Origin of the sequence: Levilactobacillus suantsaii (assembly GCF_014069315.1) — a bacterium.
In the GTDB taxonomy this organism is placed as follows: domain Bacteria; phylum Bacillota; class Bacilli; order Lactobacillales; family Lactobacillaceae; genus Levilactobacillus; species Levilactobacillus suantsaii.
In genome coordinates this window covers 631,281-746,623 of record NZ_CP059603.1, presented here as the reverse complement: position 1 = coordinate 746,623, position 115,343 = coordinate 631,281, and the positions used below count along the sequence as shown (strand labels likewise).

The window sequence follows — 115,343 nt, the reverse complement described above, 5'->3', positions numbered from 1 at the left end:
ACTTGGACGTCCAGTTCGGTCGACAGAGCGTTCACGACGGAAGCCCCGACCCCGTGGAGTCCACCAGAAACCTTGTACCCGCCACCGCCGAATTTCCCCCCGGCGTGCAGAATCGTAAAGACGGTCTCCAAAGCGGGTTTGCCAGTCTTCTTTTGGATATCGACTGGAATCCCCCGACCATTATCGGTCACGGTAATACTGTTATCTTTTTTTACCGTGACGTGAATGGCGTTGGCAAAGCCCGCCAAGGCCTCGTCAATCCCGTTATCCACAATTTCCCAGACCAGATGGTGCAGGCCTTGGGAACTCGTGGTTCCGATGTACATCCCGGGCCGCTTCCGGACGGCTTCCAGCCCTTCTAGGACTTGAATCTGGCTGGCGTCATATTCGCGGGCGCGTTCTTCTTTGGTTTCATTTTCGTTATTAGCCACTGTCTAATCCTCCTTACAGACTACTCGGTCGACGCTGAATCGTCGGCCGCAGTATCGGCCACCACGGTACCAGCCTCAACGTGAAAGATCGTCGGGTCGGTAATCAGCTTGCGGGTCACCCCGCTCAAACTGGTGGTGGTTATAAACGTTTGCACTTTGTCTTGAATGGCCGTGAGTAAATGGGTCTGGCGGGCATCGTCCAGTTCGGACAACACATCGTCGAGTAGTAAGACGGGGTACTCACCCGTCTCGGCCTTCATCAGTTCAATTTCCGCTAGCTTGACGCTTAACGCGGTCGTCCGCTGTTGCCCTTGCGAGCCGAAGGTCTGGACGTTCTTGTCGTTGACCTGGAAGCGTAAGTCGTCGCGGTGGGGCCCCACCAAGGTCGTCCCTTGATAAAGCTCCTTGTCTCGTTGCTTGTGGTACAACGCCGTCAACGCATCACAAATGGTCTTGGAATCCGTTAACGCCGTCTCGGCCACCTGCGTCGCGTAATGAAAGGTGAGCGTTTCGTGGTGTTGCGAAATCTCAGCGTGAATCGTTTGCGCCCATTGCTCCAAGCGTTGGAGTAAGACCAACCGCTGATGAATAATATCAGCGCCGTACGCGGCCAATTGGTCGGTCAACACGTCCAAAAACAACTGGTCGTGTTGGCGGTGGTGCTGTAAATCCTTTAGGTATTGGTTGCGCTGCTTCAGTAGCGTCCGGTAACGACTCAGGTTATACAGGTACCGCGGGTTCATCTGGCCAAATTCCATGTCCATGAACCGCCGCCGAACCGTCGGCGCCCCTTTGACGATGGCCAGGTCCTCCGGCGCAAATAAAATCACGTTGAGCTGACCCACGTATTGGGACAAGCGGGCCTGTTCTAAGTGATTGATTTTCGCGCGTTTACCTTGCCGGGAAAACGTTAGCTCTAACGGCGTCGTGCCGCTGCCTTTGACCACGCGTCCCGCTACCTGGGCCGTTTTGGCCTGCCAGTTGATCAGGTCGTGGTCGTTAGCGGTCCGGTGACTGCGCGTCAACGCTAACGCATAAATCGCCTCTAAGAGGTTGGTCTTTCCCTGAGCATTGGCTCCTAAAAGGACGTTAATTCCGCGACCGAAGTGCAGATCCGCCGACGCGTAATTTCGAAAGTTTTGGAGCTGCAACTCTTGCAAATACATTATTCACCCTGCTTTGAGCGTATAAAAAATAATCCGACATCAGGGACGGCCACCGTATCACCCGGGTAGAGCTTGCGACCACGCCGATTATCCGGCTCGTCGTTGACCATTACGGTCGTTTCTCGCAAATACCACTTGGCTTGACCGCCTGTACTGATTATGGATTCTTCCTTGAGCATCTGACCTAGTGTCATGTAGGGCGTCTCAATGAAAACCGCTTTTTTCACAACTTCACCCCTTCATTATCTTTACTTATATTATACCGCTTTTTAGCGAAAAGTACAGGCGAACCATCTGATTTCAGCGCTCTGAGTCCGTTGGTCGCATTTTTGATATTTTTGCTATAAAACGGGTAAATCTGCTCAGAGGCCATTTCAACGCCGTCTACCAGAATTGGCCCATTTTTCGTTCGATTTTCAAAATAATTTCATTTGTGAAACCGTTGCGCACGCAATTACGAAAAAATCCCGTATAGTAAAACGTTATACGATTTTCCACCAATCAGCGCGTCCAAAACTAGACCGCTTGCCGGCTTACAGCAAGCGGTTAGGACTAATAATCGATGCCCCAAACTGACGAACCTAACGGAACGTGGGGTGGCTTTCGTCTTTAGTCAGACTGCTGGCACCAGCAAAACTGCCGGCGTTAGCCCATCACTTACGCCCCCAAAGACTTATCCCCAAAACGCCGTAGTTATGCCCAGATTGGGGGATAACTCGGCCTAACTTCCAAGAAATTTTATCCACCTGTGATTAAGCTGCGGCCTAACTGAGTTATCCCCACACTTGTGGACAACAAAAAACGTGCACCCCAATTGGGGTGCACGTTTTCCACAGTGTTGGACCAGTCAGGCGCTTTAGAACGTCCGCACTGGGGTGATTAACTGGATAAAGTTGCTGGTGTCCTCTGTTGGGACCAACGTAAATGGTCGCAACGGGGACGTGAAGGCCACGCGGATGGCACTTTGGCCAAAGGAACGCAATGCATCCTTCATGTAATCCGGATTGAAGGAGATTTCCAAGTCGGCGCCGTCCATATCCTTAGGCGTCAAGTTTTCTTCAACGTTCCCGACATCCGGTGAGTTACTAAAGATGGTGACCGTCTTAGAAGTCGGCTTCAGGGTCAGCTTGACCACGTTGTTGCGGGACTCATGAGACAGTAACGATGCCCGTTCGACGGCGGCCAAGAGTTCGGGCGCTTCAATTTCCACCGTGGTGGACGCCGTCTTCGGAATCAACCGCGATGTATCAGGGTAGTTACCTTCGAGTAACCGGGAGTAAAACGAGGTGTCGCCCAATAAGAAGAGCACCTGATTTTCGGAGAACTGCATCTTCACGTCCTCGTCGCCGTCACCGATCATCCGGGACAGTTCGGTCAGACTCTTACCGGGAATGATCACGTCAAAGTTGGCGTCGGTCGGTTGTGGTAATTCGATCTGCCGTTGGCTCAACCGGTGACTATCGGTCGCCACGGCTAAGAATTGGTTATCGTTCAAGACGAAGTGCACCCCAGTCAGAATCGGGCGACTTTCCTGGGTGGAGACCGCAATAACGGTCTGACTGATCAATTCTTTGAAAACAGCGCCGGATAACACCACGGAGTCCTCAGCATCGACTTCGGGCAGGTGGGGATAATTGTTCGCGTCTTGACCGTTGATGTTGAAGGCGGCGGTTCCAGAAGTGATTTCGGTCTGGAAGCCATCCTTCACGGCAACCGTCATGGTCTTTTCAGGGATACGCTTAACGATTTCACTAAAGAAGTGCGCCGTCAAGACGATAGCCCCGGGATCATCTATGGTGAGGCCGTTATCGGGATCATCGGCCCGAATCAAGCTTTCAATCGAGATGTCGGCGTTCGACCCGGTTAGTAATAAGCCCGCGTCGCTCGCGACGATTTTCAGACCAGTAAGAATCGGAATCGTAGTTTTCGAAGAAATAGCCCGGGAGACGTTATTGAGTTCTTTGACAAACGCTGTCCGGTTAATCGTAAATTGCATACGGAATGACACTCCTTTTATCTGACTCCCTCGAGACGAGGGGTTAACTTAATTAAAAGAAAAAACAGTAGTCGTAGTAGGGCCTGTAGATAGTGTGGATAAACGTGCGGAACATGCGGTGAATTAACAAAGTGACCTGTGGAAAAGTTGTGGATAACCAGCAATGTTATCCACCTGCTATCCACAGGGCCACTTTGATTGGGTTGTTAACCACAGAATCTAGGGCTGCATAATTGGTCGTTAATGCCGCAATTCTTCCTTCAAATCGGCAATGTCTTTTTGCAGGTCGGGATCGGTTTTTAACGATGCGGTAATTTTATCATACGCGTGGATGACGGTGGTGTGATCTTTGCCGCCAAACTCGTTACCAATCCGCGGTAACGACGAATCGGTCAGTTCGCGCGAGAGGTACATGGCAATTTGGCGCGGAATCACGATTGTTTTTTTGCGTTTCTTTCCTTTAAGATCCTTCAACGAGACGTTAAAGTAGTCCGCCACCCGATTTTGAATCACGGGAATCGTGACTGTGGTTTCGGCGTGAGCTAAATTCAAGCCCTTTAATGCTTCAGCGGCCAAATCGGTCGTGATGGGTTGGCGCATCAAACGGTGGTACGCTTGGACGCGGGCAAGTGCGCCTTCGAGTTCACGGACGTTAGAATCGATTTGCCCGGCGATGTAACTGAGGGTGTCGTCAGGGATGTCGACTTGGTCGGCATCGGCTTTGTTGCGCAAGATGGCGATACGCGTTTCCAGGTCGGGTGGCGTGATATCCACCGAGAGCCCCCACGCAAAGCGCGAGACTAAACGGTCCTGGAGCTTTGGAATCTCGTTAGGCAAGCGGTCGGACGTTAAGACAATCTGCTTGCCTTCATCATACAACGTGTTGAACGTATGGAAGAATTCTTCCTGCGTTCCTTCCTTATTAGCAAAGAACTGAATATCATCGACGAGTAACAAATCAACGTTGCGGTACTCTTGACGGAACTGCTCCTGCGTCCGGGTCTGAATTGCGTTAATGAAGTCGTTGGTAAAAGCTTCACTGGTGACGTACTTGACCTTGGTCTCGGGATGATCTTCTAGCATCTTGTTCCCGATGGCGTGCATCAAGTGGGTCTTGCCCAATCCGACGCCCCCGTAAAAGAACAGCGGGTTGTACATGACCCCGGGTTCTTCGGAGACCACCAGAGCGGCGGCGTGCGCCATCTGGTTGCCCTTGCCGATTACGAACGTGTCGAACGTGTAGCGGGGGTTCAACGTCGTTTCCTTCATAAAAGTGGGCGTGGGTTCGCGATTGTCGGTCGCGTCCGGGTCAGCTTGGGCCTTTAAGGTGGCCTGTTGCTGGCGCTCACCTTCGAGAATCAACACGGGTTGAACGTCTTCGTGGGTGGCTTGATAAGCGTATTCGACGAGCTGCTGGTCCAAGTGTTGGTTGGTCCAGTAATCCCGATGCAGGGGTGACGGCAGTTCCAACGTCAGTTTATTGCCCACCAGAGAAACGGGCTTGGCGGAAGCAATCCAAGTCGCGTAGGACGTTTTCGAGTAGCTCTGTTTGAACGACTCTTGGATATCAGTCCATAAAGTTGACATATCTGGCACTAATGGGATCCCCCTCACTGAAAAAATTAATGACAGGCACCCCTAGTCGAGTAGGGGACCCTGAAAAACGTATCTTTAGTGTAGCATGCCGAAAAAAAGTTTTCCACAGGTAAATGGGACCTGTGACTAATTGTTTCACAGGCGGTTGACAACGGTTATCCACAGGATGCTGATTTCTGTGGATTTAGAAAGTTATTCCCAGTTATCCACAGACCCAAAATGTTGGGAAACATTATTACGTTGCGTGTTTCACAAGTTATCCACATTTTGAACAGGCCACAAAAATTGAGTATGCACACGTTGTGATTCGGTGGATAACTTGGTGGGTAAGTCCGGGATAACTTTTTGCCGTCCCCGAAACCATCCACAGCAATTGTGCATAAGGCGAGCTAAATTGGGGAGAAGTTTTTGGGCAAAATCGGAAGTTCTGGTTTCCATTCAGCAGGTTTTATGCTAATATAGTCAGGAAATGCATTTAGTCTGTTTGGTACCTACCAAGCAACCAATCAAAAATAAGTTATAAGGAGGTGTCACGATGAAGCGCACTTACCAACCAAAGAAGCGTCACCGTTCACGTGTACACGGTTTCCGCAAGCGGATGAGTACTAGCAACGGCCGTCACGTCTTAGCACGTCGCCGTCAAAAAGGACGTAAAGTATTGTCTGCATAGGCCGCTGAAGGTTCAGTGGTCTTTTTATTTTATCTGAGTCGGTACTGGGACTCCAATGCCCCTCGGACTGTTTGTGCCAGTCAGCCGGCTGGCAGTCAATTTCGATCATTAGATCGTTAAAGTTTTGGAGATGCACCATGCGAAAATCTTACCGCATTAAGAAAGAAGCGGAATTCCAGCAGGTCTTTGAGACCAGAAATTCGGTCGCTAATCGGCAGTTTGTGGTGTACTCAATGGCTAAGCCAGCGCAAAAGCACTTTCGGGTCGGCATTTCGGTCGGCAAGAAAATTGGAAACGCCGTTCATCGTAACTGGGTCAAACGGCGAATCCGGCAGAGCCTTCTCGAGTTGAAGCCCTTCTTGAAACAAGATGTGGACTTTCTCGTGATCGCCCGGCCCAGAGCAGACGGAATTTCGATGGCGGATGCCAAGAAGAGCATGATTCACGTGCTCAAGCTGGCGCAATTGCTAGATTCCAACTATAGTGAGGAATAACTGTGAAAAAGTACAGACGCACCCTACTAATGTTAGGTATCGTGAGTCTGGTGTTGCTTCTCTCGGCTTGTAGCAATAAGCCAATCACTAATCAAAGTACGGGGATTTGGGACGGGTTAATCGTCTTGAACTTCTCGCGGGCGATTATCTGGTTGTCTCATTTCTTCGGCCATAGCTACGGCATCGGGATTATCCTCTTTACCGTTATCATTCGGATTATCCTGTTACCGTTGATGATCTTCCAAACACGCAGTATGCGGAAGACCCAAGAGATTCAACCCCAGATCAAGGCCTTACAGAAAAAATATTCATCGAAGGATCGGGAAACGGTCCAAAAATTACAATCTGAACAGCAGAAGTTGTACGCCGAGGCGGGCATTAACCCGTTGATGGGGTGCTTACCAATGCTCGTTCAGTTACCCATTATTTGGGCGTTGTATCAAGCCATCTGGCGGACCTCAGTCTTGCGGTCCGGGGACTTCTTGTGGTTGCAACTGGGCCACAAGGACCCGTACTTTGTCTTGCCGGTGTTGGCGGCCTTAGCAACGTTGGTCAGTTCTTGGCTGACCACGAAATCGGCGCCAGAAACTAGCTCGATGAACACCATGATGATCGTCGGGATGCCGGTGGTCGTCTTCTTCACCGCCCTCAACATTGCCTCGTCCATCTCACTTTACTGGACGATTTCCTACGTGTTCCAAGTGGGGCAAACCCTCTTGATTCAAAACCCGTGGAAGATTAATGCCGAGCGGGAAAAGAAGGAAAAGGCGAAAGCCGAACATGATCGGTCGATTCGCCGGGCCATTCGGAAAGCCAAACAAAGTCGTCGTAAATAGTCAGGAACTTAAATGCATTTTAACCGCTGAGCTGTTTTGGGCTTGAGCGGTTTTTTTATGCGCGGGGCAGGATTGGTGCCCGTTAAGGTTTAACCTGGCGTTGAAGCCGGAGAATGGTATACTAGCAATTGACTGAAATGCAGAACGGAGGAAGACACGATGACGATTTTTACGGGGAAAACGGAAGCGGCCGCAATCGCGGCTGGTCTGGCGACCTTGACGGCCAAGCGCGACCAGGTAACGGTGAAGGTGGTCCGAACGGCGCGCAAGGGCTGGCTAGGCATCGGGCGGCGTGACGCCCAGGTGGACGTTCAACTGAAGGCCGCCCAACCCGCGCCGGCGGTTCAACCGGCCAAACAGCCGGTCCACTCCCAGACGCCCCCCGCCGCCACGGCTTCTCAACCCCAAAAAGCAGCGGTGCGCCCCGCAGCCACCCCGGCATCGGCCTCAACCAAGCCGGCATCGCAACCAGCTCACGATACGGCGACGCCTAAGGTGCAGCCAGCCCACGACGCAACAACGCCTACTAACCGGGAAGCCGCCATCAAGGCTCTGACGACTTACGTCACGACCATCGTTTCGTAGCTGGGTATCGAAGCGACCGTCACGGTAGAGCACCCCGCGCGGCGGCAGGTTCGAGTCGCCTTTGCGACCGACAAGGAAGGGTTGTTGATCGGTAAACACGGTCGCACCATCAATGCGTTGCAGAGTCTAGCGCAACTCTTTTTGAACCATCATGGCGCAGCTCACGTGATGGTCGAACTCGACGTCGCGGATTATCGCGAGCGCCGGGCAGCCACCTTGGCCCGTTTAGCCGATAACACCGCCCGTGAAGTGGTGGCGTCCGGCAAGCCAATTTATCTGGACCCGATGCCCTCGTTTGAACGCAAGCAGATTCACGCCGCTTTGGCCAGCAACCATTACGTGACGACTTACTCGGCGGGCAAGGAACCCCACCGCGCGGTAGTGATTGAACCGGCCTAAACGTTGGGTTTGACAAATTTGGCAAAGCACCTTATAGTGAAGACAATCATTCTTATCAAGTTTGCGATAAAGTAGTGAAAGTACTTTATCCGCGTCTGTTAGGTGGCGTGGAGTAGGTGCTTTTTTTTATGGCGTTAAATGACACGCCAGGGTAGTTGACTTGAAAAACAAAGGGAGGATCATGATGGCAACGACCACAGAATTCGATACGATTGCGGCAATTTCGACTCCGCCTGGTGAAGGCGGCATCGCCATTATTCGATTAAGCGGCGACGCGGTCTTTGACGTGATTGAGAAGTTGTTTAAGGGTAAAGACTTGCGCCAAGTAGCGAGTCACACCATCAACTACGGGCACATTATCGACCCGGAAAATGATGAAGAAGTCGATGAAGTCATGGTGTCCGTGATGCGGGCGCCCAAGACCTACACCAAAGAAGACATCATTGAAATCAACTGTCACGGTGGGATCGTGGCGACCAACCGCATCTTACAGCTGTGCTTGAGTTATGGTGCACGCTTAGCGGAACCTGGTGAGTACACCAAGCGGGCCTTTTTAAACGGTCGGATCGACCTTTCGCAGGCTGAAGCCGTGATGGACTTGATTCGCGCCAAGACTGACAAGTCGATGAAGGTGGCTTTGAACCAGTTGGACGGAGACCTGTCCCACTTGATTCGCCACCTGCGCCAAGACATCTTGGATGCCTTAGCCCAGGTCGAAGTCAACATTGATTACCCCGAATACGACGACGTAGAGACCATGACCACCAAGATGCTCTTGGAAAAGGCCACGGAAGTCCAAGCCCAGATCAAGACCTTATTGGCCACGGCCAAGCAAGGGAAAGTCTTGCGGGAAGGCCTGGCGACGGCCATCGTCGGCCGGCCTAACGTCGGCAAGAGTAGTCTGCTTAACCATCTGTTGCACGAAGATAAGGCCATCGTCACTGACGTGGCCGGAACCACCCGGGACGTTATCGAGGAATACGTGAACGTCAAGGGCGTCCCGTTGAAACTTATTGACACGGCCGGGATTCGCGACACCACCGATAAGGTCGAAAAGATTGGGGTGGAACGCTCGCGCAAGGCCATCAATACGGCGGATCTGGTCCTACTGGTCTTGGATGCCAGCGAACCGCTCTCGGCGGAAGACCAGGAGCTGTTGAAAGCCACGGCCGATACCCAACGCATCTTGATTTTGAACAAGACCGACTTACCTGCCAAGCTTGATTTGGCGGCGGTCAAAGCAGCGGCTGGCAAGAGTCCGTTGATTGAGACGTCGATCCTGAAGCGTACGGGGATGGACGAGCTGGAAAGTACCATCGCTCACCTGTTCTTCAACGAAGGCATCGAGTCATCACAAAACAACGTGATGGTCACTAACGCCCGGCACATCGGGTTGTTACACCAGGCTAGCCAGGCGTTAGACGACGTTAAGCACGGAATTGCCATGGGGATGCCAGTGGACCTGGTCCAAATCGACATGACCCACGCCTGGGACTTACTGGGTGAAATCACGGGTGACAGCTACCAAGACGAATTGTTGGACCAATTGTTCAGCCAGTTCTGCCTCGGCAAATAAAAGTATCCACCGGTGGATAACGAAATTTTTAAAAAGTTATCCCCAAGTGGACAACTGTAGTTAAAAATAGTTATTAACAGGAATGAACGTTTGGCGGCGGAGAAGTCCAAAACCAGGTATGGAGGGAAAGAGAAACCATGACGGAAGTAAAACAATACCCCGGTGAGGACTACGATGTCATCATCGTGGGTGCTGGCCATGCCGGCAGTGAAGCCGCACTAGCGGCCGCCCGGATGGGCAACAAGACGTTGTTAATGACGATCAACCTGGATATGGTCGCCTTTATGCCATGTAACCCCTCGGTCGGGGGCCCGGCCAAGGGAATCGTGGTCCGGGAAATCGACGCGTTAGGTGGCGAGATGGGGAAAAACATCGACAAGACCTATGTGCAGATGCGGATGTTGAACACTGGTAAGGGCCCGGCCGTCCGCGCTTTACGGGCGCAGGCCGATAAGCATGCCTACCACGCGGAAATGAAGCATACCTTGGAAAGAGAACCTAACTTGACCTTACGTCAGGGTATCGTCGATGATCTGATCGTGGAAGACGACGAGTGTAAAGGGGTCATCACCAACACCGGCGCGAGCTATCGGGCCAAGGCCGTGGTTATCGCAGCCGGGACCGCGGCGCGGGGGAAGATTATTATCGGTGAACTGATGTACTCGTCGGGCCCGAACAACTCGCAACCAGCGACTAAGCTAACGGCCAACCTGCCGAAGTACGGTTTTGATTTGGAACGCTTCAAGACCGGGACCCCGCCGCGGGTGGATGGCAACACCATCCACTACGATGAGACCGAGGAGCAACCCGGCGACGAACAGCCGAACCACTTCAGTTTCACCACGCCAGACAGTGCTTACTTAAAACTGAAGAACCAACTGTCTTGCTGGTTGACTTACACCAACACCAAGACTCACGAAATCATCCGCAAAAACCTCAATCGCGCGCCGATGTTTACCGGTGTGATTGAAGGGGTCGGCCCCCGGTACTGCCCATCAATCGAGGATAAGATCGTCCGGTTTGCCGACAAGCCGCGCCACCAGCTTTTCTTGGAGCCAGAAGGCCGGCACACCGATGAATGGTACGTTCAGGGGTTATCGACCTCGATGCCCGAAGAAGTGCAACAGAAGATCTTGCACTCTATTCAGGGGCTCGAGGACGCCCAAATGATGCGCCCGGGTTACGCCATCGAATATGATGTCGTGTCGCCATACCAGTTGCGACCAACGTTGGAGACTAAGGTCTTAAAGAACCTGTTTACGGCCGGTCAGACCAACGGGACGTCCGGTTACGAGGAAGCGGCGGGCCAAGGCTTGTTAGCCGGTATCAATGCCGGTTTACGGGCACAAGGCAAGCCAGGCTTCACCTTGAAGCGGTCGGACGCTTACATCGGTGTGATGGTCGACGACTTGGTGACCAAGGGCACCAACGAACCTTACCGGCTGTTGACCAGCCGGGCTGAGTACCGCTTGATTTTGCGGCACGACAACGCTGACTTGCGGTTGACGGCAAAGGGCCATGAGCTGGGGTTGATCAGTGACGACCGGTACCAAGCCTTCCTCGACAAGAAGGCCACGATTCAGGCCGAAATTGACCGCTTGAATAAGATTCGCATCAAGCCTAACGACGCGGTCAACGCCTTTATCACCAGCCATGGGGATAAGCCGTTGCAAGACGGTGTGACGGCAGCGGTCTTCTTACGGCGCCCATACGTGGACTATGAAGCCTTATCGCAGTTCATTCCGGCACCAGAACACCCGTTGGACCGACACATCGTTGAAGAAATCGAGATTTCCTTGAAGTACGCTGGCTACATCAAGAAGGCCGAAGCCAACGTGGCTAAGTTGAAGCGGATGGAAGCCAAGACAATCCCAGATAAGATTGACTACGACGCTATCGACGGTCTGGCGACCGAAGCGCACCAGAAGTTGAAGAAGATTCAACCGGAGACGCTGGCCCAGGCCAGTCGAATCAGTGGGGTCAACCCCGCCGACATCGCTATCTTGAGCGTTTATATCGAACAGGGGAAAATCGCTAAGGTCAACTAAAGAAACGTGAATTACTGAAAGGCCCAAGCAACACGTTGTTGCTTGGGCCTTTTTGGTTGGTTTAGTCTGGATAAGGGGTGGGGAGCGAAAAACGACAACCAACGTTATGTGGGGCGCCAAAAAAGGGTGGTGCCTGCTTGAATCTTATTATTAATAACAAAATTATGATAGCAGAGTGACAGATATACAAAAACTTTACAATAAAGAGACCGAAATCATAATTTAGCCTGCTAAACTAAGCCGTACAGTGAACGTTGAGGACACCCGATTACGCTGGTGTGTGGCCTAACGTTACATAGCTCAGGCGGTGACGGTTAACGGGGATAACCTCCCGCTCGCGGCGTGACAGTTGATGGTCATTTAAAACGTTAGGCAGGCCAGCGAAGCCACGGGGCTTGATTGGTCGCTGGTGACCCGTTCACTGTAGGTAGTCATAAATGAGGAGGAGTAGCACTAAAGATGGACCTAATCTGATTTGAACAACGTTAGGTTCAGGCTTATTCGGTTAAGTGTGACGGATAATCTTTGGTAGATGCTCTAGGTGGGCTGATGAGTTGTGGTGGACCGTGAGCGTCCCCTCAGCCACGGTCAGCCCACCGTTACTGACACCCCGCTGTGAGCAGGGTGTCAGGTCATCCCAAAAGAAAAGCGGCACCCGGTGAGGGGGTGTCGCTTTTTGTGTAGTGTTTAGTCGGTGGACGTTTTGGCCCGATACAAGTGACTGGCTACTTGACCGATAATGAGGCCTAAGATAGCCGGGACCACCCAGCCAAAACCATTGGCAGCTAAGGGCAGGTAGTCGTTGGCCGTGAGGATGGCTTGGCACCACCCAGTTGCTTGCCAACTGGCGGGTAAGGAACCGGCGGCAGACCCAATCGCGGGGAGCAGTGTGAATAGGATCGTCACGTTATAAAGAATCCGGGAACTCCCGAATAGTGGCGTGAGGACCGCTAAGATGATCAACGCGATCGCCAATGGATACAAGAACATCAAGACCGGTGTCGAATAGGCAATCAAGCGGGTCAAGCCGACGTTAGCGAACAGGCAGGGCAGGATAGCCGCAAAGGCGGTCACCGCGTTATAGGGAAGCTTGGGGAACAGGTCGTGCATGGTATCCCCAAACGCCGAAATCAAACCGATCGCCGTTTTGAGGCAAGCGATGATGACCAGTAAGGCCAATAAGCCGTTTCCCCACGATCCAAAGTAGTAGTGGGCAATCTGAGCGAGCGTCACGCCGCCGTTGGCCGCGGCGGCGAAATGTCCCAGACTCATGGTCCCCATCAATGCCAGCAAAGTGTAGATGACGCCCATCAAAAGCATGCTGATGGTCCCCGCCTTGATGGTGTCTTGGGCGATTTGCCGCGGGTCGGTGACCCCTAGCGAGCGAATGGTGTCGATGACCACGATGCCAAAGGCTAACGCCGCTAAGGCATCCATGGTGTTGTAACCTTCGGTGAAACCGCTGAGCACCGGACTAGTGGCGTAAGCCCCTCGCGTGGGGCCGCTTAACGGCCCCATGGGGTGCAGCAACGCCGCGCCGATGATGATGGCAAGTAAAATTAAAAAGAGGGGAGTCAGCCATTTGCCGATGTAAGTCATCAGTTTCCCGGGATGCCGGGCCAGCAACCAGGCGACCAAGAAGAAGGCCACCGAGAAAAGGGCCAAGCCCCAGGTCTGACTGCCAGAGTTGAGGAAGGGGACGGCCCCGATTTGAAACGAGGTGGTGGCTAACCGGGGGATGGCGAAGAAGGGACCCAACGTGAGGTACAACACGATGGTGAAGCCATAGGCGAACGGCCGGTTGACCTTGCTGGCCAAGGCAAAGACGCCTTCGCTTCGTGACAACCCCATCCCGGTGACCCCCAACAGTGGGAGCCCAATCCCGGTCAGCAACAAGCCCAGGATAGCCGCCCAAATGTGACTCCCAGCTTGTTGCCCCAGGTAAATGGGGAAAATCAGGTTGCCGGCACCGAAGAACAAGCCAAAGAGCATGGTGCCGATGAACCCAGTTTCCCGCCAGGTGAGACGAGTTTTCAAAATAATCGCAACTTTCTATGATTTGACATGTAAAACCCCTACTATCTTAGCAAAATAATTGAAAAACGCTAGCCCCAAATGGGACTAGCGTCGAATTTTTTTAACATTAAGCTAGTTATCGGCCACGGTGAAGCGAACTTGATGGTGCTTGGGCGTTTCGAGTTCGGCAATGATGGCTTCGGCCATGGTCCCGGCTGAGGTCTCTGATTTGCCTTGGTCATTTTTCAGTAACTCGTCGGTCCCGTACAGTGCGGATTGCGCGTCTCCGGCATGGAAGTCAGCGGCCGGGGAAACGCCGACCCAGTTGACGTTAGTCACGGTCCGCAGGAAGGTCAACTCGGCAAGCTGGTTCTGAGGCACGGCGACAAAGGCGGCCGCATTGGGGTCCTGCTCGATGTCGTGGACGAAAAGGTGGTGGTCCGCACCGGTCAAGAGACTCCCGGCGCCCAGGATGAAGACCAGCCGAGGACTAGTGGTCTCCCGCAATTGGGCGACTAAGTGGGCGGCGAGATCCACGTGCAAGTAGGCTTGTGCGGGCGCGGTCGCAAAGGCGTCAATCACCGCGTCACTGTGGCTGAGGTCGGCTTTCGTCAGGCCAAAGGCGTCCTGCGCGCGGGTGGTCAGATGTTCGTCTTGAGGCAGTTGCGCCAACTTTTCGGCGGACCGGGCGATAGCGGTGACCGAGTGGCCATGCTGCAATGCGGCGGTAACCAGGGCGGAACCGGCCATTCCGGTGGCTCCAATAATGGTAATGTTCATCAAAAACTCCTCCTTTTGACGTCACGATAAGTATAGTGACTTTCCCAACGAAAACCAAGGGATTAGCGGGGATGTTTCACGTGGAACATTAAGGCTGAAACGGAGAATCCAGGTTGACGTGATTGATTAGTGCCTGTTCCGATGCACGTTGGGCTTGCCGTTCCTGGTAACGTTGCAGGTAGCCGGCGCAGACGTAGCGTTGTTCTTTAGTCACGGGTCTGACCGTGGGTAAGCTGGCAGCTTGTGGGGTGGACAGGACATAGGTAAGAAAACAGGTGAAACCCAAGAAGCGTTTACCAGTCATCAGGTCTTCCCCGATGAGCTTGGCAAAGACTTCCAGTGACCGGTGACCGGTCCCACTGACGTAGGCTTCCATGGAGATAATATTGTCGAGTTGGAAGGGAACCAAAAAGTTGATGTGGTCCAAAGATGCCGTGACGACTTTGGCGTGGGTCAAGCGGACGGCAGCCACGGAGGCACTGTCATCCACTAAGGACAGGAGTTTTCCCCCGAAAACGGTTTGGTGTTCATTCAGGTCGGGTGGAAAAATACGATGGGTGGCGACGGCCAGGGTTTGGTTACAAGAAATGGGTTGGATAGACAAATTAATCACCTCGTAAAGTATCAGATACGCATTCATTCTACCAGAGTTGTCCGGGTGGGGACCTTAAGTTACAGGATTATTAATTTTTCACAATAACTCAACAACTTTAAGGACGGTTAGGAAATGGCTTTGCTATACTGAGGGCAGTTAGAATTGAGGGGTGATTAGGGTGAACTATCATGGTGAACCGTTAGATTTAATGCCAACGTTAAACTTGACTCAGATTCGGCCGTTACTGGAGTGTACTTTGAGCTTAACGCAGCCAATCGATATTGAGCGCTTACGGCAGGCCGTACAAGCCACCCAAAGTGTGGTGCCCCAGATTACGGGTCGGTATAACATCACTTGGAATCGATTCGAAGTCCCCAACCACGCGGCGCGGCAACCGGTTATTGAGGAGTATCCGGCCAGTCACGATCCAGAGCGCGCCCGCTTAGATGTGCTCGCGGGGCCGCAACTGAAGATCCAGGTGATTCATCACCAGGGCTACGACCGGGTGCGCCTCTCCATGAGTCGGTTGTTGACTGACGAAGAGGGGTTCAAACACTACTTATACCTGTTGTCGGCGGCTTATGCCGGGGATGACCTGACTCATTTCGTCAACGAACGGAGCGGCCGGCGTATCGTGAGTTATTTGCGGCATCCCCACCGGCCCCTCCCCGAACTCAAAGCGACGGCGAGTGCCGGCGAGACCTTTCCGGCAATGCACGGTGACGTGCATCACCACCATGGGGAAACCGTGATTTCGCGCTTAGAGACGCGACGGTTACAACGGAAGGCTCGCGCACAAGGCGTGACGCAAAACGCGGTACTCCTAGCTGCGTATGCGTTAGCGCTGTTCACCCTGACTGGGAACCACAACCTGGTGATTCCCTACCAAGTGGATCTGCGGTTACACGGCCCGGTTGCGGCCGTCAACGTGGTCCAGGTTGCTAATCTGACCAGTGAGATGCCGTTGCCGATTCGGGTCAACGATTACGATACCTTAGCAACGGTGGCACAGCGGGTCCAAGATACGCTCTCGGACTACCACGCCCACTTGGCTTATTTAACGCCATTGGTGGAAATCAACCGGATGAGCCGGGCATTGCCCCCGCAAATCGTCCGGCGTCTCGCCGGGAAGTACCAACCGACTGCCCGCATCTCCTTTGCGAACTTCGGCCGTATCGATCAGACTCGTTTGCAATTTGCGGGGAGTCGGGTCGCCCAGGTCTACTTCGCGGGAGCTTACCAAGCCATGCCGTACTTTCAGTTGACCGTTAGCGGGTACCAGGACGCCTGGACGTTAGCCTTTCGGATGCTGGGTTCGGAACCGGACTATCAATTAGGGATTAAAATTTTAAAAAACGTGGAGACTCAGCTGACACAGTGGGGCGCTTAGATTAAACTGGTCACGATTTGGTGGCCAGTTTTTTGTTGTCATCATTTTATGGCGCAACTGAGAACCCAAGCTGAACCGGCCTCACTGGGTGTTTTCATTTTGCTTCCAAAAGGCTACACTACTTAATGTAGGAGGGATTGGAAGTGAAAGAACCAGCAACGTTATCGCGAAAAAAGATTTTGTTAATGGCGGTCGTGACCGGGGTGATCGTGGCCAATCTGAATTTTATTCAACCCATCGAAAACTTGATTGCCACGGACTTCGGCCTGGCCAAGTCGGTGGTCGGGGCGCTCGCTATGGTGACCCAACTTGGGTACGCCTTCGGACTTTTGTTGATCGTCCCGTTGGGGGACATCTTTGACCGCTATCATTTGATTCAATTTATGATTGGGTTATCCATTGTTTCCTTATTATTGGCCTATTGGGCCCCCAACGCGGGCGTCTTTGCGGTGGTGACCACGTTAGTCGGCATTACCTCGGTGGCGCCACAAATCATCATTCCCTACGCCGGTTATTTAGCCCCGGCGCTGCAACGGGGCAAGGTCTTGGGCATCGTCTTGAGTGGACTCTTGACGGGAATCTTGTTGTCGCGGTCGTTTAGTGGCCTGCTGGGTAGTTGGTTACCCTGGCAAGACATCTATCTGATTGCGGCGGTCATTGACCTGGTCTTTTTGGTCATCGTTCACTACGCGTTGCCCCACGATGAACGCGGGCACCAGGACTTGCAATACTGGCCGGTCATTCGGACGTTACCGAAGTTGTTCGCTCGACAACGGGCCTTACGGGGGTCGGCTATCAACGGCTTTTGCCTCTTTGGGATGTCCAACGTCCTGTGGTCGACGTTGGCTTTTTATCTGGCGGCCAAATACCACCTGGGTAGTAACGTAGCCGGCTTATTGGGGCTATTAGGTATCGCTGGGGTCTTAGCGGCGCCAATGATTGGGACTATGGTCGACCAGCGTTCCCCGAAACTGACGATTGGGTTGAGTATGATCTTTTCGGGCGTGGCCTTCGTCATCTTTTGGCTGTTAGGGACCTGGATGATTGGCCTCATCGTCGGCATCGTCTTGCTCGACTTGGGGACCCAGTTCAGCCAGGTGTCTAACCAGGCCATCGTGCAGTCCTTGAACCGCAAGGAAAGTAGCCGGAACAATTCCGTCTTCATGTTCAGCTACTTCCTAGGCGGTTCGATTGGGACCTTGAGTGCGACTTGGGCCTGGAGCCACGCCGGTTGGCTGGGGGTCTGCGGCGTCGCGCTGGTCTTCTTGATCATCGCGGTCCTGGGGCACCTGGTCATCGGCGAACCGGAACGGTTGAACACCGAAGAAGTGACCGATTAAGCTTAGTGTGACGGGCCTGGTGAAACTGCCAGGCCCGTTTTGTTGTCCGCTAATGGGGGAATGTGACACACTCAGCCATGTTTCACATGAAACATTGTGGCCCTTTGTGGTATGCTAACTCTATTATTGGATTTTTAGGGAGGCAACGGCAGATGACGATTAAATTAGTCGCGTTTGATATGGACGGGACGTTTTTGAACGACGAAAACACCTACAACCATCAACGCTTCGCGGAGTTATTACCTAAGTTACGGGCGAGAAAGATTCATGTCGTGGCCGCCAGTGGCTCACAGTACCAACGGTTACAAACTCAGTTTCAGGAATTCCAGGACCACATGGATTTCGTGTCCCAAAATGGGGCGGTCGTGCATAGCAACGGCCAACCGCTGAAGGTGACGGCCATGCCCGCCGATGCGGTGGCCGCTACGTTGGACGTCATTCAACAAAAGTTCACGGCCGATGAGATTGCGGAACACATCGTGGTCGGGTTCAAATCGGCCTACGTGGACCAGCGTATCTCCCAAGGGGCGTACGATTTGACCCACCGGTATTACGGCCATCTGCAACGGGTGGCGGACCTGCCAACGGTCACCCCGACGCGGTTGAACGACCAAATCACCAGCATCGGCATCACCTTCCAGCCCCACGTGGACTTTACGCACGTGATGACGACGTTGCGCCATTCTTTGCCCGCCGAACTAGCGAGTCAGACCTCGGGGTACAACACCGAACTGATTAGCGAAAGTTCAGTTAACAAAGCGGCGGGATTGCGGCAACTACAGGACAAGTACCAGATTGCCGACGATGAAATCATGACCTTCGGCGACAATGAAAACGACCTGAGTATGTTGCAATTGACCCCTTACGGTTACGCGGTTGAAAACGCCACACCGACCGTCAAGGCTCAAGTTGGCCACTTTACCCAAACCAATAATGACGAGGGTGTCTTAAACGTTCTCTCGACGTTAGTTTAGGGAATTAGACCAGTCAGACGGTCCCATTTTCATAGGTAAACTTTACGTGAAAGCCGGCGAAAGCGGGCTTTTTTTGTTGGCGGCAAAAACTCGCAGGTTAAACCGTTTCCTTTCGCGGCGCGGCACCTTATATTAAGGGAAAATTTAAGATGTGGGGGGAGTGAAAGCGATGCGACCACGATTGAGTACCACGTTTATTTTTGTCTTCGGGGCCTTAGGGGGCCTATTGTTCGGGTTTGATACCGGAATTATTTCGGGCGCGTCACCACTGATTGAAGCCAACTTTAAATTAGGGATTGCCGAAACGGGCTTCATTACGTCATCCGTATTGATTGGCTCGTCCGTAGGGGCCCTTGGCGTGGGGCCCTTAGCTGACCGCTACGGCCGGCGGAAACTCTTGATTTTAGCGGCCGTTTTGTTTCTCTTAGGGTCGTCACTGTCGATGGTGGCCGTGGGCTTTGGGTCCATGATCGTTGCCCGTATTATCTTAGGCTTAGCCGTGGGCTCGGCGTCCGCGTTGACCCCGGCGTATCTGGCGGAACTGGCCCCGGCGGACCGGCGCGGGTCGTTGGGCACCATGTTTCAACTGATGATTACGCTTGGAATTTTACTGGCCTACGTCTCGAACCTGGGTTTCTTGGGCCACAACCTCTTGGGCGTGCGGGACTGGCGGTGGATGTTGGGGTCCGCGCTGATTCCTGCCGCCGCGTTATTGATTGGCGGTCTATTGTTGCCGGAATCACCGCGCTACCTGGTGGAACGTGGACAAGTCGACGCTGCCCGGCAGGTCTTGACCTACCTGCGGCAACAAAGTGACGTTGACCCGAACGCCGAGCTGGCAGACATCCAAGAGATTGCCCACCAACCACGCGGCGGTATCAAAATGCTCTTCACGATTGCCCGGCCAGCCGTGGTGGCGGCCATCGGTATCATGTTGCTGCAACAATTAGTCGGCATTAATTCGGTGATTTATTTTTTGCCCCAAGTCTTCATCAAGGGCTTTGGTTTTGCCGAAAACAGTGCCATTTGGATTTCCGTGGGGATTGGCGTGGTCAACTTCTTGGTCACGATTCTGGCGTACGGCGTGATGGATAAGTTCAACCGCAAGACGTTACTGGACTTCGGGTCAATCGTGATGGCCGGCTCACTGGGCGTGCTCGCGGTCTTGAACTTTACTTTGAGTATCCACCAGACCGCGATTCCGACCATGATTTTGATTGCCGTGTACATCTTCGGTTTCGCCATTTCCTGGGGGCCCATCGCCTGGGTTATGATTGGTGAAATCTTTCCATTGAGTGTCCGGGGCATCGGGTCATCGATCGGGTCGGCGGCCAACTGGATTGGCAACTTCATCGTGTCCCAATTTTTCCTGGTTTTGCTCAGTGCCTTCCATAATAACGTGGGCGGACCGTTCGCTATCTTCGCGGTCTTTGCCGTGTTGTCCTTGGTCTTCGTACACTATCTGGTCCCCGAAACGCGCGGCAAGTCCCTCGAACAGATCGAAATGGATTTGCGGCACGAGGCTTAAAGGTAAGATGACAAAACGGGTTGTTCAGGACAAGACGTCCTGGGCAACCCGTTTTAATTTTACGCGTGAAGTAAGACTTTAATTTAAAGAATCTGGATGTGGTTGGCGTAGCATTTGTCAATCATAGCTTGCGGCCAAACGCTGGCTTGGACTTCTCCCACGTGGGCTTTGCCTAATAACAACATGCACAGTCGTGACTGACCGATCCCACCCCCGATGGTGTAGGGGAGTTCACCGTTTAGCAGCATTTTATGGAACGGTAATTGGGCGCGGTCTTCGGCGTGGGTATCCTTGAGTTGGGCGCGCATCGAGTCTTCGCTGACCCGAATCCCCATGCTGGAGATTTCGAGGGCGTGTTGTAACGGTTCATACCAGAACAAGATGTCCCCGTTCAGTTTCCAATCGTCGTAGTCGGGGGCCCGGCCATCGTGGCGTTGGCCACTCTTGAGCTTGCCGCCGATTTGCATCAAGAAGACGGCGCCGTAACGCTTGGTGATGGCGTCTTCGCGTTCCTTCGGCGTGAGCGTTGGGAACTCGTCTTCCAGTTCTTGGGTGGTGACAAAGTGAATCTCGTCGGGCAAGTGGTGGACAGCCTTCGGGAACTTGTACCAAACTTCGTGTTCCATGTGCTTGATGACCTTGAAGATGGTCTTGACCGTGCTCTCCAGCGTGGCCGTGGTCCGTTCTTCCTTGCTGATGATCTTTTCCCAGTCCCACTGGTCGACGTAGATCGAGTGGATGTTGTCAAGGTTTTCGTCCTTGCGAATCGCGTTCATGTTGGTGTAGAGACCGGTGTGTAACTCGAAGCCGTACCGCTTCAAGGCCAGGCGTTTCCACTTGGCCAGAGAGTGGACGATTTCGATGGTCTTACCCGGCATGTCCTGCATGGTAAAGGAGACCGGCTTTTCGACCCCGTTCAAGTTATCGTTCAACCCGGTGCCCTTTTCAACGAACATTGGCGCGGAAAGCCGCGTTAAATTCAGTTCCTTGCCAAATTCATCCTGGAAGGTTTCACGAATATAGCGAATCGCCTTTTGGGTTTCAATCACGTTTAATTTTGGATCATAGTCCTTAGGAATAATTAAGTCCATAGTTGTCCACTCCTTGTTCAGCTAAGTTATTGCAAAATAAAAAAGTCTTCCGTCCCTAATACAGGGACGAAAGACTTTTCGCGGTACCACCCAGATTGCCTATCTCAAATAGGCCTCCTCAAAGAAGAGCACTAACATGCTCCACCGCTGGTAACGTACCGGTCAACGTCTAAACCTACTCGCCACATGGGTTTCAGCCAGAAACTTAAGAAAGGGTTATTCAGCTAGTTCAAGGTCTGGGTTGGGTTCTCACTACTCCCAAGTCACTGTCAGGGTGAAGAAGCTTACTCTGCTTTCTTATCGCTTTTATCTTGTTGCCAATAGAATAGCACTAAAAAATAAAATGTAAAAGCAAAATTTGAAATTAATTAGAGTTACCGCCGAGTTTTAATCGAAAATCCGCAGATCAGGATGGCAGATAAAACCGTGACTGGAAAGGGCTAAGCCGACTTACGGGGGTGGTAGATTTTGGGACATAAAATTTTTTATGACGAGGAAGCGAGCCAGCAACGTGTCGATGGACCCGCCCATGACAAACGGGACAGGGGGACACGCAGGCGGTTAAACGCCCGGTGTCTCGCTATCCCGTTTGGTTAATTGCTAGAGTTTAAAGATTTATTTAGCGTCGTAAGCGGCTTGGAAAATCTTGATGATGTCTTCCTTGGTGCCCTTGCGCGGGTTGGAGAAGGCGTTGCCGTCTTTCAAGGCGTTTTCGGCCATCAGCTCAAAGTCTTCTGGCTTAGCGCCGATATCCTTGATGGACTTCGGGATGCCCACGTCTTCGCTCATCTGCTTCATGGCCTTGATAGCCAATTCGGCAGCGTCGCGGGTGGACAGGCCGTCCGTGTTTTCGCCCATGATCTTCGCTAATTCGGCAAAGCGTTCTGGGCAGGCGATGATGTTGTATTCCTCAACGTAAGGCAACAACAGTGCGCAGCAAACCCCGTGTGGGGCGTCGTATTGACCACCTAATTGGTGCGCCATGGCATGAACATAGCCCAAGTTAGCGTTGTTGAAGGCCATCCCAGCTAACATTTCCGCTTCGACCATCTTGGTCCGCGCATCCAGGTTGTGGCCGTTAGCCACGGCTTCACGCAAGGAGGTTTCAATCAACTTGATGGCTTCGATACACTGTGAGTCGGTAATCGGGTTGTGGTCCACGGACACGTAAGGTTCGATGGACTGAACGAAGGCGTCCATCCCGGTCGCGGCGGTCAAGTTCTTTGGCACGTCCAGCATTAACGTTGGGTCGTTGAAGGAGACCAGCGGAATGTTGCGCCAGGAGACCACAACGAACTTCAAGTGAGTCTTTTCGTTGGTGATGACCGCGTGACGGGTCAATTCGGAGCCAGTTCCGGCCGTGGTATTGACGGCAATCAGTGGGGGTAGCGGGTTGTCCAGCGTCTCAATCCCAGCCAACTTGGTGATGTCGTCGCCGTTGGCCAAGATGATGCCGGCACCTTTCCCGGTATCGTGGGCGGAACCGCCACCAACCGTAATGATGGAATCCGCACCAGAGTCTTGGTAGAGCTTCTTCACTTCTTGGATGTTGTGAATCTTCGGGTTTGGTTCGACGTTATTGTAGATCACGTAATCCACGCCGGCCGCCTTCAAGGAAGCGAGGGTCTGTTGAACCGCCCCATCCTTCATGCTTTCCAGGAACTTATCCGTTACGACAACGGGCTTTTTCATTCCCAGGGTCTTTGCTCGATCACCAATCTTGTTAATTACGCCAGGGCCAAAGAAGTTGACACTGGGCATCAGAAAATCATAACTACGTTCAGTCATTGTCAAATGCCTTCTTTCAGAAGTTTTGAAAATCTTTGATACCTATTTCACAACGTAATTATAACTAAATTAATTACAGTTGGCAACCGCTTCCACAAAAAAGTTTGTTTAGTGGCCGTCAAAATCCGGTCCTCATCGCGGTTGGCTCTAAGGATGGTCGCGATTTTAAAAAAATATAAGGCGCTTTCAAAATGCATCAAAATTAAGTAAGGATTACACAATCTAGTTTCAACCTGCGCTCAGCTGGTGTCCGGCGGCCCGGGTAAGTCGTTTGCACGCTCAACCGGGTGGAAGTGGGTATAATGGGGGCAGCATTAGGGGAGGCAGATGGGTATGCAGGAATTACGACATCACCAGCAGGCCGAAGCCGCCGAGTGGCGGGACATCCAGGCCCAAGAATTGCAGAAGTTACATCAGGCCCAGCACCAACTGTGGCTGAACGTTGGTGCTTATTTAGTCATTTCGGGCATCGAGTTTTATTTGTCGATCATCGGACACTCGCAAACTTTGCGGGCCGATGCGTTGAATAATTTGGCGGGCATCGTGTCGGCGGCGTTGCTGTTGACGGGAATCTTTATCGCCCGGGATATTCACGATGACGATTTGATGGGCAAGCCCTTACCCACGGATATTCAACAAAACGGCCAGCGGCTGCAGTTGACGCGGTTTCATTACGAGACGGTCTACACCTTGATCACGGGGGTGGTGATGATTGCCATCGCGGTCGGCGTCATTTATGACGGGCTCAAAAGCCTGGTGATTCCGACCACCCGGACGATTCCCCAGCCGATTACCTTGGTTGGGGCAGGGATGGCGCTGGGCATCATGCTACTAATTTGGTGGTTGAACCGGCGCGCCGGGCGACGATTGCAAAATGCGGCGTTAACGGCGGCCGCGCAGGACAGCTTGAGTGACGCGCTGACCAGTTTGGGCACGCTGGTGGCCATCGCCGGTGCCCTAGCGTTTCACGTGGACTGGCTCGATGGGGTGGCCAGTATCGTGGTCGGTGGTTTTATCCTGTTAGCGGGCATCAAAATTTTTCGGGAAAGCAGTTTGAACTTAGCCGACTACTTCGACCCGCAGGCGGAAAAACAGTTCCGTATCGCCATCGACCAGTGGCCCCAAGTCATCGCAATCCGGGACTTGAAGGCCCACTACAACGGCAACATGGTAACCCTCGACGTCATCATTGCGGTGGACGCCCACATGGAAGTCCAGGACAGCTACCGGTTGGGCGAGAAGATTGAAGCCCAGATGCGCCGACAGTTCGATATCGTGGCCACCGATGTGATGGTGATTCCGGCAGACCCGCAAGCTTAAACGTCCTCGAAAATTGCCCTCGTCAAATGGTGCTTGAACGGGTATACTGAGGCTTTAAAAACCACGAGAGGAAGCGGGAGCATGACGCGAAAAACCTATCGGTTGGGGATGGAGGCCACTTTAGCTGTCATCAGTGGCAAATGGAAGCCCCAACTGCTCTGCCATTTGAGTAACGGCCCGCAACGAACCTGTGATTTGCGCGTCGCGTTGCCGGAGATTTCGCAAAAGGTCTTGACCCAACAGTTGCGTGAACTAATGGGAGACGGCATTGTTTCCCGGCAAGTTTACGGGGAGCGAGCCCCGTTCAAGGTAGTCTACACCCTCACGGAAACGGGCCGTTCCTTGGGGCTGGTTCTGGTCCAAATGTCGGTCTGGGGCGAATGCCACGTGGCGGCGTTGCGCGCTAGCGGGAAGCAAGACGTGGCCGTTCGGGACGACCATACGGGCTTTGACCGGTTACTGAACACGCCGGAAGACGCCCATTAGGCCTGAAGGGGGCGGGCAATGACCCGGACTTTTTTGATTCCACGAAGGGGGCACTTTAAAGTGCCTTCTTTTTTTTCGGCGCCAAATCGGTACACTAGGGAACATAGGAGGTGGACCATGACGGCTAAATGGTCCAGCGATGGGGCACCTCAAGTGGCAATAACTCATGATGTTTCACGTGGAACATTGAGGCTAACGCTTATCGCCCACGGGCGAAAGCTTACGCCCCTTCGACAATAGCGACTCACTCACCAACAACAGGAGGAATTTTGAAATGGCTTATCAATTCATGCAACCCTATACGTTTGCCAACGGCGTGACGGTGAAAAACCGGATGGCGATGGCCCCCACCACGACCATGTCAAGCTTTTATGACGGTCAAGTGACCGATGACGAAATCGCTTTTTACGGCCACCGTGCGGGCGGTTTAGGTCTCATCATTGGTGAGGTCGCTAACGTGATTGCCAGTGGCAAGGGCTTCGAAGGCGAACTGTCGATTGCGCAGGACAGTGATATCGCCGGTTTGAGTCGTTTGGCGAATGCGATGAAGCGTAACGGCACCAAGGCTGTGCTACAGATTTTCCACGCTGGCCGAAAGTCCAACAATCAAATCTTACGGGGTGCCCAACCGGTCAGTGCCAGTGCCGTGGCGGCCGCTTATCCCGAAGATTCCCAGGAGCCCCGGGCGTTGACCGCCGCGGAAATCGACGAGATCATCGTCGCCTTTGGGGCGGCCACGCGCCGGGCCATCCAGGCGGGGTTTGACGGGGTGGAACTTCACGGGGCCAACACTTACTTGCTTCAGCAGTTCTTCTCCCCAAACTCGAACCGCCGCACGGACAAGTGGGGTCAGGACCGGATGGTCTTTGCCAAGGCCGTGATTGCGCAGGCCCAACAAGCCGTGACCCAGTACGCTGACCGGCCCTTCTTGCTCGGGTACCGGATTTCCCCCGAAGAAATCGAAACGCCGGGGATTCGGTTAGCCGATTCGTTGCGGTTTGTTGACATGCTGGGGGATTCCGTCGTGGATTACGTCCACGTGTCGATGGGCTCAGCCCACCGGACATCGTTGAACGACAAGTCCGACCATACGCCGATCCTGACCCAAATCAAGACCCAACTTGCTGGTCGCAAGCCGTTGATTGGCGTGGGGTCCGTGGAGACGCCCGCTGATGCGGAAGGGGTCATGGACCTGGGGGCCGATATCGTGGCGATGGGTCGCGAGATGATTCGGGAACCGCAATGGGTCGAAAAGGTGGCCAGAGGTGACGAGGCCAGTCTGCGGTTCAAGCTTTCGCCGGACGAGATGGATGGACTTCGCATTCCCCGCGCCATGCAGGGGTACTTGAAGGGAGCCTTTTATCCCGTGATGCACTTTACCGATGACCCGGAGACCGTCCAGACTTATCAAAACCAGGCGGCACCGATGGAAGGCTTTGAAAAGAAAATGTCGTAATCGAATTTTGAGATTAAAGGTTTGAGCAAGGGACACCCGACCATCGGTATGGCGGGGTGTCCTTTTTGTGGTGGGACAAAGAAGGCTGTTGCAAACTAAATGAAAGCGATATCCTTAAGGGGACAATAATTTGAGGAGGTTATGTTTATGTATCAAGCAGCAGCACACCGTTACGCCACCATGCCCTATAATCGGGTTGGGGACAGTGGCTTAAAGTTATCGGCCATCGGGTTGGGCCTATGGAACAACTTTGGTAGCGTGGATGCGTTGGCCAACCAACGGGCCATGTTACACCAGGCCTTTGACCTGGGCATTACCTACTTTGATTTGGCTAACAACTACGGGCCCGCACCGGGGAGTGCCGAACGAAATTTTGGGCGCATCATGGCCCAAGACTTCCGGCCATACCGTGACGAGATGGTGATTGCCAGCAAGGCGGGTTACGTGATGTGGCCGGGCCCGTACGGGAATTGGGGGTCGCGCAAGAGCATCATCGCTAGTGCGAACCAGAGTTTGGCCCGTACCGGACTCGAGTATTTTGACATCTTTTACAGTCACCGACCGGACCCCCATACGGCGGTGGAAGAGACCGCGCTGGCGCTTGATCAATTGGTGCGGCAGGGAAAGACCCTCTACGTGGGAATCTCGAATTACAGTGGTGCGCAGACGGCGGCGATTACGGCAATTTTTAAGGACCTGCGGACGCCATTTATCATTCATCAGCCGCGCTATAACATGTTTAACCGTGACGTGGAAACGGACCTCTTTCCGGTCCTCAAGCGGGAACATAAGGCGGCAGTCGGGTTCAGTTCGCTTTCGCAGGGCCTGTTGACTGATAAGTACCGCTACGGGATTCCCGTGACATCACGCGCTCACAAGCAGACGATTCCCTTCTTAAATTCGACCCAGGTCGAGCAAACGTTGGCCACGGTTCAAAAGTTGACTGCGGTCGCCACGAAGCGAGGCCAAAGCCTAGCCCAGATGGCGTTGGCGTGGAACCTACGGGTGCCAGAAGTGGCCAGTGTTTTGATTGGCGCCAGTCGACCGGAACAAATCGTAGCCAACGTTCAAGCGCTCAACCACCCGGATTTTACGACCGCCGAACTGACGACAATTGATAAAATTTTAGCCCAGCAAGGTCCTATTGCGTGGGGCGCCCACTAATGTGAGTAAGCAAAAAAAGTAGTCGAAGTGAAGCCTCCGACTACTTTTTATTTAAATTTAGCTTTGTTATTAGTAGTTATTAATAATAAAGCTATCGGGAAACGGACTTGGTTGTGGGCAGGTCTTGCGGCACGAAACTGTCGGGTTGGCCCGTGGCAAGAATGTCATGGTAGTGATCGACTTTGTGGGTGATGATGGCCAAATGGGCCTGCGTGGTCGCCAATTCCTGCTGGGCTTGAGCTTGCTGGGCCTGCATAATGGCGTAGCGTTCGGGAATGGTGGTGTCGCCTTGTTGAACTAAATCTAAGTAGTGACGGATGCGTTTCAATGGCATGCCCGTCTGGCGCAAGCACTTGATCAGGTTGAGCCACTCCAAGTCGATGTCGTGAAAGACCCGGTTATTATGGGCGTCCCGTTGGACAAAGGGCAGCATGCCGTGGTCGTGATAATAGCGAATACTATAAGTAGAAAGGTGACACTTTTGGGCCACTTCTTGAATCCGATAAGCCAAGGTAATCCCTCCAATTAAATCAAATAAAATCTATCCTACGCGTCACAATGCGTGACCGCAAGCGCAAAACCCTGTAGACTAACCCTGTAAGTTGAAAAAAGAGCTAAATGGTTGCGGGTGAGGCGAAAGTTAGGTAGACTAAAATTAGATTTTGTACAATTGAATTGACTGCTACAATTACTTGGGAGGCTATTACAAATGGCAAAGCAAACGTATCAGTATGATGTCTTATATCTTGGTTGTGGTCACGGCACGTTCGATGGCGCGGCTCCGTTAGCTGGTAAGGGGGTTAAGGTCGGAATCATTGAAGCCGATAAGATCGGTGGGACCTGCCCGAACCGGGGTTGTAACGCTAAAATCTCGTTGGACGCTCCGGTGGCGCTTCAACGGCAATTAGCGGAATTGAATCCGATTTTGACGGGGCAAACTCGCTTGAATTGGGACGCGAACGTGGCCCATAAGAACGACGTGATTGGCGGCTTGCCCGACATGATCTGCGGATTGCTCGAAGACAGTGGCATTGATGTGATTCACGGTTACGGCCGGTTAGTTGATGCCCACACCATTCGGGTGGACGCCGAGACCTACACTGCCGAAAACATCGTATTAGCGACTGGCTTACACCCGCACCGGTTAGATATTCCGGGCCGCGAATTTCTCCACGATAGTACCGACTTCATGGACTTACCAACGATGCCGAAGCGTCTGACAGTTATTGGAGGCGGCTACATCGCCTTAGAAATGGCCAGCATCGCCAACGCGGCGGGTAGTGACGTCACCATCGTCTTACATGGCGACAAGGCGTTACGGGCCTTCTACCAGCCGTTCGTCGAACAAGTCTTAAGTGATTTGACCGACCACGGCGTCAAGATTTTGCGGGAGACGACCGTTACGGCGGTGACCCACGAAGCCGACGACTACGAACTGACGACGGATACCGACCAGACGTTGACGGCTGATTGGATCTTAGACGCCACGGGGCGGAACCCGAACACGGCTGATCTGGGCTTAGACGAGGTCGGCGTTGACTATACGGATGCCGGCATCACGGTCAATGACCACTTACAGACCAGCGTGGACAACATCTACGCGTCTGGGGACGTCATCGCTAAGGACCAACCACGCTTGACGCCAACGGCCATCTTCGAATCTATGTACCTGATGCACACCTTTGCCGGTGAGACCACTGAAGCCATCGACTACCCGCCGATTCCCACGGTCGTCTTCACCTCACCACGGATCGCCCAAGTGGGTGTGACTGTGGACCAAGCCCAAGCAGATCCGGACCACTACACGGTGGTCAAGAACCATATTCCGGATGACTGGTATCGTCAAGTTACCCAGGAAACTACGGGGGATAACGCCTTGATTTACGATGCCGACCATCATTTGGTCGGGGTCACTGAAGTCAGTGCCCAGGCGGCCGACGTCATCAACACGTTATTGCCAGCTATCACCTTCAAGTACGGTCCCGCCGAGTTGGAACGGTTAGTGCCATTGTTCCCAACCATCGGTGCCGATGCCTGGGGCGAAATCTAAATAGAATTAACCTGATTGGCACTATGCTTGCCGACCAAAACGGGAACCGGGGGAACGACCTGGTTTCCGTTTTTTGTTAATAGGCGGTAGGACCATGAATGGGCCCAGAGGCATACGTTGCACCACAGCGGTCCGCAGGAGGGATGATGCCATGCCCAAGCCGACTGCCAGGATGAATTTCAGGGCTTAAACAAAGGTCATTTAATGTAGGAAAAGGCGTCCGGCTAATTTAAGCGGGCGCCTTTAATGGGTCAGAGTCAAGATGAATTCATCTTGACAGAAAGTGAGCAAGCCTTTATTGTTATTCAATGAGCATTTGTGCTTTGTTACTCAATTCAAATTTATCAAGGTGCAGGTGATTGAATGACACATGCAGAACGACGAAAAACGACTTTTTGTTTATATTTTAATTATCTGATCCACGGGATGGCGATTGTCATTCTCGCGCAAAACATGTTGGCGCTCAGTCATAGCTGGCACGTAGATATGGCCGGTGTCTCGTTGGTGATTTCTTCACTTGGTATCGGACGCTTACTGGTCCTGTACCTGGCGGGGACGTTATCTGACCGGTGGGGTCGGCGGATTTTTGTTCAAATCGGGATTGTGACGTACATGGGCTTTTTCGTTGGAATCTTGATTTCGCCCAACATTTATGTGGCCTACTTTTTCGGGATTTTAGCTGGGATGGCAAATTCATTCTTAGATTCGGGGACCTACCCCGCCTTGATGGAATTGTATCCCGAACATCAAGCAACGGCCAATATCGTGATTAAGGCTTTCGCTTCAATTGGTGAATTGATTCTACCGTTGTTGGTTGCCGGGTTAGAAGGTGCCCATCTCTGGTATGGTTGGTCGTTCGTGATTTGTGCGGTGGGGATGGCCTTTAGTTTCTTGGCCGTGCGCAAGCGGCAATTTGCGGCCCCAGGCTCGACCGCAGCCACAGTGGAAACCGCCATTACGCCCCAAACCCAACTGACTATGGCTCATAAACGGATTCTGGCCGTAACGCTAACTATCTTTGGTTACGTCTCTATGGCGACCTTCTATTTGATTAGCCAGTGGCTGACCGAGTATGGGAGTCGGGTGGTAGATCTATCGATGTTACACGCCCGGATGTTAGTCAGTATTTATAGCGTTGGGTCCATTTTAGGGGTCATCGTGACTGCCGTCTTGGTTGAAAGGTGGGTCAAACCAGTTTGGTTCATGTTACTGGATACTGTAGTCTCGTTAGCGGCATTGCTGCTCATGGCGGCTTGGCCGGTCCTGGCGGTTATGCAAATCGGGGCGTTTTTAATCGGTTGCTTTGCAGCTGGTGGCGTGATGCAAATTGGTCTGACTATTATGGGAAACGTCTTTCCCCGGGCCAAGGGCAAAATCACCGGCATTTACTATACAGCTAGCGGCTTAGCGTCCTTCACGATTCCCGTAATCACCGCGGTCATTTCGCAAAATAGCGTCCATGATCTCATGTGGTTCGATGCGCTTTTAGCGGTCATTGGTGTCGGCTGTAGCTTGGTCGTAGTGGCTGTTTACCAGCGGGCTCGAGCACTGGTGACACGTTCGATAGAAGTCTAGGTTTATCAAAATTAAAGACGATACGGCTACCGGCCGCACCCAAAAGTTAGTCTTTGGGTGCGGCCGGTTGTGTTTCTACTACTTAATACTTAAGGCGATAGACCATCAAATAAGTTGTTGCGGTTGGGTGAAATGTTGCCAACAGTACTGGCGAGTGAATTCCTGAAATCGCTGAACTGAGGGGGTCATAAATTTATTTTGGCGGGTGACGAGGTAGAGTTCATGCTCTAACTGGTTGTCTTCCAAGTGACGGATTGTCACGGTATCCGGATCCAAGTGAGACAAATGGGGGACTAAAGCGACGCCTAAGCCGCGTTGGACGAAGCCAACCATGGTGTAATCTTCTTCCACCTGAAACTTAATGTGGGGGCGAATCTGTTTTTGGGCAAAAATTTTATCGATCAACGGGCGTAACCCACTATTTTGGGAGTACATGATGAACGGTTCGTTGGCCAAATCGGTCAGATGCAGATGGGGCTTTTGGGCTAGGGGGTGGTCATTGGGGAGCGCGGCAACGATTTCTTGCTGAACGATGGGGTAAAAATTCAATAGGCGGTCAGTCTCTTGGTCGTGCAGTTGAGTGACCAGCGAAGAAAGTACCAAATCATATTTTTCGTGGATCAAATCATCGAGTAAGTCGTGGGAGTTACTCTGGCCTAGACTGAATGTGATTTTTTGATTATGCACTTGGGAGGAAAAATTTTCAATCAACTCCGGAACGAGCCGTTGACCCAAAGTGTAGGTGAAGCCCAGATTGATATGACCGGTGTTAGGGTTGACCAACTGGCTCAAGAGTTCGTCACCCGCGTCTAAATTGTTTAAAGCGACCGTCACGTACTTAAGATAAGTTTCACCTAAATTGGTCAATCGGATGTTTCGACCATCGGGTTCAAAGAGAGGAACGTGCAATTCTTCTTCGAGTTTTTTGATGGCGTAACTCAAAGAGGGTTGGCTAATCCCGAGATTTTCGGCAGCTTGGGACATGTGTTGTGTCCGGGCTAATTCTTTGAAGAAAACTAAATGCCGTAAGTTCATGCTTGCTCAACTCCAATCAATTCATAAATAATTTCTATCGATATATCAATTTATTATTATTTATTATGATAAATCACCATGCTAGAATTGCAAGTGAATTGAGTAACATATATTGCTGTGATTGGCAAAAATACTTATAGGAGTGAATAAATATGACTGAACGGATTGACGGACATACTTTATTAATTGGACTTATGGCATATCCAATTCGGCATTCCATGTCTCCAACTATGCACAACAACGCGTTTGCTAAGTTGGGCTTGAATTATGCCTACCTTGCTTTTGAAATCACAAACGAAACGCTGCCTTCAGCGGTACAAGCGATTCGGACCTTAGACATGCGAGGCTCCAACATTTCCATGCCGAACAAGCAAAAGATCATCCCATTGCTGGATAAGTTAGACCCAGCTACGGAAATGATCGGTGCGGTTAACACGGTGGTTAACGATCACGGGACGTTAACGGGTTACACGACCGACGGAATTGGCTTCATGAAGTCCTTAGACGATGAAGGCTTAGACATTCGCGGCCACAAGATGACCTTAGCTGGTGCCGGTGGTGCCGGAACGGCCATCGCGGTCCAAGCAGCGTTAGATGGTGTCAAGGAAATCTCTATCTTTAACCGGCGCGATGAATTCTGGGACAACGCTAAGCGCAACGTCGACATCATCAACGAGAAGACGGATTGCAAAGCTACGTTACATGACTTAGCCGACCAAGACGACTACAAGGCTGAAATCCAAAGCTCTTACATCTACGCCGATGCCACTGGTGTTGGGATGAACCCATTACAAGACCAAACCTTGGTTACGGATCCAGCTTGGTTCAACAACCCTGACCAAATCGTCTTTGACACGGTTTACGCCCCACGGACGACTGAATTAATGAAGGTTGCTGAAAAGGCCGGCGTTAAGCACGTCTTCAACGGTTTAGGCATGATGCTCGAACAAGGGGCTGCCGCCTTCAAGCTGTGGACTGGTAAGGAAATGCCTGTTGACTACATTCGTCAAATCTTGTTTGACGATGACGACGACAAGGCAAAGGCCTAAGTCTAAAGCGAGGTTAGCGATTAAATGAAAAATAAATATATGCCCACGGCGCTTAGCCTGTACATCAATTACTTTATTCATGGGATTGGTGTCATCATCCTGGCGCAGAACATGGCCGCTTTGGCCAATCAATGGGGGACTAACGACGGCGGGGTCGCTGTCGTCATTTCCTCACTGGGAATTGGTCGGTTGATTGTACTCTTAGTTTCCGGATGGCTTTCCGATAAATTTGGGCGGAAACCGTTTGTGATTTTAGGGGTTATCACCTACCTCATCTTCTTTGCGGGGATTCTCTTGAGTAAATCGATTACGGTGGCGTACATCTTCGGGATTTTAGCCGGAATTGCCAACTCGTTCTTGGATTCAGGGACTTACCCAGCATTGATGGAAATGTTCCCGAAGTCAAAGGGAACGGCCAACGTCATCATCAAGGCCTTCATCTCAGCCGGTCAATTTGCCTTGCCACTGTTCGTGAGCTTCTTGGTGGCCAACCAAGTTTGGTACGGCTGGTCCTTCGTCATTTGTATCGTCGTCATGGCCTTGAACTTGCTCTTCATCTCGATGGGAGGCAAGTTCCCCAAGGCCAACGCCGATGCTGAAGTTGAAACAGCTGAAGCCAACTCGGATGCCGCTGACGACGAAGAAGTCGAGTCACCTGGTAACTTGTGGTTAGACGGGACGTTATTTATCTTATACGGATACATTTCCCAGGCGACCTTCTACTTGGTCAGCCAGTGGTTGAGCCAATATGGCCAACAAGTTGCCGGCATGAGTGATGTCAGTTCCCGGGCACTGATCAGTTACTACAGTGTCGGGTCCATCGTGTGTGTCTTAGTCACGGCGGTCTTAGCCGACAAGGCAGTCAAGGAAATTCAATTCTTAGGTGTTTACACCTGCCTATCATTCCTTTCCTTACTATTGATGTACTTGTTCCCGACGGCTGTGATGTGCTCCATCATGTCCTTCGTGGTTGGGTTCTCCGCTGCCGGTGGGGTCATGCAATTAGGCCTGACCGTCATGTCTTTCTTCTTCCCTAAGGGAAAAGGGACCATTACCGGGGCCTTCTACACGGCCGGTTCCATTGCCTCATTCACGATTCCGTTGATTACTGGGGCCATGTCCAAGAACCTGGCTAACGTGATTTTATTTGATGTCTTTATTGCTTTGATTGGCTTTATCTTGGCGGTCTGCATCACCGTGCGGTACCACCACCTCTTCAAGCCAACCACGAAAGGAGCTCGTGATCTTGAAAGCGACCAGCGTTAAGTTACGCAACATTGAACTGGGTAGCGGACGGCCGAAGTTAGCTGTTCCCGTGACCGGGAAAACGGAAGCCGATATTTTAAGCCAAATCGAAGACGTGAAGGCGGCTAAAGCCGACGTCGTTGAATGGCGGATCGACTACTTTGACGGGGTCCAAGATGCCGATAAGTTAACGGCAACGGGCCAAAAGATTCGGGCCGCATTAGGCGAGATGGTGCTTTTGACCACCTTCCGGACGGCCAGCGAAGGCGGCGAGTTGCCGTTGAGCGATGACGACTACTTTAAGTTATGCCAGACCGTCGTTGACGGTGGCTACACCGACGCCTTAGACGTTGAACGGTACCACGACGAAGCGGCTGTCCGCCAAGCCGTCAAGGCCGCTCACGCCAAGAACGTGGTAGTCATCATGAGTAACCACGACTTCGACAAGACGCCCGCAACGACCGACATCATCCGCCGGCTCAGCGACATGGTTGCCGTTGGGGCTGACGTGGCTAAGGTGGCCGTGATGCCTCACTCTGTCGAAGACGTCTTGACGTTGTTGACGGCGACGAACCAAGCTCGGCAAACGCTGAGCCAGCCGCTGATCACTATGTCCATGGGTGATTTGGGTAAAGTTTCCCGGATTGCCGGTGAAGTCTTTGGCTCTAGCCTAAGCTTCGCCACGGTCGGTGCCGCTTCGGCGCCGGGCCAAATCTCGTTAGACCACCTCAAGGGTGAAATCGACGACTTGAAATTAAGCTAAACCTTTAAAGGAGGATTGATGATGGCGACACAAGCGCATAAGAAGTATGTTTCCCAATTTGCGATGATGGGCACCGTCATCTCCCTCACATTGTTTGACCATAAACCCGCTCTGGTTGAGCGGGTTTATGATTACCTGCAAACGATGACCGAGATCTTCTCGGCGAACGATGACGACTCGACGTTAGGGCAGATTAACCGTAACGCTGGGGTCGCGCCGGTCGCCGTGGACGCCACGACCTTTGCCTTCATTCAGCGAGCCTTAGCGGCGACTAAAAAGTACCACGACAGTTTCAACGTCCTGATTGGGCCGTTGGTCAAGTTGTGGAAGATTGGCTTTGGTGGCCAAACGGTGCCCGCCAAAAGCGCGATTGCCACCAGCCTCAGCCGGATGAACCCGGACGACGTGGTGCTCGACGAGACGGCGCACACCGTGTTCTTGACCCAACGGGGGATGCAGTTAGATCTAGGCGCGATTGCCAAGGGCTACTTCGCCGACCAGGTCAAGGCGCGCCTGCAAGCCGCGGGCGTCACCAGCGGTATCGTCGATTTGGGCGGCAACGTGCAGACTTGGGGGATGAATCCCTTGGCCGCCGACGACCAGTGGCGGATTGGGATTCAAAACCCGAACGACACCCGGGGCAACGCGTTACTCAACGTGGTCACGCCGGCGCAAAGCTTTGTGACCTCGGGCATTCGCGAGCGGTATTTCAAACGTGACGGGCGCACCTATCACCACATCCTCGACCCGCAAACGGGCTATCCGGTGCGCAACGACCTGTTACAGGTCACGGTGATTACCGAGAATTCAGAATTAGCAGAAGTCTTATCAACCGTTTCATTTTTCAAGGGCCCCCAAGCTGGGCAAACCTTAATTGAACGCCTCCCCGATGTCGAGGCAGTTTTCGTTCGACGTAACGGGGCGGTTGAATTGACCAGTGGCTTAGTGCCACAAACGAAGGGAGTCTATCAAATTGTCAGAAGAAAATAAGCAAATTACCGGCCAAGCGATGGGCCACAACGGTATCATTAGCTACGAAGTCGACGTAGATGACAACAAAGTCAAGGACTTAAAGATTTTACAGCACTCCGAGACCTCTGGTATCTTTAACCAAGTCATCGGCAAGTTAAAGCAACGGATCATCGACGGCCAATCTTTTGACGTCGACGCCATCAGCGGGGCGACCGTCATGACGCAAGCCCTCTTGGACTCCGCCAAGGATGCCGTGGCTAAGGCCGACGTGAAATTGACGCCAGTGCCACAGAAGAACACGGGCCACCAGATTGAAAACCTGAAGACCGACGTTTTAGTCATCGGGGGTGGCGAAGCCGGCTTGGTTGCGGGTTGCCGCGCCTTGACGTTAGGCCAAAAGGTCATCTTAGTGGAAAAGAACGGTTACTTAGGTGGGGCCACGATTTTAAACGGCTCCAACGTGACCGGCACGGGTTCCCAAGTAGCAGCCAGAATCTTTGGCCAAACGGCCGATTCACCGGATGTCTTGGCTAAGGATGTGGCGCGTGAAAGCAAAAATTCTAATGACCCAGCCTTGACCGACTTGATGGTCCACAACATTGGTCCGGCCATCGACTTTGTCAGTGACTTTGCCAGCTTGGACTACCAAAAGGCCCAAACGCAGACCGTGGAACACTCCGTTGAACGGCAGATTGAATTGCCAACGGCCAGCAGCTACGAATTCATCCAAAAGGTCTCCAAGGCCTTCACCGACCATGGTGGTGAGATTCGCTTAGGGGCTCGCGTTGAAAAGCTGATCAAGAACCAAAAGGGTCAGGTCAACGGTGTGGTTGCCGAATCCGACAACGCCACGTTGAACATCAAGGCCCGTTCGGTGGTCTTGGCTGCTGGTGGTCACGGCGCCAACACTAAGATGCGCGGGGACGAGAGTAAGGGCTTGGACTACTACGGTCCGATGACCTCGACCGGTGATGCTTACAGCTTCAATGGCGATTTGAACCTGCAGACCCGCAACTTGGGCTGGTACAAGGTCTACCCACACGGCGTCGAAGTTGAACCCGGCATTGCTAAGTTGACGACTTACGCGTCCAAGCAAGCTACCGATATGGGTGCCCTGTACGTGAACACCCAAGGGAAGCGAATCGTGGACGAATCCAGTGCCTACACCAACTTCCGTGATGCCATCTTGGCGCAACCAGATAAGGTCGCTTACATGTTGATGGACGAACGGACTTGGAAGAAGGTCTATGACCTGTTGATCCTCCACGACTTTACGGCCAAGGAAATCAAGCAGTTCTTCGACCAGACTGACAAGTTACCAATCTTCACCAAGGGCTCATTAGCTGACGTGGCTAAGGCCGCTGGTATCGATGGTGACCAATTGGCGAAGACGGTCGCAACTTACCAAGAAAATGCCAAGGCTGGCAAGGATCCTGAATTTGGGCGCGATGCGCAATACTTGCACCCGTACGAAGGCTCAACCTTCTACTTGGTTGAACAACGCGGCCGGTTCGCCACGACCCTTGGGGGTTACGTGACTGACCGGAAGACGTTGGAACTTTTGGATAAGAACGACCAACCCGTGGCTAACTACTTCGGGGCCGGTGAAATCATCGGTGGTGCCAACGGGCATGATTCGATGCCAAGTATGATGAACACTTGGGGCATCTCCTCCGGTTACGTGGCCGGAAGCATGGCCAGTCAAAACGCTGACAACCGTAAGGCCGCTGGCGATGACGACACCAGCGTAGTGGCTTTAGTCGGCACCAACGCTTCCAAGTCTTATAACCGGAAGTTGCTGCACAGCATGCAGGGCCTCTTCGGTAAGGAAGTTGACTTCGAAATTTGCGAAATCAAGGACCTCCCGATGTTCAACGAAGACCTGGCAGACAACGAGCCTGACTCCGTGAAGGCCTTAGCCGCTAAGGTGGCTGCTGCTGATGGGGTGGTCATCGGGGTTCCCGAATACGACCACTCGATTCCAGCTGCGTTGAAGAGTGCGCTCGAATGGTTGTCCAGTGTGGAACATCCATTCAAGGACAAGGCCGTCATGATCGTCGGCACGTCGCTGGGGATTCAAGGGACCGTCCGGGCTCAAATGAACTTACGGCAGATTCTGGATTCACCAGGTGTCGATGCCAAGGTCATGCCCGGCAGCGAATTCATGCTGCCACAAGCTAGCAACAAGTTCGACGATAATAACCGGTTGACTGATGCTAACAGCGAAAACTTCTTAAAGTCCTGCTTCACGAAATTCTTGGACTTCATCAAGCAAGCCGCTAAAGAAGCCGCAGCTTAAGACTTTACGTTTAACTAAAAACCTAAAAGGGAACCGGCGCCAATTCGGTGCGGTTCCCTTTTAAGGTCTGAAAGGATGACGATTTTTGGCAACACGACAACGCTGGCTGACGACGATCAGCCTCTACGTCAATTACATGGTCTATGGGATGGCCATTGTGATTCTGGCTCAGAACATGGCCAGTCTCGGTCACCAGTGGCAAGTGGGGACCGCGGAAGTCTCCTACGTGATTTCTTCTTTGGGGATTGGCCACTTGCTGGTCCTGTACGTGGCGGGGATTCTCTCCGACCGCTGGGGCCGTAAATTATTTGTGAATCTGGGAATTCTTGCTTACTTGCCGTTTTTTATCGGCATCGTTTTCTGTCACTCGACCATCATGGCTTACGCGCTAGGGGTCCTCGCGGGAATGGCCAATTCGTTCCTCGATGCCGGGACCTACCCGACGTTGATGGAACTCTTCCCCGAACACGAGGCTTCGGCCAATATCATGATCAAGGCCTTCTCCTCCGTGGGCGAACTCAGTCTACCGCTGATTGTGGCGGCGCTCGATGCTAACGGGCGTTGGTACGGTTGGTCCTTCATGTTGGGAGCGGTCATCTTGATTGCCAACCTGATTTTTATGCAGTGGCGCCAGTTTCCCAAACGTAACCAGGTTCCCAAACCCGTGGCGACCACACCAACTGAGTCTGCACGCCCCGTGCGCTTTCGGACGTTGCAAGCCACATTACTGACGAGCTTTGGCTATGTGGGCATGGCGACCTTCTACCTGATTAGCCAGTGGCTGACCGAATACGGCACGGAAGTGGTCCATCTGACGCTCTTACGCGCCCGGCTACTGGTCAGTGTCTACAGTACCGGCTCGATTCTGGGTGTCCTCTTGACGGCGCTGGTGGTCAATCGCTGGCTGAAACCGGCCTGGTTCATGGTCGTCGACACCGTGATTTCCTTGTTAGCCTTACTGGCAATGGCGGCCGTGCCGACCTTCTGGGTCCTCTTTAGCGGCTCGTTAATCATCGGTATCTCGGCCACCGGCGGCGTCTTACAGATTGGTCTCACGCTGATGAGTGACCTCTATCCCGCCCACAAGGGTCGCGTGTTGGGCATCTACTACACGGCCAGTGGCTTAGCGTCCTTTACGATTCCCCTGGTCACCGGGGGCTTAGCCAAGACCAGTATCCACCAGATCATGTGGTTCGACGTGGGGATTGCCGTGGTCGGCGTGCTTTGTGCACTTGCCGTGTTGGCCTTGCGCCGGCAACCACAACCCGCTTTAGCCGTCGAGAGTGATTAATCGCTTGATAAATATTTTGCTTGTTTTTGGCCCCGTGACTGAGTTATCCTGAAGATAACTTCAAAATAGTGTGCTGAAGCAATTTATAGCAGCAGAGTTTTAAGTCAATGCAACGGGCAAAAGATCAGCTAGCCTACGTGGCGGGGCAGGACCTGTCGGCGACGATTGTCCATGGGTAAGGACGCTTTGGCCAAATTACCCGTCATCGACGATTTAAAGGAGTGACGCAAATTTATGGCAGACACGAATCCATATTGTCATCAGGGCATGGCGTGCCACACTGGTTGTGGCTGTGCCGATGCCGACGGAATCTGTCGGTGCGGGATGCTCACCGATACCAAGTGTTATTGTAACGGGGAGTGTGCGGCGCAACCGACGACCCCACAATCCAAAAAGTAACGCAAAACGCTCGTCCGATCAGTGCTGGTCAGGCGAGCGTTTTTGCGTTATCTAAGCGGGGCTTATTTGGCGATGTAAGTCAGCTTGAAGTCGTAAGGAACCCCCGCAGGGTTGTATACGACGTTCCTGACGGTCTTGCGCAGGAGTTGCGGTTGAGCTTGCTGGTACAGCGGGATCGTGCCTTGGTCCTTCATTAAGACCTTCTCAGCGGCGACTAAGTTAGCCCAACGCTTGACCGGTTGGTTCCCGTATTGGTTCTCGGATTGATCGAGCAAGGCATCGTACTGCTTGTTCTTCCAACCACCGGTGTTGTAACTGGAGTTACTTTCGAAGACGTCTAAGAAGTTGATCGGGTCGGCAAAGACGGATTGCCAGCCGCTAAAGGTCAACTCATAATTGCCGTTGTTTTGCTGGGTCATCAGCTGGACGTACGGGACGGTCTTGATGGTGACTTTGACGTTCGGCAATTTCTGTAACGCGCTTTGAACGAATTCGGCGACTTGCTTGCTGGAGTCGGTGTCAGAAACGGAGAGGGTCAAATCGAGGCTCTTGGTGCCAGTGGCTTTGTAGCCCTTTTTTAAGAGTTGCTTGGCTTGCGTCAGATTGTAAGAGACGGCCGATTTGACGCTGGCTTCCTCGTTGAAGGCTTCTTTGGTCTTAGGGTTATTGCCCATACCGGCTGGGACGAAGCCCTTCGAAGCCACGGATCCGTCTTGGAGAACATTTTTGACTAACTGTTGGCGGTTGATGGCTAACGAGAAGGCCCGGCTCACGTTCAAGTTCTTGAAGGCCTTGACCTTGTTTTCGTTGAGGTCGAGTCGTTGTGACCCAGTCGGAAGGCGTTTGATGAAGTTCTCGTTATTCTGGTTGTTCTTGACCTGTTGGCCATTCAAAATGGTCTCATCGGTCTTCTTCGAGTTGAAGAGGTTGTAGCTAGTAGTAGTGCTTTCGGTGACCTGTTCGTTGATCTTGGTCAGATGAACGGCCTTTTTATCCCAGTAGGTCGGGTTCTTGGCCAGGGTCCAGGACTTGCCGGTCCCGTTCCAATTGGTCAGCTTGAACGGTCCGTTGTAGACGGTCTTGGCGGCCGTGGTCCCGTAAGCCTTGCCGTACTTGTCGACGGCCTTTTGGTTGATGGGGTAGAAGAGCGGCCAGGCGAGCAACTTCTTGAAGTAGGAGACTGGCTTGGTCAGATTGATGGTCAGATTGATGGTCAGATTGTAATCACCATCGGCTTTGATGCCCAGGCTGCTGGCCGGCTTCTTGCCCTTGTTGATGGCTTCGGCGTTCTTGACTTGGAACAGGTAGAACGCGTCTTGTGAAGCGGTCTTTGGGGTTAACGTCCGGCGCCAGGAATAGACGAAGTCCTTGGCGGTCACCGGTTGCCCGTTGGACCACTTGGCATTTTTGCGCAGTTTGAAGGTGTAAGTCTTGCCGCCATTGGTGACCTTAGTGCTGGTTGCCAGTGCGTTCTTGGGGGTACCGGCTTTGTTCAAGCGGTACAGGCCTTCCTGCGTGTTTTGCAAGACCGTGTAGCTCAAGGTATCCGTGGCCTTTAACAGATCATTAGACGCCAGTTCCGAGCTCACAGTCCAGTTCAATTCCTGGTTCGCCGCGTACTTGCTGTTTCCCGTGCTCCCACTGCTGCTCTTGGCGCCACATCCGGCCAGGGTCAGTAGTGCCAAGGCGGAAAGTCCTAAATAAAGTCCCTTATGTTGCATCTCGCCATCTCCTCAAATAAAAAATCGTCCTCATGTTTTCACATAAGGACGATTACCCGTGGTACCACCTAAGTTCGTGTTGACCTCACAGTCAACACCTCCGTAACTTCTGTTGCCAAAAGTCGGTGACGGTAACGGGTCACAGGTCGGAGCGGTGGCTGGCACCAACCGCTCAGCATGTTAGGCTCATCTTCGTCGTTAAGTTGTAAGCCACCTTCTCAGCTCCCGGTGGTCTCTTGTGCTTAGCGGAAACGACTACTCTTCCTAACCTGGCGTTTTGATATCCGATTTCTAATGTGACTCTAACAATAATCAGATTTAGCTGGTTTGTCAACCTAAATATTCTCACCGAGTCGATTAAAAATGTCACTTCTGGCGGGCATATATAGAAAGAAAAAGAGATTAAAAAATATTAATGTGGACTTATACTTTTCACAGTAAAAAGGGTCATCAGCAGAACCAAAAGGGGGCTGAGCTACTTACCCTAGCCCCCCGTAAAGTGGGTGATTGACTTAGTGGACTAATTTATCCCAGATGACCACCTGGTGAGCGGCCAACGACTTGGGCACGTCGATGATTCGTTGGTTGGAACTGCCCCGAAATTGCAAGGTCAGCTCCTTTTCGGTCTCTAAGAACCGGCCGTCGACTAAGATATCGATCAACGACAATAATTTCAGTTTATCGGCGGAATCTTTCAACAGTTCGTCCCAGTAGTACCCGGACCAAGACCAGATGTCTTTGGTGTGGCCGAACTCCTGGCGCACACGTTCGCAGATGCGAATGGCGACCTGGGTGTTCAAGAAAGGTTCGCCGCCCAAGAGGGTCAAGCCTTGGACATAATCTTGACTGAGGTCCGTGATAATCTGGTCTTCGAGGTCTTGTGAGTAGGGTTGACCGTAGTGGAAATTCTGGGCGGCCACGTTGTAGCAGCCAGGGCAGTGAAACGGGCAGCCGCTAAGGTACAGGCTACACCGGACCCCTTCGCCATCGACGAAGTTAAAGGCCTTATAGTCCGCGACGTACTGCTCACTGAGGTCTCGCGCCAACCATTCGTTGGGCATCGGATTGTTTGGCTTTTTCATAGCGTGCGGCATGTTTGATCATCTCCTGCGACATATTTTTCTTCCGGGACGCGATTTCGACGTGGCGGCCGTGGACCATCGGGCGTTGTTGGGGGTTGCCCAAGTAGCCGCAGGTCCGCTTGACCACGTCACAGGTCTGCGGATCGTGGTTACCGCACTGCGGGCACACGAAGCCGCGGGCGGTTGCCTTGAACTCGCCCTTGAACCCGCACTTGAAGCACTGGTCGATCGCCGTGTTGGTCCCCAAATAACCCACGTGGTCGTAGGCCCAGTCCCAAACGGCTTCCAGTGCCTTGGGGTTCTGGCGCAAGTTCGGGTATTCGCAGTAGTGGATGAAGCCCCCCGACGCGTATTGGGGGTAATCTTCTTCCAGCGCCAATTTGTCGAAAGGCGTTGGGTGTTTGCGGACGTCGTAGTGGAAACTGTTGGTGTAGTATTCCTTGTCGGTCACGTCGGGGATGCGGCCGAACTTTGCGATGTCGTCGCGGCAGAAGGTGTCGGTCAGTGATTCGGCCGGCGTCGAATACAGGCTGTAGTGGTAGCCACTTTCTTGCGCCCAAGCATCACACTTGTCACGCATAGTCTTGACAACCTTTTCGCCAAAGGCCCGGGCCTGCGGGTTGGTTTCCCAGTTGGGGCCAAAGAAGGTGGTGCAGACCTCGTAAATACCGATATAGCCGAGTGAAACGGTGGCCCGTTGGTTTTTGAAGAGTTGGTCGACGTCATCGTCGGCGTTGAGTCGTTTGCCAAAGGCACCGTACGTGTAAAGTAACGGGGCGTTTTGCGGTTTGGCCTGCTTAGTTCGTTCGATGCGGTAGGCCAGCGCCTGGTGGCAGGTGGCCAACCGTTCTTCGAAGATTTCCCAGAAGAGGTCGGAATCACCGTGGGCCGCTAACGCGATGCGTGGCAGATTGATGGTGACCACGCCCAAGTTCATCCGTCCGGAGTTGACCTCGTGGCCGTTAGCGTCGTGCCAACCCTGCAGAAACGAGCGACAACCCATCGGTGTCTTGAAGCTCCCCGTCAGGGCTTTGATTTTGTCGTACATCAACAGGTCTGGGTACATCCGCTTGGTCGAACATTCTAGCGCCAGTTCCTTGATGTCGTAGTTGGGGTCGGTAGGGGCCAGGTTCAGCCCGCGTTTCAACGTAAAAATCAGCTTGGGGAAAATGGCGGTCCGGTGTTCGCGGCCCAAACCGGCGATGCGAATCCTTAGGATAGCGGTTTGAATTTCGCGTTCAATCCAGCTGGTGCCCAGACCGAAGTTGACCGTGGTGAACGGCGTCTGGCCCTGCGATGAATACAGGGTGTTGATTTCGTATTCGAGCGCCTGCATGGCGTCGTAGATGTCTTTTTTGGTCTTGGCCTTGGCGTATGCCTTTTGGCGGTCCGGCGCGACCCACTCGTCGGCGTCCTTAAGGTGTTTGTGGTAGTTCTTTTCGGCGTAGGGGGCCAGCAATTGGTCGACCCGGTTAGCCGAACAGCCGCCGTACTGTAACGACGCCACGTTGGCGATGATCTGCGACATCTGCGCCGTGGCGGTCTGAATCGAGTTGGGCGTTTCGACCTCGGCGTTGCCAATCTTGTAGCCGTTGGCAAACATGCCATCGAAATCGATCAGACAACAGTTAGTTTCCGGGGTGACCGGGGAGTAGTCCAAGTCGTGCCAGTGGATATCGCCGCGTAAATGAGCCTTGGCTACCAGGTCGGGGAGCATTTGGAGGCCCAAGGCGCGGTTAGCTGCACCAGCTTCCAAATCACGTTGGGTGTTGAAGACGTTGCTGTCCTTGTTCGCATTTTCGTGAATCACGTTGGCATCGCGATTGAAGAGTTTTTCAATCCGTGCCTGGACGTTGGTCGCCGCGGCAAAGCGCTGTTGCGCCGCCGTGAAATGGTCGCGGTATTGTTGCGCCGCTTGGGGCAAGTTGAACTGGTCGAACAACGCCATCAACGTGGCTCGTAAGTCGCGGGTGTCCAGATTGGTGGCCGAGCGGTAATGGTCGACTAACGCCTGTTTCAAGGCGTGGCGTTGGTCGACATCGGGTACCAATTTAGTCAGCACAAAATTTAATTTATAGGGATGAAATTTGGTCCGGGCGCCTCCCCGTTTAGTGACCGGTAAGGCACGAAGTTGGTCCAAAACATCCGTTGTCGTCATCTGCATACAATCCCCACTTTTCTGTCCAAAATGGTCACGTCCCCACAAATTGTCGTGGGTTCATGAGCACCTAATACTAGATATGGTAGTCCATTTTACAGAACTTGCCCATCGATTTTGCCACAGGGGTCACAGAATGGTTAGGCAAAGTTCAGACTGATGACCGGGTGAAACTATACAAAAAAGCACCGGGTCAGCGGAAGCGACCACGGTGCGGTGATAGTAAATTTTTGAAGAAATCTTCCATTCCCCAAACCACCTGCGCCTCGGATGATTAGCAGGCAGTAAGGCCCTAAAAGTTAGTCGACGTTTTCCACGTAGGGCACGGGCTTACTGTAGTAGTAGCCCTGGGTCATGGCGGCGTTATACTTTTGGGCCAGCAACTCGTCTTGCTTGCTCTCGACGCCCTCAACGATGAGATCCAGGTGGTAGATATCGGCAATCTTGCGCCAAGTTTTGAGGCTGGCGAGCAAGTCGGCTTGCCGGTTCTGGGCCCGGAAGTTCTGTAGGGCGAACTTGATGCTGTCCATGAAGGGCATGATTTCCTGCGTTCGGGTGCCCCAAGGATTGTCGGTCCCCACGTCGTCGAGACTGAGGTGGATGCCGAAAGCCCGGTAGATGGCCACGAACCGTTGCAGCTCCGTCAGTTGGGGTGCCTCGGTCAGTTCGATGGTCAGATCAAGCCCCGGCACGGCCTTGGTCAGGCCAATCAGGTTACCGATGGTCAGGTCGTTAGTGAATTGTTGCCGGTTTAAGTTGAGCGAAATAGCGGGGTGGTCTTGATGGTCCCGCAAAATCCGCACGATTTCTTGGTAGGACAGGGTCATCTGTTGATCGATGGGGATGGCCGTAAAGTCGGTCGGCGTTACCCAGTAATCTTGCTGGTGCGCGCGCAAAAGAAGTTCGTACCCCATGAGCCGTTGGGTCATGGTATTAACTTGTGGTTGAACAAAAAAGCGATACATCGCAATCAGATCTCCTTTACGGAAGCAAAAATAAGATAGCGCCAATTATACGCCAGCTGGCACATATCGGCTAAATATTTTAACGACCAATTTAATTAAATTGTCACTAATTAACCTGTGTGAACGCTCTTATCGGCGCTTAGAGGTTTAGTTCGTAGGCTAACCGGGCATTGTCTTCGTGGTTAGCGGCCGGTTCGTCAACGTAGATTTTCCCGCGGTGCTGGTAGCCGAAGCTTTCGGCCAGTCCCTGCATCCGCTGATTCAATGCGTGGGTGTCGAGGCGAAAGTTGCGAATTCCTTGTTGGTAGAAGTGACTGATCAGGTTGGACAAAAACAGGCGGCTCAAGTGCTGGCCGGCAAAGTCGGCCCCAATAGCAATGCGGTGAATCGTCATGTAGGGGTCGACCGGGTTGGCCCAGTGGCCCTGGGTAATCTCGTGGTAGTTGGGGTCGTCGGCAACGATGGCTGTCGCGGTGGCCGCCACTTGGCCGTCGACCAGTAACAACCAGCAAGTCTGTGCGGCAATGTCGCGTTTTAACGTGGCCTGGTCCGGATACCCGTCCTGCCATTGCGGGCTGCCGTCCGCTTTTAGCATGGCCTTGGCGTGGTCGATGATGGCCATGATGGCCGGGAGCTCGCTGGGGGTCGCCCGGCGACTATAGGTTAAACTCATAGAGTAAATCCCTCCTAATCAATTGGTTACTTTTAGCCTACCACGTCTGGCGGGATTCGCGGCGTAATTTTAGGGAGCGCTACGACAATTGGTGTTGGGCCGCGGCTAACATCGCCGTCGTTTGGTCGTTGAGCAACGGCGGGAGGTCGGTCAAATCGAAATAGTCGAGTTTAAGCGTCTCAGCGGTGGCCTGCTGAAGCGTGTGGCCGCCAGTTTGGGTGACCAGAAACAAGCGGGAGATGATTTGAGTCACGTCGCCATTGGGATAAACGGTTTGGCCTCGATCGAAGAGGCCGAGGGGGCGGACGATGCTGACACGTAGCCCGCTATCTTCCTGGTATTCCCGAACACAGGCCTGCGCGAAGGTCTCGCCGTATTCTAAGTAACCGCCCGGCAGGCTCCAATTATGCGTGTCGGTCCGCAGATTCAAGAGGACTTGGTGCCGGTCGTTTAGTAAGATACCCGCCGCGGCGTTTAAAATAATGGGCTTATGGCCGACCAAGTCCCGAATTTCGCGAATATAATTTGCCATCGTGACTCACAACCTTTCTTAAAGTTACTTTCAGTTTACCCGCGGGGCCCGAGAAATACAAAGAACCTGTGCAAGGCCGCTTAGGGGGGGCGGTCGCAGAAGCATGACCCACTTTTACAGAGTTGAGACTAGGCAAGCCGTTCAATCTCCGGTACACTCAGACTAAGCATAAAGGAGTGGAATAAAATGACGACACGAGTCACAACGGATCACCCACAAGTTTATTTGGCGGGCCCCTGGTTTAGCGCCGGGGAACCGGAACGCTTAGCCAACTTAGAACATCTGATGGATGAGCTGGGTATCAGCTACTATTCGCCCCGCTTAGACGGTATCGACTTAACGCCCGACGCCACGGACGCCGACCGCAACGCGGTGTTTGCCGACAATACCCAACACTTAGAATCCGCCCAACTGGTTTTAGCGGTGGTCGACGATTTCGATACCGGCACTATCTGGGAAACGGGAATGGCCTTTGGGCGCCAGATCCCGGTGGCGTACTACGCCGAGACCTTGCAGACTGAACAGACCTTTAACGTCATGTTGGCCAAGTCCGGCAAGGCCGTCTTGCAGAATTTAGACCAAGCCAAGGCGTTCTTGCAAGATCCCACGTCCGATGAATTCGCCTATCACGGCGCGATTCGGTAAGGGTAATAAATTAGGCACTAAAAAGAGTCGCGGGCTGAGTTCCGGGGCTTTTTTAGCGTGGCTTTTGCGGGGGCCCCAATGCGGTCGGCACAATGACTAAACCATGGGGAAACAAAATTATTAACTTAGAGGTCAAGAAAGGTTAAACTAGTCTGAATTGGCCCGCAACGGGTGTGGGGGTCACCGGTTATTTCAGTTTTGTCGGTGACTAGGGTTACCCACCTGTCAGTGGGCGTTACGAGAAGTCGTGGTTTCTCCGACTGGGGGTCCCTCGGTTCTGCGACTTAGTGGTTGGTTTGGAAATTAACCATTAAACGGTGTTTGGGGGCGCAAGGTTTGCGGCGCAACTAATTATCGATTAAATTGAGGGAAAGTTGGAAAAGGTAAGTGGGTGGTCAAAAAGTGGGATTACCCAGCTTAGCTGTTCTGAGTATGCTTAATCCATGAAAGCGGTTACACATAGATTTTTATAATCATGGGGATTTGATATTATTTGGGGGAGGTTGTATCGCATGAAAAATTGGCATTTATGGAAACAACGGGTGTCCTATGGGGCCACCGACATGGCCGGGAACCTGATTTGGCAAATCGTGGGACTGTATCTACTGTTCTACTACACCACGGTGTTGGGAATCTCACCAGCCTTCGTGGGGACCTTGTTCTTAGTCGTGCGGGTCATCGATGCGTTTGACGGGATGTTCTTCGGTTTCTTGATCGACCACACGCACTCGAAGTACGGGAAATCACGGCCCTACTTCTTATGGTTCGGGATTCCATTAGGGATTTTGACCATGCTGCTGTTCTTCAACCCCTCGTTTGGGGGCAGTAAGGTCTTCCAGTTGGCCTGGATTTCCATCGTTTACACGCTGTTCAGCCTGGTTTACTCCGGGGCCAACACGCCGATTACCGCCATCTTACCGGCCTTGACTAATGATCCGGACGAACAGACCAACTTAGCCAGTGCGCGGATGGTCATGACCAACATCGGGACCGCCGTTATCGGGGCGATTTCACTGCCGATGGTCGCTAAATTAGGCGGTGGCAACTCGAAGTTGGGCTGGACCGTTTGGGCCGTCATCATTGGTTTAGTCATCATGGGTCTGTTCACGTTGGCCTTTTGGAATTTGAAAGAAAATGACAGTCTGGCGGAAGAAGCGGAGGGTGCCGATGCACCCGAAATCAAAGGTCACCTGTCCGTGAAGGATTCCTTGAAGGGCGCCTTGCACAATAAGCCGTGGGTCGTTTTGAGTATCAGTTTCATTCTGTTACAGACTTTCTGGGTCATTCGGATGCAAACGGCGGTCTACTACCTGACCTACGTTTACCGCCGGGCCGATTTGGTCGGGGCGTTCAACGGGTTGATCATCGTCGCCGTTATCGGGAACTTGTCCGTGCCATTCTTGAGTAAATTCTTGAAGCACCGGAACGTGATGATCGTCTCGATGATCACCTTCGCCATTGGGGAAGCCATCATGCCGTTTGGCGTGGTACTGTTGTTCACCGGGACCGTGATTGCTACGGTCGCCATGGGGGCCGCTTTCTCGATTGCCTTCGTCATGATTGCGGACACGGTGGAATATTCCCGGTCCGAACTGCACATTGATGAACCCGGCATCCTGTCTTCCGTCCCGATCGTAGGTGCGAAGTTAGGGATGGGCTTAGGCGGTGCCTTAGCCGGCTGGATCCTGTCCTGGGGTGGCTTCGAAGCGGCCGCTAAGATTCAAGGCGCCAAGGCCGTTATGGCTATCAGTACCAGCTTCATCTGGTTATCGGTTGCCTTAGCCATTGCCATCGTGCTTATCTTACAGTTCTACAAGTTGGACGAAAAAGAAGTCACGTCGGCGGTGCGGGCTGAAGCCGCAAAACAAGCAGCTGCTAAGGACGCGAAGAAAGTCGAAACGGATTAACCATGCAAGTCACCACGCAAACACTGGGCACGGGGCCTACGCAAGTGACCGTGACCCTGTATTTACCGGATGCCATCGCAGATTTCCAGCACCCGCAGATGCGGCCACTAGCAATCATCTTACCGGGTGGGGGCTTTGACTTCCACTCACAACGCGAAAGTGAACCGATGGCGCTGGCGTATGCCGCGCAAGGCTTTGCCGCCGTAACCGTGGCCTACCGCTTAACGGCGGCGGGTCCCGTGTTGCCGGTCGCGTTGTGGCAGATTGCCACGGTGGTGGCCTACTACCACGACCACGCCGCCGAGTTACACCTGGCTAGCGACCACATCATTTTGGCCGGTTTCTCAGCGGGTGGGTATTTGGCGGCATTGTACGCCGATTTGTGGGCCGACCCGGCGCTAGCGACGCCACAAATCTTACCGGTAGCTAAGCGCCAGGTGAGTGCGTTAGCGTTGGCCTATCCAGTGATCGGGTTACGGTTGGGCTGGCCAAAATTAGCTGCGAAAAGCCGCGCCATTCACGGTGATTTTACGCGGCATGAGGCCGACCAATTGGTCACATCACAGAACCCACCGACCTTCATTTGGGCGACGCAGACCGACGAAACGGTCCCTGTCCAAAACACCTTGGCCTACCTCACGGCCTTGACGCAACACAAAATTGCGACGCGGGCGCAGATTTATGAAAGCGGCCCCCACGGGTTGGCGTTAGCGCGCAGCCAGACCGCTTTTCCCGTAAGTTTTCGGCCCACGGACCCGACATGGGGGGAACGTTATTGTCGGGCCGACGTGGCGCAGTGGTTGACGGACGAACTAGCTTGGTTGGCGCGTCTCTGGCGACTGGACGCCTTTTGGCGCGAACAATAAGGGGAGGAATTTACCATGTTGAATGATACGACGACGGAACGGTCATTAGGCTATCAAGATGAATTGAACCGATTACGTAAATTGAAGGTGGCTAACGAGAATAACGGCGTCACCAGTTGGATCAAGGAGCGGCCCGCTGCGGTGCTGCACACCTATGAGCCCTTAGTGTGGGAGACCGTGGCCGGCATTCCGGAGAACCCGCAATTGGACAGTGACCTCTTCAGTCTACGGCAGGGGACCGAGACCGCGGGGCAACGGGATCTGACCACCCACGAGATGAAAGTGGAGATGCGCCAAATCGTGGCGATGAACCGGCGAGTCCGGGTCATCCGCGTTGCCCGCCTTGACCATTTGGATTCAGCGCAAGCAATTCTGTACTTTCATGGCGGCGCGTATTATGGTGGAACCCCAGAGGACGTGTTGGTCGCCATGCGGTACCTAGCAGAACAATCCAACTGTGTGGTCTATAACGTCGACTATGCCTTGGCACCTGAACAGCCGTATCCAGCCGGAATTCTCGATGGGTTAGCCGTCGTGGCGGCTTTGAAGCCCGACTACGATAAGATCTCGTTGAGTGGGGACTCAGCGGGGGCATCGATTGCCTTAGCCGTTAGTCAGCTCTGCCGGTCAATGGGCATCTGCACCATCGAAAGCCACTTGTTGTTCTACCCGACACTGATGCAAGGCTCGGACTACAACGGTGAGTTGTGGAACGACCAGAGTATCGATATCGTGGACGAACAGCGGCCAGCGTTGCACCGGTTCTACCAGCTCTTTGAACAGTTGGATAAAATCATGACTGACTATTACGTTGACCAGCAACCGCTGGATTTGACGGCACCGTTGTTGTCACCATTATTAGCGGATCCGCGGTCGTTCAAACGCACCACGGTCTTGATTGGGGAATTCGACCCCTTCCGCTTACAATCGGAAGCCTTCATCAAGCAGGTGGGGCTAGCCAATGGGGATGCCAATTATATCCGTTACGGCGGCATTAGCCACGCCTTTCTGAACTTCACCGGAAACGTTCCGGCGGTTCAAGACGCCATTCAAATGGCGGCTAAATTAGTTTAATAGTGACGGGACACCGCCCAGTATGCCAGACCTTGACAGGCCACTGGGCGGTGCCTGCCGTTTATCGTGTCCTGGGGATTAATGGTTGACTAGCTGAAACAACTGGGGAGCGCTAGACAACCGGGATACGGAATCTTATTTTTTAGGGGGAGTTATGTTGACCTTACGTGCTTATCATCTCACATTAAATGACGTTGCAAACGACAATCCAGAATATCTGGAAACCGTCTTTTCGTTGGCCAACGGACACTTCGGCGTCCGGGCGAACGACCCGATTAGCAGTAACCCCATCACCGGGACCCTCATCAACGGGTTCTACGAAGTGGCCCCCATTATTTATGGGGAAGCGGCAGTTGGCTACGCGAAACAGCGGCAAACGATCTTGAACTTACCTGACCTGCGGCATTTGAACGTGATGACCGTGTCCGGTCATCCGTTCACCACTAGTCACCGAACTAGTGCGGATCTCGATCTACGGACCGGGGTCTTGACGGAACAGTACCAGGCCTCTTCGCAACAGGGCGAGACTATCGGTATCGCGGTCGAATCCGTCATGGGTCAAAATTTGAACAATTACTGGGGCGTGACCTATACCTTTACGGCAGGCAATTACGCGGGACCGTTGGTCGTGAGCAAGTCCATCGCCGTGCCGGCCGCAGCCGAGGCGATTGCTTCAGCCGACCCACGCAAGACCCGAATGGCGGGGATGCCCATCTGCAAGACCGATTTCCCGTCACCGAACGTCCAACGCTACCACATTCAGACCAAGCAGTCGAAATTGTCCGTGACCATGTATCTGGCCATGACTGCCCCGGCACAGGGGACGTTACTCCGGTACCGCATGGATCTCAGTGATGACAGTGCCCACACGCTATCCTACCAGGTCTATGTAGGTAACGTGGACGACCACAACACCATCGATCCACTGGTGCCAACGTTGGATAATTCGATGCAGACGTTAAAACTCGACAGTCAGCACTTCTGGCAACAGATTTGGGCGCAAAGTGAAATCATGGTCGATGGCCACAAAGAATTGGATCTGGCCATCCACTACAATCTCTTTCAGCTCAACCAGGGGGCCGGGCGTGACGGGCGAACTGCCATTCCGGCCAAGGGCTTGAGTGGGTCCGGTTACGAAGGCCACTACTTCTGGGATACCGAAATGTACATGTTGCCGTACTTCACTTATACCAACCCGGCGATGGCTCGACAACTCTTGTTGTACCGGTACCAGACGTTGCCGCAAGCCAAGCAACGGGCGCGCGACATGGGCGTGGAACACGGTGCGCTGTACGCTTGGCGGACCATCAACGGCCAGGAAGCTTCGCCATTCTTCCCGGCCGGGACGGCGCAGTACCATATCGACGCTGACATCGCTTACGCCGTGGGCAAGTACTACGAAACGACCAAGGACCTGGACTTCATCGAGCAGTGCGGGTTTGCAATCGTGTTGGAAACGGCGAAGTTCTGGGCGGATTTTGGAACCTGGCGACAAATCGGGGACCAAGCGCGCTTCGAATTTTTGACCGTGACCGGACCCGATGAATACACGGCCTTGGTCAACAATAACTACTACACCAACCGGTTAGCGAAGCATAACTTCGAGTTGGTGGTTCAGTTGGCCCACCGCATCATGGACGATGATCCGAACCTGTTGGCCAGCTACGGCGTGACCACGGCTGATTTGGCCCACTTCACTCAATTGGCGGCTCACGTCTACTTGCCATATAGTGAGGATCAACAGATTAATGAACAAGACGACAGTTTCTTGAGCAAGCCGCGCTGGCCGAGCGACCGGTTGACGCCGGAACATTTCCCATTATTGCTACACTACCATCCGCTGACGATTTACCGCTACCAGGTGGCGAAACAGGCTGACACCTTACTGGCCGAGTACCTGTTCCCACGGGATATCTCCGCGGTCCAGTTGAAACGTGAACACAAGTACTATGAAGGGGTCACGACTCACGATTCGTCGTTATCCCGGTCGATCTTTAGCATCTTAGCGGCTCGGATGGGCGAATCCGAAAAGGCCTACCGTTACTTCATGGACACGGCCAGAATGGATTTGGTCAACCTACAAAAGAACACCGCGGACGGCCTACATTTGGCCAACCTCGGCGGTAGCTGGTTAGCCTTAGTTTCCGGATTTTCCGGCTTCTATTTGGCTGATGGCGTGGCGCATGTGGCCAACCACTTGCCCGCCGAACTCAACCAGTTGACTTACCGCTTGCGCGTGGGCGACAGTATCTTGGAAATCGTGTTGAACGCCCAAGAAACGCAGGTCACCTTGATCGAAGGTCCGACGATTCGCGTCGACGTGAACGGGAGCTTGCAGACCCTGACAGCCAAGGTGCACACCAAGGTTCAGGTCAAGGTTACGCCAACGGCAGACCGGGAGGCCAAGCCAGTTTCCGGCGATAAAATTTAAAGATTGAATCGACTGAGTGTAAACGAAAACCAGCTTTCTACGGGGAAAATGACCTGTAGGCGGCTGGTTTTTTGAAGTTTGCGTCCAAGACGTCAGGGATTTGGTCGCGTGAGCAAAGTGTGCGATACTACCCCTAAACGCTAAAGGAAGTGCTATGGCAATGTATCAACTGGTAGCGAGTGATTTAGACGAGACCCTCTTACGAGCGGACGGGTCCGTGTCGGCGGAAAACGTGGCCGCCATCAAGGCTGTAGTGGCGCGCGGTGTGAAGTTCGTTCCCAATACGGGGCGTAGTTTTACCTCGATTCAACCCTTATTGGAAAAATTTGGGCTAGCCGGTTTGGCCGACCAGTACGTGGTTTCTTATAACGGAGCGGCGGTGGTCGAAAACCAGGGGAATCGAGTCGTTTTGGCTAACGCGATGCCGTTTGCGGAGGCCAAGCGCGCCTTCGATGTTTTGGCGAGCGTCCCGGACACCGACGTGCACATCTACACGTTAGACGACCTCTACATCTACCGACCGCGTGCCGACGATGAGGCCTATCTAAAGACCCGTGGGGTGGCGTTTCACCCGCTGGCTGACCGAGCGGACTTCGCCCAATTCAAGGACATGCAGATCATGAAGGTCATTGCCATGCACCCGGATGCGCAGGTCCAACAGACGTTGCAGACCCACATCGAAGCGACGTTTGACCACCAAATCAACTGTTCGCTATCGTCGGGCATCTACGTGGAGGTCAACCACCTGGGCGTCGACAAGGGGCAGGCGACCTTGGCGTTATGCCGACGCTTGCAGATCCCGATTAAAAACGTCATCGGCTTGGGTGATAACGTCAATGATTTGGCGATGTTACACACCGTGGGCTTGCCCATCGCCGTGGCTAACGGCGTCCCAGCGGTCAAGGCCGTGGCCAAATACGTAACCACGCACGACTATGAATCGGGTGTGGCGGAAGCGTTACATCGGTTTATCCTTGACTGACCACTAAAAATTGAAACCACGAAAAAACTCGTTCCGGCGTTACCTGGCTGGAACGAGTTTTGAGAGTGTAAAATATTTTGTGTAAATGAGTATTGAAAAAGGGAAGACCTTCCCCGTATGATTATAAGCGTCTAAACCAAATCAACGGAGGTCTTCCCCTATGAATCAGTTTAACAAAGAATTGGCAAATGTACTACTATCTCATGGTGATTTAAAAGAAGTTTTTAGAAAACAACTGCAGGATACATTAAATACGTTACTTCAAGCCGAGTTAACTTCTGTTCTAGGCTACGATCCTTATGATCGTCAAGGTTTCAACTCTGGTAACTCTCGAAATGGCCAATATTTTCGTCAAATTGATTCAGAGTATGGAAAGCTGAGTATCTGTGTCCCACGCGATCGCAAGGGCGAGTTTAAGGCTAACTTAATCCCACCTTATTCTCGAAGAGTAGATGCACTGGAAACGACGATTATACAGTTATACGAAAAAGGAATTACAACTCGAGAAATAGCTGACTTAATCGAGAAGATGTATGGAACTCATTATTCACCCACTACGATTTCCAACATTACAGCCATTGTTGAGGATCAAGTGACTGCTTATCATCAGCGGCGGTTTAGTTCGACAGACTACGTCTGTCTTTTCCTTGATGCAACTTATGTGCCCTTACGTCGTGATACGGTTCAAAAAGAGTCGGTTTATGTCGCTTTAGGTATTAAAGCAGATGGTCATAAAGAAATTTTAGATTACTGTATTGCACCAACGGAAAATTCAGAAGTTTGGTCCGAATTACTAACTGGTTTAGTCAGTCGTGGTATTAAACACGTCCAGTTAGTCATCGCAGATGGCTTAGTTGGCTTGGATTCAGCGCTTAACCACAATTATCCTCAAGCTAAATTTCAACGCTGTCTGATCCATATGTCACGAAATATCATGCAGAAAGTTCGTGTAAACGACCGTGCAGAGGTCGTTAATGAGTTCAAAGAACTCCACAGAGCAAAAACACGTGATGAAGCCCAGCTAATTTTAAATCGTTTTATCGATCATTGGGAGTCAAAGTATCCTCGAATGGTTAGAAATTTAGCCAGTACGTCTAATTTACTAACCTTCTTAGAATTTCCTCCGAGTATTCGCAGAACAATTTACTCAACGAATATTATTGAATCATTCAATAAAAAGCTGAAGCGCAAGACAAAAGTCAAAGAACAATTTCCAAATGAATCAGCACTTGACCGTTTCCTTGCGACAATTATCTTAGAGTACAACGAGAAATGCTTCGGCAGAGCTCATAATGGCTTCAAGCAGTGCCAAGATACTTTAGAATCAATGTTTTAAGCTAGACAAAATGATACGAAGAAGTCTTCTTGTTATTTACACAAACTTCTTGACACTCCCCGAGTTTTAGCTATGGGTCTATTCAAAATGTTTATAACGGAAATACTTGTAAGCCAGCTTGCGGTCGAACAACTTTTCGGAAAGTCCAGATAGATTGGCCAGCAACAAGTACACGGCCAGATAGATCAGCCCCATGACGGCACAGAAGACCATCGCGGCGAATTTGCTGGTCAAACCGGTGACCGGAAAGACCAGGTGGACCAAGGCGCCAATCACCACCACGGCAATCAAGAGGCCAAGATTGACTGCCAGAATCAAGCCTAAGCGACGCAGGTCGAAGCCGTAGTATTTGCGAATGACGTGTAACCCGCTGAACAGAACGACGGCAAAGGCGATGCTGGTCGCCAGAATTGCGCCCAGGCCTTGTAAAGCGTAGACCAACGGGTATTGGAGCACCAATTTAACGGCCAGACCTAGCAATAATAGCCAGGTGGCTTTTTTGCTCATCCGTAAGGCCTGCATGACGGTCAACACGTTGATGCCCATCCCCAGAAGCAGGCTTTGCATCACGTTGTAACCTAGGTAGACGCCCCCGGTATGGTCGAAGTTAAAGAAGATGCCGTAAATCGGGTAGGAGAGCGCCCAAACCATGATGACGGCCGGCAACAAGAAGAACAGCAACAGGTTCAAGTTGGATTCGATGTCGCGTTGAATCCCCGCTCTGTTAGCCGTGGCGTGGGCGATTTTACTGGAGATCAATGGTAACGAGGTCTCCGAAATCGCCATGGCCAACGACACGACCACCGTGGTGATCTTGTTGGGATTGGCCGAGAAGATGGTGAAGGCGTACTGGGTCGCGTTGGCCGAAAAATGCAACGCACCTTGCATAATCTGTTTGAAGAATAGCTGGTCGAACAGTTGGCATAACGTGATGCCGGATCCCACCAAAATAAACGGAATGGATTCGTAGACGATGGTCCTGATCATGGCCAGTAAATCGCGGGTCGATGACGCTTGTTGGTCGCCCGGTACCGTGGCCGGGGCAGCCGCCCCACGCAGGCGCCGAAGCAAGTACAAGTAGCTGGCCACGGCCCCGACAAAGGCGGCGAAGACGCTGATGTAGACCGCGGCGGTGTAGTCATAATCCAAAAGCTCTAAAGCCACGTAAGTCCCGACCAGAATCACGATGACCCGAATGAACTGTTCCCAGAGTTGGGAGACCCCAAAGGGTTTGAGGTCGGAATTGCCTTGAAACCAGCCCCGTAAGATGCTCATCGAGGGCAAAATCACAATAGCGGGCACCAGGGTCCGGATCGCCGTGACGGCACTTTGCGCAGAACTGACCGGACTGTTTTTAGCGATGAGGGGAGCTAAGGCGTAGAGTAAGACCCCACAGATGACCCCGGACACCAACATGACGATGAAGCCGATTTGACCGACACGTTTAGCATTGCCGGGTTCAGCCTTCCCGTTAAAATAAGCCACGCGCCGCGCCACCGCCGACGGGAACCCCGCCGTGCCTAGCGCGATGAACAGCGCGTAGGGGGTATAAGCCGTGTTGAACAGAGCCTGGGCGGCCGTTTGGTGGCTGGGCGAGCCAATCATGTACAACCACGGAATCAGGTAGACAATCCCCAAAACCCGGGAGATGATACTGCCAAAGGAGAGCCAAAAAGTTCCTGAGATGATTTTTTTATTCATAGCGTGACTACTCTCTAAATTTTAGATTTGGTGGCCGAAAACGGCACTCGTTGTTTCATTTTAAGCGTCCCAGCGCGAAAAGAAAAGAGGGAATCAGGCGGTCAGCTTCAAGCCAATCGTTGCCACTAGAATCACGGTGACCCAGAGGAGTTTGCGCCAGTCGTGCGCTTCACCGAAAAATAGCATGCCAGACAAAACGCCGCCGGCCGCACCGATGCCGGTCCACACGGCGTAGGCAGTGCCCATCGGTAGTGTCCGTAACGCGATATCGAGGCCACCGAAACTCACGCTAAAGGCCAGGACCATAGCGGTCCATACCCCCCAGGTGTGGCGGTGCAACGCCCAGCATCTCACTGAGGCCCGCAAAGATGATCCAGAGCCAGGCCATTAGGACCGCCTCCTTGCCGTGACGGTCTGCAAGCCGCCGATGCCCAGAATTAACAGGGCAATCAAACCAACCTTGACCCAACTGAAAGGCTCGTGAAAGACAGTCATCCCCACAACGGTGGTGCCTAATGTGCCCAGGCCAACGAAGATCGCATAGACGGTGCCGGCCGGCAGATACCGGCTGGCCGTAATCAAAAAGTAGAAGCTAAGGCCGACCGCTACTACTGTTAAGCCCCAGGTGCCAACGTTTTGGGCGTGTTTGAATCCAACTACCCAACTGACCTCGAAAATGGCGCCGAGGCCGATGCGTAACCAAGCTTGCATTGCTTGTTCCTCCTGACACAATCGCTAAAAAAGCCCGAGAAATTTTGTCGATGATGACAAAATCTCCCGGGCTTTTTCCCCGCCGTGTGCCGCCAGTGCGTTAACTGGCGAGGCTTTCTCTCGGACCAGGCCGTTCAAGTTGAACGCGGAACCCTAGAAAGCACAGCTACGATTGAATTGAATGGCCTCAGCTTAGCACGGCCGACGATGAAAGACAAGCGAAAAACGGCTTGAAACTCGCGAATGAAGCAAAAAATGATGTAAAAATGTAATCGATTACATCATGATAATAGCTAGCTTTCTTAAACTTTTCACAAACTAAGTGGGCCTGAAAAGGGGTAGGCAGGGGTGGCCTGAGATGCTATGCTGAAAGCGGTTCAAAGGTGATGAAAGCGGTCACCAGCAGTCATATTATTCAAGGAAAATACGTGGTATTTTCCATACTACTGGAGGTAACATTATGCAACTTGGGAGTATTGAAGCGGGAGGCACGAAGTTTGTCTGCGCAATCGGTGACGAAGATTACCGGATTCACGACAAGATTCGAATCCCCACGACCACACCAGAAGAAACGTTGCGGCAGACCGTCGCGTATTTTAAGCAATTCCCGGAGCTAAAGGCCTTGGCCATCTCGTCGTTTGGCCCGATCGAACTCCGGCACAACTCGCCGAAGTACGGGTACATCACGGATACCCCGAAGAAGGGCTGGGCGAACACGAATTTCGTGGGACGGCTCAAACAGGATTTAGACCTACCCATGTATTGGACGACCGACGTAAACGGCTCAGCTTACGGGGAGTACGTGATGTCGACGCTCTTCAACGAACAGTTGGAGTCGCTGGTCTACTTCACAATCGGAACCGGTGTGGGCGCTGGTACGGTGGTCAACGGGAAGTTCTTAGGGAGCTTAGGCCACCCCGAAGTTGGCCACGTCCGCTTGAAGCGGCACCCCGACGACCTAGACTTTCCGGGCATCTGCCCATTTCACGGCGATTGCTTGGAAGGCTTGGTCTGTGGGCCAACGTTTGAAGCGCGGGTCGGCAAGCCGGGCAAAGACGTGCCGTTGACCAATCACGTCTGGGATATCATGGCCTATTACGTGGCGCAGGCCGCGTTACAGGAAACGTTGTTGATTCGGCCGGACAAAATCGTCTTTGGCGGTGGGGTGGTCAGTGAGCCATTCTTGGTCAAGGTCCGCGCCGAATTTGCGAAGTTACTGAACAATTACGTCGACGTGGGGAAATTAACGGACTACATCGTGATGCCAGCCGTTAAGGACAACGGGTCGGCGACGGTCGGGGACTTTGCCCTGGCTCTAAATGAATACAACAAATAATTAATTAAAGGAGCGCTTGAACATGAAAGCATTAGTTTTAACGGGTACCAAGCAGTTTGAAACCCAAGATTTACCCACCCCAGAAGTGAAGCCGGGCGAAGTCTTAGTTAATACGGCTTACGCGGGCATCTGTGGCACGGACCGCGCATTGTACGCGGGCTTACCTGGTTCTGCGAACGCGGTGCCACCGATCGTTTTGGGTCACGAAAACTCCGGGACTGTTGCCGCCGTTGGCGACGGGGTCACGACCGTTAAAGTCGGTGACCGGGTCGTGGTTGACCCCAACATCTACTGTGGCAAGTGTGAATACTGCCGCACTGGGCGGCCCGAACTCTGTGACAACTTATCCGCGGTCGGTGTGACCCGGAATGGTGGCTTGGAGAAATCCTTCACGGCCCCAGCTTCCGTCGTTTACCCGATTCCAGATAGCCTCTCCTTTAAGGAAGCGGCCACCACGGAACCCGTTTCCTGCGCGGTTCACGGGATTCAACTCTTGAAGTTGTCCCCATATCAAAAGGCATTGGTCATCGGAGATGGCTTCATGGGGCAACTCTTCGTCCAACTCTTACAAGCTTACGGTGTGCACCAAGTCGACTTGGCCGGCATCGTGGACGAGAAGTTAGCGTTGAATAAGGAAAAGTTCAACGTCAAGAACACTTACAATACCACGCACGATAAGATTCCAGCCGACTACGATGTTGTCGTCGAAGCTGTGGGCTTACCACAAACCCAAGAAGAAGCGGTCGAAGCTACTAAGAAGGGCGCTCAAGTCCTGATGTTTGGGGTCGGCAAGCCAGACCAACACTTCTCCATGAACACCTACGAAGTTTACCAAAAGCAACTGACCATTCAAGGGTCCTTCATCAACCCATACGCCTTCAAGGACGCGATTGCGTTACTCGCCAGTGGTGAAGTCAACGTTGACCCGTTGATCAGTCACGTGGTCAGCTTGGATAAGGTCGAAGACGTCTTGAACGGCAATATCAAAGGCGTCAGCAAGGCCGTTGTGAAGGTTGCCGATTAGTTAGAGTCAAAGAAGGTAAGGGATTAACGTGAAAGCTGAAGTTGCAACCAATTATCGGACAGCGGCGCCGACACCGCGCGCCACCAAGCGGACGATATCGATGTCCAAAGCCGTTGCCTTCTTCATTTTATCGCTGGTGTTCAACTCTGCCGGCAACGTGTTAACGTTGGTGACGAGTGCTAAGATTCACCCGTCCTTTTTAGGCGCCGCTTACTGGTCGGCTGCCGAAGCCAACATTGGGACGGCTTTCCATTGGAACTTGTTTTGGGCGTTTCTGATCATTGGGTTTTTGACCGCGGCCTTAAATGCCGTGCTGATCCACCATTGGAATTGGAAACGCATCGCCGGCAATATGATCTTTATGGTGCCGTTTTCCGCACTGATTCAAGTCTTTCAGGATTTCTTCGATGGCAAGTATCCCGCGTTGTTTCGGGGCTTACCCGTGGCGAATAGCTTCGGGATGGACCTGTTCTACGTGGTGTTGAACTTCATCGGGGTCGCCTTCATTGCGGTGGCGATTTCGATTTACCAGCGGGTCAACTTGGTTCTGCACCCAGCTGATGATCTCATGCAAATCCTTCGTTTTCGGTACTTTAAAGGTAACGCGACCAAAGCCATGTGGGCGTCGTACATTCCGCCGACCATTCTGGCCATCATCGCCATCATCGTCACGCAACAATTTAGTAACTTCGGGTTAGGCACCCTGTTTGCTTTCGTCGCCCAGGGCTCCATTACGGGCATCGCGGACAAGTGGGTCTTCCCGAAGCTGAAACACCAAGCATTAGACGTGGGGAAAGACATCTCCACCGAGGAGGGGTAACACCATGGCAGTGCAAGATTACATCACGGGAATCCAACACGTGGGGATTCCGTCCATTGATTTAGACAAAACGATTGCGTTTTACAAGGGACTCGGCTTCAAGCAGGCCGGTCTCTTCCCCAACGGGCAAAACCGGTGCGCGTTCATGCAACTAGGCAACTTGATCATCGAGACCTGGGAAGGCGACCCGACTAATCCCACGGCCGGCGCCATCAACCACATCTCGTTGAACACGACCGACGTGGACCAAGCTTTTGCCGCCGCAAAGGAACAGGGCTTAAACCTGGTCAACGACCAGATTCAAAGTATCCCGACCTTCTGGGACAAGGGGATTCGCTTCTTCAACATTCTGGGGCCGAACCACGAAACCATTGAGTTCTGCCAGATTTTGAAGTAACGCGGTAATTCAAAATAGTAACACCTGAGAAAACCGGCTGACCAAAGCCTTCTGTGGTCAACCGGTTTTTTGTGCTAGTGGAAAAAGGGACTGACACCCTGAAAGTTCAACTTCTCGGCGTAGGTCTTGAAGGTGGTCTGGTCGATTTGACCGTTTTTAGCGGTGGTGATGAAGTAGTGGTAAAGCGACAAGGTGTTGTGGATGAGAAAGTGGGCCGTGATGGTGGCGTCCTGGCGGGTCAACGGGTAAGACGCTTGAATAGCCGTAGCGAGAGTCCGGGTCAGTTTCCGTTCGATGTAGGTCGCAAACTGGCTGTAATCATCGGAGAACAGAACCCGTTTGACGGCGGCGGAGTGGCCCTCGACGAACTGGATGAAGTCGTCAAGCAACACGCCGGGATGGTGGTAAACGTACGCGATGGGCCGTCGCTGGATAATGGCGGCCAGTTGCGCGGTGATTTGGTCGGAAAACTGGGTCACCAAATCATCGAGGGTGTCGTAATGTAAGTAGAAAGTCTTACGGTTGATGCCGGCCTGCTGGGTCAGCAACGTGACCGTGATGGCTTGGTAGCGGTGGGTCACCGCTAACGTTTCGAGGGCCGTCAACAAGGCCCGCTGGGTTCGTAAAGCCCGTTTATCAATGGTTGCCATAGTCGTCAGACTCCTTTAAGTTAAACCCCAATCATGGACAAACTGAGGTTTAAGCCCCAACTGGGCGGTAACTGGTGTGGGCAGGTCCCAGGAAAGTGCGTAAAGTGGGACGCAGAAACGTGCAGTCGCGGATTGGTTAAGACCAATATAGCATAGCGACTGCCAACAAGCGGGGTGGCCGCCTCCTCAAGGTCAAGTGAGTCAACTAAGGACCGGGTGGTGGTGACGCGAAAGGGGCGCAAGCAATGATTAAAGCGGAGTGGGGTTATTTACGGCGGCATTTGTTTATGATCGTGGTGCTCGTGGTCATTACGTTGATTCCATCGATCTATGCCGTGACTTTTTTGAAGTCCATGTGGGACCCGTACGGCAAATTGGGAGAGTTGCCGGTGGCCGTGGTGAACCACGACCAACCGATAACTTATCACGGAAAACGGTTGGCGGTGGGCCAGGGCTTGACGCGGCAATTGAAACGTTCCAAGGCACTTGAGTTTAAGCTCGTCTCGACCACAACGGCGCAACGGGGATTGACTCACGGCAAGTACTACCTGGTTTTAACGATTCCGCAGAACTTTTCACGCCACGCGACCACCTTATTAGCGGCCCATCCGCAGACCATGGCCTTGCATTACGACACCAGTGCCGGGCAAAGTCTGATTGCCAGCAAGATGGGCGAATCAGCGATGACTACCTTGCGGGCTAACGTGGCGGCACAAGTCACGCGGCTTTACGCCAAGACCTTATTCACGGCCCTGGGGCAACTGGACGGAGGCCTCCAAACGGCTGCCAACGGGACCAAGAAATTGACGACGGGAAGTCAACAGTTGCAGACCGCTGACCAGCAGGTGGTCAGTCACCTGCGGACCCTGGCGGCCAGTTCGTTGAAGCTCCAGCATGGCAGTCAGACTTTGAACGTGGGGCTCGGCCGTTATGTAAAGGGCGTGACTCAGGCGCAAACGGGCAACCAACAAGTGACTACCGGCCTCGACCGGTTACTCGGGTCGAGTGACCAGTTGGCGAGTGGCGTCACGCAATTAGACGGTGGGGCCCAACGGTTGTCTACCGGGGTCAACCAAGCGCTGACGGGGGCCACACAATTGGTCACCAGGGCGACGCGAAGTGCCACGGGAGCCCACCAAGTCGCTCAGGGAACGCAACGGTTGACGCCAGGCACTCGGCGGTTGGCGCAGGGCGTAACGCAAGCTACGCGAGGCGCCAACGCCTACGTGGCAGGGGTGCAGGCGAGTCAGACCGGGGCCACGCAGTTAGCTCAGGGGTTGGACCAGTTACAGCGGCAAACGGCGATATTACAGACGGCCGCACCTCAGCTCCAGACCGGGGCCACCAGCTTGACCAGTGGGTTAACTACGCTGGCGACCAACAGTGCCACGGTCACCCGCAACTTGCAAGCCTTACAACACCAAATCACCCAAGGACAGGGGCAACTGACCGCGGTGAGTCAGCAAATCACGACACTCAAGCACCAGACCGCTGGTGCCGGCTTGGCCAAGGTCAACCCCGCACTCACGCGACTTAAAACGGCGGTAGCAGTGAGCCAGCACCTGCATGCCCAGGTGGCGGCGACGGCCACGGCCCAGAAGCTGACGGCGACGCAGAAACGCGCAGTGCTCAAGACCGTTGATCAGGCGGCCAATACCACCGCCATTACCGCGGCATTAGCGAGTCTCAGTTCGGCGGTCAGTGATGCGACGGCGAAGGCGCCCACAACCACGGGAACGACCAAAGCACTCGCTGCGGCTCAGAATCAACAAAGTGACTTGGCCAGTACCGTGGGTCAGCTCGCGACGGAGTCACAACGAGTCACGCGTGGGACGCAACAGGCGGCGGCTTCAGCGCACCAACTGACTACGGGGCTGACGCAAACCACCACGGCGTTGCCAAAGGTCACTGGCAGTCTCACGCAACTAAGTACCGGGGCCACCACACTGGCTCAAAAGATGGGGCAACTGGAGACGAGTGGCGGCACCTTAACGGCAGGGCTACAGTCCTTACAAACTGGTGCGGCCATGCTTAACAAGCACAGTGCCCAACTTAGCCAGGGCGCTACGCAAGTCGCGACCGGTACGCACCAACTGGCGACCGGAACCAACCGTTGGGTCACGCAAAGCCGCGCGTTAGGCACGGGGGCACACCAAGTTGCGGATGGCTTAGCCCAATTCCAGACGAAGGTCCCCGCATTGACTAGCGGCGTTGCCCGGTTAGCCACGGGGAGTCACCAAGTGGGCACCGGCTTGACGCAACTGAGCACCACCGGAGCCACGTTAACGGGTGGTGCGGCGCAATTGGCCACTGGTGCCAGCCAGCTCGCCCCCGGGGCCAGCCAGTTAGCGCGTGGCGCGGCCCAAACGGCTCAGGGTACGGGAAAGCTCAATTCCGGGACGAAGCAGTTAGCCACAAAATTAGGCGCGGCGGCGACCAAAGGCCGCACGCACCCGTCCACGGCGACTTATAACCAGGTGGCTCGCCCGGTAACGACGACGCATACGGACCGCGACGATGTCCCCAATAACGGGACCGGGATGGCACCATACATGATGTGCGTGTCACTGTTCGTTGGGGCGTTAGCCTTGAATCTGATGTTTGACCTCTACACACCGCGGCATTTTCCGGAATCTGCTTTTAGTTGGTGGGCCAGCAAGGCCAGTGTCTGGGGGCCGTTCGTGGTGGTCGAAACGGGAGTGATGTTTGCCTTATTGATGATTATGGACGGTTTGCGGCCGCTCCATCCAGGCGCCACGCTGGTGGTCTTGTTCCTGGCGGCGGCGACGTTTATGACCATCGTGGCCTGGTTGAACCTGGTCTTAGGCAAAGCCGGGGCGTTCTTTAGCATGGTGCTGTTGGTCCTACAACTGGGCGCATCGGCGGGGACCTACCCGTTGCCATTGACCAGTCACTTCTTCCAGGCCATTCATCCCTTCTTGCCCATGTCTTACGGGGTTGCGGGATTACGGCAAACGCTGATGATTGGCGATTCGGCTTGGCCGGATATCGGGATGTTAATCCTCTTCTTAATGGTCTTTACGGGCCTGACCTGGCTGTTCTACGCCCGCCGGTATGCGCGGCTCAAGCGGATTGACTTTAATGATGCCGCAGCTGTGAGTGCCACCCGAAGTCGCTTAGCGGCCCACCTGATTCGGCAAAAAGAGTAATTGTGCTCATTGAATGATCAACTTGTGGCAATGATTGGGTCCTCTCTTGGAGATGGCTCAATTTTTGTGATGAGTGAGGTGGTATGCAGACGCGTTATGGCGGGAATCGATTGGGTTTGAGTTCGGAGTGCGGGTTGTGAGAATGTTTGACATCATCAAAGAAAGCACTTTTACTTTAAGTAAGTGCTAATAAAAAATAAGGAGGACACCAACATGAAAGCAGTTAGAATTTATGGCGCCAAGGACGCCCGGTTAGAAGACGTGACGATTGCGGACCCGAAGGACGATGAGGTTCAACTCAAGGTCAAATACTGTGGGATTTGTGGCAGTGACTTACACGAGTATACGGAAGGGCTGACGTTACCCACGGTCAAGCACCCCATCAGTGGCCAGTCGCTCCCCATCATCATGGGCCACGAGTTCGCCGGTGAAGTCGTCAAGGTCGGCCAAAATGTGACTGACTTGCAGGTTGGTGACAGCGTCGCCGTTGAACCGTTGATTGCGTGTGGTCACTGTGACAATTGCCGGGCCGGGCGATACAACCTTTGCGAAAATGCCATTGGGGACGATGGCAGCAGTAACTTCCTTGGCTTTTCGGCCGACGGGGGGTACGCCGAGTACGCCAACGTCCGCGACTTCTTCGCCCACAAGATGCCAGCTGGCATGAGTTATGAACTGGGTGCCGTGACCGAACCAACGACGGTGGCCTACGAAGCCATCAAGAAGAGTCAACTGCGGGTCGGGCAAACGGTCGCCGTCATGGGGGCCGGTCCTATCGGCTTGTTAACGGCAACGTTGGCAAGACTTGCTGGGGCAACTAAGGTCTATATTACGGATGTCTCCCCGGAACGGCTACAAAAAGCCCGGGACTTAGGCCTGACAGACGTCTTGGATTCTAGCCACGGGGACGTGGTTGAGCAAATCAAGCAGGGTACTCCCGGTGGCGTAGATTTGGTTTACGATGCGGCTGGTATCCAAACGACCTTTGACACCGCCATCCGAGTGGCCAAGAAGGGTGGTAGGGTCATGTTGATTGCCCTCTTCAGTCAAAAGATCTCGGTCGACGTGACGAACCGTTTAATCATGCAAGGCCTGGATATCTTAACGACGTTAGGCTACAACAACGATTATCCTGCGGTCATGCGGTTAATTAACGAGCACGCCGAAACCTTCAAAAAGATCATCACGAAGAAGATTCCGTTGTCCCGGGCCATTGAAGATGGTGTGAAGACCTTGGCGACCGATAAATCACAAGTCAAAATTTTGATTTCGCCGACCATGTAGGCAACTGGCGGTCACCCACAGGAGGAAACTTGCTGGCCCACTAATTTAGCGGTATGCTGAACTTAAATTTAAATCGAAAAAACACTAGGGGTGCCAATGCTGGCTGAGATGGACGTGGTCCGATCCCTTTGAACCTGTTGAGTTAAGACTCGCGAAGGAAAGTGTCGGTCATTAAAAAGCGTCCCTTCGTTAAGTTCCGGCTTAACGGGGGACGTTTTTTCGGGTCAAGGGAGTTTTGGACGATGACGATTCGGTTAAGAAATCAGTTTTTACTGTGGTTAGGAGCGGCCATCTCGATTGCGGAAATCGTGACAGGCACGTTGATAGCGCCGCTGGGATGGTCGCAAGGTCTAGCCGCAATTATCCTGGGACATTTGATTGGCGGGGGCCTGTTTCTTTTGCCGGCCGCCTATTTATCGGCGCGCCAACACCAAACCGCGATTGGGGTGACCGGCCAGGTCTTTGGGCCCTGGGGCGTGCGGTTGTTTTCGCTACTCAACGCCTTGCAACTGGTGGGCTGGACGGCGGTGATGATCGTTAACGCGCAACTGGCCATGGACGGGATTGCTCAACACTTGTTGCACTTTCGTTCGCCGGTAGTCATGGCCAGTATCGTGGCGGTTCTGATTGGCATCTGGTTGTTGCTGGACCATCAATGGCTGTTTCGTATCAATAACGTGGTGGTTATCTTGCTGGCCGTGGGAATGCTACTGATGATGGGCGGCATCGTCTGGCAGGGCCACGTGCACGCGTTGACGGAGGGCAACTTAAGCTTTGGTGGCGCCGTGGAACTCAACGTGACTATGGCTTTGTCGTGGTTGCCTTTGATTGGCGACTATACGCGCCAGAGTGACCAGCCATTACGGGCCAGTTTGGCCAGTGTCGGCGGGTACTTCTGTGGGAGCCTTGCGATGTTTATCATCGGACTATTGACGGTCACGTTGACCGGCCAAGCGGATTTCACGCAGGTGCTGGCCCAGTCAAACTGGGGCTTAGTGGCGCTCGTCATCATTGTTTTTTCAACGGTCACGACCACGTTCATGGACGCGTATTCGGCGGCCACCAATCTGAATAACCTGTTGGCGTTTGGCCACGTGAACCTCTGGGGCATCGGCGGTTAGCCTTAGGCTGGAACTTTGCCTGGTGGGTGGTCGGTACGCTGGCGTACTCGTGGCTCCAGCGTCTCGATTTTATCGGCGGGACTACGCTACTATTGCTGATTATTCTGGGCATCGGGGTGTTGGTGACCGGGCACTTCACCAAGCTGCACCCGCTGATGACACCGGCTACTAAGGACTGAATTGTACCGATGTGACGAGGTAAACTGTGGTAATCTAGGGGCAAAGGAGACCGTTATATGAAAATCATCATTGCCCCCGCCAAGAAGATGCAGGTGGCCCCGGACGACTTTGCCGTTCAGGGGCAACCACAATACTTGGCCCAAACCAACCAAATTTTACGGCGTTTGCGCGAGTTGACCTACGCGGAAGCGCACCAAATGTGGCGGTGTAGCGACAAGTTGGCCCGGACCAATTACGACTGGTTACAGCGTTTAGAATTGACCCAGAACCAGAACCAGACCCCCGCCGTGATGGCCTATAGCAGTCTGCAATACCAAGCGATGGCGCCGGATCTATTCACGGTGCCGGCATTGGCCTATGTACAAGTCCATCTGCGGCTCTTGTCAGCTTTTTATGGTGTGTTGCGTCCCTTCGATGGCATCGTGCCGTACCGGTCGACGGCCAACGATTTGGTCTTTATTGAACGGACTTAAGTCAAAGTGAACTACTCGTCACTAAAGTAACGAGCTTCTGGGAACGTTAAGTAGTGTTTAGGATTTTACGGTGGTATCCCAAGTACCTAACTCACAGAACTTAACTATTTTACCAAGGCTAGTTCCTAACCTAACGGCTTTTATCCGGCATTTTTCAGCCCTTTGTTTAAGATGTTAACTGCCGCGTTAACATCTCGATCATGCTGGGTTCCACAGCGCGGACAAGTCCATTCGCGAATCTCTAGTGGTTTACGGCCACTTTGAAAGCCACAGTGGGAACACTGCTGACTCGTATAATTAGGCTTGACCGTGATTAACTGTTTTCCATATCGTTGACACTTATATTCAAGCGTGTATCTGAATTGGGACCAACTAGCGTTGGCAATTGACTTAGCTAGGTGGTGATTGTGCATTAGATTTTTGGTTTTCAAATCTTCAATCACAATTACATCGTATTTTTTAACCAAGTCAGTGGTTATCTTGTGTAAATAATCTTTGCGTTTATTGGCCAGTTTCTGTTGGTAGCGTGCCTTGGTTTTCCTAGCACGTTGCCAGTTTTGGTAGTCATTAATCACCATATCGGTTAGATGGGCTTTATTGTGGTTCCACTGGCGAACGTTAATCGTCGCCTTATATTTGCGCCGGTTGTATTTACGTTGCCAAGCTGTGGCCTGATAAGTCTCCCACAGGGCTTGGAACTTGTCATATTTATCACCGTCAGAGGTGATTGCCAAGTCAGCCACCCCCATATCAATTCCCACAACTAAATTAGTCTTAGTGAATGGTTCGGGATCCGGACACTCAATCTGTAAGCTAAGGTAATATTTACCGGTTGGATCCAAACTGATGGTGTAGCGTTTGAATTTTCCAACGGCCAGTGCACCTGTCTTGCTCGTTTTGATGCTCCCAAGTTTGGGTAATTTAACTCGCCGTTTGGCAATCACCACCTTAGCACTAGCTGAAAACCGCCCCGTGTAGGATTTTTTAGTGGAACGGCGCGACTTGAAACGAGGCTGACCGCCTTGATGTTTAAATAGCCTGGAGAAAGACTGGGCTAAGTTGTGGTTAACTATCTGTAAGCTAGTCGCGTCACTGGCTTTTAGAAACGGGTATTCTTTTTTGAGTTGTTTAAGTAAATTGTTCATGCCGTACTCATTAACAAATTGACTACTAGGGTTGTTTTGATAGCGGGATTTGGCCATTGCTAACATTTGATTCCAAACAAAACGGCCATTGCCGAATAATTGCCATAGTTGCTTGGCTTGTGTCTGAGTTGGGTATAAGCGTAGTTTAACCCCTTTGAGCATGTTTTCACCACCTTGCTGGTCTTAATGCACTTATTATACACCGTTTACGGCATTGGCATATACCAATATGCAAAACAAAGGGCGATTCATCACGTCTTTAAAAAGGCGTGTTTTCTCGCCCAATCATTATAAAAAAGCCAGCGTCGCCATGATTGCGATGCTGGCTTCTATTTTCAGCATTAAGTATGATGACGCTGGAAGCGCGTCAGCCCGTAAGCGCCAACGTGACAAACGAAGAGCATGCCCGCCATGGCGGCGTACGAGCTACCGGTCATCCCGGCTAACGGGGAGGCCAGGCCTCCGAAAGCGTTTTGCGACAAGCCGATGACGGCCGAGGCACTGCCGGCATTTTGGGCGGCCTGGTCCATGATTACGGTGACGGTCAGGGTCAAAAGCGCCCCAATCAAGATGACCAAGATGAGAACCAAGGCGATGACCAACCAGACGTTGGCCGGGAACAGTAACGAGACCAAGAGCAACGCACTGGTGGCGATGGCCGTCAGTAACAGACCGGTTAACTGCTGTTGGTTCGAGTAGCGTCTAGCTAACCGTGCCGGCAGGTTGCTGCCGACTACGATACCCAGGCCGTTAAAGGCGTAGAGCAAGCTGAAGGTCTGCGGCGCCAGGCCAAAGCCGGTCTGAAAGACGAAGGTCGACGCGGAGATGTAGCTGAATAGCGCACCATAAACTAGCCCAGTGGCCACAATTAATGGCCAAAAGGACGCTTGAGTGATAAAATGGCCCATTGCCACAAAGGAACTCCGGTAGCCGCCGGTCTGGCGTTGATTGGCAGGTAACGATTCGTGCAGTCCCCAGAAGACGGCTAGGGCAATCGCCACCCCGATTACGGCTAGTAAGATGAAGACGGCTTCCCAGTCGACGTAGCGGATCATGAAGCCGCCGACGATTGGCGCAATGATGGGGAAGACGCCGTTAACGGTGTTCAACATGGCGTAAAAGCGGGTCAGTTTTTTCCCACTAAATAGGTCGCGGGCCACGGCCCGGGCTAAGACTTGGCCGGTGGCACCAGCAATTCCTTGAATAAATCGTAGAGCAATTAGTAAGGCAACTGAATGAATAAAAGCGATAATTAATGAAACAAGCCCAAAGATTAAAAAGCCCACGATGAGAGGACGCTTGCGCCCATGTTGGTCGGAGAAGGGGCCAGCAATCAATTGGCCCAAGGCGAGGCCGACCAGACAACTGGTGATACTGAGCTGCATGAGTGACGCGCTGGTCATGAACTGGTGTTGCATCTGGGGCAACGCCGGGAGGTACAAATCGATGGCTAACGGCCCGGTCGCGCTGACGGTCCCGAGCAGAAACGTCAACCAGATTTGGCGACCGCGAGTCAGTGAAGTGGTCAAAAGGGTCACCCTTTCTATGAGGTAAGATTACCGGTTAGTGGCGGGGCGACCCCGTGGTAACCACTAAAAGTACGGTTATTGGATATTATTGCCGGAAAGTGATTATTTTGCAAGTTGTGGGTGGTCTAGTCCGGCCAGAATCTTCACAAAAAGATAAATTTCAGCTAAAAAGTGGGTATTTAGCGCTGTAAATGGTAAGATTAAAGACAGTTCAAGCTGACTTTAATCAGTAACGGTCATCAAAGTGATGGTCGTTATTGTGGAAAACTTATCCCTGATTGTAAGGAGTCGTATTATGCAAAAAACGAAAGAGATTATGAGCTGGGTCGTGCCCATCTTAATTGGGTTAGCGATTGCGTTGGTCATCAAGGCCTTTGTCTTTACACGTGTCCGGGTCGATGGCCCGTCGATGGAGCCGAACCTGACGAACAACGAAAAGGTGGTCGCGTATAAACCAGCCAAAGTCAAACATCTGAGTGTCATCGTGTTTGACGCATACGGGGAAGATCCCACAGCCAAGGCCCACACTAACTATGTGAAGCGGGTCATCGGGTTGCCTGGTGATAAGATTAAGAGTAAAAATGGGTACATTTATGTAAACAATAAGAAAATTAAGCAAAACTTCATTAGTAAAAGTGAACGGACATCTGGGACCGGTAACTGGACGCTGGCCAGCATTTCGAAGACTTGGCCTAAGAGTAATAAAAATCGGAATGTGACCGTCGTGCCGAAGGGCAAATACTTCGTCCTCGGTGATCACCGGAGCGTGTCGAACGATAGCCGGTACTGGGGCTTTGTCGATAAGGACAAGGTCGTTGGGGTGGTCAAGGTACCATTCTGGACCTCGACCAAGACCAAGCGAAATAATGTTAATTCATTGGCCTACTAGCGGTTAAGCTGCGTCATTTTGACCAACGATTCTGGGACAAAACATTAAAGTGCACCTCTTTTAAAAGAGGTGCACTTTTTAAGTTACTTGATGTCCATAATGGTACCGAAATGTGCGCCCCAAGTCAGTTTGTCCCACTCTCGTTTCGTTTTTCTGGCTCACCTGGGTCGGTTAGCGTGACGAATTCTGCTGGTTAGCGGGCTTAGTGTTAGGAATCACGGTTGCTTGATGGGGCATTAATCCCGGTTTGACGGAATTTAGGTGGCAATTTAGGTCGCACGTTATCTTGACATTTAGTCCGAAATAGTATATGCTTGCGCACGTAATTTTAGGGAAGGGAGTTGTCGTCGAATGGTAACTGGTGCTAATGATTCGGATGTCTTGAAGTGGTTGTCGATTGCGAACCGGTATACGCGCATTGCGTTGGACCGACGCTTGCAGCCGTATCGGCTCAATGCCAGCATGTATTATTACATCTTGCGCTTACACGAACAGCCACGGTTAACGCAGGATAAGCTGATCAGTCTGACCTATTTGAACCCCAGTAACGTGACGCGAGCCGTGAACCAACTGGTGAACTTAGGTTACGTCCGCAAACGGCAATCCAAGCGCGATAAGCGGGTCTACGAGTTGTCGTTGACGCGTAAGGGGGAACGCCTCTACCCTGAGATCGTCAAGTTACGGCAAAGCGTCGCTGATGACCTTTTGAGTGACGTTCCGGTCGCACAACACGATGAGTTGGTGGCCCGGATTCGCCAACTAGCCTTACGGGCCGTCGCCAACGAGACACCGGGCCCAACTAAATAACCTGGTCGCCATTGGGTGAGTTGACAGATCGGTGAACTCGCCTTAAGATAGGGCTGAAAGTGAGTGAACACTCACTCACTGCTTTAATGAGGAGGGTGAACACGATGACACAAACCATGATTGAGGTTCACAAGGTGGCTAAGCGGTTTGGCAATAACGTGGTCCTCAAACAAGTGAGTTTACGGTTACCCGCGGGCCAGATTATGGGTCTGATTGGGCCTTCTGGTGCCGGTAAGACCACGTTAGTTAAAGCCATCATGGGGATGGAACGCGTCGATGCCGGGGAAACCACGGTACTGAATACGGCCATGCCCAACCGCCAGATCATGCAAAAGATTGGCTATATGGCTCAAAGTGATGCACTTTACGAGACGCTGACAGCGCGCGAGAATCTCCATTTCTTTGGTGAATTAATGGGAGTGCACGGTGCGCAATTAACTGCCGCCATCACCCACGTGGCCGCGGTGGTGAACTTAACGGATGAATTATCTCGCCGGGTGCGGGCCTATTCCGGGGGGATGAAGCGGCGACTATCTCTTGCGATTGCGTTGATTGCGGATCCGGCGCTCTTGATTTTAGACGAACCCACGGTGGGCATCGACCCGGAGTTACGCCAACAGATTTGGGCGGAACTGCGCCGGCTCAAGCAACAGGGCAAGGCCATCCTGGTCACGACCCACGTGATGGACGAAGCGGAACGCTGTGATGAGTTGATGCTGATTCGCGAAGGTATTGCGTTGGCCCAGGGTACGCCTGCTGAATTGAAACGGGCGTACGCGGTGGATACGATCGAACAGGTCTTTTTGAAAGCGGGGCGGCTACAGGATGAGAATTAGAGCGATTGTGCACCGGGTTTTACGAGAAATGTTGCGGGATAAACGAACTTTGGCGTTGATGTTTTTAGCCCCGTTATTTATCTTGACGTTGATGTTTTTCTTATTTGAGGATAGTTCGACTAGCGTGGCCAAAATCGGGGTCAGTCACGTGAATACCAACCTAGTAAAGACTTTGAAAACGAAACATACCGAAATCGCGACTTTTAAGCAGACTAGTGGGGCCACGGCGAAGATCCGGAACCACCGGTTGGCCGCGTTCATCAGCCAGAAGAATGGCAAGTTGACCGTGACCTACGCGAATAGCCAACCCGGCGACACCACGATTGTGAAGCAGACCTTACAGGGCGCCGTCACCAAGCTCAAAGTGCAACGGTTGGTCGCGGCTACTAAGGCCCAGAAGCAGGCATTGACCCAACAAAGTCGCCAGCTAAAAGCACTGGTGGCACAGCAAGCCGCGGCCCAGGGGCAGAGCACCCCGACGACTGCTAAGAAAAAAGCTGCGCCGTCTGTGGCCAAGGCACCGTCTTACGCGGTGACCAGCCATTATCTCTATGGTAGTTCATCTTCGACGTTCTTTGATACCTTCTTACCGGTCCTGTTAGGCTTCTTCGTGTTCTTCTTTGTCTTTTTGATTTCGGGGATTTCCCTGCTGAACGAGCGGACTACGGGCACGTTGACCCGCTTACTAGCCACGCCAGTCCGCCGGGGGGAAATCATCACTGGTTACCTAATCGGGTATGGGATCTTCGCCGTGATTCAGACACTCATCACGGTGACCTTTGCGTTGACGGTTTTCAACATTCATATGTTGGGGAGCGTTTGGGTTATTTTGTTGATCAACTTTTTACTGGCGATGGTAGCGCTGTCGATGGGCATCTTCATTTCGACGTTTGCTAATTCCGAATTTCAGATGGTCCAGTTTATCCCCATCGTTATCGTGCCGCAGGTCTTTTTCTCCGGTATTATTTCGGTCACGGCCATGCCAGACTGGCTCCAGTGGATTGCGCACATCTTCCCATTGTACTATGGTGGAGAGGCACTCATGAACGTGGCGACCAGAGGCGACAGTTTGGGTGCCGTGAGTGGTGACCTATGGCTGTTACTGCTGTTTGCGGTGGCCTTTACTGCGTTGAACGTGGTCGGGTTGAAACGATATCGGAGGGTCTAGAATGGCGAAAAATACGACGATTAAAACGGTCTTTGACCAGGTCCTAGCGGCCGACCCCAACTTGCCGGCCAAACAAAAGCAGGTTTTAGCGGCGAGCTTGGCGCTTTTTGCGGCCCAGGGGTTTGCCAACACTAGCACCAAGCAAATTGCGGCCAAGGCCGGGGTGGCCGAAGGGACGGTCTACCGGCGTTACAAAACCAAAGATGACTTGCTTGCGGCGTTGATCAAGCCGCTGGTGTCGGAAGTTATGCCCCGGTTGATGCGGGAGTTTGCCAGCCAGGTCGTGCGCATGCCGACACTTACTCGGCACCAGTTCTTGACGACTTTGGTGGCCAACCGGGTGGACTTCTTGCAAGACAACTGGCGCGAAGCTAAAATTTTAATCAACGAGATGCTAATGCGCGAAGATTTGCGTCAACAGGTCCTAGTCCAAGCGGCGCCAGTGATTGAAAAAAACCTGTTTCCAGTCTTAGACCGACTCAAGGATGCGGGGCAGTTACGAGACTTAGGTAACGACGTGATTGCCCAACTATTGATTGGCACAATCCTAACTAACCTGGTGCGGGCGAACTTGCAGGGGGATCTGCATCAGTTTATTGTTCGAACGCCAGTACTGATTGATTTTCTTGACCGTGGCCTGGCGCCCGATTGACCGTTAGTTGGACATAACCGTAAGGGGATTTCCCGCCAGTTGTGCGGAGGATCCCCTTTTTAGATGGTCCAGCCCAATTAACAATTGCGTTTTGGCAAGGAAAAGCTTAAACTATAAGCAAAAATTATGAGAATTTTATGAGATTTCTCATTTTGAGCTGTAGAAAGAGGGAATTCACTCGATGGATCAAACGAAATTAGATACGGCGTTAACCGCCGCTGACATTGCTGAATTGCATGCAGACCTGCTGCAGCAGCCGGCCCATGACGTGATCAGTCGCGCCGTCATCAAAAACGGGGTGCTCGCAGCCGCCGAAGACCCGCACGCTGCTGTCCGGTTACAACGGACTTTTTCCGTGGAGGTCCCGACCGGCAAGGTATCCAACCAGAAGCACTCGGGTCGTTGCTGGCTCTTTGCCACGTTGAACACTTTACGGCACCAATTTGCTGCGAAGTACCACGTCAAGGACTTTGAGTTATCGCAAAGTTACTTGTTCTTCTGGGACAAGGTGGAACGGGCCAACATTTTCTACGACAACATCTTACGGACTGCGGACCGGCCGGCTAACGACCGCGAAGTTAGTTTTTATTTGGCCCGTCCCGGTGAAGACGGTGGCCAGTGGGCCATGGGGGCCGCGCTGGTCCAAAAATACGGAGTCTTGCCAAGTAGTGCCATGCCGGAATCGTTCAACACCAACGATACAACGGGATTTGCGACGACCTTAGACTTAAAACTGCGCAAAGACGCCGTGACCTTACGCCAACTTGTGGCCGATCACGCCGATGAGGCGCAGATTGCCGCGACCCGTAAAGCGGCTTTAAAGGAAGTTTACCGAATGGCGGCCTACGCTTTCGGGGAACCGTCGACCCATTTTGATTTGGAATACAAGGACGATCAGGACAAGTATCACCGAACCGCCAACCTTACGCCGCAGGACTTCTTCCAGCAATTTTTTGACGTGGACTTGGACGATTACGTGGTGCTCTCGAACTCGCCCGACAAGCCGTATAACCAACTGTATGCGCTCCCCACTCAAGATAACGTGGTCGGCGGCAAGCACATCACCTTTTTGAACCTTCCCATGGCCGAACTCAAACGAACCACCATCGCGCAGCTACAGGCCGGCGAGACCGTCTGGTTCGGCAACGACGTGCTCCAGCAGATGAGCCGAGAACGCGGTTTTCTCGACAGTCAGCTCTACCAGACTGCCGCTTTATTTGGTATCGATTTGAGCTTGACCAAAGCCCAACGCCTGGAATACCACGACGCCGAGGTCTCCCACGCGATGACTTTTACTGGGGTGGACTTGGTCGACCAAGAACCGACCCGCTGGAAGGTCGAAAACAGTTGGGGCGAAAAGAACGGCGCCAAGGGGTATTTCGTGATGACCGACGAGTGGATGGACGATTTCGTTTACGAAGTCGTGGTCCACAAACGCTTCTTGACGCCAGAACAACGAGCGCAGTTAGCTACGACGCCACAGCCGTTAACGGCTTGGGACCCGCTCAACTAAACTGATTGAAAAATGCAACGTGGATCCCGGACGGTTATTTTAGTCCAGCGACCCACGTTTGGTTTAACGAGAGACTGACCCCGCTTTGGCAGCGTGGGCAAAGGAGGAGATTACCATGGCAGAATGGCAAAAAACACCAGTTACGGCGGTGGTGACCGCCGCGGAACTACGTAATCAATTGTTGGCTCTGGGGATTCGGTCAACGGATAGTTGTCTGGTCCATACGGCTTTGAGCCAATTTGGGTACATTCCTGGGGGTGAACAGACCGTCGTTTCGGTCTTAAAGCACGTTTTATCGCAGGGGAATATCGTCATGCCGGCGCAGACTGTGGATTATTCGGACCCCCGGACTTGGGACACGCCCGCAGCCACGGCCAGTGCGGCCCAACGCATCTACGCCAACATGCCACCCTTTGACCGGCAACTTAGCCCGGTCCACTTCATTGGCCGAACGCCAGAGTATTTCCGGACGTTACCGGGAACGGTACGCAGTAACCATCCGCTATATTCGATGACGGCCTGGGGACAAAATAGCGTGGAAATCTGTGAGACGACTACCTTGGACTTACCTTTTGGTGTGAGCGGTCCGTTACAAAAACTCTACGCGCTCAACGGCAAGGTCGTGATGCTCGGGACCGACTATGAGAGCTGTACGGTCTTGCATCTGGCCGAGTCGACCATCGACCGGCCGCAACACCGCGAGATCGCGCCGGTTGCGGTGGGGGACCGCACGGAATGGCGGGGCTTCAACAACGTGCCCCTTGAACCGTATGACGATTTCAACCGTGTGGGGGCGCGCTTCGAACAAGCCCAACCCCACCTGGTTCGGCGATTAGCTGTGGCGCCTGGGACCATCACCGTGGTGCCAATTCGACCACTGGTAGACTTTGCGCGGGACTATTACCACCGTAAAGACCAGCAACACCAGGCCGAGTTGCGGCAATGGGGGACTGTGCCGGCACTCAAAACTAACTAAAAAAGGGCGGGTCAGTCGGAAAACCGGCTGGCCCGCCCTGACTCGTCTGGTTAGAACGAGCTTCATTTTAGTGATGACTAAGATGAAAATGGTTGGTTAATTCTTAGGTTATAAGTAGCATAAACGCTAAATGTGAAGAATTTGTGAACAAAATAATGAAATTAATAATAGGAATGATAGCCTATATTTTATAGGTGTCCAAAAGGCGGTTAAAGCGCAGTTAGATTACTTATAACTTATCGTTGATAATGGTTTTAATTGCATTTTAGACTTTTACCGGGAAAATTATTCTGAATATTGCGATAAATATTATGTATACAATAAATAATATCTAACCATAAAAATAACGATTTTTGGACTTTATTTTTGGCGGCAAATTTTATCCCCCGACCAAGCTTGGTCGGGGGATAAAACGTTTAATATGATTTAATCATGCCAAGGTCCACGGTGAAAGTGTGCGGGTTTGCCCCCGAGCCGGACCTGTCGTAGGCGTAACTGTTGTGTCCGTTCACGTTCGATCAGTAGTTGTTTTTTGAGATGCCGATTTTTCCAGAATCCATAAACCAAGAGGGTGGCGGGAACGAGTTCTAGCGCCACCGTCGTGGGAATTAACCAGGGGTTATCCTGAACGAGTTCCCGGAGGTTCGCTTGATGCTTAGCAGCAATTGAGTCAGTTGACCGTTTGAAACCCATAAGTATTCACGCTCCTTTGCCCCATGATACCGCAAAAACGGAAGCGCTACCAATAGGGCGGCTTGGTTAAGATGTGCAGACAGTTGGTGACGATTAAAATTAAGCTGAAAAAAGCCTTTAACCCACTAATGAAATCGCTTACTATAAAGTTATAGCTTAGTGCATTTTACTTAATACTGAAGACGGAAAGGATGCTTAAAATGCCAATTAAAACTGCATCTGAACTACAAACGACAAACGTGGAAATTACGGCGGATTTTTGGCGGCGGTACCGCGAACTGGTCGTGAAGGAAGTGCTGCCGTATCAATGGCAGGTGATGAACGACCAAGCGAACATCTCGATTTCGGTGGACCCGCAAAATAACGGTCAGGATAAGAATAGTCATGCCGTGGCCAACCTGAAGATTGCGGCCGGCCAGATGACGGGTCACCACTACGGTTTCCCGTTCCAGGATACCGACGTGTATAAGTGGTTGGAAGCCGCGGCATATTCCTTTAACTACCATCCTAACGCCGACTTGCGAACGATTACGGATAACTTGGTGGATTTAATCGCCGATGCCCAGGACGATGATGGCTACCTGTCCACTTATTTTCAGATTGACGCGCCGGAACGAAAATTCAAGTGGCTCCAACAGTCTCACGAACTTTATACCATGGGTCACTACATCGAAGCTGGGGTGGCCTACTATCAAGCCACGGGCAATCACAAGGCGCTCGCCATTGCGACCCGGATGGCCGATTGTATCGACCGTAACTTTGGTCTGACGGACGGTAAGATTCCGGGGTACGATGGGCACCCAGAGATTGAACTGGCATTGGCTCGCCTGTACGAGGTGACTCAGGACCAGAAATACTTAGACTTGGCGCACTACTTCTTGACACAACGGGGCCAGAACCCGGACTTCTTCGACCAGCAAATTGCCAAGGACGGCGATTCCGACGACCGCGACATCATCCCCGGCATGCGGGAACCGGATTTGACCTACTTTCTGGCTGCGGAACCCATCAAGGATCAAAAGGTCCCGCAAGGCCATGCGGTGCGGGTGGTCTACCTTTGTACCGGGATGGCGTACGTGGCCCGGTACACGGGCGACCAAGATCTGTTAGCGGCCTGTCACCGGTTCTGGGACGACCTGGTCAAGCGGCAAATGTATGTCACCGGTAGTATTGGGGCCACGACTTCGGGCGAAGCGCTGACCTACGACTACGATTTACCGAACGACACGATGTACGGGGAAACCTGCGCCGCTGTGGGGATGGCCTTCTTTGCTCGGCAAATGTTGCATCTGGATGCCAAGGCCGAGTACGCTGACGTTTTGGAAAAGGAACTCTTCAACGGAGCGCTCAGCGGAATGTCACTAGATGGAAAGCATTTCTTCTACGTTAATCCGCTGGAAGCCGACCCTAAGGCCAGTCGGTTGAACCCGGGAAAGTCGCATGTCTTGACCCACCGGGCGGACTGGTTCGGTTGTGCGTGCTGCCCGGCCAACCTGGCGCGTTTGATTACGTCGGTGGACCAGTACCTGTACACGGTTACGGACCAGCAAACAATCTTGTCACACCAGTTCATCGCCAACCGTGCCACCTTTAATAATGGGGTGGAAATTGATCAAACCAACCATTTTCCGTGGGCTGGCGATATCCATTACACCGTGACGGTCCCACAGGGGCTCACGACAAAATTGGGCTTACGGATTCCGGGCTGGTCACCGAACTTTACCTTGAAGGTTAACGGGAAAGATGTAGATCCGACTGTGGACCACGGGTTTGTGTACCTGACACTTACGGCGGACACGACCATTGACCTAACTCTCGATATGACGGTCAAGTTCATGCAAGCCAACAACCGAGTCAGTGCCGACTACGGGCAAGTGGCCGTGCAACGCGGGCCCATCGTTTACGCCGCTGAAGAGGCCGACAACCCGGCGCCACTGTGGCAGTACCGCGTTGACCCGAGCGTTGCGCCGACCTACCAATACGACAAAAAGTTACTTAACGGGGTCGGGATCGTTACGGTTGCCGCAACCAAGCCGGCTAGTGACGCTTCCGATGCGCCGCTTTACCAACCGCTTCAGCTGGCAAATGACATGGCTACCAAGCTGAAGCTGATTCCGTACTACGCCTGGGCGAACCGAGAAAACGGCCAGATGCGTGTTTGGTTCCACCGGTAATAATTAACTGAATCACTAAAAAACTGACCAGTGCCATCATGGTGGTGTATTCCATGATGGCACTGGTCAGTTTTAGTTGAATGATGGTTACTTAGCCGCTTCTACGAAGACGGCCTGGGTCACGTCTGCGTCAACGTCCCGGGCGATGTGGTAGCCCGCGACTTTGACCTTGGACGTCTTATCGGTCCCCGTTAAAGTCTTTTTGACCGTGAACTTCTGGGTCATTGGGATATCAGATAACTTCCCTTTAAAGTGAATGACCGTACGGTTCCCCTTAGTCTTGAAAGTGGCCTGCAAGGTTCCAGACTTATTCAGCGCGTTAGCTTTTTGGGCGGCACTGTAGGATTTGTAAATCTTATTCACGTTGTAGACCGTAGCCTTACCGTTCTTATTGAACCGGTAAGCTTCTAGGCCGGAATTACTCTTGGATTTGAGGTTGCCCGCCACGTACCAGAGCTGGTTGGACTTCAAAATAGTTGATTTAACGTCTTGTTTCTTTGTGGTTCGGTTCTTGAAACTAGCTTGTTGGTTGCTGCCAGATTGACTACTCTTGTTGCAACCCGCTAACCCGATAGTGATCAGGGCGACCAAACTCACGAGCGTCGCGAAAATTCGGGCTTTCTTCATGATAAACTCACCTCGTCAAATAAATTAGCTCCTTTAGCGGAGTTCTCTGTTAGAGTGCTGCTCTTCGAATAGTATAGCATGGATAACCGGTTGATTTATGATCGGGGCGGAGAAAAAAAGTTAGGTTCCAGTAATCGATTCATGGAATTGGGCGCACGGCTGTTCGGGTTTTCTGGTAAAATAGGACCATAGTTTTGGGTCATTTAAGGGAGGAAATTGAGCATGGGTAAACGTCGCCGTCGTCGAGGCACGTCATTCTCCGTTTACGGGGCAATTATCATTGTATTGATTGGGTTAGTGGGGTCCCTGGGTGAACAGGGCAACCCAACGGCTAAAAAACTCACCAATGAAGTCACACAGGTAGTCGACCGGGTTAGTGGTAAGTCTGACCAGGCTAGCACCAAGACGCCGACCCAGTCGGTGGCCACCAAGGCCTTAGCGAACGACAAGTATCAGGGCACGCAAATCGTGGCGGTCAACCATAACCGACCAACGTTCACGGCTAAAGAGTTATCCTTGAAAAAGGGCGCCTGGCAAAAATATGGGGACTTAGATAGCTTGAACCGGGTCACCACGGCTAACGCAATGCTCAGCAAAAGCATCATGCCCACGGCCAAGCGTCAGGCGTTGAACGTGACGCCCACGGGGTGGCATAACAAGTCATACACGGTTAACGGTAAGCGCGGCTATTTGTATAATCGCTGTCACTTGATTGGCTACCAGCTGACCGGGCAAAACAACAACTGGAAGAACTTGATGACCGGGACCCGCTCGTTGAACGATCCGGGGATGACGGCTTACGAAAACCCGGTGGCCAATTACTTAAAGGCCCACCCGAAGTACCACGTCCGCTACCAGGTCCAGCCGGTCTTTCGCGGTAACGAACTGGTCGCTCGGGGGGTGCACATGCAGGCCAAGTCCATTGAGACCAAGGATATTACTTATAACGTTTATATTTATAACATTCAAGCCGGCATTAAGATCAATTACAGCACGGGGTACAGCCAGACTGGCGATCCCGCTGCGGCTTTTTAAATTGAATCAGTCAATAAGGACCGGGCACAAAATACTAAAGTGCACCACCTCTAAATGGAAAAATCCATTTGTAGGTGATGCACTTTTTAAGTTGTTCGGTGGCCGTAATGGTGCCGAAACGTGCGTCAAAAGTCAGTTTGTTAATGCGGTAAGACACGCGAACTAAGTAACTTTTGGCCCACACTTTTATTGGTGATGGTCGCACCCTAGCGACGGTTATTATAGCGGTAGATGAGGTACAGCACGATGCCGACTAACAGGATGACCGCAATCATGGGGTTTTCCCGAAAGATCCAGTGGAAGACCCGAAACGGACTGGTCCCATGAAGACCGCCCAAGAGGGTGACTGCGTGATTCAACATTGATTTAACCCCCTTAAGAATTATAGTTATTGTAGCGGAATTGAAATCGAAAAAAAAGTAAAGACATTTAGTGGTTTTGGCGTATGATGAAAAGGACAAAGCGTATAAGGAGGGAAATTTGCTGTGAGTGTCACAACAATTATTGAAGCCATTATTATCCTGAACACGGTGTTGGCCTTCATCACCGTCTTTCGGGAAAAGCGCGATATTGCGGCGACCTGGGCGTGGATGTTGGTGCTCGTTCTCTTGCCCGTCGTGGGATTTGTGGCCTATGCGTTTATTGGGCGTAAACTTCCCAAGGGGCGGATGTTTTTACTCCAACACCAAGTCGCGATGCAGCTGGATGAACGACTGCAACAGCAACGGCAAAAACTGGGGAAGCAGATTATGCCAGCCGACCGTATCAGTCACTCGGTCATCAATATGGTGAATATGTTCATGGCGACCGACCAAGCCTTTTTAGCTCGCCAAAATAAGGTCCAGGTGATCACCGACGGTCACGAGCTCTTTCAGCTGATGATGACCGATATCGAACAAGCGACTTCTAGCGTTCACATTGAATTTTACACCTTTTACAATGATCAAATTGGAAATGATATGTTGGACTTGCTGGTCAAGAAGGCTCAGGCTGGCGTTGAGGTCCGGGTGATTTACGATCCTTGGGGCTCGATGGGGACTTGGAAACGGTTCTTCAACCCCCTGATGGCTGCGGGCGGTCACGTGGAACCCTTCCTGGGTACCCGGTCGGCTGTCGTCGATTTTCGGTTGAACTTTCGGGATCACCGTAAAATCGTGACGGTGGACGGCCAGGTCGGTTACGTTGGAGGCTTTAACATCGGTGACCAGTATTTGGGCCGCAAGAAGAAGTTTGGCTACTGGCGCGACACCCATTTACGGTTGATGGGCTCCGGGGTCTTTGCGTTGCAGGCCCGCTTCATGCTGGATTGGAACGCCACGGATAAGGACCACCCCTTCGACGACCAACGCATCGACCCGCGTTATTTCCCGTTGACCACGGTCAAGGGCGAGACTAGCCTGCAGATTGTCTCCAGTGGACCGGATTCTGATTTGCAGCAGATTAAGATGGGCTACATGCGAATGATTCAAACGGCCCAGCGTCGTTTGTGGATTCAAACGCCGTACTTGATTCCCGACGACAGTGTCTTGGACTCGTTGCGGATTGCGGCTATGGCGGGCATCGACGTGCGCATCATGATTCCGGATAAGGCGGATCACCCGTTCGTCTACCGGGCGACCCAGTACTATGCGCGGCAGTTAGCCGACGACGGGGTCAAAATCTACTATTATCATAACGGTTTCATTCACGCCAAGACCATGGTGGTCGATGGTCAGTTGGCGTCCGTGGGCTCGGCGAACCTGGATTACCGGAGTTTTAAATTGAATTTCGAAATCAACGCGTTCATTTACGACGCCCAGATTGCTACCCAACTGGAGAATATTTTTAAGATTGATATGACGCATAGTGAACGGATTACGCCCGAAATGTTTGCGCAACAATCGGCTTATTTGAAGTTCAAACAAACTGCTTCCCGCTTATTGTCTCCTATTTTGTAAGGTTACTTTGCTGTGGAACAAATTAGTTGGTTTTCGCGGGAGCAGGGGTGTATTCTGAAACTGCTGATGAGCTTCGTTGCTTGCCGGATTGAGGCCAGTGGCAACACTGGTGGCAAGATGAAGTGAGTCGTTGACAGCAGAATAAAAGTATCGACTAAGGGGGCACCCCGCAACTTGTGGGGTGCCCCCTTAGTCTGTCTTATTTGGTGAAATCAAGTTTGAGGCTCAGGAGGTAGACGATTAACCCACCGACGACCATGCTGACCAGTTCACCAGCCCCGATGGTGAACCAGTTCGCCCAGAAGGTGGGCCAGAAGGCGGTTTTGGCGATGAAGGCGTACTCCCAAGCAATCATGCACATGAAAAAGACCGCGACCACCGTGTTCAGGGCCAACTTCCCGATTTTATTGGGGACGTAGCGACCTAGCCAAACCATCACGAGTAAGGCCAGTAACGTCTGCACGGTGCCGGTCACCACGTCTAACAAGCCCAGTGATGACCCGAAGATGTTGGCGATAAAGACGCCCAGGGTGACCGCGACAATGTAGCGCCGATTGAAGCTGACCAGGTGGTTGAACATTTCCGAGAAGCGGACTTGCACCACCCCATAACTCAAAGCGGGCAAGGCCATCGTGACCACAACGTAGAGGGCCGCCACGAGAGCGGCAAGGACCATGTCGCGGGGACTATCGATCCCGAAAAAACTTTTTTTAGACTGCACGAGCAATTCCTTCCTTGCTAAGTATGTAAGTGACGAGGTTGGCTTAAGCGTAGCGCAAACCGCCGCTTTTCGCAAAGTGGCGGTTTGACACTTGCCAAGCGACTTTGTACATTAAGAACTAGGGTGCGTTGCGCGCGCTCAAATTAAGTTGGGGGTTTTGAGAGACTTATGGAGATTGGACATCACCAGTGGCGTGGGCCACTTTGGTACACGGTAGCGTTCGCTGTTTTAGCAGCGCTGAGTTTTGGCGTGTTTGCGTTAGCGAACCGCACGTTGATTTGGAACATGGACGGCATCACCCAGCATTACCCGGTGATGATTGAACTCCACCGTCTACTCCACCAACAAGGCCTAGCGGGATTAGCCGGCTGGTCATGGACTTTCGGTTTAGGGGCTGATAAACTCACCACGCTGGCCTATTACGTGTTGGGTGACCCGTTCGCTTACGTCTTGGCGCTGTTCCCATTGCGGGACTTAGAGACCGGATATGGGATCTTCGTGGTCCTGCGACTCTACGCCACCGGGCTGGCCTTCCTCTACTTTGCCCGTCAGTTTCACTTTAAACCACTGAGCCAGGTCATGGGCGCGGTGACCTACGCGTTTACCGGATATTCGCTGATGGTCGGTGTCCACCATCCTTTTTTCTTGCTGCCGATGATGTGGTTGCCACTATTGGCCATCGGAATTGAACGTCTTTATTGCGGGCGCAGTTGGACCTTCTTGGGTCTCATCACGGGGCTGACAGTACTCAGTAACTTCTATTTCGCCTACGTTTTGGGGTTAGGAAGTTTGGGCTATGCCGTGATTCGCTATCTCGATTTACGAGCGGCCAAGCGGGTGGCGATTTCTCTGCGCGTAGCCGTGACGCGCTGTTTGCTGGCGGCCGGTAGTGGGGTGCTATTTGCGGGGGTACTGATCTACCCGTCACTGTTGATGATGTTACATTCGACGCGAGCGGCGGTCAGCTTTGCCAATGGGCTGTGGTTGTACCCAGCCAGCTATTATTTGAAACTTAGCAACGCCATTTTGACCACCGGTAACGGACTGAGCTACTGGGCTATCTTGGGGATCAGTAGTCTGGGCTTTCTGGGGTGCGTCTACGTGGTGGTCCACTGGCGGCGGTACCACTACCTGACCCTCACGCTGGCGTTGATCGTGGTGGGGATGCTTTTCCCGGCCGTCGCGGCAATCTTCAACGTCTTTTCCACCCCGTCGAATCGCTGGTTGTTACTGGCCGCCATTCCCGTGGGCTTGGCGACCATGACGTTGATGGACCACGTGACGACGCTGACCTTGAGCGACCGGCGCTGGTTAGGCGGGGCCACGGCTGTTTTACTACTGATAGTCTACCTGAGTAATGGGCTGACCTTCGATAACCCGGAACGCAACCTCTTGACCTACGGGGTATTGTTGGCGTTGACCGCCGTCCTGCTGGGCAGTGCCCACCAACCGGCCAAGGTCACGCTGACACTGATTGGCGCCCTAGTGGGGCTGAACCTGCTGGGTAACGCCTGGGGGTATTACAACCCCAACGCTGGTAGCCAGGCGACTAAAGAATTACGCCGCGGAGACGCGACCGCCTATTTAAAAAACTATTATGATGGTGCCCAAACGGCAGTTAAGGCCCAAAAAGGGTTCCACCGGGTCAGTACTTTACCTAACTACAATCTCTTTCGAACCGTCGGTAATAATTTCACCATGGTCCACCAACTCCCCGGCATCATGTCGTATTTCTCCGTGGAAAATGGGGCTGTGGGACAGTTCAGTCAAGACCTCCAAAATTCACAGTACACCATGAACTCGCCCATTGGCCAGGCCGACAATCGCACGGCCATGAACAACCTGTTAGGCGTTAAAACGTTGTTCGCGCGACAGGACCAAGTGGCCAATCATACGGCGCGACCGTACGGGTATCACGTCACCAAGCGCGTCTTTAACGAGCAACCGGTCTACGGGTTGTCGAACGGGACGGGCACGCGGTTATTGACTACAGATTTGGCCTTCCCATTAGTCTATAGTCAGCCCCAAGCGCTCACGCAAGCACAGTGGTACCGCCTGTCCGGGGTCGATAGGGAACGCAGTTTGACCCAGGCGGCCGTGGTTAAGAAACGCCACCGGGGCGTCACCGCGGCGCATTACCAGTCACCGAAACGGTCTTTGGCTTATTCGGTGACGACGCAGGAACAACCAGTGATCGATAGCGTCAACAAGGTCGTTCAATACCGCTTGAAGCAGGCTCACACCGGCCAAAAAGATGGTCTCAATGACAAGCAAACGGATAACTTTGGCGCTACCCTGCAGGCGCCGGACCTGAAAGTGGACCGCAATGGGCTTATCAGTAAGGCTGCCGTTAAGCAGTACGGGCCGCAGGTTCAGTTAAACCGCCACCGGTCAGCACTCGACCGGGTCTTGGCCCAAAACCAACAACTCTTGCAGCAGACGGCTCAGGCCAACCGCCACGGGTTGCACCAACTGACCAGTGACGCGCAGGGCCAACCGTTGACCTATACGTTGACGTTGAAGCGCCCCAAGCGCGCTCAGGGAAGTGAACTCTACTTAGAACTTGATGGCATCACTGCCCAACGTCTGACAACGCAACAACGGCTGCAGAATCAAGAAAATACGAGTGTTTTGGGTGCTACGCCGCTGTCGGCTTTGACTAAGCTCAATACTTGGCGGGACGCGGTGGGGAGTCCCGACCTTGGCGATTACTGGGTCACGGCTAAGACTCGGAATCAGTCCAAGACTTTCTCCCAGTTTGGAATCGACAACATGTCGGACTACGAACCCAAGCATCGAGTCCTGTTGAACCTGGGGTATAGCCAGCAAAAGCGGCGGACCATCGACATCACCTTTAGCACCACGCACCAATTGTCATTCAAGTCGGCCAAGATCATCGCCATGCCGTTTAACGCCAAATACGATCGTCAGGTCCACGCGGCCCAACGGCGCGGCCTAAAACACAGTCACGTTACGGCTAACCGGGTGACCGGGGACCTGACGTTAACGCGGCCTGGCGTGCTGACCACGTCGATTCCGTATTCGACGGGCTGGCGCTTAACGGTCGATGGGCGATCCGTGGCGACAGAACGGGTCAACGACGGCTTCGTAGGTGCGCAACTCAAGGCGGGGACTCATCGCATTCGCTTGACTTACCACACGCCGGGACTGACGCTGGGTCTGGTGGCCAGCGGTATCGGGACCGTCTGGCTGCTGCTCAGCGCGGGACTTCCCGCTTGGCGCCGACGGCAAAGTCGCTAAAAAATCAATAAAAGGTAAACGGGGGTTTCAAGGCTGGTGGTTGCGCTAAAGTCGTGACTGACGGGGCTTGAGGCACCCGTTTAATTTTCTCACCAAATTGGACGATTTTTGACTAGTTTTTCGCTGGGAAATGACTATAATAGGGAACAATTTTAAGGAGTGATGGCGAATGAAGATTTTAGTGACTGGGTTTGATCCGTTTGCTGGCGCACAACAAAATCCCGCCTGGGAGGCCGTTTCCCGCTTACCGCAACAGCTTGGACGGGCGACCATCGTTTCGTTACAGGTGCCGACTATTTTTAACCGCTCGGCGGCTATCGTCCACGCTGCCATTCAGCGGGAGCGCCCGGACGTCGTTGTTAGCGTGGGCCAAGCTGGCGGAAGGTCAGCGCTGTCCCTAGAACGGGTGGCGATTAATTTGGATGACGCGCGCATCGCCGACAACGCGGGCCAAGCCCCGCACGACCAGCCGATTCAGCTGGCGGGGGCGACCGCCTACTTCACCCAGTTGCCGGTCAAAGCCATGCGAACGGCAATCCGGCAAGCTGGCGTCCCGGCGCAACTGTCGACCACGGCGGGGACCTTCGTGTGCAACCACCTGATGTATCAGGTTCAGTATCAACGGGCAACTGAATTTTCGACGCTCAAAGCCGGTTTCATCCACATTCCCTACCTCCCCAGCCAGGTGGTCGACCGGCCAGGGGTTCCTAGTTTGGCCTTGACCGAAGCGGTGAAGGGACTGACTGCCGCGTTGAGTGTGTTGTAAGTTTCCAGGGACTCGGCCAGGCGTTTTCATTTTGGGTGGTATCGACTTGTGAAGTTTTGGGGAAGCCGATTTTTATTTTTAAAAATTATGGCGAAAAATTGCATTTTTTAAAAACCGTGTTATGATAAAAGTGACTTTACGACACGAACAAAAATGAAATGGGGTAGGTGACACTACCCGCTACTAGCCGGATGAAGACGTGCTGAAAGGGAGTCTCAATTTGCAAAAACAAACGAAAAACCAAAAAGTTGTGTTGGTCGGTGACGGTTCTGTGGGGTCAGCATACGCTGTGCTCATGATGCAACAAACTGTCATGGACGAGTTAGTCATTGTCGATATCGCCAAGGATCATAGCGAAGGCGACGCGTTGGATTTGGAAGACACCCAACTTTGGGGTCAACCGAAATGGGTCCACGCCGGTACCTACGCTGATACCAAGGATGCCGATATCGTGGTCATCACAGCCGGGGTTCCCCGCAAGCCAGGTGAGACCCGCTTAGATTTGGTCCAAAAGAACTTGAAGATTTTGAAGACTATCGTGGGCCCCGTGGTCGACAGTGGGTTCAATGGCATTTTCTTGGTTTCCGCTAACCCCGTTGACATCTTAACGGCCGCCACCCAGAAATTATCCGGCTTCCCCGCTAACCGTGTCCTAGGTACTGGGACGTCGCTGGATACGGTCCGCTTACGCGTGGCGTTGGGTAAGCAATTAGACTTGGCACCTCAAACGTTAGACGTCAACGTCATCGGAGAACACGGTGACACCCAATTCGCCGCTTACTCCCCAGCCAAGGTCGGCGACCAAAGCTTACTGGACGTGGCCCAAGCTAAGGGCTTGAGCTTAGACGACCTGAAGCAGACCGAAGATGGCTCGCGGAAGAAGGGTGGCCAAATCATCGGCTTGAAGGGTGCCACCTTTTACGGGGTCGCGACCTGCTTGACGCGGATTACCAAGGCTATTTTGAACAACGAAAACGTGGTCTTACCCGTCGGTGCCCACTTGGACGGCGAATACGGCGTGCACGACTTGTACTTAGGGACCCCAGCGTTGATCAACGCGCAGGGTGTGGCTCAAGTCTTACCATTAGACCTGTCGGCTGATGAACAGGATCAAATGACGGCTTCGGCTCAAGCAATGGCGAAAGTCTTGAACGGTGCCATGGCCACGAACTAAGCAGTTGAATCAGGAATTTATGGAAGGACTCGAAAATTTTTCGGGTCTTTTTTGTACTGTGGGGGAGCCTCCCGGAGAAATCAGTGGGGCAACTACGGATAATATGATATAACGGTACTAGGGCGCAGCTGGTGTGGGGGTCATTGATGTTGGGTCCAATTCCAAAACAGAAGGATGATAGCCGGTGAATACCCGTGACTTGGCCTTTTTTCGGGCCATTGTACAATATAAAAATTATACTTACGTGGCGGAACGCTTCGAAGTGTCTCAACCCGCTGTGAGTCAGGCCATTAAGCGCTTGGAACGTGAATTTGGCGCAACGTTGGTCAAGCAGGATCGCATTCACCACCAGACCGTGATCACCCGGGCGGGAATGCTGCTGTATCAGAGCGCGCAGGCGATTCAAAACAGTATCTCGCTAGCGCACCGCGAGATTGAATTCTCCCAGCAACGGCAGATTCGCTTCGGCCTGCCGCCGGTCATCGGGGCCCTGTACTTTCCCCAGGTCGCCGCGGCGCTGTTGAAGCGCGGGTGGTTGAACCAGATCAAAATCGTGGAGAATGGCTCGGCGCAGATTCTGACCAACCTGGTCCGTGGTGACATCGACATTGCCTTGATTGGATCCCCGCGGCCCCTGCATCATCAGGGCATCGAGGCTATTTCGTTAGGGGCCCGGCCATTCAATGTCATCGTGAGTCCGGCCAACCCGCTGGCCAAACGGACCTCAATTGGGTTCAAGGAACTGGGCGACCAACCCTTTATCGGCCTGGATGGCAAGTTCGTTCATCCCGAAGCCTTTCGGGCCTACTGTAAGGCCGCGGGGATCACGCCGAACATTATCTACCGCACTCCGGACATTGCCTGGCTCAAGAGTATCGTGCGCGAGAACCTGGGCCTAGGCTTTCTGGTCCAAGATGCTGTGAGCACCATCGACGGGGTGGTCGGGTTGAAGATTACTGACCAGCTGATGGACCGCTTCAACGTGTCGATCGCCTACCGGAAGGGGTACGTGATGACGCCGGAGGAAACGGCCTTCATCAGATTATTGACGCGTATGCAGATTCCGGACCCCCAAGTGCCCATTTCCAATACAAATAATTAAAACTTATAAGCCCCTGGTGCGGTCACCGGGGGCTTTTTAGTGGGCTTGCTAGGCGGGAAAACGGCTACGAATGCCGAGAATTAAGCATTTATCACTGAACTACTAAGCTTGTTGACGGTCGGCATTTAATTATAAAAAAAGTGTTGAAAAAAATAAAAATTTTTTTGTAAGGGCAATCATGTTAAGGATTACACAGTTGTAACCGTTGTCACGGCAACCACATAAGTCCTACTTATGTGGCACACAAAGTTTGACTATAATCCTGAAAGCGCTTTAACATGTGTTTGTAATCAAGTGACAGCCGTTAGCTTTTCACCCCCGAACAAGACACCATCCAAAACTTGTAGCAGGCGGGTGTGGGTAACGGTGATAATAAGGAGAGATATGAAGATGCCAGAAAAAATTAGCGGTTCCGATGCTGTCTTAAAGGTTATTCAAGACTGGGGTGTCGATCACATTTACGGTTATCCTGGTGGGTCGTTCGATTCTACGATGAACGCTTTGCATAACCAAAAGGATACCTTGAAGTTTATCCAGGTTCGTCATGAAGAAGCTGGCGCCATTGCCGCCACTGCTGATTCCAAGTTGACGGGTAAAATCGGGGTTTGCTTCGGGTCTGCTGGTCCTGGTGCCGTTCACCTGTTAAACGGGTTGTACGATGCTAAGACTGACAACACACCAGTTTTGGCGATTGTTGCGCAAGTGCCAACGAACCGGATGAACATGGACTTCTTCCAAGCCATGAACGAAGAACCAATCTTCGACGACGTTTCGGTTTGGAACCGGACGGCCATGACTGCCGAAAGCTTACCACGGATGACTGATGAAGCCATCAAGCAAGCTTACCAAAAGAAGGGTGTTGCCGTTTTGACCATCCCGAAGGACTTCGGTTGGGCTGAAATTGACGACAACTACGTTTCCTCTGCGAATACGCACGTTGAACCCGTTTACCCAGATCCAGAACCAGCCAGTGTTAAGAAGGCTGCTCAAATGATCAAGGACGCTAAGTCCCCAATGATCTACTTCGGGATTGGGGCCAAGGACGCTGCCGATGAATTAAAGGAAGCTTCCGAAAAGTTCAAGATGCCACTGATTTCTTCCGTCTTAGCTAAGGGCATCCTCGACGAATCCTACCCAGCTTACTTAGGGTCAACTGGTCGGGTTGCACCAAAGCCAGGGGCTGAAATTGGCTTCTCCACCGACCTGATTGTTTGGGTTGGGAACGATGTCCCATTCAGTATCTTCCTCTTCAACCGTAAGGCGAAGGTCATTCAAATCGATATTGAAAGCGAAAAGTTAGGCAAGCGGCGTCATGCTGATTTGCCAATGCTGGCTGATTCGAAGAAGGCCTTACGGGCCATCATCGATGCCGGTGACGCTCGCGAAGCTTCAGCCTTCTACAACGCTTCATTAGCTGATAAGAAGAACTGGACTGACTGGCAAGATAGCTTCAAAGACAGCGATGAAATGCCAGTTCGCCCTGAACCAATCTTTGACGTTTTGAACAAGACTGCTAGTGACAAGGCCGTCTTCGGCGTCGATGTTGGGAACGTCAACATCAACTTTGAACGTCTGATTGACATGCACGGTGACCAGAAGTGGGTTACCTCTGGGAAGTACGCCACGATGGGCTTTGGTTTACCAGCTTCCATCGCAGCCAAGATTGCTTACCCCGACCGTGATGTTTACAGCTTGAGTGGTGATGGTGGTTTCGCCATGTTGATGGAAGAAATCTTAACCCAAGTTAAGTACAACTTGCACGTAATCAACGTGGTCTTCAGCAACGAAACCTTAGGCTTTATCGAAGCTGAACAGACCGATGACAGTCACCAACCATTATCCGGGGTTGATTTGCCAGCCACTGACTGGGCAACTGCCGCTAAAGGGATGGGTGCCGAAGCTTACACCGCAACGACTAAGGCTGAATTCCAAAAGGCTATCGATGCTGCGCAAAAGACCGACAAGCCAGTCTTGATCGATGTGAAGTTGACTCACGAGATGCCATTGACCACGGAACACATGTTTATCGACCCATCATGGCAAGACCAAGACAAGATCGACGAATTCGTCAAGAAGTACCAAGCACAAGACTTAAAGCCATTTAGTTACTTCTTAAAAGAAGCTCAAAAGTAACCCCAAATTGCAAGAACAAATTAGCCACACGACAAATCCTATTAAATCAGTATTTTCATTAATATTCATATTTTATGGACTTAACTTAACCGGCGGAAGCAGCGGAGAAAAGCTCTTTGGGTGTTTGATAGCCAGTTTGCCGGCGCGGTAAATTGTTTAGCTTTGACTCAACTGCTTGGATATCATGAGGACCCAAAATATCCATGGATAGACCCTTGGGTACATCGCGGCGGATCATTCGATTATGCGCTTCGTTAGTCCCACGCTCAGAGGAACGATATGGATGGGCATAATAAAGGTCAGCGACACCGGTAAGTACAGCGCCAACTTCCGAGAACTCAGCGCCATTATCGGCAGTAACTGACTTCATGATTGATCCGTATTCTTGACAGATCTTGGCCAGCTCATAGTTGACTGAATCGGCATCACGACCATCGATCAAACGTAGAATTTGGCAGCGGGATTGACGCTCGATCAGCGTTAAGATCACACTCTCTTGACCGTTGCGCTTGCCCACCACGGTGTCCAATTCGAAATGGCCGAACTCTTGGCGCTGGTCGATACTTTTAGGCCGTTCATCAATACTCCGTCCGGCCAGACGCTTGTGCTTGATCGAGTGATGATGTTTGGCACGGTGGCGCGTTTTTTCGAGTAGATCAAGATTGCGGACTTCAAGTAACTGGGCATCAATATAGTGGTATAGCGTCTTGGTCGAGACCATCTCCTCAGGCTGATATAAGCCTTCAAGTTTGGCCCGTCCTACTGCTGCATCAGGCGACCAACCATCTTGACGCAAATGAGTCGTAAAATAGTCGATAAAATCAGCGACACCGACGAGTTTCAAAGGTCGATGACAGTGGGCTCGATTAGCTTCGTACTTAGCTTGTGCTGTTTCTGGTGAGTATACAGCGTAATATTGGCGTTGACCATTCACTTTTTTTACTTGGTCGATCTCGCCGCGGCACAATTCATTATTGATTGTTTGATGACAAACATTAAGCGCTCTGGCAATTGCACGATTGGAATAGCCTTGGCTGTGCAGCGTAGCAATTCTGCCTCGTTCAAACGAAGTTAGGTGCTGACCTTTTTTTCTGACTGTGGTATTCTGTTCTTGCATCAAGACAATAACCTCTTTCATTGTTTGTGTAGGAACATCAATGATAACAGAGATTTGTCTTGGTGTTTTTTATTTTATCAATTAGCTAAAAGTATTTGGCTAACTTGATTATAAAACGCGCGGCTCAAAAGTAACGTAAATATGGTGAGATTGACGAAGGGAGATATTTCGATATCTCCCTTTGTTGTTAAACAGATTTAGGAGGGAGCGGCATGCAGGTCATTCGACTGAACACCAAAACAATTCGACAGGTGCATCCTAAGACGCCCGTGGTGATGGCGTTGGGGTTCTTTGACGGCGTCCATCGCGGTCATCAGGCGGTCTTGGCGCGTGCCCGGCAGATTGCTAACGACCGGCAAGTCCCATTAGCCGTGATGACCTTTAGCCGCCACGCCTCCCGGGTCTTTGAGACCCAACCCACAACGGACTTTCGGTATTTGAATACCATCAGTCAAAAAGTGGCGCTATTGCAAAAAAACCAGGTCGATCTGGTCTACTTGGTCGACTTTACCCGTGACTTTGCGGCGATTTCTCCACAGGACTTCGTGGACACCTATTTGTTAGGCCTCAACGTCTGTGGAGTGGTCGGGGGCTTCGACTACACCTTTGGGCGGGGCGGGCACACCCTGCTCTCCCAAATGGCGCAATACAGCCACAATCGCTTTACCACCACGGTGGTGGCCGAACACGATGCTGAACACCGGAAAATCGGGTCGACGGCCATTCGTCATCTGATTCGGGTGGGGCACGTGCAACGGGCCAACGCCCTGTTAGGTCACCCGTACGCCTTGGCTGGGCAACTGGTGCCCGTGAGTGGCAACCAGTTTTGCTTCAAACTCGCCAGTCGTCTCCAGCAACGGCCACCGGTCGGGACTTACCGGTGTCAGGTCAAGACGGCACAGGGAATTTACCCGGCAACGTTGATGTTGACGCCCACGGTCGTTCGGGTCACTGCCCCGCAATTGCGGGTGGCGACGCAGGCTGGTGAGGTGGCTATCTTGGGACAGTCGTTGCCGTGGCGTCCCTGGCGTCACGGTCAACGCCCAGTCATCGCCGCATGGGCCATATAAACCAAGGTTACAGTCATACTAGGATCTCGGGAACCAATCCCCGGGATCCTTTTTTGCTGTCCAGGTGATTGTCTTGGTTCGGATAGGGAAGCCGCGCAACGATTGGGGAGTGAGCTCGACTGATCCGACAAAGCCAGGCCGGCCTTAGACTGGGGCCTAGCGGGGGTGGTATGCGCCGTGAACGGGTTCTTTTGTGAGGCATTTTTGAACGGCAAAGCGTTAGATGATAATGCAAACGCTTACAAATAAAACTTTTTATTTTGCAAACGCAGGTTTTCGTTTTAGCGCTTTCTTGTGAATTTGTGAAACCTTGTACTATTGGGATTGTGAAGACCTATTCAGGCAACCATTAATCTTTTTTATACCCCCAATAGGGTTTGACTATAGCCAAAAATTCCAGCTATTCTAAGGTTGTTCGTAAAGTCACGGGGGAATTTTCATGATTTTCAGATATTCCCTCGTTAGTTTTTTAAGTTAAATGTTATTCATATCACAAAAAAGTTGGAGGAATTTACCATGGCAGATTATCGTATTGAAGCAGATACCTTAGGCGACGTTAAGATTCCTAGCACCGCACTTTGGGGTCCCCAAACGGAACGGAGCCGGAACAACTTCCCAACCGGTCAGTTCATGCCAATCGCAATTATTCGGGCATTACTACAGATTAAGAAAGCCGCTGCAGAATCAAACCAAGATTTAGGCGAGATTTCCGCCGAAAAGGGTGCCCTGATTCAAAAGGCGATTGATGAACTCTTGGCGTTGAGCGACGAAGACCTGCGCAAGGACTTCCCACTCCGTGTTTACCAAACGGGTTCCGGAACTCAAACCAACATGAACACCAACGAAGTTGTCGCTAACAAAGCGATGCAATTGAACCCAGATATCGAAGTTTTGCCCAACGATGATGTCAACCATGGTCAAAGCTCCAACGATATTTTCCCAACGGCCATGAACATCACGGCTAGTGTCGCAGTCCAAAAACTAGAAGCGGCTGCCCAACACTTAATCGATGAATTGACCGCTAAGCAAAAAGAATACTGGCGCGTGGTCAAGATTGGCCGGACCCACTTGCAAGATGCGACGCCATTGACCTTTGGCCAAGAAGTTAGCGGCTGGGCCAGTGCCATCCAACATGATTTGGACTACTTGAAGTCTTTAGATCCAACCTTACTCGAATTCGCGATGGGCGGAACCGCTGTCGGGACCGGCTTGAACGCCGCACCTGGTTTTGCCGAAGAAATCGCTAAGAAGATGAGCAAGGTCTACGGGCCAAAGTTCACGGCAAAGACCAATAAGTTCTATGGCTTAGCTCATCACTCTGGTTTGGACGTGGTTCACGGCGCGATGAAGACCTTAGCGGCTGATTTGATGAAGATTGCTAACGACGTGCGGTTCCTCGCTTCTGGTCCTCGGGCGGCTTACGATGAATTGAACATTCCGGCTAACGAACCAGGGTCATCCATCATGCCCGGCAAGGTCAACCCAACCCAAGCTGAAGCCATCACCATGGCAGCGGCTCGCGTGATGGGGAACGACGTCACGGTTACGGTCGCTTCATCTCAAGGGAACTTTGAAATGAACGTTTACAAGCCAGTCTTGATCGACGCCTTTTTGGAATCCGCCGAACTCTTACGCGGGACCATGATGGGCTTTGCCGACAAGATGATCCATGGCATGACGGTCAACCAGAAGCGGATGACGGAATTAGTCGACAACTCCTTGATGACGGTCACGGCCTTATCTCCGCACATCGGTTACCATGATAGTGCGAAGATTGCCCAAGCGGCTGATAAAGCCGGGTCAACGTTGAAGGAAGCTGCCGTTAAATCCGGTAAGGTCTCCGCTGAAGACTTTGACAAGTGGGTCGACCCGTTGAAGATGACCAACATCGACCGGTAAATTTTGAAGGGATTGACGCCTGATGACCCTGTTAGCAGTAACCTTACTGATCAGTGCTGCGGCTAGCCTCGGGGCAGCGGTAGCCAACCTGGATGAGTAATGCACGTAAATAAGTTTGGCGAAACGGCACGTGATGGTGCCGTTTCCCGTCATCACGATAAAAGCATGAAGTAACACGAAAGGAAACCACTCATGGCAGAAAAGTTTAAATTTGTTCCAAACGATTTAGCAGAATTACAAGACCGCTATGACCTGATTGTCATTGGTTCTGGTGGGACCGGCCTGGTTGCCGCCTTACAAGCTCACGAATTAGGCTTGCATCCGGTCGTCTTAGAAAAGATGCCAAAATTAGGGGGTAACACCAACCGGGCCTCTTCCGGAATGAACGCCGCTGAGACCAACGTCCAGTTGCACAACCACGTGGTCGACAGTTTCGACGAGTTCTACGCCGACACCTACAAGGGTGGCGGTAAGTTGAACGATCCTGACATGTTGAAGTACTTCACCAGCCACAGTGCCTTGGCTATCGACTGGTTGGCCGACCACGGGATCATCTTGGACGACTTGACCATCACCGGGGGGATGCAGAAGAAGCGGACCCACCGGCCAAGTTCGATGGCCCCAATTGGTGGCTTTCTGGTCACCGAGTTATTGAAGCAGGTCCAAGCCGAAAAGATTCCTGTCTTTACTAACGTCACGGTCACAAGTCTTAACGTCAACGACGACAAGGTGACTGGCGTTACGGTGAAGACCGAAAAAGCGGCTGGCGAAACCATCAACGCCAACGCCGTGGTCTTAGCCACCGGCGGTTTCGGGGCCAACCAGAAGTTGATTGGCAAGTACCGCAAGGATTTGGTCGGCTACAACACGACTAACCAACCTGGTGCAACCGGTGACGGGATTGAATTAGCCACGGCCGCTGGTGCTGATTTGGTCGACATGGACCAGATTCAAGTCCACCCAACCGTCCAACAAGATACCGATCATGCTTACCTGATTGGGGAAGCTGTGCGGGGCGAAGGTGCCATCTTAGTAGGCGCCGACGGCAAGCGGTTCGTGAACGAACTGGATACCCGGAAGAACGTGACGGGCGCCATTGATAAGTTACCCGCTAAGAGTGCTTACCTGATTTTTGACACGGGCATTCGTTCCCGGGTCAAGGCCGTTGAATTTTACGACCACATTGGCTTGGTCAAGCACGGTGACAGCATTGCCGACTTAGCCAAGGCGTTAGACATCGACGCCGATACCTTGACGCAGACCGTCGCTACCTGGAACCAAGACGTGGCCCAACAAAAGGACGCCGCCTTTAACCGGACCATGGGGATGGACCGCGACATCTCGGCTGGCCCGTTCTTCGCCATTCACATTGCCCCGGCCGTTCATTACACCATGGGTGGGATTAAGATTAACCCTAAGACCCAGGTCTTGAAGGCTGACGGCACGCCGGTTAACGGCTTGTTTGCGGCCGGTGAAGTTGCTGGTGGCTTACACGGGAACAACCGGATCGGTGGGAACTCCATCGCCGAAACGGTGGTCTTTGGCCGGCAAGCGGGTGAACAAGTCTACACCTACTTGCAAGCGTAATTAATCTTAAAACGAACAGGGCGGTTAGCAAACGGCCAGCTGCCCTTTCGTGTACATGGACCTTCTAATTTTAGGAGGGCCTTACCCCGCGGCACCTGCCCACGAGGTAAGGCAAGCACCAACGTTTGAAACAGGTCTCAGCACAATGGTTTCGATCCGTCGTTATTCATTTTGAGAGTCGTTTCAGCACATAGCACAACGGAGGCATTCGAATGTCATTGGAAAAAGTAAAGTATAAAAAATTTATTTGGCCCATTCTAATTGGGCTGATCATCTGGTTGGCCTCACCAATCAAGCCAGCTAGCGTCTCGATGGCCGCTTGGCACATGTTCGCCATTTTCGTGGCGACCATCATTGGGTGTATCACCCAGCCCCTGCCGATTGCCGGGGTGGCTTTGACCGGGTTCGTCTTCACCATTTTGGTGGGACTCGTCCCAATGGACAAGGCCGTGACCGGATTTGGGAACAAGACGGTTTGGCTGATTGTTATGGCCTACTGCCTGTCTCGGGGCTTTGTGAAGACCGGTTTAGGGCGGCGAATCGCATTGATCTTCGTGCGGCTCTTCGGGAAGCGGACCTTAGGGTTGGCTTACTCATTAGTCGGGGTCGATTTGATTCTGTCACCGGCGACGCCAAGTAACACGGCCCGGGCCGGAGGAATTGTTTATCCGATTCTGAAGTCATTGGCGCAAACTTTCGGGTCCGACCCGGAAGACGGTACCCAACGGAAGATGGGGTCCTTTCTGACCTACGTGGAATTCCACGGGAATATCATCACGTCCGCAATGTTCATGACCGCCATGGCGCCAAACTTGTTAGCCGTTTCTTTGGCGAAGACGCTCCACGTCACCATCACCTGGATGGGCTGGTTCGTAGCCGGTGTGGTTCCAGGTATCATTAGTTTGTTATTGGTTCCATACATTATTTACAAGATGTATCCACCAGAAGTTAAAGATTCCCCCCACGCCAAAAGTTGGGCCGAGGGTGAATTAGCCAAGATGGGGAAGATGACGTTTGCCGAAAAAGTCATGACCGGGGTCTTCGTTTTGGCCTTGGTTCTCTGGATTTTGTCCAGCGTCATCGGCATCGATGCGGCGACGGTTGCCTTCTTAGCCGTTGCCATCCTGATTCTTTGTGGGGTCTTATCCATTGATGACATCCTGCATGAAACCGGGGCTTGGAGCACGTTGATCTGGTTCTCCATTCTGATCTTCATGGCCAACGAATTAAACGACTTAGGTTTCATTCCGTGGTTATCGAAGGCTTTAGGGGGCGCTTTGAACGGCATGAACTGGGGCTTGGTCCTGGCCATCCTGTTGGTCTTCTACTTCTACTCTCACTACCTGTTCGCCAGTGGGACCGCCCACGTCAGTGCCATGTACGCGGCGCTGCTGGGGATTGCCATTGCGGCCGGCGTGCCACCGATGTTCGCCGGGATTACGTTGGCGATGTGTGGGGCGTTGTACAGTTCTACGTCACACTACGCCAGTGGTCCGGCTACGTTACTCTTCGAGACGGGCTACGTTGCCCAATCCGACTGGTGGCGCATGAACGCCATCTTAGGGCTCTTCTACCTTGTCGTTTGGTTCGGCATTGGGAGTCTCTGGATGAAAGTTCTGGGTCTTTGGTAAACATGAAAGCTATCTCGCTCAGCGAGATAGCTTTTTCTTTCACAAAATATTTTAAAAAATACAAAAATAACAGAAATATTTGAATTTTTTCAAAAGACGAGCTACAATTAAAGGGTAAAAGAAATCAATTCCGTCAGATAACTTCGTGATGATTTACATGACTAGTTAACACTCGTGAAAGGGATGGACTTAATGGAGATTAAGCAAACAGCATTAGCGGGTACCTTGGAGTCATCCGATATCCAAATTATGTTGAGCAAAGGCACCGACGGTATCCAGATTACCCTGGACTCCGCGGTGGAAAAGCAATTCGGCGACCAAATTCGGGCCGTCATCACCCAGACATTGCAAGCCTTGAAGATTACGGCAGCCAACGTCAAGGCCGTTGACAAGGGCGCGTTGGATTGTGTCGTCAAGGCACGGACCATTGCCGCTGCGCAACGGGCCTTAGGAACCACGGATCAACCAGCATGGGAGGTATTCTAACGATGGCAGAAAATTCAGAACGTTTACGCCGGACCATGATGTTCGTGCCGGGGAATAACCCCGCAATGGTCAAGGATGCCGGAATCTACGGTGCCGACTCCATTATGTTCGACCTCGAAGACTCCGTTTCCTTAGCTGAAAAGGACGCGGCGCGAGTCTTAGTTTACGAATCCCTGCAAACGCAGGATTACGAAGGTGCCGAATTAGTCGTGCGGGTCAACGGCATTGACACGCCGTACTACCACAACGATGTGCGGGCCATGGTCAAGGCCGGCATCGAAGTTGTGCGGTTACCAAAAGTCGAATCCGCCAAGATGATTCAAGACTTAGTCAAGGATGTCGAAGCTGCCGAAAAGGAATTTGGCCGCGAAGTTGGCTCCACCCACGTCATGGCGGCCATCGAAAGTGCCAAGGGTGTCTTGAACGCCCCCGCCATTGCCGCTTCCTCCGACCGGATGATCGGATTGGCCTTGTCCGCTGAAGACTATACCACTGACATGAAGACGCACCGCTACCCTGATGGCGCCGAACTGGAATTTGCCCGCAACATGGTACTCCACTCCGCCCGGGCCGCTGGCATCGCCGCCTTCGATACGGTCTTCACCAACATGGACGATACCGATGGTTTCTACCGCGAGACCCGGTACATTCACCAACTCGGGTTCGACGGGAAGTCACTGGTCAACCCACGGCAGATCAAGATGGTCAACTCGGTCTACGAACCGACGGCCAAGGAAATTGCGAATGCTCGTAACGTGATCAACGCCATCAAGGAAGCCAAGCTGAAGGGCTCTGGTGTCATTTCGATGAACGGTCAAATGGTTGACCGGCCAGTTGTAATGCGGGCCCAACGCGTGATGCGTTTAGCACAGGCGTCACACTTAGTTGACGAGGAGGGTAATGATATTGAAGAATAATGTAAACCGGACCTTGTCCGATGACTTGCTGAAGGAATTAGATTACAAGCCATATACTTCAACTGAAATTGGGAACCCCGACATCCAACGGGTCGCTCCTAAAGTTCACGTTTCCACGGGTGACAACAAGGTCGTCAAGTCCATCGAAGACGTGGTCAAGGCCACGGTCAAAGACGGCATGACGATTTCGTTTCACCACCACTTCCGAAACGGGGACTATGTCTTTAACAAGGTGATGCGGGTCATCATCGACGCTGGCATCAAGAACTTGACGTTAGCCCCATCTTCTCTGACTGGGGTCATGAACGACATGGTCATCGAAGCTATCAAAGCGGGGACCATCACCAACATCACCAGTTCCGGGATGCGGGGCTCACTCGGGGACTTCGTGTCTCACGGTGGTTTGAAGAACCCGGTCATCTTCCGCTCTCACGGTAACCGGGCCCGGGCCATCGAACACGGCGACATCAAGATCGACGTGGCCTTCCTCGGGGTACCAAACGCTGATAAGCTAGGGAACGCCAACGGGATGGCTGGGAAGGCCGTCTTTGGTTCCTTAGGTTACGCCTTGATGGACGCCCAATATGCGGACAACGTGGTCTTACTGACCGATAACTTGGTCGACTACCCGAACACGCCGGCTTCCATCAAGCAGACCCAAGTGGACTACGTGGTGCAAGTTGACGAAGTCGGGGATCCTGATAAAATTGGATCAGGGGCTACCCGGTTCACCAAGGACCCAAAGGAATTGAAGATTGCCGAAATGGTCAACAGTGTGATTACGCACTCCCCGTACTTTAAAGACGGGTTCTCCTTCCAGACGGGTTCTGGTGGTGCGGCCTTAGCGGTTACCCGGTACTTACGGGCAGCCATGTTAGCCAACAAGATTACGGCTTCCTTTGCTTTAGGTGGGATTACTAAACCAACCACGGACTTGCTCGAAGAGGGCCTGGTTCGGCGGGTCATGGACGTCCAAGACTTTGATAAGGGTGCGGCTTCTTCCATGCAGAAGAACCCGAACCAACAAGAAATCGACGCGTCCTGGTACGCTGATCCCGACAACAAGGGTGCCATGGTCGACCAACTTGACGTGGCCATCCTGAGTGCCTTGGAAATCGACACCAAGTTCAACGTCAACGTCATGACTGGTTCCGACGGTGTGATTCGGGGAGCCGTTGGGGGTCACCAAGATGCGGCCACTAGCAAATTGACCATCATTTCCGCACCCCTGGTTCGGGGTCGGATTGCCACGGTCGTGCCAGATGTCACCACGGTGGTGACGCCAGGTGATTCGATTGACGTCTTGGTCACCGAAGTAGGAATTGCCATTAACCCTAAGCGAAAAGACTTGGTTGCTAAGCTCAGCAATATTCCGGGAGTCCCAGTCTTCAAGATCGAAGACCTACAAAAATTAGCCGAAAAGCGGGTAGGCCAACCGAAGCCGCTTGAATTCACCGACCGGACCGTTGCCATGGTAGAATACCGTGACGGTAGTATCATCGACGAAATCAAGCAGGTTAAGGACTAGTCTTCCCCCGGTTAGATTGGGGCGACACATTGAACACACGGGACTTAGCCTATTTCGCGGCGCTGGTGGACTTAAAAAATTACACCGCGGTCGCTGCGCGCTTCTCGGTCAGTCAGCCCACCATTACGGTGGCGGTCAAACGCCTGGAAGCAGAATTTAACGCCACGCTGGTCCAACGCGACCATGCGCATAACACGCTCACGATTACCCGACCAGGACTCCTGTTGTATCAACGGGCCCAACTGGTCTTGAAGAACCTAGACTTGGCCCACAGTGAAGTTCGGCGGGCTGATCAATCTACGATTAGTTTCGGCATGCCACCCATCATCGGGACCCTGTGGTTTCCGCTGGTGGCGGGAGAGTTGTTCTCGCGCGGCCTGTTGAAGTATATGAAAACGCTCGAAGTCGGGTCGGGAGACCTGTTGAAGGAACTCCAGGCCGGTAAGATTGACGTAGCGCTCCTAGGGTCGGTGCGACCGTTACAGGAACCGGGCTTAGACGCGACGTTGCTCGCGGCGCACGAGTTTCGGGCCGTCGTCAGTCCCAAGCACCGGTTGGCCCAACGCGGGGAGATTGAATTTAGTGAACTTGCCAACGAGAACTTTATCTCGATGACTGGTAAATTCGTGCACCCGCAGGCATTGCGTGATTATAGTCACTTTGCGGGGTTTAGACCGCGGGTGGTCTACAGTACGCCGAACATGCCGCTGATCAAAGCCTTAGTCGCCGCAGACTTTGGCGTTAGCCTCTTAGTGGGGGACGCCATCACACCCAGCGACCAGGTTAGTTCATTAGCGTTAAGCGATCCGGTCGCGGACCGGTTCAATATGTCGCTAGTGGTTCGGAAGAAATTTTTACCCAACGAGATTCAGCGTGAATTTATCAGCGTGCTCTTTGGGTTACGGCACCACGGCCAATCAGCTCATTGATTGAAATGAAACTAAACGAAGGTCCCTCAAGCTTTTGTGGCTGGGGGGCCCTTTTGTGTTGTGCTAACTTAAAACGCCCAGTGCCGCGACTGATGAAAGTCGGAGCACTGGGCGTTTCAAATTTAAATTAAAGACTCTTTTCCATTAACCCTAAATAAATCGTGAGAATCAGGAGGTCAGCTGACCCGCCTAGACTCAAATTTTTAGCCTTGAAGGTGGTATTCATCGCCACTAAAAGTTGCCGTCCGGTCGGGGTCTGACTGCCCCCCGCATCCAGAATCTCCTGGGCAGTCTGTTGGGCCCAGGGGACGATATCTAAGGTACCCGCACGTTTGATCAGGTTGCTATCGGCGGTGTGGGCCACGATGGTCAATAACGTGTCGAGTAACCGCGTGGTCCGAGACCCCCGACTTCGCCGTAGGGCGGGCAAACTCAGGGTTGCCACCACCGGAAACCCGGCCTCGGCTTGGCCGCGGATGCCCGTGGTACCGTACTTGAGGTACTGGCGCTCGCCGGCCGTGAGTTGGTCGGCGGGCTTGTCGGCGATGCCGGCGAAGTCGTGGGCGGTCAGTCCGGCCAGCATGGCTTTGACTAAGTTCAAAGTCGCGCCGGTGTTGTAAGCAGCGTGGCGGGTCTGGGCCCCCACGGCCGCGACAATGACGCCTAAAGAAAAGACGGCGCCCTTGTGGGTATTGATGCCTTGAGTGGCACGAAACATGGCTTTTTCGGCGGCCACGCCGGCTGGGCGAATCTCGTGAAATAGATCAGGCAGGTGGGCCCCCACGAAGGTGTGGCCGAGTTGGTAACAAGTCGCCCAGTAATCTTCAAGCGCCGTAGCACTGTCGATAAAGGTGAAGACGTCCATGTCGGGGTGCGGCCCCACGTCGGCGGGGTCGACCAGCCCGGGCTTGGGGGTCACGGAAACCTCGTACAAGAGGGCGCGGTGGGCGTTTAAGATGGCGGGTGCAAGGGACATTATTGCTTCGACTCCTGTTCGGTAAAGTAGGTGGTGAGGGTCTGGTCGATGGCGGTCTGGAGCTCTAAGACACTATGGGCGCGCGACCGAGCACAGACCTTGGCTGGCCGGTTACAAATGAAGCAACGCCGTTGGGGCAGATTGTTGTCCTGGCGACTCAGCGGGCCTTCGTGGTGGCTAGTCAAGACGTCGATGTCGAATAACCGACCCAACGGGTGCTGGTCCTCAAAGGCCACCGCCAGTTGTTTCATGGTGGTCGCATCCGTGGCACTTAACAGGAAGGCTTCGGGGCCGGTGGGGTTGTCCCAGCGGTCGACCAAGGTCGTGGTCACTTGTTGGCGTGTCAGGTCGTGGGTAAAAGCGGCCAATCCAGCGTCAAAGGCCGCCGTTATCCGGGCGTTATTTTTGATGGGTCCCGGGGTGTTGAGTTTCAACGCTAAGACCGTTTGGTCGGGATGGGCCGTCATGAGTTGCCGTTGGTAAGCGGCGCGGTGGTCCTTATTGGCGAGCACGGCGGCGATATCTTGCGGGTCACCGGTCGCAAAGGTAGTGGGTGTCATACGAACAATCCTTTCTGAAAGCACTTGGTTTAGTTACCGGCAATCCGTTGACCGGCGGCGATGCGGGCCTGCAGGGTCTCTAAATGAGCCTGGATGAACGCCGCGGTAGTGGCCGGTAAGCTTGCTTTAACGGAAGCTAAATCGTTGTCGGCGATGGCTTGGCGGACGGCCGTGGCTGTAATCGGCTGGTCGTTTGCGGCCAGGCGGGGCACTTCTTTGACCGTAACTTCGGGAGGCAAGAGCTGTTCTAGGACCTGGTTATAAATGCCAGTGGTCTTAGAGAACGGCTCAGTCCCCACGTAACGGGTGGTCAGGTTCAGCGGTCGAGCAATCTGAGTCTTAAAGATCTCGGCGTCCAGTTCAGTCTGGAAATGGATTGCGGCTGCCGGTGTGGGTAAGAAGTAGGCCGGGAAGGTCGCGTAACTGACCATGTAGTCGCTCCCGTTGACCACGACAACGTTGGGTAAATCTTGCGTGCCCGCGGTAACCAGGTTCTGGCGTTCGGCCGTGGTGAAGAGCGACGCGTCGGTGTTGACCACGAAGACGTAGACCAGGTCGTTTTCCTTAGCGGCAGTTTCCACTAGGTAATGGTGGCCGACGGTGAACGGGTTGGCGTTCATCACGATGCCAGCGACCTTGGCGTCCGCCTTGAGTTCGGGGTGCGGCAAGCTTTGAATATAGGCGGTAACCCCGGTGTCGCCGGTCTCTAAGATGGCGCCACTCTCGGTCTGTGCCAGGGCATGGAAGCCCACGTATTCGAAGCTGGCCACGTATTTGGGCTTGGTGAAGACGAAGACGTGAAAAATCTGGTTTTGCGCCAAGTGCGTCAGTAACGCGGAGATGATGGCGTTGAAGTAGGCGCCAGCCTGGCTATTTTTATGGCAGGCCCCCACGTACTTGATGACGTTACCGGCCGTGGACCCGGTCGCGACCAATTTATCGCCCTCGTAAATGCCCACGGTATGGTCCAGCTGGGCCGTTTCGCTGGCGGCAAAGTTGGTGATGCCCAGGTCGGTCAAAAGGGCTTGCCACTGCTTACGGGTGGCGGAGTCGGTGAGGTATAAATCAATGATGTCGGCTTGCATGGACAATGCCCCTTTCTTTCTAGATTCGGGTTACTTTTCGGCGAAGGCTTTGACGGCCACGGTGACCGTGTCGACGACGCCGTCCGCAAAGACGCTCGGGATAATTTCGTCGGCCGTTGGGGTGGCAATCATGCCCGCTAAAGCGTGCGCCACGCTGGTCTCGAGGTCGGCGTTGACGGTCCGCAGTCCGGAGGCTAACAGACCGGCGAACAGGCCGGGGAAGACCAAAATGTTGTTGACTTGGTTCGGGTACTGGCTGGAGCCGGTCGCCATCACACCAACGTGGTGGTCGTGGGCGACTTGCGGGTCGATTTCGGGTTTGGGATTGGCCAGGGCAAAGATGATTGGGTCGCTGGCCATGTGGTCAACGTCAGTTCCGGTCAACACATCGGCGTCGGAAAGCCCAACAAAGGCGTCCTGGTCGGTCATGACCTGTGACAGCGGCGTCTTGGGAGCACGGGTCTCCCCCACTTGTTTGGCTAAGTCGCGTTGGTAACGGTTATAGTCGGTGTCGTCTGGGGTGACGAGCCCGTCTTTGTCGACTAAGGTTAACTGGTGAATCCCGGCGGCGTAAAGGAGCTTGGCCGTAGCGATACCAGAAGCGCCGACCCCGTTGACGACGACCTTTAAGTCGCTTAATGATTTGTGAGTGACTTTGGCCGCGTTGATCAAACCAGCCAGAACCACGATAGCGGTCCCTTCCTGGTCGTCGTGGTAGACGGGGATATCGAGAACTTGTTTGAGTTGGTCTTCGATTTCAAAGCAGCGGGGTGCCGCGATGTCTTCGAGGTGGATCCCCGCAAAACTCTGCGCGGTGTTTTTAATGGTGGCGACGACTTGGTCGACGGGCACTTGATCGACGGCTAACGGCAGCGCATCAACGCCCGCTAAGTACTTGTAAAGTAGAGCTTTACCTTCAACGACGGGTAATCCACCGGCGGGGCCGATGTTGCCCAACCCCAAAACGGCGGAGCCATCGGTGACGACGGCGACGAGTTTGCCACTTAACGTCAGTTTGCGTTTCATCTCGGGATGAGCCGCGATGAGCTTGGAGATGCCAGCCACCCCCGGCGTGTAGGCTTTACCTAAGTCGGCGGCGTTATTGACGGGTAGTTCGGAGCTGATATCCAGGACCCCCGTGGCGCGTTCGTGCAGTTTAATGATTTCATCTAAATCAGCCATGTGTTGCCAGCCTTCTTTCTCTTATTGTACTGTTTAAGCATACGCTGATTTTTTGCAAAATTCAAAAATATGAAGTTATTTTGCTATTTTTAAAAAGTGGTTTTGTGGTAAAATCAATTTGACTTACAAAAACGTAAAGGGGGAAAGTGACATGGATGACATTTCGCACCAAAAATTACTGGCGATGATTGCCCAGGATTACTACCTGGCGCAGCTGTCAATCGCCGATCTATCCACCAAGTATCACCTCAGTCGGTACCTGATTACGAAGCACTTGGACGAAGCTTTGAAGACGGGGGTCGTGACCATTACCGTCAACGATCCGATTGCGAGAAACGTGACGCTGGAGGCGGAATTTCGCCATCGTTATGGGCTGACTAACGCGTTCATTTTGTACAACGCCGAGAACCCAGCAGAGGATGCGACTAACATCGTCCAGTACGCGGCGATGCAGGTCCAGTCGTTGATCGACCAATCCCAGGTGGTCGGCGTAGCTTGGGGGAGCACGGTCTTTAGCATCATCGACCAACTGCGCGGTAAAATCAGAAACGACCTGACCTTCACCCAGTTTGTGGGCGACAATATGAAGTACAGTTCGGTGGCCGGCACGCGCCAAATGGTCGAAAAGGCGGCCGCTCGTTATGGAAGTCGCTACGTCACGTTGGCCAGCCCATTATACGTCATCAATGACCAGATTCGCGCGGCGCTGCCCCAAGAACCAGCGTTAGCCCCGGCTTTTCAGGCGGCGCAAAAGATGAACGCGTTGTTCTGTGGGTTTGGTACGTTGGCGTCGATTGAGTCGATTCCGGTCTGGCAGGACCACTACGGGGAGATTTTCCCAGGAGTGGCCGCCGATGATATCGCAGGCATCCTGTATGGCCGACCGTATGACCGCCAGGGCCACTTCTTGAATCAGGACGCCGATAAGACCGTGGGTTTGCCCATCAGCCAAATTTTGAAGACCCCGCGCCGGTTGGGGGTCATCCGCAATAAGTTCAAGACTGACGCGGCGTTAGGGGCCTTGCGCGGGCATTTAGTGACCGACATCGTCCTGAATGAGGCCATCGCTCAGCGTATCCTCGCGGCGGATGTTTAGAGCGTTTGGAGGAACTTCCCTAAAGCTTGGTTAAAGGCATGGGGCTGTTCGGCTAAAACGATGTGTCCGGCGTTCGAAATTACGGTACTTTGGCCGTGGGGCGCAAGTTGGGCGGTCACGGCCGCGAATTTAGGGTTAAAATAGGGAGATTTTTCTCCGGCAATCACGAAAAAAGGTACGTGGAGTTGGGCGACAATATCGCGCCAATCTTGAAACGCGTGGTCCAATAAGAAGGGCAGGTTGAGGTCCGCATCGTAAGGGTGCGCGGCTTCAACCTGTTTGACGTCGGCATAGGTTTGGTCGTTGATACGCGTGGCTGTGGCCGGTCCCAAGGGAAATTTAAGCAGGCTGGGGAACGTCTCCCAAGTTAAGTCGTTGAAACCGTACGCCCAGGTCTCATCGCTGATCATCTTGGGACTTTGGTCAACGTCCACGATGGCGGCTAAATCGGCGTCACCGAAGAGGGACACGTAGGCGAACAGGGTGGCGGCGCCCATCGAGTTACCGATTAGAATCGGTTGGGTCAATTCGAGTCCGGTCAAAAAGTCGTGCAAATCGATAGCGTGGCGCGATATCCGCCGGCCCTTGACGGTGTGCTGGGATGCCCCTTGATTCCGGGCGTCTAACGCCAGCACCCGGTAGCCCAGGTCTTGTAGCCAGGTCAGTTGGTCGCGCCAAATTTCCTTTGCGCCACCGATTCCGGTTAGTAACACCACCGGTTGGCCGTCACCACCGGTATCACTGTAATCCAGGCGGACGTGGTCATGAGTCATAAATTTCATAATAAAGTCGAACTCCTTCTGTCGAATGCTTGTCCTTAGTATAAGCCATTGGTGGGGGTGACGCACGTTTTGGTCGTGTTCAAAAAGGCGTCTCAGATTAGTCATCTGAGACGCCCTTTTGAAGTTAGTGGTTAGTGTGAGTTAGCTCGCGTTTAAAATCCAAAGGAACAGGATGAAGACCACGGCCAGACTGTACATCATCGGACCGACTTCCTTGCCACGCTTGGCGGCAATCATGGTCAGCGGGTAGGCGATGAAGCCCAGAGCAATCCCATCGGCGATACTGTAGGTCAACGGCATCCCTAAAACGGTCAGAAAGGCCGGCGCCGCAATCTCGAACTTTTCCCAGTGGATGTTCTTCAAGGATTGGGCCATCAGGACGCCGACGATGATCAACGCGGGTGCGGTGACTTGGTCGGTCACCACGGCCAGCAGCGGGGAGAAGAAAGCCCCGAAAATGAAGAGCACGCCGGTCGTGATGGCGGTGAACCCGGTCCGGCCCCCCACGGCGATGCCGGCGGAAGATTCGACGAAGGCCCCCATCGGGGAGGTCCCCAGAAGAGACCCCACGACCATGGTGCTGGAATCGGCCATTAGGGCTTTCCCAATCCGCGGGAGCTTGTTATTTTTAATCAAGCCAGCTTGTTCGGCTAACCCGACTAGGGTTCCGGTAGTGTCGAAGAAGGTGACTAGCAAGAAGGTCAACACGACGACTAGCAGTTGTAAAGTGTTGATGCTGCCGGCATGCGTCAGGCCCACCAGGAAGGTTGAATCGATACTAGGAACACCGGAGATGATGTGTTTCGGCATCGGAATCAAACCGGTGGCCAGACCCAAGATGGAGTTAGCAATCATCCCGATGAAGATGGCGCCGGGAATCCGGGCACTCATCAAAACCAACGTGACGATTAAACCAAAGATGGTCAACCAGGTACTGCCCACGTGCAAAGAGCCTAAGGTCAAGATCGTTGATTTGTCGGCTTGGACCAAGCCACCTTGACTCAGGCCGATAAAGGCGATGAACAGACCAATGCCGGCACTGATCGCCATTTTGAGGTCTCGTGGAATAGCGTCGACGACTTTTTCTCTGAGCTTGAAGGCGGTCAAAATCATGAAGAGAATCGAGGCGACGAATACGCCGGCCAGCGCAGTCTCCCACGGAACCTTCATCCCGATGACCACGGAATAGGCGAAAAACGCGTTGATTCCCAGGCTGGCAGAGATAGCGATGGGGTAGTTGGCTAAGATGCCCATCAAGAAACACCCGAAGGCGGACGCGAAGGCCGTCGCGGTGAACACGGCACCTTGGTTGATACCGGAAGCCCCTAAGACTTGGGGGTTGACGAACAAGATGTATGCCATGGAGACGAAAGTGGTTAGCCCTGCAAGCATCTCGGTTTTAAAGTTCGTTCCGTTTTCTTTAAATTGAAAGTATTCGGCAATTCGTTGCATTTACGGCACTCCTTAAGACCATAGTAAAATCCGAACGTTTTTAAAAATCGTTCGGATTTTTTCGTTTAATCAATCCTGAATTAGTGTAGCACAGCGATTAATTGATTGCAATTACGAATTAATGAATTTATACAGATTGAATTATTCGTAAAATTCGAACACCAAACTAGGCCGGTAAAAACAATTAAAAAGCCCCTCGCCGAACGGGGGCGGGAGGCCAGTTGTCAAAAGTTAAGGTTAATCGGGATCAGCCAAGGACTTACCGCTTGCGCTGTGCTTGAACGGGGTAAAGGCTTGGTCGATGGTATTGTATTCTTCAGTGGATAGGGTGACGTCGAGGGCCTTAGCATTAGCCGTGACCTGTTCGGCGCGCTTGGCACCGGGGATGACCACACTGATGAGTGGGTTTTGCATGTACCAAGCGAGGACCACTTGAGCAACGGTCGCATCGTGAGCGTCGGCAATGGGGCGTACTTTGGCTACGGCGTCTAAGGCTTGACCGTAACGTGGGGCTTGAAAGTCGCTCATCTGACTACGAATATCGTCATCCGGGAAGGTGACGTCGCGGTCGTACTTTCCGGTCAATAATCCCGAAGCCAGTGGGAAGTACGGTACGAAGCTGATTTGGTGGTCCTTTAAGTAGGGCAATAAGTCTGCTTCGTGGTCGCGATGCAATAGACTGTATTCGTCTTCCACCACGTCGACGTACCCGTCGGCGTTGGCTTCTTTGACTTGGTCGAGGCTAAAGTTGGAGACCCCAATGGCCCGAATCTTGCCCTGTTCGCGGAGCCGTTGTAACGCCCCAACGGCTTCGGCTTTGGGCGTTTGCTTGTCGGGGAAGTGAATGTAGAAGATGTCCAGATAGTCCGTGTTCAGCCGTTTGAGACTGGCATCGACCTGCTGGGTCAAAAAGTCCGGGTCGTTGTTGATGACCTGTTCGCCGCTAGAAAAGTCTTGGGCACCCTTGGTGGCTAAGGTGACCTGGTGCCGGTCGAAATCGGCCATGGCCTGCCCGACCAGTTCTTCGGAGTGGTCCAGACCGTAGACGAAGGCGGTATCCAAGAGTTGAATCCCATGGTTTAACCCGGCTTTGACCAGGGCGATGCCGTCCTCATCCCGTAAATTAGGGAAGAGATTGTAGCCGCCGACCGCGTTGGTCCCGAGGCCTAAAGGCGTGGTGTGCACGTCTGTTTTACCAATTGTTACCTGACGATTTGTCATGACAAAACCTCCTAATTAATCTGCGAAACCGGATACAAGATCCTGCACCCATTATACCCGAATTCTTGCTGGGCGAGCCAGCAATGCGTCGTGGGGGTCAACGATGTCGGGTTAGACATTTTCTGGTACACTGGGAAGCAAAGATTGGAGCGAAAAACTAATGACTACTTATTTAATTCTGGGCGCGACGCCAATTGGCACGGCCGTTGCCCAACAGTTGAGTGAAAAACCCGCCACCACGGTGCGGGTTTTACACGACCCCGCCACGGCGTTACCCGCCGAAATCCGCGACCAGGTCACGGATCTGACCGGTGACCTGCACAAAGCCGTCACCTATGGCCCGGCCTTACAGGACACGCCCATCGTCTTTTCGGCTTTGAGCGGGATGGATGTCGATTGGGCGTTAGAGGCCTTGTTCGACACCCAGTATCGCCAACAACTCCCTCTGACCCGAGTGGTGTTGTTGAGCACCGCGGGCGTGGACCAAGAAGTGGTTGGCGACCTGAATTATCCGGGTATCGACGACGTGACCGAGTATTTGAAACAACAGCGTTACGCCGCTAAGCTGGTGGACGAAGCGGAATTCCCGTACACAATCTTGCGGCCGGTCACGCTAAGTGCCGGGCCTGCGACCACGCCCAAAATCATTGCGGAAGGTCAACCGGTGCCGGCAGGTAATGTTTCACGTGAAACAGTCGTCCAAGTCGCCGTCGACCTTTTGCAACACGGGGGTCATGACTACCAATCCCTGGCAATTTGCTAGCAATTTAAGGGACATGAGGAAACTTTTTGGCATTTAGGAGGTAATTGCGGTTAATTCACCCGGTTCTTTGTTAGAATAAGAGTTATGGGGGTGAACGTAATGGCCTTAAACATAAATGACCAACAATTAGAAATCGTGCGGGAACGAATCGATGAAGCCAACCAAAAGGCCCATTTCGTGATTTTCCAATCCGTAGAGAAAGCTACGGGGAAAGTCTTACGGCTCATCACGGACATCGATAGCTTTCGGGCAATCCAAAAGCAACACAGTGATGATGCCGAG

Annotated in this window: 99 protein-coding genes, 2 pseudogenes and 2 riboswitches (2 of these 103 cut by a window edge); of the genes and pseudogenes, 65 read left to right on the top strand and 36 right to left on the bottom strand. The window is 52.8% G+C overall.

The window, feature by feature from the left end; genetic code table 11:
- The 5 genes from gyrB to dnaA form a co-directional block, all read right to left on the bottom strand.
- A protein-coding gene (gyrB, locus tag H3M12_RS03485; RefSeq protein ID WP_129032214.1) for a DNA topoisomerase (ATP-hydrolyzing) subunit B crosses the window boundary here: on the bottom strand, positions 1-431 show its start. It extends 1,516 nt beyond the left edge of the window; 431 of the gene's 1,947 nt are visible here — the first part of the coding sequence; it begins with the start codon at positions 429-431; the stop codon falls past the left edge of the window.
- A gap of 20 nt (positions 432-451) precedes the next feature.
- Positions 452-1,597, bottom strand: a complete 1,146-nt coding sequence (gene recF, locus H3M12_RS03480; protein ID WP_129032212.1) for a DNA replication/repair protein RecF — start codon at positions 1,595-1,597, stop codon at positions 452-454.
- Positions 1,597-1,791 (bottom strand): S4 domain-containing protein YaaA, encoded by a 195-nt coding sequence (gene yaaA / locus H3M12_RS03475; RefSeq protein WP_407657811.1) that lies wholly within the window; start codon positions 1,789-1,791, stop codon positions 1,597-1,599. Before yaaA ends, recF begins: the two co-directional genes overlap by 1 nt.
- Positions 1,792-2,453: 662 nt before the next feature.
- Positions 2,454-3,593 carry a DNA polymerase III subunit beta gene (gene dnaN / locus H3M12_RS03470; RefSeq protein WP_182150926.1) on the bottom strand — a complete coding sequence of 380 codons (1,140 nt, stop codon included), beginning with the start codon at positions 3,591-3,593 and terminating at the stop codon, positions 2,454-2,456.
- A gap of 240 nt (positions 3,594-3,833) precedes the next feature.
- Positions 3,834-5,189 carry a chromosomal replication initiator protein DnaA gene (dnaA, locus tag H3M12_RS03465; protein WP_129032206.1) on the bottom strand — a complete coding sequence of 452 codons (1,356 nt, stop codon included), beginning with the start codon at positions 5,187-5,189 and terminating at the stop codon, positions 3,834-3,836.
- Positions 5,190-5,724: 535 nt separating this feature from the next.
- On the opposite strand from dnaA, the gene rpmH reads away from it, so the two are divergent.
- The 6 genes and pseudogenes from rpmH to mnmG all read left to right on the top strand — a co-directional run bounded on the left by rpmH (position 5,725) and on the right by mnmG (position 11,797).
- Positions 5,725-5,859 (top strand): 50S ribosomal protein L34, encoded by a 135-nt coding sequence (gene rpmH / locus H3M12_RS03460; RefSeq protein ID WP_083484058.1) that lies wholly within the window; start codon positions 5,725-5,727, stop codon positions 5,857-5,859.
- Between the two features lie 137 nt (positions 5,860-5,996).
- Positions 5,997-6,353: a ribonuclease P protein component gene (rnpA, locus tag H3M12_RS03455; protein ID WP_129032204.1), complete on the top strand. Its 357-nt coding sequence runs from the start codon at positions 5,997-5,999 to the stop codon at positions 6,351-6,353.
- Positions 6,354-6,355: 2 nt separating this feature from the next.
- A complete protein-coding gene (locus H3M12_RS03450; RefSeq protein WP_170954956.1) occupies positions 6,356-7,189 on the top strand; it encodes a YidC/Oxa1 family membrane protein insertase in 834 nt (277 codons plus the stop codon).
- A 159-nt stretch (positions 7,190-7,348) separates the two neighbouring features.
- Positions 7,349-8,173 (top strand): annotated as a pseudogene (jag, locus tag H3M12_RS13035) (RNA-binding cell elongation regulator Jag/EloR).
- Positions 8,174-8,354: 181 nt separating this feature from the next.
- Positions 8,355-9,749 carry a tRNA uridine-5-carboxymethylaminomethyl(34) synthesis GTPase MnmE gene (mnmE, locus tag H3M12_RS03440; RefSeq protein ID WP_170954955.1) on the top strand — a complete coding sequence of 465 codons (1,395 nt, stop codon included), beginning with the start codon at positions 8,355-8,357 and terminating at the stop codon, positions 9,747-9,749.
- A 137-nt stretch (positions 9,750-9,886) separates the two neighbouring features.
- Positions 9,887-11,797, top strand: coding sequence for a tRNA uridine-5-carboxymethylaminomethyl(34) synthesis enzyme MnmG (gene mnmG / locus H3M12_RS03435; protein WP_182150925.1), 1,911 nt, complete (start codon positions 9,887-9,889; stop codon positions 11,795-11,797).
- A gap of 687 nt (positions 11,798-12,484) precedes the next feature.
- Here the strand turns inward: mnmG and brnQ are convergent.
- From brnQ to H3M12_RS03420, 3 genes are all read right to left on the bottom strand, one after another.
- Positions 12,485-13,834, bottom strand: a complete 1,350-nt coding sequence (gene brnQ, locus H3M12_RS03430; protein WP_225423503.1) for a branched-chain amino acid transport system II carrier protein — start codon at positions 13,832-13,834, stop codon at positions 12,485-12,487.
- Positions 13,835-13,945: 111 nt separating this feature from the next.
- The gene (locus tag H3M12_RS03425) at positions 13,946-14,593 is read right to left on the bottom strand and encodes an NAD(P)-dependent oxidoreductase (protein ID WP_129032198.1); all 648 of its coding nucleotides are present in this window, start codon (positions 14,591-14,593) and stop codon (positions 13,946-13,948) included.
- Positions 14,594-14,681: 88 nt separating this feature from the next.
- Complete coding sequence (locus tag H3M12_RS03420; RefSeq protein WP_318531344.1) at positions 14,682-15,206, bottom strand: acyl-CoA thioesterase; 525 nt, start codon at positions 15,204-15,206, stop codon at positions 14,682-14,684.
- A 160-nt stretch (positions 15,207-15,366) separates the two neighbouring features.
- On the opposite strand from H3M12_RS03420, the gene H3M12_RS03415 reads away from it, so the two are divergent.
- The 4 genes from H3M12_RS03415 (at position 15,367) to H3M12_RS03400 (ending at position 20,420) form a co-directional block, all read left to right on the top strand.
- Positions 15,367-16,578, top strand: a complete 1,212-nt coding sequence (locus H3M12_RS03415) for a condensation domain-containing protein (RefSeq protein ID WP_182150924.1) — start codon at positions 15,367-15,369, stop codon at positions 16,576-16,578.
- Positions 16,579-16,763: 185 nt separating this feature from the next.
- Positions 16,764-17,918: an MFS transporter gene (locus tag H3M12_RS03410; RefSeq protein ID WP_129032374.1), complete on the top strand. Its 1,155-nt coding sequence runs from the start codon at positions 16,764-16,766 to the stop codon at positions 17,916-17,918.
- Positions 17,919-18,070: 152 nt separating this feature from the next.
- Positions 18,071-18,892: a Cof-type HAD-IIB family hydrolase gene (locus H3M12_RS03405; protein ID WP_170954953.1), complete on the top strand. Its 822-nt coding sequence runs from the start codon at positions 18,071-18,073 to the stop codon at positions 18,890-18,892.
- A 169-nt stretch (positions 18,893-19,061) separates the two neighbouring features.
- Positions 19,062-20,420: a sugar porter family MFS transporter gene (locus H3M12_RS03400; protein WP_129032192.1), complete on the top strand. Its 1,359-nt coding sequence runs from the start codon at positions 19,062-19,064 to the stop codon at positions 20,418-20,420.
- A gap of 83 nt (positions 20,421-20,503) precedes the next feature.
- Here the strand turns inward: H3M12_RS03400 and asnA are convergent, their stop codons facing one another.
- Entirely contained in the window at positions 20,504-21,511 is a 1,008-nt protein-coding gene (gene asnA, locus H3M12_RS03395) for an aspartate--ammonia ligase (protein ID WP_182150923.1), read from the bottom strand.
- Positions 21,512-22,126: 615 nt separating this feature from the next.
- Complete coding sequence (locus H3M12_RS03390) at positions 22,127-23,299, bottom strand: iron-containing alcohol dehydrogenase (protein ID WP_129032188.1); 1,173 nt, start codon at positions 23,297-23,299, stop codon at positions 22,127-22,129.
- Between the two features lie 333 nt (positions 23,300-23,632).
- Here H3M12_RS03390 and H3M12_RS03385 point away from each other — a divergent pair, with 333 nt between their 5' ends.
- The 4 genes from H3M12_RS03385 (at position 23,633) to H3M12_RS03370 (ending at position 27,725) form a co-directional block, all read left to right on the top strand.
- Complete coding sequence (locus H3M12_RS03385; RefSeq protein ID WP_129032186.1) at positions 23,633-24,619, top strand: cation diffusion facilitator family transporter; 987 nt, start codon at positions 23,633-23,635, stop codon at positions 24,617-24,619.
- Between the two features lie 81 nt (positions 24,620-24,700).
- Positions 24,701-25,105, top strand: a complete 405-nt coding sequence (locus H3M12_RS03380) for a winged helix-turn-helix transcriptional regulator (protein ID WP_129032184.1) — start codon at positions 24,701-24,703, stop codon at positions 25,103-25,105.
- Between the two features lie 274 nt (positions 25,106-25,379).
- Positions 25,380-26,561: an NADH-dependent flavin oxidoreductase gene (locus H3M12_RS03375; protein ID WP_182150922.1), complete on the top strand. Its 1,182-nt coding sequence runs from the start codon at positions 25,380-25,382 to the stop codon at positions 26,559-26,561.
- A 147-nt stretch (positions 26,562-26,708) separates the two neighbouring features.
- Positions 26,709-27,725, top strand: coding sequence for an aldo/keto reductase (locus H3M12_RS03370; protein WP_129032182.1), 1,017 nt, complete (start codon positions 26,709-26,711; stop codon positions 27,723-27,725).
- 91 nt (positions 27,726-27,816) lie between these two features.
- Here the strand turns inward: H3M12_RS03370 and H3M12_RS03365 are convergent, their stop codons facing one another.
- Positions 27,817-28,236: a MerR family transcriptional regulator gene (locus H3M12_RS03365; protein ID WP_129032181.1), complete on the bottom strand. Its 420-nt coding sequence runs from the start codon at positions 28,234-28,236 to the stop codon at positions 27,817-27,819.
- Between the two features lie 198 nt (positions 28,237-28,434).
- Here H3M12_RS03365 and H3M12_RS03360 point away from each other — a divergent pair, with 198 nt between their 5' ends.
- Both H3M12_RS03360 and H3M12_RS03355 read left to right on the top strand, forming a co-directional pair.
- Positions 28,435-29,775: a dihydrolipoyl dehydrogenase family protein gene (locus tag H3M12_RS03360; RefSeq protein WP_129032179.1), complete on the top strand. Its 1,341-nt coding sequence runs from the start codon at positions 28,435-28,437 to the stop codon at positions 29,773-29,775.
- Between the two features lie 363 nt (positions 29,776-30,138).
- The gene (locus tag H3M12_RS03355) at positions 30,139-31,350 is read left to right on the top strand and encodes an MFS transporter (RefSeq protein ID WP_129032177.1); all 1,212 of its coding nucleotides are present in this window, start codon (positions 30,139-30,141) and stop codon (positions 31,348-31,350) included.
- A 105-nt stretch (positions 31,351-31,455) separates the two neighbouring features.
- On the opposite strand, the gene H3M12_RS03350 is transcribed toward H3M12_RS03355, so the two are convergent.
- Positions 31,456-32,385: a LysR family transcriptional regulator gene (locus H3M12_RS03350; RefSeq protein WP_182150921.1), complete on the bottom strand. Its 930-nt coding sequence runs from the start codon at positions 32,383-32,385 to the stop codon at positions 31,456-31,458.
- Between the two features lie 152 nt (positions 32,386-32,537).
- On the opposite strand from H3M12_RS03350, the gene H3M12_RS03345 reads away from it, so the two are divergent.
- From H3M12_RS03345 to H3M12_RS03315, 7 genes are all read left to right on the top strand, one after another.
- Positions 32,538-33,434, top strand: a complete 897-nt coding sequence (locus H3M12_RS03345; RefSeq protein ID WP_129033217.1) for a shikimate dehydrogenase — start codon at positions 32,538-32,540, stop codon at positions 33,432-33,434.
- A 24-nt stretch (positions 33,435-33,458) separates the two neighbouring features.
- The gene (locus tag H3M12_RS03340) at positions 33,459-34,700 is read left to right on the top strand and encodes an MFS transporter (RefSeq protein WP_182150920.1); all 1,242 of its coding nucleotides are present in this window, start codon (positions 33,459-33,461) and stop codon (positions 34,698-34,700) included.
- The gene (gene aroD, locus H3M12_RS03335; RefSeq protein ID WP_182150919.1) at positions 34,681-35,442 is read left to right on the top strand and encodes a type I 3-dehydroquinate dehydratase; all 762 of its coding nucleotides are present in this window, start codon (positions 34,681-34,683) and stop codon (positions 35,440-35,442) included. The genes H3M12_RS03340 and aroD overlap by 20 nt, the downstream gene beginning before the upstream one ends.
- Positions 35,443-35,460: 18 nt before the next feature.
- The gene (locus H3M12_RS03330; RefSeq protein ID WP_129033220.1) at positions 35,461-36,432 is read left to right on the top strand and encodes an FAD:protein FMN transferase; all 972 of its coding nucleotides are present in this window, start codon (positions 35,461-35,463) and stop codon (positions 36,430-36,432) included.
- 19 nt (positions 36,433-36,451) lie between these two features.
- The gene (locus H3M12_RS03325) at positions 36,452-38,713 is read left to right on the top strand and encodes an FAD-dependent oxidoreductase (RefSeq protein WP_129033233.1); all 2,262 of its coding nucleotides are present in this window, start codon (positions 36,452-36,454) and stop codon (positions 38,711-38,713) included.
- 85 nt (positions 38,714-38,798) lie between these two features.
- Positions 38,799-40,004, top strand: coding sequence for an MFS transporter (locus H3M12_RS03320; protein WP_225423567.1), 1,206 nt, complete (start codon positions 38,799-38,801; stop codon positions 40,002-40,004).
- A gap of 234 nt (positions 40,005-40,238) precedes the next feature.
- Positions 40,239-40,403, top strand: coding sequence for a hypothetical protein (locus tag H3M12_RS03315; protein ID WP_170955009.1), 165 nt, complete (start codon positions 40,239-40,241; stop codon positions 40,401-40,403).
- A 62-nt stretch (positions 40,404-40,465) separates the two neighbouring features.
- On the opposite strand, the gene H3M12_RS03310 is transcribed toward H3M12_RS03315, so the two are convergent.
- The 6 genes from H3M12_RS03310 to H3M12_RS03285 form a co-directional block, all read right to left on the bottom strand.
- Positions 40,466-42,124 carry a peptide ABC transporter substrate-binding protein gene (locus H3M12_RS03310; RefSeq protein ID WP_182150918.1) on the bottom strand — a complete coding sequence of 553 codons (1,659 nt, stop codon included), beginning with the start codon at positions 42,122-42,124 and terminating at the stop codon, positions 40,466-40,468.
- 512 nt (positions 42,125-42,636) lie between these two features.
- Positions 42,637-43,185, bottom strand: coding sequence for an anaerobic ribonucleoside-triphosphate reductase activating protein (gene nrdG / locus H3M12_RS03305; protein ID WP_407657810.1), 549 nt, complete (start codon positions 43,183-43,185; stop codon positions 42,637-42,639).
- Positions 43,151-45,370, bottom strand: coding sequence for an anaerobic ribonucleoside-triphosphate reductase (nrdD, locus tag H3M12_RS03300; RefSeq protein ID WP_129033223.1), 2,220 nt, complete (start codon positions 45,368-45,370; stop codon positions 43,151-43,153). Before nrdD ends, nrdG begins: the two co-directional genes overlap by 35 nt.
- A 293-nt stretch (positions 45,371-45,663) precedes the next feature.
- Complete coding sequence (locus tag H3M12_RS03295; protein ID WP_129033224.1) at positions 45,664-46,329, bottom strand: EAL domain-containing protein; 666 nt, start codon at positions 46,327-46,329, stop codon at positions 45,664-45,666.
- 139 nt (positions 46,330-46,468) lie between these two features.
- The gene (locus H3M12_RS03290) at positions 46,469-47,002 is read right to left on the bottom strand and encodes a GNAT family N-acetyltransferase (RefSeq protein ID WP_129033225.1); all 534 of its coding nucleotides are present in this window, start codon (positions 47,000-47,002) and stop codon (positions 46,469-46,471) included.
- A gap of 79 nt (positions 47,003-47,081) precedes the next feature.
- Positions 47,082-47,534 (bottom strand): NUDIX hydrolase, encoded by a 453-nt coding sequence (locus H3M12_RS03285; protein WP_129033226.1) that lies wholly within the window; start codon positions 47,532-47,534, stop codon positions 47,082-47,084.
- A 186-nt stretch (positions 47,535-47,720) separates the two neighbouring features.
- On the opposite strand from H3M12_RS03285, the gene H3M12_RS03280 reads away from it, so the two are divergent.
- The 7 genes from H3M12_RS03280 to H3M12_RS03250 all read left to right on the top strand — a co-directional run bounded on the left by H3M12_RS03280 (position 47,721) and on the right by H3M12_RS03250 (position 56,775).
- Positions 47,721-48,179, top strand: coding sequence for a nucleoside 2-deoxyribosyltransferase (locus H3M12_RS03280; protein ID WP_182150917.1), 459 nt, complete (start codon positions 47,721-47,723; stop codon positions 48,177-48,179).
- A gap of 512 nt (positions 48,180-48,691) precedes the next feature.
- Positions 48,692-50,086, top strand: coding sequence for an MFS transporter (locus H3M12_RS03275; RefSeq protein ID WP_182150916.1), 1,395 nt, complete (start codon positions 48,692-48,694; stop codon positions 50,084-50,086).
- A gap of 2 nt (positions 50,087-50,088) precedes the next feature.
- Positions 50,089-50,952: an alpha/beta hydrolase gene (locus H3M12_RS03270; protein ID WP_129033229.1), complete on the top strand. Its 864-nt coding sequence runs from the start codon at positions 50,089-50,091 to the stop codon at positions 50,950-50,952.
- A 15-nt stretch (positions 50,953-50,967) separates the two neighbouring features.
- Positions 50,968-52,026, top strand: coding sequence for an alpha/beta hydrolase fold domain-containing protein (locus H3M12_RS03265; RefSeq protein ID WP_129033230.1), 1,059 nt, complete (start codon positions 50,968-50,970; stop codon positions 52,024-52,026).
- Positions 52,027-52,180: 154 nt separating this feature from the next.
- Complete coding sequence (locus H3M12_RS03260) at positions 52,181-54,457, top strand: glycoside hydrolase family 65 protein (RefSeq protein ID WP_225423568.1); 2,277 nt, start codon at positions 52,181-52,183, stop codon at positions 54,455-54,457.
- A gap of 160 nt (positions 54,458-54,617) precedes the next feature.
- Positions 54,618-55,439, top strand: coding sequence for a Cof-type HAD-IIB family hydrolase (locus H3M12_RS03255; RefSeq protein ID WP_129033232.1), 822 nt, complete (start codon positions 54,618-54,620; stop codon positions 55,437-55,439).
- 160 nt (positions 55,440-55,599) lie between these two features.
- On the top strand, positions 55,600-56,775 hold the full coding sequence (locus tag H3M12_RS03250) for an IS256 family transposase (RefSeq protein ID WP_182150589.1): 1,176 nt from the start codon (positions 55,600-55,602) through the stop codon (positions 56,773-56,775).
- Positions 56,776-56,853: 78 nt separating this feature from the next.
- Here H3M12_RS03250 and H3M12_RS03245 read toward each other — a convergent pair whose 3' ends face one another.
- The 3 genes from H3M12_RS03245 to H3M12_RS03235 form a co-directional block, all read right to left on the bottom strand.
- A complete protein-coding gene (locus tag H3M12_RS03245) occupies positions 56,854-58,476 on the bottom strand; it encodes a polysaccharide biosynthesis protein (RefSeq protein ID WP_129033372.1) in 1,623 nt (540 codons plus the stop codon).
- A gap of 93 nt (positions 58,477-58,569) precedes the next feature.
- Positions 58,570-58,782, bottom strand: a complete 213-nt coding sequence (locus H3M12_RS03240) for a DMT family transporter (protein WP_225423580.1) — start codon at positions 58,780-58,782, stop codon at positions 58,570-58,572.
- Positions 58,783-58,863: 81 nt separating this feature from the next.
- Positions 58,864-59,187, bottom strand: coding sequence for a DMT family transporter (locus H3M12_RS03235; RefSeq protein ID WP_129033371.1), 324 nt, complete (start codon positions 59,185-59,187; stop codon positions 58,864-58,866).
- 61 nt (positions 59,188-59,248) lie between these two features.
- Positions 59,249-59,355, bottom strand: a riboswitch (guanidine-I (ykkC/yxkD leader).
- A 292-nt stretch (positions 59,356-59,647) separates the two neighbouring features.
- On the opposite strand from H3M12_RS03235, the gene scrK reads away from it, so the two are divergent.
- From scrK to H3M12_RS03215, 4 genes are all read left to right on the top strand, one after another.
- Positions 59,648-60,523, top strand: a complete 876-nt coding sequence (gene scrK / locus H3M12_RS03230; protein WP_129033370.1) for a fructokinase ScrK — start codon at positions 59,648-59,650, stop codon at positions 60,521-60,523.
- A gap of 22 nt (positions 60,524-60,545) precedes the next feature.
- Positions 60,546-61,547, top strand: coding sequence for a zinc-dependent alcohol dehydrogenase family protein (locus tag H3M12_RS03225; RefSeq protein ID WP_129033369.1), 1,002 nt, complete (start codon positions 60,546-60,548; stop codon positions 61,545-61,547).
- Between the two features lie 100 nt (positions 61,548-61,647).
- Positions 61,648-62,367, top strand: coding sequence for a fructose permease (locus H3M12_RS03220; RefSeq protein WP_225423581.1), 720 nt, complete (start codon positions 61,648-61,650; stop codon positions 62,365-62,367).
- Between the two features lie 4 nt (positions 62,368-62,371).
- Positions 62,372-62,764: a VOC family protein gene (locus H3M12_RS03215; RefSeq protein ID WP_129033367.1), complete on the top strand. Its 393-nt coding sequence runs from the start codon at positions 62,372-62,374 to the stop codon at positions 62,762-62,764.
- Positions 62,765-62,838: 74 nt separating this feature from the next.
- Here H3M12_RS03215 and H3M12_RS03210 read toward each other — a convergent pair whose 3' ends face one another.
- Positions 62,839-63,414, bottom strand: coding sequence for a TetR/AcrR family transcriptional regulator (locus tag H3M12_RS03210; RefSeq protein WP_129033366.1), 576 nt, complete (start codon positions 63,412-63,414; stop codon positions 62,839-62,841).
- Positions 63,415-63,659: 245 nt separating this feature from the next.
- On the opposite strand from H3M12_RS03210, the gene H3M12_RS03205 reads away from it, so the two are divergent.
- The 5 genes and pseudogenes from H3M12_RS03205 to H3M12_RS03190 form a co-directional block, all read left to right on the top strand.
- Positions 63,660-66,584, top strand: coding sequence for a YhgE/Pip domain-containing protein (locus H3M12_RS03205; protein WP_182150915.1), 2,925 nt, complete (start codon positions 63,660-63,662; stop codon positions 66,582-66,584).
- A 213-nt stretch (positions 66,585-66,797) separates the two neighbouring features.
- On the top strand, positions 66,798-67,868 hold the full coding sequence (locus tag H3M12_RS03200; protein WP_129033426.1) for a 2,3-butanediol dehydrogenase: 1,071 nt from the start codon (positions 66,798-66,800) through the stop codon (positions 67,866-67,868).
- Between the two features lie 76 nt (positions 67,869-67,944).
- Positions 67,945-68,045: riboswitch (TPP riboswitch) on the top strand.
- A 65-nt stretch (positions 68,046-68,110) separates the two neighbouring features.
- Positions 68,111-68,989 carry a cytosine permease gene (locus tag H3M12_RS03195; RefSeq protein WP_225423520.1) on the top strand — a complete coding sequence of 293 codons (879 nt, stop codon included), beginning with the start codon at positions 68,111-68,113 and terminating at the stop codon, positions 68,987-68,989.
- A gap of 26 nt (positions 68,990-69,015) precedes the next feature.
- Positions 69,016-69,168 carry a hypothetical protein gene (locus tag H3M12_RS12835; protein ID WP_225423519.1) on the top strand — a complete coding sequence of 51 codons (153 nt, stop codon included), beginning with the start codon at positions 69,016-69,018 and terminating at the stop codon, positions 69,166-69,168.
- Positions 69,169-69,225: 57 nt separating this feature from the next.
- Positions 69,226-69,603 (top strand): annotated as a pseudogene (locus H3M12_RS03190) (YaaA family protein); the annotation flags it as partial.
- A gap of 179 nt (positions 69,604-69,782) precedes the next feature.
- Here the strand turns inward: H3M12_RS03190 and H3M12_RS03185 are convergent.
- Together H3M12_RS03185 and H3M12_RS03180 are read right to left on the bottom strand one after the other, a co-directional pair.
- A complete protein-coding gene (locus H3M12_RS03185) occupies positions 69,783-70,949 on the bottom strand; it encodes an RNA-guided endonuclease InsQ/TnpB family protein (RefSeq protein ID WP_129032589.1) in 1,167 nt (388 codons plus the stop codon).
- 179 nt (positions 70,950-71,128) lie between these two features.
- Positions 71,129-72,316, bottom strand: a complete 1,188-nt coding sequence (locus tag H3M12_RS03180) for a multidrug effflux MFS transporter (protein ID WP_404820020.1) — start codon at positions 72,314-72,316, stop codon at positions 71,129-71,131.
- Between the two features lie 295 nt (positions 72,317-72,611).
- Here H3M12_RS03180 and lepB point away from each other — a divergent pair, with 295 nt between their 5' ends.
- The 7 genes from lepB (at position 72,612) to H3M12_RS03145 (ending at position 79,157) form a co-directional block, all read left to right on the top strand.
- Positions 72,612-73,205, top strand: coding sequence for a signal peptidase I (gene lepB / locus H3M12_RS03175; RefSeq protein WP_129032588.1), 594 nt, complete (start codon positions 72,612-72,614; stop codon positions 73,203-73,205).
- Between the two features lie 351 nt (positions 73,206-73,556).
- Entirely contained in the window at positions 73,557-74,012 is a 456-nt protein-coding gene (locus H3M12_RS03170; RefSeq protein ID WP_129032587.1) for a MarR family winged helix-turn-helix transcriptional regulator, read from the top strand.
- A 104-nt stretch (positions 74,013-74,116) separates the two neighbouring features.
- Complete coding sequence (locus tag H3M12_RS03165) at positions 74,117-74,848, top strand: ABC transporter ATP-binding protein (RefSeq protein WP_129032586.1); 732 nt, start codon at positions 74,117-74,119, stop codon at positions 74,846-74,848.
- Positions 74,838-76,016 carry an ABC transporter permease gene (locus H3M12_RS03160; RefSeq protein ID WP_129032585.1) on the top strand — a complete coding sequence of 393 codons (1,179 nt, stop codon included), beginning with the start codon at positions 74,838-74,840 and terminating at the stop codon, positions 76,014-76,016. The genes H3M12_RS03165 and H3M12_RS03160 overlap by 11 nt, the downstream gene beginning before the upstream one ends.
- Position 76,017: 1 nt before the next feature.
- Positions 76,018-76,668 (top strand): TetR/AcrR family transcriptional regulator, encoded by a 651-nt coding sequence (locus tag H3M12_RS03155; RefSeq protein ID WP_129032584.1) that lies wholly within the window; start codon positions 76,018-76,020, stop codon positions 76,666-76,668.
- Between the two features lie 181 nt (positions 76,669-76,849).
- On the top strand, positions 76,850-78,181 hold the full coding sequence (locus H3M12_RS03150) for a C1 family peptidase (RefSeq protein WP_129032583.1): 1,332 nt from the start codon (positions 76,850-76,852) through the stop codon (positions 78,179-78,181).
- A 115-nt stretch (positions 78,182-78,296) separates the two neighbouring features.
- Entirely contained in the window at positions 78,297-79,157 is an 861-nt protein-coding gene (locus H3M12_RS03145; protein WP_129032582.1) for an aminoglycoside N(3)-acetyltransferase, read from the top strand.
- Between the two features lie 426 nt (positions 79,158-79,583).
- Here H3M12_RS03145 and H3M12_RS03140 read toward each other — a convergent pair whose 3' ends face one another.
- The gene (locus H3M12_RS03140; RefSeq protein ID WP_129032581.1) at positions 79,584-79,850 is read right to left on the bottom strand and encodes a hypothetical protein; all 267 of its coding nucleotides are present in this window, start codon (positions 79,848-79,850) and stop codon (positions 79,584-79,586) included.
- Positions 79,851-80,050: 200 nt separating this feature from the next.
- On the opposite strand from H3M12_RS03140, the gene H3M12_RS03135 reads away from it, so the two are divergent.
- Positions 80,051-82,024, top strand: a complete 1,974-nt coding sequence (locus H3M12_RS03135; RefSeq protein WP_129032580.1) for a glycoside hydrolase family 127 protein — start codon at positions 80,051-80,053, stop codon at positions 82,022-82,024.
- Between the two features lie 87 nt (positions 82,025-82,111).
- On the opposite strand, the gene H3M12_RS03130 is transcribed toward H3M12_RS03135, so the two are convergent.
- Positions 82,112-82,651 (bottom strand): hypothetical protein, encoded by a 540-nt coding sequence (locus H3M12_RS03130; protein ID WP_129032579.1) that lies wholly within the window; start codon positions 82,649-82,651, stop codon positions 82,112-82,114.
- A 222-nt stretch (positions 82,652-82,873) separates the two neighbouring features.
- Between H3M12_RS03130 and H3M12_RS03125 the strand changes: the two genes are divergently transcribed.
- Complete coding sequence (locus tag H3M12_RS03125) at positions 82,874-83,686, top strand: DNA/RNA non-specific endonuclease (protein ID WP_129032578.1); 813 nt, start codon at positions 82,874-82,876, stop codon at positions 83,684-83,686.
- A 206-nt stretch (positions 83,687-83,892) separates the two neighbouring features.
- Here H3M12_RS03125 and H3M12_RS03120 read toward each other — a convergent pair whose 3' ends face one another.
- The gene (locus H3M12_RS03120; protein ID WP_170954973.1) at positions 83,893-84,048 is read right to left on the bottom strand and encodes a hypothetical protein; all 156 of its coding nucleotides are present in this window, start codon (positions 84,046-84,048) and stop codon (positions 83,893-83,895) included.
- A gap of 123 nt (positions 84,049-84,171) precedes the next feature.
- Between H3M12_RS03120 and cls the strand changes: the two genes are divergently transcribed.
- Entirely contained in the window at positions 84,172-85,623 is a 1,452-nt protein-coding gene (gene cls, locus H3M12_RS03115; RefSeq protein WP_129032577.1) for a cardiolipin synthase, read from the top strand.
- A gap of 199 nt (positions 85,624-85,822) precedes the next feature.
- On the opposite strand, the gene H3M12_RS03110 is transcribed toward cls, so the two are convergent.
- Positions 85,823-86,344, bottom strand: a complete 522-nt coding sequence (locus H3M12_RS03110; protein ID WP_225423517.1) for a QueT transporter family protein — start codon at positions 86,342-86,344, stop codon at positions 85,823-85,825.
- A 168-nt stretch (positions 86,345-86,512) separates the two neighbouring features.
- Between H3M12_RS03110 and H3M12_RS03105 the strand changes: the two genes are divergently transcribed.
- The 5 genes from H3M12_RS03105 to spxB all read left to right on the top strand — a co-directional run bounded on the left by H3M12_RS03105 (position 86,513) and on the right by spxB (position 94,780).
- Positions 86,513-89,605 (top strand): YfhO family protein, encoded by a 3,093-nt coding sequence (locus H3M12_RS03105; protein ID WP_182150914.1) that lies wholly within the window; start codon positions 86,513-86,515, stop codon positions 89,603-89,605.
- A gap of 169 nt (positions 89,606-89,774) precedes the next feature.
- The gene (gene pcp, locus H3M12_RS03100) at positions 89,775-90,371 is read left to right on the top strand and encodes a pyroglutamyl-peptidase I (protein ID WP_182150913.1); all 597 of its coding nucleotides are present in this window, start codon (positions 89,775-89,777) and stop codon (positions 90,369-90,371) included.
- A 220-nt stretch (positions 90,372-90,591) separates the two neighbouring features.
- Positions 90,592-91,545: an L-lactate dehydrogenase gene (locus H3M12_RS03095; RefSeq protein ID WP_129032574.1), complete on the top strand. Its 954-nt coding sequence runs from the start codon at positions 90,592-90,594 to the stop codon at positions 91,543-91,545.
- 184 nt (positions 91,546-91,729) lie between these two features.
- Entirely contained in the window at positions 91,730-92,647 is a 918-nt protein-coding gene (locus H3M12_RS03090) for a LysR family transcriptional regulator (protein ID WP_129032573.1), read from the top strand.
- A 390-nt stretch (positions 92,648-93,037) separates the two neighbouring features.
- Positions 93,038-94,780 (top strand): pyruvate oxidase, encoded by a 1,743-nt coding sequence (gene spxB, locus H3M12_RS03085; protein WP_129032572.1) that lies wholly within the window; start codon positions 93,038-93,040, stop codon positions 94,778-94,780.
- 85 nt (positions 94,781-94,865) lie between these two features.
- On the opposite strand, the gene H3M12_RS03080 is transcribed toward spxB, so the two are convergent.
- On the bottom strand, positions 94,866-95,897 hold the full coding sequence (locus H3M12_RS03080) for an IS30 family transposase (RefSeq protein WP_004270929.1): 1,032 nt from the start codon (positions 95,895-95,897) through the stop codon (positions 94,866-94,868).
- A 212-nt stretch (positions 95,898-96,109) separates the two neighbouring features.
- On the opposite strand from H3M12_RS03080, the gene H3M12_RS03075 reads away from it, so the two are divergent.
- The 8 genes from H3M12_RS03075 (at position 96,110) to H3M12_RS03040 (ending at position 105,944) form a co-directional block, all read left to right on the top strand.
- The gene (locus H3M12_RS03075; protein WP_182150912.1) at positions 96,110-96,967 is read left to right on the top strand and encodes an FAD synthetase family protein; all 858 of its coding nucleotides are present in this window, start codon (positions 96,110-96,112) and stop codon (positions 96,965-96,967) included.
- Between the two features lie 516 nt (positions 96,968-97,483).
- The gene (locus H3M12_RS03070; RefSeq protein ID WP_129032570.1) at positions 97,484-98,866 is read left to right on the top strand and encodes a class II fumarate hydratase; all 1,383 of its coding nucleotides are present in this window, start codon (positions 97,484-97,486) and stop codon (positions 98,864-98,866) included.
- A 192-nt stretch (positions 98,867-99,058) separates the two neighbouring features.
- A complete protein-coding gene (locus H3M12_RS03065; RefSeq protein ID WP_182150911.1) occupies positions 99,059-100,453 on the top strand; it encodes a flavocytochrome c in 1,395 nt (464 codons plus the stop codon).
- A gap of 212 nt (positions 100,454-100,665) precedes the next feature.
- Positions 100,666-102,084 carry an anion permease gene (locus H3M12_RS03060; protein ID WP_129032568.1) on the top strand — a complete coding sequence of 473 codons (1,419 nt, stop codon included), beginning with the start codon at positions 100,666-100,668 and terminating at the stop codon, positions 102,082-102,084.
- A gap of 192 nt (positions 102,085-102,276) precedes the next feature.
- Positions 102,277-102,570, top strand: a complete 294-nt coding sequence (citD, locus tag H3M12_RS03055) for a citrate lyase acyl carrier protein (RefSeq protein WP_129032567.1) — start codon at positions 102,277-102,279, stop codon at positions 102,568-102,570.
- Positions 102,571-102,572: 2 nt separating this feature from the next.
- A complete protein-coding gene (gene citE / locus H3M12_RS03050; RefSeq protein WP_129032566.1) occupies positions 102,573-103,487 on the top strand; it encodes a citrate (pro-3S)-lyase subunit beta in 915 nt (304 codons plus the stop codon).
- Complete coding sequence (gene citF, locus H3M12_RS03045; protein ID WP_129032565.1) at positions 103,477-105,015, top strand: citrate lyase subunit alpha; 1,539 nt, start codon at positions 103,477-103,479, stop codon at positions 105,013-105,015. Before citE ends, citF begins: the two co-directional genes overlap by 11 nt.
- 29 nt (positions 105,016-105,044) lie before the next feature.
- Positions 105,045-105,944, top strand: coding sequence for a LysR family transcriptional regulator (locus H3M12_RS03040; protein WP_182150910.1), 900 nt, complete (start codon positions 105,045-105,047; stop codon positions 105,942-105,944).
- A 127-nt stretch (positions 105,945-106,071) separates the two neighbouring features.
- Here H3M12_RS03040 and citG read toward each other — a convergent pair whose 3' ends face one another.
- The 4 genes from citG to H3M12_RS03020 are packed head-to-tail and all read right to left on the bottom strand — an operon-like array spanning position 106,072 to position 109,747.
- The gene (citG, locus tag H3M12_RS03035) at positions 106,072-106,920 is read right to left on the bottom strand and encodes a triphosphoribosyl-dephospho-CoA synthase CitG (RefSeq protein WP_129032563.1); all 849 of its coding nucleotides are present in this window, start codon (positions 106,918-106,920) and stop codon (positions 106,072-106,074) included.
- Entirely contained in the window at positions 106,920-107,480 is a 561-nt protein-coding gene (gene citX, locus H3M12_RS03030) for a citrate lyase holo-[acyl-carrier protein] synthase (RefSeq protein WP_182150909.1), read from the bottom strand. Before citX ends, citG begins: the two co-directional genes overlap by 1 nt.
- A 29-nt stretch (positions 107,481-107,509) precedes the next feature.
- Positions 107,510-108,565: a [citrate (pro-3S)-lyase] ligase gene (gene citC / locus H3M12_RS03025; protein WP_182150908.1), complete on the bottom strand. Its 1,056-nt coding sequence runs from the start codon at positions 108,563-108,565 to the stop codon at positions 107,510-107,512.
- Between the two features lie 30 nt (positions 108,566-108,595).
- Positions 108,596-109,747: an NAD(P)-dependent malic enzyme gene (locus H3M12_RS03020; protein WP_129032560.1), complete on the bottom strand. Its 1,152-nt coding sequence runs from the start codon at positions 109,745-109,747 to the stop codon at positions 108,596-108,598.
- A 151-nt stretch (positions 109,748-109,898) separates the two neighbouring features.
- Between H3M12_RS03020 and H3M12_RS03015 the strand changes: the two genes are divergently transcribed.
- On the top strand, positions 109,899-110,843 hold the full coding sequence (locus H3M12_RS03015; protein ID WP_129032559.1) for a sugar-binding transcriptional regulator: 945 nt from the start codon (positions 109,899-109,901) through the stop codon (positions 110,841-110,843).
- Here H3M12_RS03015 and H3M12_RS03010 read toward each other — a convergent pair.
- The 3 genes from H3M12_RS03010 to H3M12_RS03000 form a co-directional block, all read right to left on the bottom strand.
- Complete coding sequence (locus H3M12_RS03010; protein WP_129032558.1) at positions 110,840-111,625, bottom strand: alpha/beta fold hydrolase; 786 nt, start codon at positions 111,623-111,625, stop codon at positions 110,840-110,842. The two genes, H3M12_RS03015 and H3M12_RS03010, sit on opposite strands and share 4 nt — an antisense overlap.
- A 141-nt stretch (positions 111,626-111,766) precedes the next feature.
- Entirely contained in the window at positions 111,767-113,077 is a 1,311-nt protein-coding gene (locus H3M12_RS03005; RefSeq protein ID WP_129032557.1) for an NCS2 family permease, read from the bottom strand.
- Positions 113,078-113,314: 237 nt separating this feature from the next.
- Positions 113,315-114,298 (bottom strand): aldo/keto reductase, encoded by a 984-nt coding sequence (locus tag H3M12_RS03000; protein WP_129032556.1) that lies wholly within the window; start codon positions 114,296-114,298, stop codon positions 113,315-113,317.
- Positions 114,299-114,458: 160 nt separating this feature from the next.
- On the opposite strand from H3M12_RS03000, the gene H3M12_RS02995 reads away from it, so the two are divergent.
- The gene (locus H3M12_RS02995; protein ID WP_182150907.1) at positions 114,459-115,061 is read left to right on the top strand and encodes an NAD(P)-binding oxidoreductase; all 603 of its coding nucleotides are present in this window, start codon (positions 114,459-114,461) and stop codon (positions 115,059-115,061) included.
- 99 nt (positions 115,062-115,160) lie between these two features.
- Positions 115,161-115,343, top strand: the 5' end (the start) of a protein-coding gene (locus H3M12_RS02990) for a hypothetical protein (RefSeq protein ID WP_129032554.1). Its footprint extends 183 nt past the window's final position; only the first 183 of its 366 coding nucleotides appear in the window; it begins with the start codon at positions 115,161-115,163; the stop codon falls past the right edge of the window.

What these genes read in the sequence shown, in the direction of transcription:
- recF (WP_129032212.1), bottom strand. Translation starts at nt 1,597, where the DNA reads ATGTATTTGCAAGAGTTGCAGCTCCAAAACTTTCGAAATTACGCGTCG.
- yaaA (WP_407657811.1), bottom strand. Translation starts at nt 1,791, where the DNA reads ATGACACTAGGTCAGATGCTCAAGGAAGAATCCATAATCAGTACAGGC.
- dnaN (WP_182150926.1), bottom strand. Translation starts at nt 3,593, where the DNA reads ATGCAATTTACGATTAACCGGACAGCGTTTGTCAAAGAACTCAATAAC.
- rpmH (WP_083484058.1), top strand. Translation starts at nt 5,725, where the DNA reads ATGAAGCGCACTTACCAACCAAAGAAGCGTCACCGTTCACGTGTACAC.
- rnpA (WP_129032204.1), top strand. Translation starts at nt 5,997, where the DNA reads ATGCGAAAATCTTACCGCATTAAGAAAGAAGCGGAATTCCAGCAGGTC.
- mnmE (WP_170954955.1), top strand. Translation starts at nt 8,355, where the DNA reads ATGATGGCAACGACCACAGAATTCGATACGATTGCGGCAATTTCGACT.
- mnmG (WP_182150925.1), top strand. Translation starts at nt 9,887, where the DNA reads ATGACGGAAGTAAAACAATACCCCGGTGAGGACTACGATGTCATCATC.
- H3M12_RS03425 (WP_129032198.1), bottom strand. Translation starts at nt 14,593, where the DNA reads ATGAACATTACCATTATTGGAGCCACCGGAATGGCCGGTTCCGCCCTG.
- H3M12_RS03410 (WP_129032374.1), top strand. Translation starts at nt 16,764, where the DNA reads ATGGCGGTCGTGACCGGGGTGATCGTGGCCAATCTGAATTTTATTCAA.
- H3M12_RS03405 (WP_170954953.1), top strand. Translation starts at nt 18,071, where the DNA reads ATGACGATTAAATTAGTCGCGTTTGATATGGACGGGACGTTTTTGAAC.
- H3M12_RS03400 (WP_129032192.1), top strand. Translation starts at nt 19,062, where the DNA reads ATGCGACCACGATTGAGTACCACGTTTATTTTTGTCTTCGGGGCCTTA.
- asnA (WP_182150923.1), bottom strand. Translation starts at nt 21,511, where the DNA reads ATGGACTTAATTATTCCTAAGGACTATGATCCAAAATTAAACGTGATT.
- H3M12_RS03390 (WP_129032188.1), bottom strand. Translation starts at nt 23,299, where the DNA reads ATGACTGAACGTAGTTATGATTTTCTGATGCCCAGTGTCAACTTCTTT.
- H3M12_RS03385 (WP_129032186.1), top strand. Translation starts at nt 23,633, where the DNA reads ATGCAGGAATTACGACATCACCAGCAGGCCGAAGCCGCCGAGTGGCGG.
- H3M12_RS03380 (WP_129032184.1), top strand. Translation starts at nt 24,701, where the DNA reads ATGACGCGAAAAACCTATCGGTTGGGGATGGAGGCCACTTTAGCTGTC.
- H3M12_RS03375 (WP_182150922.1), top strand. Translation starts at nt 25,380, where the DNA reads ATGGCTTATCAATTCATGCAACCCTATACGTTTGCCAACGGCGTGACG.
- H3M12_RS03370 (WP_129032182.1), top strand. Translation starts at nt 26,709, where the DNA reads ATGTATCAAGCAGCAGCACACCGTTACGCCACCATGCCCTATAATCGG.
- H3M12_RS03360 (WP_129032179.1), top strand. Translation starts at nt 28,435, where the DNA reads ATGGCAAAGCAAACGTATCAGTATGATGTCTTATATCTTGGTTGTGGT.
- H3M12_RS03355 (WP_129032177.1), top strand. Translation starts at nt 30,139, where the DNA reads ATGACACATGCAGAACGACGAAAAACGACTTTTTGTTTATATTTTAAT.
- H3M12_RS03350 (WP_182150921.1), bottom strand. Translation starts at nt 32,385, where the DNA reads ATGAACTTACGGCATTTAGTTTTCTTCAAAGAATTAGCCCGGACACAA.
- H3M12_RS03345 (WP_129033217.1), top strand. Translation starts at nt 32,538, where the DNA reads ATGACTGAACGGATTGACGGACATACTTTATTAATTGGACTTATGGCA.
- H3M12_RS03340 (WP_182150920.1), top strand. Translation starts at nt 33,459, where the DNA reads ATGAAAAATAAATATATGCCCACGGCGCTTAGCCTGTACATCAATTAC.
- H3M12_RS03330 (WP_129033220.1), top strand. Translation starts at nt 35,461, where the DNA reads ATGATGGCGACACAAGCGCATAAGAAGTATGTTTCCCAATTTGCGATG.
- H3M12_RS03325 (WP_129033233.1), top strand. Translation starts at nt 36,452, where the DNA reads ATGGGCCACAACGGTATCATTAGCTACGAAGTCGACGTAGATGACAAC.
- H3M12_RS03315 (WP_170955009.1), top strand. Translation starts at nt 40,239, where the DNA reads ATGGCAGACACGAATCCATATTGTCATCAGGGCATGGCGTGCCACACT.
- H3M12_RS03310 (WP_182150918.1), bottom strand. Translation starts at nt 42,124, where the DNA reads ATGCAACATAAGGGACTTTATTTAGGACTTTCCGCCTTGGCACTACTG.
- nrdG (WP_407657810.1), bottom strand. Translation starts at nt 43,185, where the DNA reads ATGCCCAACGAATGGTTGGCGCGAGACCTCAGTGAGCAGTACGTCGCG.
- nrdD (WP_129033223.1), bottom strand. Translation starts at nt 45,370, where the DNA reads ATGCAGATGACGACAACGGATGTTTTGGACCAACTTCGTGCCTTACCG.
- H3M12_RS03295 (WP_129033224.1), bottom strand. Translation starts at nt 46,329, where the DNA reads ATGTATCGCTTTTTTGTTCAACCACAAGTTAATACCATGACCCAACGG.
- H3M12_RS03290 (WP_129033225.1), bottom strand. Translation starts at nt 47,002, where the DNA reads ATGAGTTTAACCTATAGTCGCCGGGCGACCCCCAGCGAGCTCCCGGCC.
- H3M12_RS03285 (WP_129033226.1), bottom strand. Translation starts at nt 47,534, where the DNA reads ATGGCAAATTATATTCGCGAAATTCGGGACTTGGTCGGCCATAAGCCC.
- H3M12_RS03280 (WP_182150917.1), top strand. Translation starts at nt 47,721, where the DNA reads ATGACGACACGAGTCACAACGGATCACCCACAAGTTTATTTGGCGGGC.
- H3M12_RS03275 (WP_182150916.1), top strand. Translation starts at nt 48,692, where the DNA reads ATGAAAAATTGGCATTTATGGAAACAACGGGTGTCCTATGGGGCCACC.
- H3M12_RS03270 (WP_129033229.1), top strand. Translation starts at nt 50,089, where the DNA reads ATGCAAGTCACCACGCAAACACTGGGCACGGGGCCTACGCAAGTGACC.
- H3M12_RS03265 (WP_129033230.1), top strand. Translation starts at nt 50,968, where the DNA reads ATGTTGAATGATACGACGACGGAACGGTCATTAGGCTATCAAGATGAA.
- H3M12_RS03260 (WP_225423568.1), top strand. Translation starts at nt 52,181, where the DNA reads ATGTTGACCTTACGTGCTTATCATCTCACATTAAATGACGTTGCAAAC.
- H3M12_RS03255 (WP_129033232.1), top strand. Translation starts at nt 54,618, where the DNA reads ATGTATCAACTGGTAGCGAGTGATTTAGACGAGACCCTCTTACGAGCG.
- H3M12_RS03250 (WP_182150589.1), top strand. Translation starts at nt 55,600, where the DNA reads ATGAATCAGTTTAACAAAGAATTGGCAAATGTACTACTATCTCATGGT.
- H3M12_RS03245 (WP_129033372.1), bottom strand. Translation starts at nt 58,476, where the DNA reads ATGAATAAAAAAATCATCTCAGGAACTTTTTGGCTCTCCTTTGGCAGT.
- H3M12_RS03240 (WP_225423580.1), bottom strand. Translation starts at nt 58,782, where the DNA reads ATGGTCCTGGCCTTTAGCGTGAGTTTCGGTGGCCTCGATATCGCGTTA.
- H3M12_RS03235 (WP_129033371.1), bottom strand. Translation starts at nt 59,187, where the DNA reads ATGCAAGCTTGGTTACGCATCGGCCTCGGCGCCATTTTCGAGGTCAGT.
- scrK (WP_129033370.1), top strand. Translation starts at nt 59,648, where the DNA reads ATGCAACTTGGGAGTATTGAAGCGGGAGGCACGAAGTTTGTCTGCGCA.
- H3M12_RS03225 (WP_129033369.1), top strand. Translation starts at nt 60,546, where the DNA reads ATGAAAGCATTAGTTTTAACGGGTACCAAGCAGTTTGAAACCCAAGAT.
- H3M12_RS03220 (WP_225423581.1), top strand. Translation starts at nt 61,648, where the DNA reads ATGTCCAAAGCCGTTGCCTTCTTCATTTTATCGCTGGTGTTCAACTCT.
- H3M12_RS03215 (WP_129033367.1), top strand. Translation starts at nt 62,372, where the DNA reads ATGGCAGTGCAAGATTACATCACGGGAATCCAACACGTGGGGATTCCG.
- H3M12_RS03210 (WP_129033366.1), bottom strand. Translation starts at nt 63,414, where the DNA reads ATGGCAACCATTGATAAACGGGCTTTACGAACCCAGCGGGCCTTGTTG.
- H3M12_RS03205 (WP_182150915.1), top strand. Translation starts at nt 63,660, where the DNA reads ATGATTAAAGCGGAGTGGGGTTATTTACGGCGGCATTTGTTTATGATC.
- H3M12_RS03200 (WP_129033426.1), top strand. Translation starts at nt 66,798, where the DNA reads ATGAAAGCAGTTAGAATTTATGGCGCCAAGGACGCCCGGTTAGAAGAC.
- H3M12_RS03195 (WP_225423520.1), top strand. Translation starts at nt 68,111, where the DNA reads ATGACGATTCGGTTAAGAAATCAGTTTTTACTGTGGTTAGGAGCGGCC.
- H3M12_RS03185 (WP_129032589.1), bottom strand. Translation starts at nt 70,949, where the DNA reads ATGCTCAAAGGGGTTAAACTACGCTTATACCCAACTCAGACACAAGCC.
- lepB (WP_129032588.1), top strand. Translation starts at nt 72,612, where the DNA reads ATGCAAAAAACGAAAGAGATTATGAGCTGGGTCGTGCCCATCTTAATT.
- H3M12_RS03170 (WP_129032587.1), top strand. Translation starts at nt 73,557, where the DNA reads ATGGTAACTGGTGCTAATGATTCGGATGTCTTGAAGTGGTTGTCGATT.
- H3M12_RS03165 (WP_129032586.1), top strand. Translation starts at nt 74,117, where the DNA reads ATGACACAAACCATGATTGAGGTTCACAAGGTGGCTAAGCGGTTTGGC.
- H3M12_RS03160 (WP_129032585.1), top strand. Translation starts at nt 74,838, where the DNA reads ATGAGAATTAGAGCGATTGTGCACCGGGTTTTACGAGAAATGTTGCGG.
- H3M12_RS03155 (WP_129032584.1), top strand. Translation starts at nt 76,018, where the DNA reads ATGGCGAAAAATACGACGATTAAAACGGTCTTTGACCAGGTCCTAGCG.
- H3M12_RS03150 (WP_129032583.1), top strand. Translation starts at nt 76,850, where the DNA reads ATGGATCAAACGAAATTAGATACGGCGTTAACCGCCGCTGACATTGCT.
- H3M12_RS03145 (WP_129032582.1), top strand. Translation starts at nt 78,297, where the DNA reads ATGGCAGAATGGCAAAAAACACCAGTTACGGCGGTGGTGACCGCCGCG.
- H3M12_RS03140 (WP_129032581.1), bottom strand. Translation starts at nt 79,850, where the DNA reads ATGGGTTTCAAACGGTCAACTGACTCAATTGCTGCTAAGCATCAAGCG.
- H3M12_RS03135 (WP_129032580.1), top strand. Translation starts at nt 80,051, where the DNA reads ATGCCAATTAAAACTGCATCTGAACTACAAACGACAAACGTGGAAATT.
- H3M12_RS03130 (WP_129032579.1), bottom strand. Translation starts at nt 82,651, where the DNA reads ATGAAGAAAGCCCGAATTTTCGCGACGCTCGTGAGTTTGGTCGCCCTG.
- H3M12_RS03125 (WP_129032578.1), top strand. Translation starts at nt 82,874, where the DNA reads ATGGGTAAACGTCGCCGTCGTCGAGGCACGTCATTCTCCGTTTACGGG.
- H3M12_RS03120 (WP_170954973.1), bottom strand. Translation starts at nt 84,048, where the DNA reads ATGTTGAATCACGCAGTCACCCTCTTGGGCGGTCTTCATGGGACCAGT.
- H3M12_RS03105 (WP_182150914.1), top strand. Translation starts at nt 86,513, where the DNA reads ATGGAGATTGGACATCACCAGTGGCGTGGGCCACTTTGGTACACGGTA.
- pcp (WP_182150913.1), top strand. Translation starts at nt 89,775, where the DNA reads ATGAAGATTTTAGTGACTGGGTTTGATCCGTTTGCTGGCGCACAACAA.
- spxB (WP_129032572.1), top strand. Translation starts at nt 93,038, where the DNA reads ATGCCAGAAAAAATTAGCGGTTCCGATGCTGTCTTAAAGGTTATTCAA.
- H3M12_RS03080 (WP_004270929.1), bottom strand. Translation starts at nt 95,897, where the DNA reads ATGCAAGAACAGAATACCACAGTCAGAAAAAAAGGTCAGCACCTAACT.
- H3M12_RS03075 (WP_182150912.1), top strand. Translation starts at nt 96,110, where the DNA reads ATGCAGGTCATTCGACTGAACACCAAAACAATTCGACAGGTGCATCCT.
- H3M12_RS03070 (WP_129032570.1), top strand. Translation starts at nt 97,484, where the DNA reads ATGGCAGATTATCGTATTGAAGCAGATACCTTAGGCGACGTTAAGATT.
- H3M12_RS03065 (WP_182150911.1), top strand. Translation starts at nt 99,059, where the DNA reads ATGGCAGAAAAGTTTAAATTTGTTCCAAACGATTTAGCAGAATTACAA.
- H3M12_RS03060 (WP_129032568.1), top strand. Translation starts at nt 100,666, where the DNA reads ATGTCATTGGAAAAAGTAAAGTATAAAAAATTTATTTGGCCCATTCTA.
- citD (WP_129032567.1), top strand. Translation starts at nt 102,277, where the DNA reads ATGGAGATTAAGCAAACAGCATTAGCGGGTACCTTGGAGTCATCCGAT.
- citE (WP_129032566.1), top strand. Translation starts at nt 102,573, where the DNA reads ATGGCAGAAAATTCAGAACGTTTACGCCGGACCATGATGTTCGTGCCG.
- citG (WP_129032563.1), bottom strand. Translation starts at nt 106,920, where the DNA reads ATGTCCCTTGCACCCGCCATCTTAAACGCCCACCGCGCCCTCTTGTAC.
- citX (WP_182150909.1), bottom strand. Translation starts at nt 107,480, where the DNA reads ATGACACCCACTACCTTTGCGACCGGTGACCCGCAAGATATCGCCGCC.
- citC (WP_182150908.1), bottom strand. Translation starts at nt 108,565, where the DNA reads ATGCAAGCCGACATCATTGATTTATACCTCACCGACTCCGCCACCCGT.
- H3M12_RS03020 (WP_129032560.1), bottom strand. Translation starts at nt 109,747, where the DNA reads ATGGCTGATTTAGATGAAATCATTAAACTGCACGAACGCGCCACGGGG.
- H3M12_RS03015 (WP_129032559.1), top strand. Translation starts at nt 109,899, where the DNA reads ATGGATGACATTTCGCACCAAAAATTACTGGCGATGATTGCCCAGGAT.
- H3M12_RS03010 (WP_129032558.1), bottom strand. Translation starts at nt 111,625, where the DNA reads ATGAAATTTATGACTCATGACCACGTCCGCCTGGATTACAGTGATACC.
- H3M12_RS03005 (WP_129032557.1), bottom strand. Translation starts at nt 113,077, where the DNA reads ATGCAACGAATTGCCGAATACTTTCAATTTAAAGAAAACGGAACGAAC.
- H3M12_RS03000 (WP_129032556.1), bottom strand. Translation starts at nt 114,298, where the DNA reads ATGACAAATCGTCAGGTAACAATTGGTAAAACAGACGTGCACACCACG.
- H3M12_RS02995 (WP_182150907.1), top strand. Translation starts at nt 114,459, where the DNA reads ATGACTACTTATTTAATTCTGGGCGCGACGCCAATTGGCACGGCCGTT.